This window comes from Trinickia mobilis (assembly GCF_017315705.1).
Taxonomy (GTDB): Bacteria; Pseudomonadota; Gammaproteobacteria; order Burkholderiales; family Burkholderiaceae; genus Trinickia_A; species Trinickia_A mobilis.
On the sequence record NZ_JAFLRF010000001.1, the window covers coordinates 497,218 to 610,497 of the forward strand.

A 113,280-nucleotide genomic window follows, 5' to 3' on the forward strand; every position below is an offset into this window, starting at 1 on the left:
AAGGAGACTCACGCAATGACTCCGTTTTCTCTCGACGGCCGACGCGCCGTCGTCACCGGCGCCGCGAGCGGCATCGGAGCGGCGATTGCAACGGCGTACGCCGCGGCCGGCGCGCGCCTGCTGCTTGCCGACCGCGACGCCTTGCGCCTCGCCCAGCGGGCCGATGCGTGTCGCGCGCTCGGCGCTGCCGTTCAGACGGTGCAGGCTGACGTCGGCGTGGAAGCGGATGCGAACCGCATCGTCGATACTTGCATCGAGGCGCTCGGCGGCATCGACATTCTCGTCAACAACGCCGGCATGCTGACGCAGGCGCGTTGCGTCGATCTGACGACCGCCATGTGGGACGACATGATGCGCGTCGACCTACGCAGCGTGTTCCTGTGCACACGCCGCGCGCTGCCCGCGATGATCGCGCAGAAATGGGGCCGCGTGATCAACGTCGCGTCGCAGCTCGGCATCAAGGGCGGCGCAGAGCTGTGCCATTACTCGGCTGCGAAGGCGGGTGTGATCGGCTTCACGAAGTCGCTCGCGCTCGAAGCGGCGCCGGACAACGTGCTGGTCAACGCCATTGCGCCGGGACCGATCGAAACGGCGCTCGTCGATGGCATCAGTGCCGCATGGAAGCAAGCGAAATCGGCTGAATTGCCGTTGCGCCGCTTCGGCAGGCCGGAAGAAGTCGCGCCGGCTGCCGTGCTGCTCGCGTCGGACCCGGGTGGCAACCTGTTCGTCGGCCAGACGCTCGGGCCGAACTCCGGCGATGTGATGCCCTGAACTGCCCGAAAGCCCGACGGAGAATCATCATGTGCGGAATGTGCGGACTGCTCGGCGGCGGCAATCACTGGTCTAACACGACCGCGCCCGACAGGGGTCCGAATGCGCGGCGCCAGCGCTACATTCAGGCCGCGCTCGCCAACCGGATCCTGATTCCGCTGCGCCTGAGGCTCGACGACTTCCACGGGCAGTGGTTCGTGTTGTCGTCGCCTACGGGCAGGAGCGAGCTCGTCGGCGACTTCGCCCAGGTCTGGAAGATTGCCGAGACGATGCTCGGTCGTCCCCTGGATCCGCTGACGCTGTTCGAACAGACGTGCGACGCAGCGGAGCCGCACGTATGAGCCTCACCTACGATGTCATTCCAGTCACGCTCGTCACCGGCTTTCTCGGCAGCGGCAAGTCCTCCCTGCTCGCCGACGTGCTCAAGGGTGACGCAGCACGGGACACCGCCGTGCTCGTCAACGAGTTCGGCGCGGTCGGACTCGATCATCTGCTGGTGGGCGAAGTCGAAGCGCAGACCGTGCTGCTCGACAACGGCTGCATCTGCTGTTCGATCCGCGGAGAATTGAAGGACGCGCTCGCGACGCTCTTTTCACGGCGCGCGCGCGGCGAAGTCCCGCCATTCACGCGGGTCGTTCTGGAGACGACCGGGCTTGCGACGCCGGCCCCCATCGTCGCCACGCTGCTCGCCGATCCCGTCATCCGCAGCCATTACGTGCTCAACTCGACCGTAACGGTAGTCGATGCGCTCAACGCCGCCCTGCAGCGCGCGCGACACACCGAATGGCTGGCACAAGTCACAGCGGCGGACCGCATCCTCATCAGCAAGACCGATCTGGCCGACGAGGCGCACGTTGCGGTATTGATGACTGCGCTTGGCGAGATCAATCCCGCGGCTGAAGTGTCGAGCCGCAACCTGGAGGCGGATGCTCTACTCGATCTGCTGTTTGCGCCTGCGAGTCCGGACGCTCTGATCCGCAGAATCGGCGCACAAGCTCGCTCGACGACGCCCGCCGGTTTCGGCGCAACGGGCTCCACACTGGCTTTCGCCCATCGCACCGCGATACGACAAAACGACATCCGATCGTTCTGCATGCAGATAGAAGAACCGGTCGATTGGCAGATCTTTACGCTCTGGTTCACCATGCTGCTCAACCGGCACGGTGATAATATTTTGCGCGTCAAGGGATTGCTTGCGATCAAGGGCGCGCAACGGCCTGCCGTGCTGCATGCCGTCCGGCATCTCGTTCATCCGGTCCTGCATCTGGATACCTGGCCCGATGCAGTACGTGCATCGAAGCTCGTCTTCATCACCGAAGGGCTAAGCGGCGAAAGAATCGAAGCATCGTACCGGCGGTTTTGTTCCACGCTCGAAGAATCTGTTCATTGAAACCTGCGCATACCCAGACTCCCGCACCGGCCGTGCACAGGTCCAAGGTCGAACTACGCGTCCTCGGCACCTCGGTCACGCTGCAGGAGCATATCCGCAAACAGGCCGAGCACGATCTCGGCATCAGGCTCCGCTTCATCGTCGAGGACGGTTCGGCCGTGCAGCGCAATGGCGTCATGCATCCGGAAAGTTACGAACTCTACGATCAATGGTTTCACAGCATCGACTGCCTGTGGCCGGCGCGCGCACTGCAGCCGATCGACGTGAGCCGCATTCGCCGCTGGGAAGAGATCAATTCGCTGCCGCGCGCCGGGCGGCTCTCCCGGCGGGCATGCACGGGCGCCGGGAGCATCCCGGTCGACCGCCTGTACGTGCAGGCGGACAATTCACTCGGGCGCAAGGTGTCCGGGCGCATCAGCATGCTGCCGCTCACGCACAACGCGGACAGCTTCGTCTATCTGGAGGACGCGTTGCCGGCGGGGCTCATCGAGGGCGGTGAAAGCTGGGCATGGCTGCTTGCGCCGCAACTGGCGGGCCGGGTCGCACTGCAGGCCGATGCGGCGATCGGCGCCATCGACGCCGCGCTCGCCGTCGAAGCCTGCGGTCTGATGAAGTTCGCCGACATCGGCAATCTGACGATCGAGGAGATCGATGCGCTGATCGCAACGCTGATCGAATACAAGCGCCGAGGCCATTTCGCGGGCTTCTGGTCGAGCTTCGCGGAGGCCGCGCAACTGATGATCTCGAACAAGGTCGTCATACAGAGCATCTGGTCACCGGCAACGGTTGAACTCGAAAAAGCCGGACTGCATTTCAGGCTCGCGAGCCCACGCGAGGGTTACCGTGCGTGGTTCGGCGGCATGTCGCTCTCGCGTGCAACGCAAGGCCGCGTGCTCGATGCCGCTTATGAATACCTCAACTGGTGGCTCGACGGCTGGGCCGGCGCGACCATGGCGCGACAGGGCTTCTACATTTCGAACCAGGAGCGCTCTCGCGACTATCTCACCGCCGCGGAATGGGCCTACTGGTACGATGGCCAACCCGCCGCCGCCGAATTGCCGGGTCCCACCCGCAGGCATCTGGTGGCCGCGGGACAGCGCCGCGACGGGGGCAGTTACGTCGCGCGCATGGGCAGTATCGCGGTATGGGATTCCGTGATGGACGAACACAATTATCTGGTGCGGCGCTGGGCCGAATTCATGCGAGCCTGACGCTGCCCGCCAAGCCGAAGATGACAAGACGCGCAAGCGCAACCATTTCAACGCAGCCTTCCGTGACCGACGCCGCCTCAGTCGAGGCCGAGGCACGGCTGCGTTATCGTCTGATCCATGACCAGTTGAAGAGCGCCATCGCGCTCGGAAAGATCGCGCCTGGACTGGTGCTGCTTGAAGGACCTGTTGCGCGCATATTCGGCACGAGCCGCGTTCCGGTTCGCAAGGCGTTCGAAATGCTGCATGCGAGCGGCCTGCTGCACACATTCGAAGGACGCGGGTATCTCGTCGCGAGCCCCGACGGTAGTGCCCGACCGCCTCTGCGCGCGCCGCTTTCGGAATCCGCCCTCGGATTCGACGAGGCGCCCGCGCCGCTCACGCTGCCTTCGAACAGCGAGCGCATTTATCACGCGCTGGAAGCGGCCGTTTCGATCGGCATCACGTTCGGCCATTTTCGTATCGACGAGAGCGAGGCGGCCGAAGCTTTCGGTGTGAGTCGCGCGACGGTTCGCGAAGCGCTTAGCCGCTTGCGCGATCTCGGCCTGGTCGAAAAGTCCGCTTACTCACACTGGCTGTGTGGACCGCTTACCGCACGGGCCGTTGCCCACGACTACGAGCTACGGGCACTTCTGGAGCCCCCAGCGCTGCGGGCCAGCATGCCGCATCTGTCGAAAGGGATGTTGACCCTGGCACTCGCTGAAGTGGAGCGCGCGATCGAAGATCCTGACTCGATCGACGCGGACGCCCTGGAGCGGATCGAAACCGCGTTGCACGTGGAATGCCTCAGCCAGGCGCCAAACAAAAAGCTGCTCGGCATGATCGGGCACGCGCACATGCCGCTCACCGTCAATCATGCTTTTTATAACGCCTTCAATCTTCATCCCGAAACCGGCACGCTGGTCGAACATCGAGCAGTCCTCAAACACTTGCTCGCAGGAAGCGCCGAGGCCGCAGTCACGGCACTTGCCGATCATCTCCACGCGGCCCAAAAACGCACGCTGCAGCGCCTGAAAGTTCTGGCGGTGCTGCCCGAGCCCGATCTTCCGGTTTTCATGCACCGTATCTCCTGATTCGATGCGGTCAATGACTTCAGGGCAGCGTGCTGCAGCTCGATCTTGAATAGTCGCGTCACTATGGGCAGTGTCGACGCAGTACGCACAGCGGCCGTCGAAGGCTTAGGCATAAACCCCTCGCCGCTTAGCGGGAGTCGTCCATCACATCAGATCCTTCAAAAGCGAGTACACAAATGCGTATGGCGTAAACGACAACAAAGTTGTCATTTACGGTGATATCGTTTTTTCGGCCCGAAAGCTACAGTGATCTTCGTTGCACCGCGCAACGAAGATTGATCAAGGAGATCATTGATGAAAGTATTCGCGGTCGGAACCATCACCACCCTGCCCACGCCGGAACAAAAGCAGCAGTGGACAAGCTCCCGCTGACCGAAGGCGGCTTCATGACGTTCGAACCGACACCGGTCGACCCACTCGCACCGCTGGCTCTCCTGATCCAGAAATAAGCGATGAAGGCGTCGTCGACGTCATGAAACCCACCGTACCCTGATCGCCGGAGTCGCCGCGCTCACGGTCGCCGACGGCGCCGCGCATGCGGCTGAGACCGCGACTGTGGGAGACTGTTCTCTGTATCCGCCTATTTTTTCGAAGTCTTGCAAACACAATCCATGACACCATCCATGACGGCTCCCACGCTCAGCCTCGACCATCTCGTCGTCGTCGCCCCCACGCTCTATGAAGGCGTGCAGTTCGTAGCAGACACGCTCGGCGCCGAACCTGTCGGGGGCGGCTCGCATCCGCTCGCGCGCACGCACAACCGGCTCCTCAACCTCTCGGGCGGCGCCTATCTCGAAGTGCTTGCAATCGACCCCGCGGCCGAAGCCTTGGCCATCGCGTCGGGCGAACCGCGCCGCGCGCGCCTTTTCGCACTCGACGACCCGGCGATGCACGCGCGTCTCGCCCGCGGACCTTATCTGGCTCATTGGGTCGTGCGCGTCGAGCGGCCGACGAGCCTAGCGCACTGGCAGGCGCAGTATCCGGCACGTATCCCGCCCGTCGGCGCGATGACGCGTGGCGACTTCTCCTGGAGCCTTGCCGTGCCGGAGGACGGCGCCTTCCCGAGCTGGCAGGGCGCCGGCGACGGCATCGTGCCGACGCTGATCCAGTGGGACACGCCGCTGCACCCTTCGTCGCGGCTGCCGCCGACGGGGTTTGCCCTGAAGTCGCTCACGGGACTGCATCCGCGCGCCGCCGACATACAGGCGCAACTCGACTGGCTCGGCGCGGCCCAACTGATCCGCGTGGAGACCGCCGAAGAGGAGCCTGCGCTCATCGCCGAAATCGAAACGCCCGCCGGGCTGCGCGTCCTGAAGTAGGCGGCACGAACGCTGGCCGCCTCGGACGCAAATACGGAGAAACCATGCAATGAACTCGCGCGAATCCCAAGGCATGCTGCTCGGCCTGGTCGGCGTCGTGATCTTCAGCCTGACGCTGCCGATGACGCGCATCGTCGTCCAGGAACGGCATCCGCTCCACGCCGGCAACCAGCGGTAGGAAGAATCCGGCGCAAGCGCCGCGTGAGCCTGCCGATTCCCCTCAATTGTCTCAACGAGCCACCCGAGGATGAGCATCGGGTAGCCACTGAACAACAGAGTGGCTACCCGAGTACGGCGGCCTTGGCGTCGGCAGTCCAGGAGCGGAAATCCCGCTTCGCTGCGAGTACGGCCCATACACCTCCGTCGTGTCGAACATCGTCACACCCCACTCCAGTGCGCAATGAATAGTCGCTATCGACTCTTCATCGTTTCGGGTGCCATCCGCGTAGGTCATTCCCATGCCGAGCATCGTGCGCACTTGGCGCTTCATTCCCACCACACAAAGTTCGAAAGGCCGCGCGTGCGAATCCCGCAGCGCTGCCAACATTCAGTACTGCAGTAAGCCCGGTATCGAACACGCTATCGAGGGCGAGGACGATCCGCTTCATGGCGCAAATGCTATCAAAGTTGGCATTTCCCGCGATGCCACTACAGGGACGCGTCACATACACTACTAATCGACGGAACCCGTTTGACAAGCGAAGGCACCTGGGTGGCAAGCGAATTCAGGGTAAATCGTACCGGCCGGGGTCATCTGCCGACGTTTGAGTTTCTGCTGGTGGAGCCTTACCACCTCCCGTCCGGCACGCTGATGAACGCGGCTTAACGGCATCCTGAAAGACGTAGCGCAAGCATAAGGAACCGGTATGGAATACGGCTCCCAACTTATCCTGGACAACCCCATCTGGTCGGCCTTGGCGACCCGACACGGACACCTCCGATAGGGCACGCAGCATGAATCGCCTCTGCACGGCGCCGCATTCACTATTTGTGTTCACAACAGCTTGTGGTCGCAACAATCCGACGGGGGCATTTCCTCCTTTCCGACATCCGTAACTTGGGCGGCATTGCCGCAACACTCATGACCCAGCAAAAATTCGACTCGTTACTGCACCACCATATCCTTACGACCTTTATCCAGGAAGGTCATGCTCCAACGAATGAACAACTGGCGCGAAAGGTTGCCACCAGCGTCGAGAACGTTGAAAGTGGGCTTTTGCGCCTTCAGGCTTCTCATGCGGTCGTGCTTCATCCTGGCCGGTGCGAACTGTGGGTGGTTCATCCGTTTTCATTGTCGCCGACCCACACTTGGGTGCAGGCATCAAAAGGGGGATGGTGGGCTCCATGCATGGGGTGCGCGCTGGGTATAGCCGCGCTTGTGAAGGGCAAACTGACTGTGCATTCCAGGATTGGAGGCGAAGCGGAACCGGTCAAAGTTGACGTCGTGGACGGTGTTCCGATGCAAACAGAGCTATTCGTTCATTGGCCGGAGCCTCCACGCATGAATTGGGACAATATTCATCATTTTTGTGCTCGCCTTCTTCCATTTCGATCCCCGGAAGATGTTGCGGAGTGGGGAAGGCGACATCAGCTTCCAGTGGGTAAAATCCTGCCGATTACGCAATTGGCGGAATTCTCGCGGCGTTGGTATTCGAATCACGCCGACGCGGAGTGGGAGAAATGGACACTAACCCAAGCTACAGAGATATTCAGTTCGACAGGCCTGACGGGCGATTTTTGGAAGCTCGACACTACGGGCGAGCGCTTTTAAGGCTTTCGTTATAGGAAGGGGGGCCTTTCAGCAGCGCACCTCACGGCACCCGGCATGCTCGCGCCATATAAGCTAACAATTTCAGACGTTTTGGCACCCAAGCTTCCGGGAAGCGATGAAAGCAATAACAAGCGGCGCTGGCGGCAATGAACGAAAGTCCGCCGGCGTTAGCTGCATTACCACGCCAAGCGAGTCCCGTCAGTTCGCTATAGGATCGCCGGTATCTTCTTCATCCGCGGAAAGGTCCGCAGTACATGACACCACGCGCGGAACCGCCGTTTACGGAGCATCACCGCTAGTAAACCTCGGCGGCCCCTTGCAACGCACTAGTCATGCCGTCACGAGATACTACAATTTCCTTGCGGTCAGCTCCGACCGCAAGGAAATGCGCGGCTTTATCCGCACATGCACCTTCTCAACACCAAAGAGATCAACAATAAATCTTACCTGCCCGCATGTAAGGCATTGCCCACGCTAGTTTACATTGCTGCGATCGATAATTGGATCGGCTTTCATGATGCCGCGCTGAAGCAGACTTTCAATCTGCTCCGCTGCATAACCAAGTTCGCTCAGCACCTCCCGATTGTGTTCTCCGCGGAACGCCGGGACACCCGCATGATCCAGCGGATCGGCAGAGAAGCGCCATGGCTTGCCTGGAACTCGCGCCACTCCACCAGCGCGGTTATCGACTTCTTCGATGGCTCCCCACCAGGTTGACCATTCCGTCGACACAAAGTCTCGCAAGTCCCGGACAACACCGAATGCAAGTTTGGCTTCGTCTAGCTGTGCATCCAAGGTTTCCAGGCTGTCGAACGTGAGAATCCAATCCTGGACAATCCTGTAAAGATCCGTGATGTTCTTTTGCCTCAATTCGGCTGTAAGAAAGCGCGGATCCTTAGCAAGATCAGAACGGCGCATCGCTGCGATGAACAGCGGGAAGGACCAGCTACTTATAGCGCTCGTGGCAATTGTGATTCTTTCACCGGTACTGGTAACAAAAAACGGAGATTCTGCCGGACCAAGCGCGGGTGGCTCGGCGCCAATCTCCACATCCGAAAGTTCCACATGTACCCGCTCATTTACGGCAAGCATCGTTGCAGCCATGGCAACATCGATGTGTTGACCTTCTCCCGTTACGCTCCGCCGATGCAGAGCCGCGAGAATGCCGATTGCTGCCTGGAGCCCTGTATAGACATCAGCGTGTGAGTATGGGTCATGGCGATCGGTCGCCAGATCGCCACCGAGATGCCTCAATAACGTTGCTGTGAACCCAGACTCGGCATGAACCGTAGGTGCGTATGCCGATCGATGGGAAAGAGGTCCGCCATGCCCGTAGCCGCTGATAGACGCGTAGACAACGCAGGGATTAATCTCGCGAACTGATTTGTAGTCCAATCCGAAGAAGGCAAGCGTGCCGGCACGAAAATTCTCGACGATCACGTCGGCGTCCTTACACAGCGTCATCGCAATCTCGCGAGCCTCCGCAAAGTTCAGGTCGAGGCTAATATTTCGCTTGCCCGTGTTCTGCTGGATATAGTAATACGACATCGTCTCGTTTCTAGGCGACGCCGATCTCGAGAGATCCGGACGCGGTGGCTCAATCTTTATAATGTCTGCACCCAGATCGTGTAGTGTCTTCGTGCAATGCGGTCCCGCAAGCACCCTCGAGAAATCCACGACCTTGATCCCGGACAACGGTCCCTTAATCATTTCAATTCCTCGCTTAGTTGCCTTCAAAGACCGCGCTGCCTGGACCACTAGCCCTGAACGCCTCAAGTCCTCGCTCGAGATCGGCTGTCGAAAGAATAGGCGCATGAATATCTTGCATGCCCTTGTCCGACGCGCGACTCCCTTCGTTCAAGTGAAGCAGGGCCAGCCGTTTTGTCGCGCCATGCGCAACTGTCGGCCCCGCCGCGAGTTCGCGAGCTACTGTCATGGTAACGGTCTGCAGGTCCGCATCCGGCACAACGCGGTTAATGATGTTCCAGCGCTCTAGCGTCGCCGCGTCATAACGACGTCCCAGCATAACCATTTCCTTCGCACGGGCGACCCCCGCACGATCGATGATGCGTTGAAGCCCGCCCATCAGAGGATGAAGGCCGAGCGATGTTTCAACCAAGCCAAGCTTCGCTGAGGAAGCGGCGATAATGAAGTCCGCGGCCAGAGCAATTTCGAATCCGCCAGCAATTGAGATCCCATGAACAGAAGCGACGATCGGGATAGGAAGCTCCTCGAAAGCCCGCAAAAGACCAACCGTATCGAGGTCAACGTGCAAACGCGCCCCATGATTGTCAAACAGCGTCAGATCTGCACCCGCCGAAAAGTGACGCAAGCCGCTCCTAACCACCACGGCTCGCGCCTTTTCAGCCTCCGCCCTCTTCAACGACGCCATCAGCGCTTTGGAAAGCATATTTCCAAGAAGATTATGGGGAGCCAACTGCATAGTCAGAACGGCAACGTCACCGTCCTTTTTGAAATGGACCGGTTCATCGATTGAGTTACTCATCTTCTCTCCTTCAAAATCACGTTTGCGCACGGACTATGGGCCTGCATGGACTAGCAGGCTGTTGAAATATCCGTCGTTGACGCGCTCAGGTGCATTGCGACGGATGCTCAGTTCGCACGTTTTAAACATAGAACACATTTGTCGGCGTTCGAGGCTGCTCGCGGGTTCGCCATATCGGTGTTATCCATTGCTTCCTGCCCCTTAACCGGCAAGCGTGCGAATACGCGTCAAGTTGTAGCCGACCTGCGTCAGCACGAAGAGCGGGTCTACGCGCTCAAGTCCACGACACATCGCTGGTCGAATTCGTCCGACTGTCTTGCTGCTGAAGTGCTCGCCAGGGAGATGCCTGCGCTCGCGCGCCGTCTCGACTGCTAAGGTGAGTGGCTCTTCGCGGCGTAGCAACTCAACTTCGCAATACTCCGGCGAGGCACCCCAAGGCTGCGTCGACGAGACTCCGCGGGCATGCGATATTGATGCGCATGAAGCCCTCACCTTCCACGCCGGACTTGGCGCCGTGGTCGAGCCACAGCTCTGCGCCCGGCGGAGCATGAAGTCGTGAAGCTCCGCAGCGGGCATCCCGAGCCAGCATCCCGTGCGCAGGGAGGTGGCGCCGATCACTAGGCAGCTTCGCCCATCAATACCGCCTCGTCGAGTCCGATCTTTGCAGCCGGAAGGATCAGCAGACACCCAATCACCCCGATCACACTACCGGCCAAGCTATAGAACACCGGAGCCAGCGTGACACCGATCGCTTGGATTAGCCAAGTGACGATGAACTGGGCAAATCCACCGAAAATCATCACCGCCAGGTTGTAGCAAATGGCCAAACCAGAGGAGCGCACCGAAGTGGGAAATTGCTCGCCCAGCGCAGTCGAGAGCGGCCCGAGAAAACCACCGAGAAAAATGCTGAGTACCGTGAAAACAATGATCAGATTTGGCAGGGCCGGGGCGGATTGCACCCACGAAAACAGCGGGTATATAAGCAGGGCAAACGGTAGTAGAGACGTCAGCATCACGATCTTGCGACCATAGCGGTCAGACAATGCGCCTGCAATCGGCACGATGCCGATCAAGGCCAACAGCCCAATGACCTGAGCCGTGAATGCATCATGCAACTTGAAATGGAACTGGCGGCTGACGAACGTCGGCATGTAAAAAATGAAGGTGTAGACCGAGGCCGTAGCACAGGTCGTCAAAGACAAATTCGCTGCGATCGCCCTTGGATACCTGGCAAAGAGCGCCCCCAGGCTCACCGCTTCCCCTTTGGCGCGAGCCTCCGTTGATTCTTCTGGCTCTTCCAGGTGTCGACGGATCCACCAGCCCAGTGGAGCGATCAGCAATCCGATCACGAAGGGAATACGCCACATTCCATCAAGAAGTTCCTGTTCGCTGAAAAGCGTCGTCAACAGAAACCCTGTGACAGCTCCGGCGAGAATGGCTAGATTTTGGCCAAACATTTGCCATGCACCAAAAAAGCCTTTTTGCTCCTTTGGCGCCGCCTCAACCAAATAGGCGGTAGCGGAGGAAAATTCTCCACCAGTTGCAATACCCTGCATGAGCCGAGCAAGGACGATCAATAGAGGCGCGGAGATCCCGATAGATTTGTAGGATGGAGCGAATACCGTCAGCAACAGTGAGACCGTCATCAGGACAATGATCAGCTGCAGCGCTGATTTTCTGCCCCGCCTGTCGGCGTACATACCAATGGCGATCCCGCCCAGCGGCCGCGTGACGAAGCCCACGCCAAAGGTAGCCAAGGTCAGGAGAAGCGCGGTGTGTTCTCCCGCGGCAGGGAAGAAAACCTTCGCGATGACGACTGCCAGAAAAGGGAAAACGCCAAAGTCGTACCACTCGAGCACATTGCCCACAATAGCTGCGGTCAACTGCAACCAACGTGGCGCTGCTATCGTTCCCGTACCTTCCATGAGGTTGTCCCCTTCCATTTTTTTCGTTTGATCGTTACTTGCTCAAAGGCAGGCCCAGCTCGGCAATGCGGGCAAGCAGTGCGCCTCCGATCGGTATTGCCGCGTCGTTGAAATCGAAATGCGCGCTGTGAAGGCCGTGGCGATGTTCGCTGTCGCCGGTACCCAGATGGATGTAGGCCCCTGGGCGCTCACACAACATGAAAGAAAAGTCCTCGCCGCCGAGACTGGGCACAGGACGTTGAACAACGTTGTCTTTTCCGACCACGTCCGCGGCTGCGTGCTGCGCGAGGAGCGCCTCTGCTTCGGAATTGATCGTCGCGGGATTGCCTCGTTCGTATTCCAGAGTCGCAGAGCCGCCAAGCCCGCGGGCAACGCTCTCGACGGTTTCGCGTAGGCGTGCCTCGATGACGTCCTGAACCTCAGGACGCAACGCTCGGGTCGTGCCGGTAATGACCACTTCGTCAGGGATCACATTCCATGCGGCAAGGCTTCCGCCAGCGATGCTGCACAGGCTGATGACTCCCGCATCGAGCGGATCCAGGTTTCTGCTGACAATGGAGTGGACCGCAACGATGACGTGACCGGCAATCAAGACGGGATCCACGGTCCGTTGAGGAGCCATGCCGCCATGCCCCCCTTTCCCCCGAATACGAATCTTGATGATATCTGCCGCAGCCATCACCGGCCCAACGGGAATGGATACCGAGCCCAGGGGCAGAGACGGCCAGTTGTGAAGGGCATAGACCTGCTCGATAGGGAATCGCTCAAACAGGCCATCCTTGACCATTTCCAGGCCGCCCTTGTACCCCTCTTCACCCGGCTGGAAGATGAGATAGACAGTGCCATTGAAATTTCGGGTGCGCTGCAAATAATCGGCTGCAGCCAGCAGCATGGTCACGTGCCCGTCGTGCCCGCAGGCATGCATCCTTCCCTCATTCACGGAGGCGTAGTCGAGATTGGTACATTCCCGAACGGGCAGCGCATCCATATCGGCCCTCAGGCCGATTGCGCGCCCGCTCGTCCTTTCACGCCCCTGAATGACACCGACGATCCCGGTTTTGCCGATACCCGTGTGGTATGCAATCGAGAGCCTATCGAGAGCCTCACAAATTACCTTTGCGGTTCGGTGCTCATCAAATCCAAGCTCCGGGTGAGCGTGGATATCGCGGCGCAGCGCCCCGTAGGCGGCACTTTCCGCGTGAATTTGATCGACGATCTTCTGTGGCATCGGCTCTGGCCTCGATTGCGGGTGATTTGCAGGAATACTGAAGAAGTGACATCGCATCGTAGAAGCGGGTCGCCGCGTTGTAAAATGCTGTTTTTCGATCTCGGCCATGCCGGAAAGGCATATCGATGGACCTACGACAGTTGCGCTATTTCGTCGCTGTTGCCGAGCGCGGGAGCATCAGCGTTGCCGCCCAAGCGGTGCACATCGCACAGCCGGCGTTGACCCGCCAAATGCAGGCATTGGAGGAAGAGCTCGGGACGTCGTTGTTCGAACGAACGACACGTGGAGTCAGTTTGACCGACGCAGGCAAGCAATTGCTGGCGGACGCGAACAGGCTTCTCGACGACACTGCAGCGGCAAAGGAGCGCGCGCAGCGAGCCGGGCGCGGCGAGATCGGACAGCTCTCCATCGCGCTGCCCGTGATGCAATCCCTGGCACCGATGATTGCGGACATCCTCAGAAACTATCGGCGAGAAGTTCCGGGCGTCTCATTAACTCTGAGGCACCTTTTGTCTGAAACCCAGCTCGGCTGGCTGTCGAGCGGACAGCTGGATGCGGGCTTCCTTCTCTTCAGGCCTGCGGACGATCCTGCATTCGAAGGGATCCCCATCTATTCGGAGAAGCTGCTCCTGGCATATCCAGCTGACTGGTCATGGGAGGATGGAAAGCCCAAGTCATTGCGGGACCTCAATGCAGTCGAGTTCATCTGGCTGCCTCGCAATGCTGCTCCGGCCTGGCACGACAAGCTGATCCACTGCTTCTTCAATGCCGGGTTCGTTCCGAGAACATCCGTCCTCGGCGTCGATGCGCCGTCCATGCTCACGCTGGTCGCCGCGGGCATGGGATGCACTGTACTTCCGGAATCGGCAAAACACATTGCCCCGAGCAGCGTAGCGTTCATGGAAATTCCCGACTTGAACATCATCCAGCACTGGGAACTCGTCTGGCGTGCGGACAATCGCTCGACGGCGCTTAGACGCTTCATTGAGGTGGTCTCTGGCTAGTGTTCCGTTCCGCTGATTCGCGGCACGCTCGCGATCGCCCGCCGGCTCATCAAAATGTCCCCTCCCGCACCGACCGCACGAAATCGGCAATGGCCTGTCCGATCTCGTCGGGGCTGTCCTCTTGGATGAAATGGCTACCCTTGACGGTGACCTCTCTCTGGTTCGGCCATGTCCGGCAGAATTCGCGCGCGGCCTCCGAAAAGAAACCCGGCTCGGCATTGATAAAGAGCTTCGGGAGCGAGCTTTGCGCAAGCCACCGTCCGTACTCGTCGACGATGGCGACGACGTCTGCCGGCTCACCTTCAATCGGCATGGCGCGCGGCCAGCTCAGCGTCGGGCGGCGGTCTTCGCCCGGTTCAGCGAAAGGCGCGCGGTACACTGCCATCTCCTCGTCCGTCAGGCCGCGCAACACTGAGCTCGGCAGCACGCGCTCGACGAAGATGTTCTTGTCCAAAACCATCTCTTCGCCGCGCTCGCTACGAAAGCCTTGAAAGACTTTGCGACCGCTCTCGGGCCAGTCCTGCCAGGTAAAAGGCTTGACGATGGCCTCCATATAGACGATCCCTTTGACGCGATCGGGATGCTGTCGCGCCCAATCGAAGCCGAGGGCCGAACCCCAGTCATGGATGACGAGGATCACGTCGTCGCCGATATCCAGCTTGTCCAACAGCGCAAACAGATACTCCCGCTGCTCACGATAGCTGTAGCGCTCGGGGCCGGAATTCGGCAGCTTCTCCGAGCCGCCCATCCCGATCAGGTCGCAGGCAATGAGGCGCCCCATTCCCGCGCAATGCGGCATCACGTTGCGCCAAAGATATGAAGAAGTCGGGTTGCCGTGCTGGAAGACGATGGCACTGCCAGTACCTTCGTCGATATAGGCCATCTGCCGGCCGTTCACTGCGGCAAATTTTGGGGTGCCGAATTTCTTGGTCGAAATGGACATGTCTTGTCTCCTTGTATGGATCTTCCTTGGTTGCTCGATTTTCGGCGATGCTACTTCCCGACGAATCTCGGTTCGGCCTTGTCCTTGAACGCCTGCACACCCGCGAGGCCATCCTGCGTCCGCGACGCCTTTACGATCGTGGCGCGTTCCAACTTCATCTGCGATTCCAGTTCGGAATCGTCACTTGCCATAATCAGCTGCTTGACGGAGCCATACGCCTCAGTCGGGCCAAGGGCGAACTGCTGCGCAATGCCATCGACCGTTGCGGCCAGTTCCTCTGGGGCCACCACTCGATTGACCAGGCCCCACTCAGCCGCCTGGTCCGCCGACAATACGGGGTTCAACAGGAACAGTTCCTTTGTCTTGCGACCGCCGATCAGGCGAGGCAGGAACCAGGTCGTGCTGCCGTCGGGAGTCAGTCCGATCTTGGTATAGGCGCCAGTGAATTTGGCCTTGTTCGAGGCGACGGCGAAATCGGCTGCCGCCATCAGGCCCAGGCCCGCGCCGGCCACCGTGCCGTTCACTTTGGCGATGACAGGTGCCCGCATGCGCGCGAACACCGAGATCGCCTCATGAAGATGTCCGGTCATCGTCTCGATCAGGCTGCCAACACGTGTTGGGTCGGACGCAAAATCGACCACGTCGCCACCGGTACAGAATGCACGGTCTCCGGCACCGGTCAGCACGACACAGCGTACCGCCAAGTCGTCGCGGCACCGCTTCGCGGCGTGCTCCAGCTCCTGGGCCAAAGTCACGTTGATCGCATTCATCTGCATCGGACGATTGAACGTGATAAGCGCGATGCTGTTCTCAAGAGCAAAATTCAGCGTTTCGTAGGTCATGGCATCTCTCCGCTGATCATTGTCCGGTGAATTGGGCCGGACGTTTTTCGATGAAGTGGCGCACCCCTTCCTTGAAGTCTTCGCTCTTCAGGCTTTCCACCATCTCCTTATTAGCCGACGCGATCGCCTCGCCCAATGTTTGATATGGCACCTCCCATAGCTGATGCTTCATGACCTTGATGGAACGAGGTGAGACTTCGGTGGCTAGAGTCTGTGCGAGGGATCTTGCGGCCGCCGGCAATTCTTCGGGTGCGGCGAGGCGGCTGACCAGGCCGAGCGAAAGTGCCTCGTCGGCCGTCACCCTGCGAGACGTCAGCAACAGATCGATCGCCGCCGCATGCCCGACGACGCGCGGCAGAATCCAGGCGATGCCATGTTCGGCAATCAGCCCACGCTTGGCGAAGGCGGTGGTAAAGACGGCCGTCTTCGACGCAATTCGGAAATCGCTGTATAGCGCCATGATCAGGCCGAGACCGGCCGCGGCACCATTGATCGCCGAGATAATCGGTTTCGGGGCAGCTGGGAAATAGGAGTAGCGCGTCTGATAATCGGGCCGGCGATTCATGTCGTAGAGCCTCATCCATTCTTCCGCCAGGATATCTTCGGGCGGCAGAGCTTCGAGTTCCTCCATTTCCATGCCGGCGCAGAACGCCTTGCCGGCCCCAGTGAGAATAATTGCCCGGACGTTGTTGTCCCTCCCGGCCGTCTCGATTGCCGTACGCAGCTCCGCCTCCAACACCCGGGTCAGTGCGTTCATTCGCGTCGGTCGGTTCAGGGTGATCGTGGCGATCGCGCCATCGACCTCGTAGATGATCTGCTGGTAACTCATGACCTCAGGCCTCCCGGCTTTCGAAATACGCACTTGGCAACTGGATCGAGACCAGCTCGAGGAATTCCTCGATGCCATGATGGCCGTTTTCACGTCCGATACCCGATTTCTTGAAACCGCCGAACGGTGCGGCAGGATTGAACGGCGCGCCGTTGATATCGACTTGGCCGGCACGCAGGCGGCGAGCGACGGACAGCGCCTCCCCGACCGTGCCAGCCCAAACAGCGCCTGCGAGCCCGTAATCGGTGCCGTTGGCGATCTCGATCGCCTCGTCGACCGTGTCATAGGGGAGCAGGACAAGAACCGGCCCGAACACTTCTTCCCGCGCAATCTCCATTCCGGGCGTCACGTCGGTCAGGACAGTGGGGGGCACGAAGAAGCCCGATTCGGGCAGCGTAGCGGGGTCGGTGACACGGCGGGCGCCGGCCTTGAGAGCAGCGTCAATGAGGCCCGACACGCGCTGGCGCTGGCTGCTCGAGACCAGAGGACCGAGTCGCGTCGTTCCCTCTGCCGGATTGCCCATCTTGTAGCCGTCGACCAGCTCTGCGATCACAAGCTCCGCATCGGCCAATCGACTACTCGGCAATAGCAACCGGGTTGGTGCGGAACAGGTCTGGCCGGAATTGAGAAAGCAGCCTGCCAGCGTCGCCTTGACTGCGGCATTTAGGTCTGCGCTGGGCAGGACGAGCGCTGCCGACTTACCGCCGAGTTCCAGGGCCACTCGTTTGATGTCGCCGCCCGCCAAGGCGGCCACCCGGCGGCCCGCGCGTGTGGAGCCGGTGAAAGACACCATATCGACATCTGGATGACTGACCAGCGCCTCGCCCACGTCCGGACCCGTGCCGTGCACCATATTGAAGACGCCGGGCGGCAGGCCGCTTTCCTCGATTGCTCGTGCCATGACAAATGCGCTGGATGGTGCAATCTCCGATGGCTTCAGCACGACAGTGCAGCCCGCCAGTAGCGCCGGCACTACCTTCCCCGTAATCTGGTGCAAAGGATAGTTCCAGGGCGTTATGCAGGCCACGACGCCGACGGGCACCTTGACTACGAGCGAATGGCTTATGCGGCTTTCCCACTCAAGTTCAGCTGCCAGATCGGCATACAGGTTCCAAGCCGCCACAGGGGCGCCGACCTGAATGCGGGAGGCTAGCTTTCGCGGCATGCCGACCTCGCGCGAAATCATTTCGGTCAGCACGTCGGCACGGGCCAGCAGATTGGCGGCGATCTTGCGGATGAACGCGATCCGCTCGTCAAGCGGGGTGGACGACCATCCGGCCAGCGCGGCCTTCGCGCTATCGACAGCGGCCGCGGCGTCCTCCGCCGAGCCTAGGCGGTAGCGCGCCATCGGCTGCTCGGTGAAGCTGTCGATTACTTCGAGTTCGGCGCTACCCGAAGCGCGGCACCACTTGCCGCCGATGAAAATGTCATGCTCGGTCATGCAGTACTCCGTTAATGGCGCGAGAACCCTCGTCGCCCAATTCCAGCCCGGGATTCGGCCGGCCTAGCGGTCACGTATTCCAATGCGGGAGGATCCAGAACCCCCGGATTGAGAAAACATGCACGATATTCAGGTTGTCCGGCAGACAGCCCTGAAGTGCAGAACGACCGGACATTGATCGTCAATGCTCGAGCACTGCCGGGGCGACCTTGTAACGGGCTTCCGTCCTTTCGGCGATTTCGGCCAACGTCACTCCGTCCGCCAGTTCGATCAAGGTCATGCCCGTATCGTTGATCTCGAACACGGCAAGATCGGTGATCAACATGTCAACCACACCCTTGCCCGTCAGCGGTAGGGAGCATTGGCGTACCACTTTTTTCTCATCCTTCGCATTGTGCTCCATCAGAACGATCACCCGCTTGACGCCGGCAACCAAGTCCATGGCGCCGCCCATGCCCTTGACCATCCTCCCCGGCACCATCCAGTTGGCGAGGTCGCCGGTCTCGGAGACCTGCATGCCGCCCAGGATGCTGACGTTGATATGGCCGCCACGGATCATGGCGAAGCAGTCAGAGCTGGAGAAATAGCTCGTCGTCGGTGTCTCTGAAACGGTCTGCTTGCTGGCGTTGATCAAATCCGGATCGACCTCATCGTCATAGGGAAACGGTCCCACGCCGAGGATGCCGTTCTCGCTCTGCAATTGAACTGTGATGCCGGGCGGGATGTAGTTTGAGACCAGCGTCGGAATGCCAATGCCAAGATTGACATAGAAACCATCGCCGATCTCCTTAGTCGCGCGCCGTGCCATGTCTTCGCGTGTCCAAGCCATTTGACGTCTCCTTAGTTGATCAGGCGATACGAGGACGGGTGGTCCGTTTTTCGATCCGCTTAACGTGTTCGGGCACATGGACGATGCGCTGCACATAGATACCCGGGGTATGTATATGATCTGGATCGATCTCGCCCGGCTGGACCAGATGCTCGACCTGAGCAATCGTGATCTTGCCGGCAGCCGCCATCACGGGATTGAAATTGCGCGCGGATTTGCGGAAGACGAGGTTGCCTTCCATGTCGCCCTTCCAGGCGTGGACCAGCGAGATATCAGCAACCAGGCCGGTTTCCATGATGTAGGCCTCGCCTCCGAATTCGCGCTCTTCCTTTCCCTCCGAGACTAGCGTGTTCACCCCTGTCCTCGTGTAGAAGGCAGGGATGCCAGCACCGCCCGCGCGGCAGCGCTCAGCCAGCGTGCCCTGGGGTGTGAAGTCGATCGTCACCTCGCCTTTTGCGTACTGTTCGGCGCACACCTTGCTCTCGCCAACGTACGAGATGATCATCCTCTTGATCTGTCGGCTCGACAGCAAAATGCTGAGCCCGACACCGTCGATTCCTGCATTGTTAGAGACTGTAGTTAGATCCCTGACACCAGAATCACGCACGGCCTCGATCAGTTCATCCGGAAGACCGCAGATGCCAAATCCCCCGGCCATAATCATCTGGCCATCTCTGAGCAGCCCATCAAGAGCGGCCGCTGCGGTCGGAAAAACCTTCCCCATCGCTGTCTCCATATCGTTTGGTCGTTATGCTGCTCTCGTTCCTCTGGCAGACATGCGCGACCCAATAAAAACCTTTTAGATTTCCTAATTCGAATAACAATAGACCAACCTCGAAGCTGAATGCCTTCGAAACCGGCTGGCTAAGACAAGGTCAATAAAAAACTTGACCGTTTCGTAGCTATAGCCGCTGGTGCTTCAGCATCTTCCGACAGCTGTCGACGTCGTGCGGCGATGACCAGATGTACACCTTCGCGCGCCAAATCCTGAACGCAGGCGAAGCCCAGCTCTTGGCTGGCGCCAAATACCAGCGCGGTGCGGCCGGCAATACCTATGTCCATTTCCAATTCCTTTAGTCATGTTGAGTTAAATCGATTTTTTTTAGGACCGGTCGTCAGCTCAGCCGGAAGCAACCGTTTCTGTTTTTGCAATAAAGGAATCTGGGCTAGGTCGTCGTTGATTGCGCGCACGACGGTCGTGCGGTCCGTCGCCATCCACGCAGCGAGCCGCTGCATCGTCAGCCGCCCGTGCCGGCGCAGCCGGTTCAGGATGGCAAACTGCATGATTGTCAGGCCCACGTTCGCCCGATGCTGATCGTAGATCTTCGACACGTGGCGGGCAGCCTGGCGTATCGCGAAGCAGTCGTCATCCGGAAGCGTAGTCATGAGCCTCGTTCCATTACATATGCATATGCACCTATTTTGCAGGCCAAACGGGTGACACGCAGGCGCATTGCCGAGCCGCCTTCTCCGCCCCGGTCAGGCTGAACAGCTCCTTGCGCAGCATCTTCGCGCGTGGTGCTCGGCCGAGTCCGATGTCACGTAACCATCGCGCTGCAGGGGTGTAAGCGCGCGCACCAGCGTCGCGTTGCCATAGTCTAGGCTGTCGATTCCCACTCGTTAAGAGGCGATCTCGCCATCGTCAGGGTCAATCACGACAACTGGAGCATGTCTTCCCTGCGAGTTAGGTCGCCCCACGCGAATGGGTCAGTCGACTTATGCACACCTCGCACTGCATTCTCGACAGAGTGGTCGCCGCTGACAGGGACGCGCCCTACACAGCCCTCCCATAGCATCTAGTTGACCTCCATTTAGATGATATGTACCATCCAGTCAATATGTCGCCCTGGAGTACAGCAACCATGAGCAAGTCCAAGGTCGAAACTGCCGAAACGCGCCAGCAAAAACGGACTCGGAGCCATCACTAATGCTTATGTCTCGATGTCACACCGAGAAGCGCCAGCACGCGGTTGCCCGCTTGCTGGCATGGGCATCGAGTCGGCACGTGCTGACGAACATACGCGTGCGGCAGCATCTCGCGGGTTTGAAAACCTCGTCGAAGTATTGGCAAAGCGCATCGGACGTCGGCAGCGAGAAGCCGCGCGATCTGAAGCTGTCTTCGCACTTGCGGCGATGATCGGTTCCGTCACGAGGTCCCGGATCATTGCCGACACCGACGCGTCGTTGCCGGTCCTGCAGGACGTCAAGCAACACCTCGAAGCGGTCTAGGCGATACAGGAGGTTTCGAGTCGATCAAGTCATCTTATGATATGTGTATATACATACACCCTGGGCGTATCAAGTTGATTTCGCAATCGCGGCGATATTGAACACGGGGGGTGTGCATCCCCTGCACTTGCGACGAGTGCGCTTAACCTTAGATTGGAGAATCCATGATGCAGCAACGAAAATACCTGATTACCGGCGCCACCGGTAAAACGGGCGGACACACGGTCCGTCATCTTCTCAAGCAAGGACATGCGGTTCGAGCCTTCGTACACCGGGAAGACGAGCGAAGCGCGGCGCTCCGGCATCAAGGCGCCGAAGTCGTGGTTGGCGATATCCTCGAACATGACGATGTCATAAACGCGATGGCCGGCGTGACGGGAGCGTACCTTTGCTATCCTATACGTCCGGGCTATATCGAGGCCACCGCGTATTTTGCGGACGCTGCGCGGCGTGCAGCCGTCGAGGTCGTCGTGGAATTGTCGCAAATTTCCGCCCGGGAAGATTCAAAGAGCCACGCCGCACGAAATCATTGGATCGCGGAACGTGTGCTCGACTGGTCGGGTGTACCGACCGTCCACCTTCGCCCGACGTACTTTGCCGAATGGCTGATTCTTCCGTGGGTGCGCAATCCGATCGTGCAGGAAGGCAAGATCACACTGCCGTATGGTGCCGGGCGTCATGCACCGATCGCAGCCGAGGATCAGGCTCGCCTGATCGCTGCCGTTCTCATGCAACCGTCCGATCATATCGGGAAAACCTATCCGCTGTGCGGGCCCGTCGAATTGAGCCAACAAGACATTGCCGATGAGGTCGGCAAGGTTTTGGGCCGCAAGATCGCCTACAGTCCGTCGACCATCGAACAATACCGCGAGAATCTGGAAAAATACATTCCGGCAGCATACCAACGGCCGGAATTTTTGATCCAACACTTGCTCGCAGTCGCTATCGATTACCAAAACGGAATTTTCTCCGGTGTGGACGGCATCATCGGCGAGACCACTGGGCAAGCCCCCCAAACCGTTGGCGACTTCGTGAAAGCCCATCGCCAGGCGTTCGAGCAGTAATTTTTGTCGACCCATGCGGTTCGCTCCGTCCGCCGCCTAGTCGCATCACCTCGAATAGGGGTGAGTGTGTCCGACGAAGGTTGCGATTGCTATGCATTCCAACAATTAGCAGAAGAGCGATCCGCATGCCTCAGCGTGGTAACTGGCCAAAGCGGCCATAGCGATACTTGCGGACGTTGACATGACAAGGCGTCGCCGTTTCATAGTCATCCTCGCATCCAGCGGGGCGGCTCGCCACAAGAGATGCCCACGAGCTTGGTTCGACGTTCGCGACGAGCAGTGATCTGCTCTAGGAAATCTGGACAGAAATGAATGTTGGTGTTTCGACGCGCGTTTCCCTTTGAGGGAGGTGGCGATGGAACGCAAACAGTACTCGGTGGAGCAAATCGTAGCCGCGCTCAAGCAGGCTGAGCTAGGCATGCCGATGGCGGATCTGGTGCGTCAGGTGGGCATATCCGAGCAGACGTATTACCGCTGGAAGAAGCAGTACGCGAGCCTGGAATCGAACCAGGTCCGCGAACTCAAGCAGTTGCAGGACGAGAACGCGCCGCTCAAGCAGATTCTCAGCGACATCGATGCATTGATGCGTCCCCAGGCTTTCGATCCGGCGAATCCCGAATTCACGATGACCATTGCTTCGATCGACTACGCGCTGCAGGTCATCGTGCTGCCTTTCCTCAAATCACGATGCGCATATCGAGCGCAAACGACCAATTCCTCAAGTAATACAGGTCGTACTCGACACGCCCTTGCATCTTCTCGAGCCCGCCGGTCTCGCCGCGATAGCCGTTCACCTGCGCCCATCCCGTGATGCCCGGCTTGATCCGGTAACGGTGGATATAGCCGCTCACGATCTTCTGGTAGAGCTCGTCGTGCTCGATCGCATGCGGGCGCGGCCCGACCACCGACATGTAGCCGCGCAGCACGTTGAAGAATTGCGGCAGCTCGTCGAGACTCGTGCGGCGCAGGAAGGCGCCTAGGCGCGTGATGCGCGAATCGTTGCGCGTGGCTTGCTTGACGACGCCCTTCTCTTCCGCATGCAGCCGCATCGTGCGGAATTTGTAGATCTTGAATACGCGGCCATCCGCGCCCTTGCGCTTTTGCGTGAAGAACACCGGGCCGCGCGAGGTGAGCTTGACCGCGATCGCAATGGCGATCAGCAGCGGCGTCAGCATGATGAGCGCCACCGCCGCGAACACGCGGTCGAAGATCTCCTTCTTCAGCCTCGCCTGATGAGTCAGCGGCGAGGCTGCGAGGTTGATCGCGGGCACGCCGATCAGGTCGGTCATGCTGCTGTCGAAGAGCGCCACGCTGCTGACATCGGGCATGTAGCGGATATTCACGAGCTCGTCGCAAAACTCGCCGACGATGCGCAAGATCGTGCTTTCCTCCGATAGCGGCAAGGCCAGCCAGAGCTCCTGCATGCCCTCGGCCCGCACGTACGCAGCGAATGACGTCAGGTCGTCGAAGACGGGCACCGCCGTCTTCGTCACGCCGACGGCAGGCCGCGCGTTGAAGATCGCGGAGGCCCGGAACCCGCTCGCGGGCGACGCCTCGAGCTTGCGCAGCACGACGTCCGCATGGGCGCCGCAGCCGACGATCGCGACCTGGCGCAAATTCATGCCCGCGTAGCGGATGCGCGCCAGCACCGTATGCACGACGAACCGCGAGACGATCAACACGCCGCCCGTGGTGCCGGTCCAGTACACAAACCACAGCCGCGAGATCAGGTCGGCCCGGTGCAGCGCGAACATCAACGCCAGACCGCACCCCTGCACCACCAGCCAGGCCAGCGAGATCTGCCCGGTCAGCCGCAGCATCGAGCGGCCGCGCCACGACTCGTAGATCCCGAACGCGGGGAACAGCACGAGCGCGAATGCCGCGGCAAAAGCAATGAACGCTGCATCGAAGTGGCTCGCGGTCAGCTCCTCGAAGCGGACCTGCGAGGCCGCCACCGCGCCACCGACAACCAAGACGACGTCCAGTACGCGCGCCGTCAATCCTCGGGGTCCGTACATTTTCAGCGGTCCTTTGGCAAGGTTGGAAACGTGGGTCGCCAGCGAAAACGTCAAGCGCGCCCGTAAGTGTCGTCGAAGCGCACGATGTCGTCTTCGCCGAGATACGAGCCCGATTGCACTTCGATGATTTCGAGCGGCAGCTTGCCGGGATTCTCGAGCCGGTGCTGCACGCCGATCGGGATGTAGGTCGACTCGTTTTCGCTCAGCATGAACTGCTCGTCGCCGCGCACCACGCGTGCGGTGCCACGCACGACGATCCAATGCTCCGCGCGGTGGTGATGCAATTGCAGCGAGAGACGCGCACCGGGCTGCACGACGATGCGCTTCACCTGAAAGCGCTCGCCCTGATCGATCGAGTCGTAATAGCCCCACGGACGGCGCACCTTGCGATGCGTGTCGGCTTCCGTACCCTGTCCCGCCTTAATGCGCTCGACCACGCCCTTCACGTCCTGAACGCGCGAGCGGTCCGCGACCAGCACGGCATCGACCGTCTCCACGACGACGACGTTGGTCACGCCGACGCATGCCACGAGCCGCCCTTCGGAATGCGCGAGGCTTGCGGTGGCGCCTTCGAATACGACGCGGCCGCGCGCGACGTTGCCGTCGGCGTCCTTGTCGAGCGCGTCCCACACGGCGTCCCAGGAACCCAGGTCCGACCAGCCCGCTTCGAGCGGCACGACGATGCCGGACGCCAACGCAACATCCGCGCAGAGACGCTCCATCACCGCGTAGTCGATCGAGTCGGACGGCGAACGCTCGAAGTCTGCGAGCGCCGGGCGGAAAAAGGGGCCGTCGCCGAGACCGTTGGCAAACGCGGCGACGCAGGCCTCGTGCATCTCGGGCTGAAAACGCTCGAGCGTGTCGAGCCAGACGCTCGCGCGCACGACGAAAATGCCGCTGTTCCACCAGTACTCGCCCGACGCGACGTATTGGGCGGCCAGCTCCTCCGCGGGCTTTTCGACGAAGCGCTCGATCCGGCGCGCACCGCTGCCTGCCGCGCCGCCCAGCTTGATGTAGCCGAAACCCGTGTCGGGGTGCGTCGGCGGCACGCCGAGGGAGACGATCGCGCCGCTGTCGGCATGGCTCGCCCTGCTTATTGCGCAAGTGAATGTTCTCGATGAATTGGCTCAATCTATGGAGTCCTATGCATGTTGTTATCGAGCACGGCGCGGCGACGCGTCGGAGTTCGTCCCGTCACGTATGCGAACGAGGCGATGCGGATTTTCTGCAAGCCATGAGGGGATCTCGATCACGCATCCGCCCCGCTTGGCGCAAACAGTTCTGTCAGGCTGGAAGCGTACGGAAACGTGAATGTCAAATTCCGTCACGCTCATGATCGATTCCGCCAAGTTGTTGCGACCGCACATAAGAAAAGGGCCGCGCAAATTGCGCGGCCCTTTCCGGACACCCAGGGAGCGTCAGTGCATCAGTGGATCCCCGGCTCCCCAGTGGATATTGTCACGTTGTTGGCAGGTTGAGGGAGGTGCGGCGACAATCTCGGGTATGAAACGAACCCCATTTCCGCCAGTCGGCAGTTATCAGCTTTGGACAGACCGCATCGGAGAATCAACGTGCGCTTTCGTTCGAACATCACGAACACTGGGCATCCGAATACGATTTCTGCGGGGATACCGTCAGGCACTTTCCAACGCGATCCTGGCAAAGCTTGAAGAAGCCATGATCCTAACTGCGGTCGCGCCTCCGATTAGAAAGCATATAACGCGTGCTGCAACCGTGGTGTGCGAAACGCAGTAGCCGCTCGACAGGAAGATGCTGCGCAACCACGCCCGACAAGTGTCTCAAGCTTCAGCCGGTGCGATCCAGTCCATGTCAGGGGCAATCGTGCATCGACATTCTCAAATGCCCTTTTCTGCCACACGATCATCGCGAAGCACCGCATCGGCGTCCTTCTTCAAACTGCCTCTTAGAAGGCGTGCCGAATCCCGATGTTTCCGCCGACGGTAGTACCGGCCACGCCTCTAAGGAGACTGCTATCGGTCACGGACAGTCCGGTATTCATCGCACCGTGATTGTTCACCATCCCGATCTGGCCATAAAGCGAGGTGCGCTTCGAGAGGTGATAGTTGACGCCGACGGCGGCCAGCACAGAATGATTCGTGGTGTCGTTTCGGTCAGTGGTGTACCACGCACACCCGCTCAGTTCCAAAGACGGAGTGAGGGAATATTGGAGTCCGCCTCCATAGACATTGGAATTGAAAGACCGCGCCACTTTGTAGTTGACAAACGACGCTCTAAAGACCAGCGATCCAAACGTATATACCGCTCCTATAGTTCGACCTTCAAAGGCAAGGGTGCTCCGAACGGGCGTTTGAACCGTGCCGCCGCTATTGCCGTCATAGATCGCTGCGTTCATCACGAGGAAGCCATTTTCGTACTTTAGACTGGCTGACCACTGCCGTCCTGCAGAAAAATCGCCAGCCGACCCACCCAGGGCGAGCATGGCTTGCCCCTGAAAGCCCGCAAGCTTCGGGCTCGTATACGACACGGCGTTGGAATTGAAGGCACCCGTCACGGCGACGTTGTCCGCATAGATTAGGAGCGCGCTGGCGAACCCAGAATACTGTCGAGGATCCGATTCGAAAAGAGCGACGAAGAAAGGGGAGCGTTGCACGCCGGCCCTGATAGCACCAAGATTTCCGTCAAGTCCGACCCACGCCTGCCGCCCGAAGAAGTTGCCATTGGAACTATTGAACCCGCCGTTGGCCATGTTGATACCACTTTCGAGCTTGAACTCCGCCTTCAATCCCGAGCCTAGTTCCTCCACACCCTGCATGCCGAACAGCGACGCTCCGTCACCGCCGTCAGTCACGGCAAGTGTCTTTCCCGCATTACCGCCGGACGCATTCGCAGTCTTGCTCGAAAAGACAATCCCCGCATCGGTGATCCCGTAAAGCGTGACACTCGACTGAGCGTAGGCCGTGCTCGTCATCGCCGCCACGACGGCGCTTAACGCTAGTTTCAGTTTGCCGATTTTCATCGCCTGGATGTCTCCTACCCATATTTTGTATATCTAATTATTAAAATGGATCTACAGATACCAACATCACAACACAACGACTACGTCAAACTTCCACCAGGACGAACCTAGGTTCCACGTCTTCGCGACAACAGTTCTTACTGGCGATGAACCCGTCGCCGGGTTTGTGCCTCGATAAGGATGATCGGACGAGACAGCTCCCTGGATGAGGAGGACTGCCTACATCACCAGCGAATAGAATTGTTCGGCAGCGGTCCTGACGATGCCGGCGCCGTGCATCTGCCCCCCCGCAAATCATGTGCGTAACCACACGTCGGGCACGCAGCAGTACCGCAAGGCCTTATTGCGACACTGCCGGAACAGGAGGTGCGCCGCGACGGGTTCGGGTTGAACAATGGATATTTTGGGCTGCTTAGTCCGCAGACTCAGGCCCTCCTTGCCCCGGTGGCTCGTAAGGGCTTCGAATAGATGTCCGGCGACCTAGTCCAAGCATGCGAACACGGATCGGCGTCTCGTCCGTACCATACCGCCACCACGGTTGGCAGCAGCCCCAGGGCGCCGGGGTGGCTCACGCCTAGCGGCCATCGTCGTCTTCGTCCGGGCAATACAGGACATGCGTCTGGGCGGCGATACGGGCGCTCTCACAACCCCAGGCGTTGAGCAGACGGCCGAACGACACGAGTACGCCAAACACCTCTTCCAGAAGTTCTCTCATGGTGGGGATCTCATTAGATTAAAACGCAAACGTCAAAGCAGGTCAGAACGCAACCGTCATGGTTACCTGCGATCTAAGAGTGAAGCGACAGCATGCAGATCTGCGATATCTACGGCGTCGTTCCGTAGCTCCATCCAGACGCCCGACGGATTGCGTCGCGGGACTGTCTGGAAATCAGATGCGCCAAACCTATTCTGTGATCTTTAGCCATCCGAGACGCGTCGTAGCAGATACACGACGACCACTACTGAACCGCTAAAAAAAATTGCCAGTCCGATCGCTTTACGCGCGAGCGTGCGACCACGCCGGCGAAGCGTGTGACGCATAGACCATGAACTAGTTCTGCCCAACATCAAGCGCTCCATGAATCTTTGATGGGAGCGTCGCGTCGGCGAGAAAGGCCCCCCTATATTGCTGCAGGAGTGCAGGCTGTATCGCGCTCCGACACCTCCGGAGCAAGGTATGGAAACTAGCGCATCGGTGACGGAAGGATTTTGTGGTGCCGTTTCGGAATCCAGAATTTCCGGAAAATTTCACTGTCGTCTCCAATTTTTGTACTTGAGAATAACTATTCGTTATCGCCCTTTTTGACGTATTTTTTCGATCAAGACACTGAAGTTTCTGGCTTTTCCGGCTGCACGCGAAGAACCGGAGAGTGACGGGCCGCCATCAGCAGGGCCGTCGCCGCGCTAGAGAAAAGCTCGGCGTCGCACTAGTTAACAGGACTTCCCGCAGCGTGATCCTAACGGATAGGACTAAACGTTTGAACGGATACAAAACGGATAGCACTTCATTTAGCGCGGCATTTCCAAAACGACTCGGAACAATTTTCCTGGACTAGATTTCCTTAAAATCCATCTCCCGCCCGCTCTTAGTCTTCTGCTTCTCACGCACCTTGACCGGAATTCAAGCGATTATCGGCTATGTTTATCGAACCTTTTGGCTCACGAATATCCGGAAGAAAACCAGTAAGTACGGCGGCTACGAAAAAACCAAGACCGCAAAGACCAATGGCCATCGAAAGTGACCAGGTATTTCCAACGCTACCGAACAAGAATGGTGAGAAAGCCGAAATGCCGCGGCCGACGTTAACACAAAATCCACTTCCAAGGCTCCGCACGTCCGTAGGATAGAGGCGCGGAAAATAAGCGCCAAATAATCCGGGAAACGCAAAGAAAAGAGCCATGATAGGGCCCAGCCAAAAGAGAAGCACCGGATCCCGCACGGATGCATAAATTGGTAGCATGACCGCAGAGCCGGCAAGCGAAATAAATAGTGCTTTACGGTGTCCTAAATGGTCAGCGACATAACCGAACAGCTGGTATCCGATAAACATGCCTATGTTGAGAACGGAAATGTACCAGGCCATCGTCGAACCGCTGAGCATCCGCTCCTTCACGAGATATGTGGGGAGCCATGTGCTGGCTCCCCAATAGGCGGTAAAACCGGCGGCAGCGGTCAACGTACCAACTATTGTTTGAGCTTTGAGCTCCCCCCGAAATATCGCAGCAAGAAGAGATCGATTGGAATACTTATCTGATTTCTTCGCGACGTGCCTTCTTGTTCGCCACTCATTTGACTCCGGAACATACAGCCAGATATACGGAATCAGAAGGAGCGAGCCGCCTCCCAAAAGGAACACAAAGTGCCATCCATGCGATTTCAGGAAGCCTGTTAGCGTCAGCGCTAATGCCATGACACCAATTGGCCAGGCACTCAGCACGAATGTAATCGCCCGGCCACGCGTTCCCGCAGGCCAGGATTCGCTGACTAAAGCAGATATAACTCCCCATACACCACCGAGACCCAAGCCCGCCAGGAATCGAAGAATCAATACGTCGGTCCAATTCCGGGAAAAATAGATTGCGAAAGTAAATACACCAAAGATTGCGATGCTCATTACGAGGGCCATTTTCCGCCCGCATCTGTCCGAGAAAACGCCGACCAGAACACCGCTGAATCCTACGCCGATCATCCCCGCTGTTCCAAGGAGGCCAGCAACCTCAGGGGAAATGCCATACTCCTTCATGATAAAGGGAATGGTGAGGGCAAGCAGCATAAAATCAATCGCGTCAAAGCCATAGCTTAAAAAAGATGCGACGAGCGTGTGCCACCTCTGGGCCGGACTAGCACCCGCCGTATTGAATTGATCGCGATTGCTTTGCATTCCATGTCTCCGACGTCATCGAACGACGTTATTTCCTCGTCGTTTTTTTTGTTAAAACTATTCAGGTAACCGCTCCCTTTTTCTACCCCGCCGCTGCCGTGATCCCCGTCATCAGAACGCGACCTTGTCGCCACCCTTGAGCTGGAGCAGCGCGCGTGCTTCGTCTGGCGTCGCGACCTCGAGCCCCAGCCCTTCGATGATCTGGCGGATGCTGCGTACCTGCTCGGCGCTCGAGGTGGCGAGCCGGCCGGGGCCGGCCCACAGGCTGTCTTCCAGCCCTACCCGCACGTGTCCACCCATCGCCGCAGCCATGGCAGCAATCGGCAACTGGTAGCGGCCGGCACCCAGCACCGACCATTGATAGCTGTCGCCAAACAAGCGGTCAGCAGTGCGCCGCATGTGCATGACATCGTCCGAATGGCCGCCGATTCCGCCCTGCAAGCCGAACACCGTCTGGATGAAGAGCGGCGCGCGGACCAGGCCGCGATCGAGGAAGTGTTTGAGGTTGTATAGATGCGCGGTGTCGTAGCACTCGAACTCAAAGCGCGTGTCATTCGCCGAACAGGTCGTCAGGATGTGCTCGATATCGGCAAAGCTGTTGTGAAAAATGATGTCCCGGTTGGAAAGGTAGTCGCGTTCCCAAGGGTGGCGTAGTTCCTTGAAGCGGTCCAACATGCCGAACAGGCCGAAGTTCATGCTGCCCATGTTGAGGCTCGCGAGCTCGGGTCCGTGAACGGCAGCAGGACGCACCCGCTCTTCCACAGTCATGGTCGGAGCCGCGCCCGTGGTAATGTTCACCACGCAGTCGCTGCGCTGCTTGATCACCTTCAGGAAGGGCGTGAATCCTTCCGGCGACTGGTCGGGGCGGCCGTCCACGGGGTTGCGCGCGTGCAGGTGTACGATGGCCGCCCCCGCATCTACGGCGCCGATCGCGGCGTCCGCGATCTGCTCGGCCGTGATCGGCAGGTGTGGAGACATGCTCGGCGTATGGATCGCGCCCGTCACGGCGCAACTGATGATAACTTTTCTCTTCGCGGCCATAACGCGGCCTCCTTGGTCATGTTTTGGAGTCCGAAAATATGATCGGCCACTCCCATCGGATTGTTTCGCAATGCTCCGTGGCCAGGCAGCTACCGTGCAGGGCGCGCCAAGGCCGAAGTCTTACTGCGCTGTCGCACCACCATCGACGCGAAGACTTGTTCCGGTCACCATTCCTGCAGCGGGAGAGGAAAGGTAGACCACCGCCTCCGCTACGTCCTCAGGCTGTGCGACGCGCCCCATTGGAATGGTCGCCAGAGCGAAGGCGCGATAGGCATCGTCCTCGAAGAATGGCGCCGTCATCGGCGTCTCGACGATCGTGGGTGCCACCGCATTGACGCGTATGCCCGCGGAGGCAAGATCGATCGCCATGGCTTTCGTGAGCCCCTCGATCGCATGCTTCGTCATGCAGTAGACAGCGCGCTTTGGACCGCCGACGTGGCCCATCTGTGAAGATACATGCACGATGCTCCCGCCTCGTCCAAGTTCGAGCATGCGGATGGCAGCCGCCTGCGAGACGAGAAAGGCCGCCCGAACATTGAGGTTCAGCAGATGGTCCAGCGTTGCCGTATCGACCTCGGGCAATGGCTGTAGCCGGTTCGTGCCCGCATTGTTCACCAGGCCATCAATGCGCGGCAAAGCACGGATGCGCGCCGGGAAGTCCTCTGCCGCGACATCGGCGACCATGGTCCGGATACGGCCTCGCGACTCATCTTCCGCCAGGGCAACGAGATCGGCCTCGGTCCGGGAAACGGCGATGACTTCTGCCCCCGCTGAGGCGCAGGCGAGTGCACAGGCTCGTCCAATACCCCGACCCGCTCCTGTCACAAGAATGGTTAATCCGCTCAACGGTTCAGCCCGATTCAGGCCGGACGCCGGTGTGGCGCCGGCTGCGATTCTTGAATTCGACATATGTGCTTCTTCCTTCAGTTCAAAGTTCACCAGCGCGTCGGCAGGGAGCGCCGGGGGCGTGGCAAGCCTCAGTCGAGGATCGCCACGGCACGGGTCCAGCCGGCGGAGGCACCCTTGATCTTCACGGGAAAGCAGCAAACCTGAAAGCCCGTGGCGGGCAGTTCTTCAAGATGCAACAGCTTTTCGAGATGGCAATAGCCGATCTCCATGCTGGCACGGTGCCCCTCCCAGACGATCGATGCGTCGCCTGTCTCCGCGAAGCGACGCGCCATGTGTGAAAAGGGTGCGTCCCATCCCCAGGCGTCGATCCCAGTCAAGCGCACGCCGCGCTCCAGGAGGTAAAGCGTCGCCTCACGCCCCATACCAATGCCAGCGTGGATATAGTCGGGATGGCCATAAAGAGTGCTGGCACGCGTATTTACCAGCACGATGTCGAGCGGGCGAAGCGTATGCCCGATCCGCGCGAGTTCCGCCTCTACTTCGGCGGCGGTGACAACATGGCCGTCCGGAAGGTGTCGGAAGTCGAGTTTTACGCCTCGCTGGAAGCACCATTCCAGCGGTACCTCGTCGATCGTGATCGCTCGCTCGCCGCCGTTCATTGTGGAGTGGTGGTGGTACGGCGCGTCCAGGTGGGTCCCGCTATGCGTGCGTAGCGTCACAGTCTCGTTTCCCCAGCCCTCGCCGCCGGGCAACTGTTCTACCGTCAAGCCTGGAAAGAATTTGAATATCTCGGCAGTATTGCCTGCGGGCGTCTGATATTCGATGCGCGGACCGAAGCCCGGCTGGTCCAGAGGCGTTTCGTTATCCAAAGCAAGAGAAATGTCGACAATGCGTCGGGCCATGGCGTAACTCCTTCTATTCGGTTTAGGTGAGATGCTAGCCCGCGACGCCCGCGCGGGCTCACGGTCCTTTGCTCAGTCTACTTCGCAGGTAACCCATTCACCCTCGTGGCGGAGACGGTGGATGAGATCAACGGAAAGAATCTGCTCGGCAAAGCAGCCTCGAGCCGCCGTTCTCACGAGGCGCTTCTGCGCCTCTAACGGCGAATCCGTCTCAAATTCAATATCCAGAGTGAAGCGATTGGGATGGGCCTCGTAGGGATCGTTCTTTCCGCTGCGCTTCGCGACCCACTCAAACTTCGCATTTGTCTTCAAACCGGTGACACTCACACCGCATTGGCGCGCGAAGGTCCGCAACTGTGTCATGAAGCACGTCACGACGCCAGCGGTGAAGAGGGCGAGAGGTTTTGGTGCGGTCTCGTCACCTCCGTGAAAGCGGCCTTCGTCACTGGCCAGATCCCACAGTTGAAGACGCTCTGGCTCGACCATCCCAACTTTGACGTCATTTCTGCGTTTGCCGGAAGCGTAGCCCTCAAGCTCAAAACTCACAGGAAACGTCATCATCGAGGTGCCTTCCGCTTCGATATATTTCGCCGTCACATTCGTGTTCATGTCTCCGACCCTCCTAAGGCCTGGCTGATTGATTGGGGTACACGGAGTATGGCACTGCCTTGAGTCATACGGTACCGACAATCTGCGTATCATAGTGATGCATTTTATGTATGATGGTCGGCAGCCAGCAACAGGGACTTTGGCCTGATGGAAAAGCGATCAACCTTCAAGATGTCAGGGGGAGAATAGATATGGATTCGGAATCTCTGCGGTGCTTTCTGAGAATTGTGGAACTGGGCAGCTTCGGCCGTGCAGCCCAAGTCCTGAATCTCACGCAGCCAACTTTGAGCCGTCGAATTGCTTCACTCGAGCACGAACTTCATGCGCAACTCTTCGTGCGTCATCAACGGGGCGTAACACTTACGCCCGCGGGTGTCTCCCTTGGCCAAAGGGCTCAGAGCCTCGTGCGCCAGCTTGAAGAATTAAACGACGAGATAAATCTGCTGGACAGAGAGCCGAGCGGCACTGTCTCAGTGGGATTGCCGCCGTCATTACTCAAGGTCGTGAATGGCCCGCTAGTCGAAAGTTATCGCAAGCAATTTCCGAGAGTAATGCTGAACGCATATGAAGGGATTAGTAACTTTCTTGAAGAAAAACTCGTCAATGGCGAGCTCGACGTCGCCCTCATGCTTGCAGCACGCTCCAAGCTACGCAATGCATCCACCAAAATCCTCGCTGAAGAGGAGATGGTGTTGGCGAAAACTGGAGATGCGATTTCTCAAAAAGCATGGGTTACGATTGATGACATCGCAAGCCTGCCGTTGATACTTTATAGATTGCCGAACTATATCAGGTGGCGTGTTGATGTCGCTTTTCAGCAGCGCGGTCTAACGCCCAACATCGTGGTTGAGGTCAATACGATCTCCATGCTTTTGGAATTTGCACGTAGAGGTGTCGGCGCGGTCATCGTACCTCGATCTGCGGTCGTCCACGATGTCGAAGAAAAGACGTTGGTCGCTACGCCGATACGGAGCTTGTCGGTACAATGGATGCTCGCCGTCTCACGCGATCGAGAGCATTTACCCGGAGTTAGGGCCTTAGCGAGCCATATAGAAAGTCTAATTTACGCACAAATAAAGGCGGGACGCTGGGGCGCGCGACGCGTGAGCAAATAGGCGGAAGAGTTGCCGTGGCCTTCGGCTGCCGCGTTGAACCCACGGTCTTGCGCTGCGCAGCCTGTATTACTGGCGGCAGAAGATAAAAGCGACGGCGCAGACGTCGGGCTCACCCGAGCGAGGCAACGGGCGAAGCCGTCCCACTGGGCGAGATTACCGGGCAGCACTTCGATGCGGCCTTCGGCCTGAATGCGCGCGGCACGCTGTTTGCGGTTCAGAAGGCGTTGCCGCTGTTCAACGATGGCGGATCGATCTTCATGACCGGGTCAATTGCTTCGGTGAAAGGTTTTCCTGGTTTCAGCGTGTATGCGGCGAGCAAGGCGGCGTTGCACTCATTCGCACGCGGGTGGCTCAACGAACCGAAGGGCAGGAATATCCGGGTGAACGTGCTGAGCCCGGGGCAGATCGCCACACCGATTCAGGAGCAACTTTTCGACGAGGGGACGAAGTTCGTGCCGGCCGATCATCCGCTGCGGCCGGTGCGGCTGCTCGTCAACGAAGCGCTGAAGCGGCTCAACGGACTGTTTAGCGTGATCTACGCGGAAGCGGCCGAGCGTTCATATGAACACGATATCCATAACGCACGGCTCGCAAAGCCCGTTTCAACAGCCTGCTAGGGGCAATAGAGTCCCACTAGACCACGGCTTCCCGATACTTCGCGAACTTCGACGTCTGTCCGATCCCCGGATTGAAGCAGTTGCAGGGATCGAGACGTTGATAGAACGCGGCGAGCCGGGGCTTCGCATGGTACAGATGGCCGACGTTGTGTTCCGCCGGATATTCGGCGCCGCGGCGGTCCAGTAGCCTCCACATCTTGTGTTCGACTTCAAGGCAGTCGTTACCCTTCTTGACGATGTAATCCTGGTGGAACACGTGGCAAAGGAAGTGGCCGTAGTACAACTTGATAGAGATGGCTTCTTCAATGTCGGGCGGCAGCGTCTCGATCCAGTCGCGGTCATTGCGTCGCAGTGCGAGGTCCAGCGCGACGATATTCTCCACTTCCCGGGTATGAACGGCGCGATAGCGGACGGCTGCGCCGGCGGCCGCGAAACGATGCAGGAATGCTTTCCTGCCTTCTTCGTCCGTGCATTCAAAATAACCGCCGCTGGCATGCTCGAAATAGCCCGAAAGGAAGGCACGCGTTTCTTCCACGCTTTCAGCCGAAACCTTCAGCATCAGATGGTGCGCGTACTTGTCGCGATACTGCTTCATTCGCACCGGTAGATGGCTCGGGAATAGCCGGCTCGCGGCTTGCATGACGCGGTCGGCGAGATGCGAAGGGAGAAAGCCGAAACGATCGAACAGCGTATCGAAACGGCTTTTTAGCCCGAACAGCACAGGCAACCGGGAGGTGCCAAGATAGTTGATTGCAAGGAAGGTGTCCTTGCCGTACTCCTCAGCGATGTCGAAAGCGTCGCGATGCAGATATTCGCCGGAGATCGGCAGATGTTTGAAGTCGTGCAGCGCGTGACGGCGGATTTCAGACAGCTCGTCGGGGCGGTTCGTACCGATATAGAACACCTTTGCATTCTGCTCGATCGGAAATGTGTCGAGCCGTACCGCGAACACCATCACCTTGCCAGCCGAGCCTGACGCTTCGTGGAGGCGCTGTGGATCGGCGTTGAAACGCGCCGGCGTATCGGCATCGATCTCACGAACATGAGTCGCGTAGCCGTGATCGGATCCGGCGCCCGCGTTGTAGCGAATATCCGCATCGCTGAATTCGCGGCGCTCCAGTCGGCCAAGGATGTCCTCGGGCGAGTCGCCGAGTTCGATTCCCAGATGGTTGACGAGGTTGAGTTTTCCCGCCGCATCCACCTGCCCGAAAACCGCCATTTCCGTATACGCCGGGCCGCGCTGCACCAGCGCACCGCCCGAGTTGTTGCAGACCCCGCCGAACACCGACGCGCCGATGCAACTCGAGCCGATCACCGAATGCGGCTCGCGGCCAAGCGGCTTCAACGTCTTTTCCAGCTGATCGAGTGTCGCACCTGGCAAGCAAACGACCTGCTTGCCACCGTCGATCACGTAGACCTTCTTCATGCGGCTCGTGTTGACAATCACGATGTCGCGATCGTAGTCGTCACCGTCCGGCGTCGAGCCGCCGGTGAGGCCCGTGTTCGATGCCTGCGTGATCACAATCACATTCGCTGCAATACAAGCCTGCAGCACTTTCCATTGTTCGACGATCGTGCCGGGGCGGACCACCGCGAGCGCCTTGCCGGCGCCAAACCGGTAGCCGGTGCGATAGCGGCGGGTCGCGCCATCGTCCGTCAGGGTGTGCCTATTGCCGACGATGTCGCGCAGTTCCGCAATCAAAGTGGAAGCCTTGCTGTCCAGCCCAGCTGCCGACGGTGCGTGCGTTACTGACATCGAATTCTCCTGAAGAAACATTGGGTTCGACGCGCATCACTTCAACCGCCCCGGTCAGGTTTGACCTTTGAGCGCATCGGGTTGACACAAGGTTAAAATCAGGCCAGTCATTAGTCCAATATCTCGAAGTCACTTTTTGGAGACGAAAAAGATATGGAATTTCGTCAGTTACGCTACTTCCTTGCCGTGGCCGAGCATCTGCATTTCACGGATGCCGCGACGCACCTGGGCATCGCCCAGCCGCCTTTAAGCCAGCAGATCCTCAAGCTCGAGCGGGAAATCGGCACTCCCCTGTTCGTCCGGCATCCGCGCCGCGTCGAATTGACCGAAGCGGGACGGCTCTTTCGCGAGAGCGCGCGGCGCATCATCGAGGACGCGCAACAGGCATTCGTCGAAGCACAGAACGCGGGACGCGGAGAGACGGGCCGGCTTTCGCTGGGTTTTGCAGGTTCGACGGTGTTTCATCCGATGGTCGCGACGACGATGCAGCAGTACCGGCAAGCGTATGAGCGTGTGTCGATCAGTTGCGAGGAGAGCAACAGTTCGGCGCTGCTGGACAAGGTCGCGGAGCGCCAGCTCGATGCCGCGCTGGTGCGCATGCCGCTGAATTGCCGGGATCTGGTCGTCGAGCCGCTGGTCGACGAAACCATGTTGGCGGTGCTGCCGGCGAACCATCGCCTGAGCCGGCGACGGCGTATCGATCTGGCAGACCTCGCCGACGATCCGTTCATCCTTTTTCCACGGCCGATCGGCCCGGATCTGCATGACTCGATCATCGGTGCCTGCCGCCAGGCCGGTTTTACTCCGTCGATCGGCATGGAATCGCCACAGATCTCATCGGCGCCGAACCTCGTAGCCGCTGGGTTCGGTGTCGCCGTGGTTCCTGCATCGATCCGTCAGGTCCAGGTCGAAGGCGTGTCTTATCACGAACTGAAGGGGGAACCGCTTTCGACGGGTATCGCGCTAATCCACCGGCAGCGCGAAAAGTCGCCGACCGTGCTGAATTTTGTGCAGATTTTGCGGTTGCAGCGAGGGGCCGCCCGCACGTCATGATGTCGCGTGAGTGAGTCATGCCGAAGTGGGCCCAAGTGTCGGTCCCAACACGGACCTCTGAATTTTTGGCCTGGCACTGGCCCTGCAGGCGCGAAGATCGCCCGTTGGAGACGGGCGTATTTGAATCCCGTTGCGGCCATCTGCCTATCGGCGTTGGGCTGCCCGCTCACAGCCACTGACCGGACGTCCACCGTGCAGCAGCACCGAACGTTCGGGTCCAGCTTCATCGCGTACGCACGTTTTGCCGAATTGCATACGGGGCCCATGGAGGAACTCAATTGGCTTCCCTAAACATACATGGCAGCAACCGCAGTCGCGGGGCCGATTGCGCTCGACCGGCACACCGCCCGAAATCGCAGCCTGACGCGCCGGACTTGCCAGAAGCGGCACCAGCCGATTGACCGTGGCCGTTGCATGCGCCACGAGGCGGCCGGCTTAGAATGCCGCCCTGCCGACCGACGCGCCGCCGTCGACGAAAAGCGTCTGGCCAGTGATAAACCCTGCGTCCTCGGACAACATGAAGGCGACAGCGCCCGCGAGTTCCTCTGTCTTACCGAGGCGGTTCATCGGTACGAGAGACAGGAAGCGCCGCTCGGCTTCGCTACCGACCGGCGCGTTCTGCCGGAGCATTTCAGTCTCAGTCGGTCCCGGGGCGACCGCGTTGACCGTGATGCCGGTCTGCGCGAGCTCGAGCGCCCACGTGCGAGTGAAGCTCATCATTGCCGCCTTCGCGGCAGCATACGCGGTGCGATTCGTGACGCCGAGGACGACGAGGCTCGACAGATTGACGATGCGCCCCCAGCCGCGCTCGCGCATCCGGGGCAACAGCGCCTGCACGGTCTGCACGGCGGGCGTGAGATTGTGGCGGAACGACGCCTCGAGATCGTCGAGCCCGATCTCTCCGACCCGAGCGAGACGGACGAAGCCGACATTGTTGACGACGCCATCGAACGCATATCGCTCAACGAGCGCGGCGAGTGTGTGATCGGTCGCATCCCGGTCGCTGAGGTCGGTCGCGACGAGCGTGCCAGGGAACGTCGGATCGTCGGCGCCGCGTGCGAGGCCGACGACGTGGTGCCCGTCGGCCGCGAGCCGGTTGGACAGTGCGCGACCGATACCCTTGCTTGCACCTGTGATCAGAAATGTGCGTTGGGTCATGAGATTCCTTTGAAGGGGTTGAGGTTGGATGTGCGCCCTTCGGCGAGTTCGCGTGCCGGCGCAGCGACACCTGCACGGCCGTTGTACCGGCAGGGCGACGTCGACGCGACAAACTCGATGCCTCAGTGAGAAGCATCCGCGCGGCGCGTATGCGATGCAAACCTGTCGACGACGAACGCGGCGCCGAGCACAAGCGCACCACACGCGAACACGAGCGCGTAGTCGTTGTGAAAGCGCGAGAACAAGTACGAGTAGCCGTAACCGCCGAGCGCCTGGAACAAAGCGAATGCGGTGGTCGCACGGCTCCATGACGCGCGCTGCCTGTTGTGATCTTCCGGCAGCAGTTCACGGATGCGGCCGAGTACGAGCGGCACGATACCGGGCGTGAAGAGACCGAGAATCACGGTCGCAACGCCAATAGCGAACGGGTTCGCGAAGATCGCGAGCGTCGCGACTGCGAGTGCCTGAAGCAGCAGCGCGTAACGGTACGCTCTGCCAAAGCCGAGTTGGTCGCCCGCCTTGCCGGCCAGCACGGGACCGGCGATCGCTGCGACGCCATACAACAGCCAGTAGCCGGCGCCGACACTCGCGCCGCGTCCGAGGCCGCGAGCAACGTAATCGACGAGCATGATCATCGCGGGTACCAGCCCGAGCGCGTTAGCCGCGTATTGCACGTACAGCACGCGCACAGCGAGCCCAGCGCCCTGTGGTTCACGCTCGACGGTTGACGGCGCTGCAGGAGGGTGCGACGTGGGCCAGCCGAACCAGCTGAGCGCGGTCAGCGCGAGCGACACCGCGCCGAGTCCGTTCCATGCATTGCGCAGACCCGCGTGCAGCAAGTGAGGAATCAGCGTGCCGGACGCCGCGATCCCTAGCCCGACACCGAGGAAAATCATCCCGCTCACGAAGCCACGACGTGACGCAGGCACGTGCGGCAGGATTGTCGTCGCGACGAGCACCATGATCGCGCCGCCCGAGATGCCGGACAGAACCCTCCAGGAAAAGAACCAGCCGATCGACACCGGATGGGCACAAGCAAAGAAGGCAGCGCTCGCGATGGCCATCAACGCGCGCAGCGCGGTGCGGTTCGACAGGACGGACGCGAGCGGGCGCCCCGCCAGCGCGCCGATCAGATAGCCGGCGAAATTCGCCGCGCCGAGCGTAACCGCCTGCGACGACGTGAACCAGTGCATCTGAATGAGCGACGGAATCAGCGGCGTATAGGCGAAGCGCGCAAGGCCGATCGCGATGAGACTCGCGCTCAGTCCAGCGAATGTCGCAAACAGTGTGCGGGCGTCGAGCGATACTGGCGCTGGTATGGATTCGGCTGTGGCATTGGATGACATGACAGTATCTTTTCGCATAGGAAAGGCTCGACCGGTTGGCCCGAAGCCTATCCGGGAGCCTGTGACGAGACCCGCTCGTCGATTTACGATTCGCAGTACTATTAATTTGGATCGAACCGCGAAGTGTTCTACGCCGGTGCCACTGGCCCAGTGCTGCCACCAGCCGCTCGACTCGCCGCCCGGCAAAGGCGGCAAGCCGAGCTTTCGCGCCACCAGGAGAGGAACGCGCGCGCGTGCGTGGGGCGGATGCCGATCGATCCGCCGGTGCTCAAGACGCGTTTGCCCTCTTTATGATTGCGCTCCCCGCGAGCTTGTCCTGCGCCCTGGTGTCGAAATCGCTGGCGTCGTGACGCTCGTGCAGCTGCACCGACGGCGCTCCGCTCGTACGGTTCACCATGCGGCCGCGCCTGACCGCCGGCCGCGCCAGGATAGCGTCGGCCCAGCGCTGCACGTTCTTGTAGTCCTGCACGCTCAAGAACTCCGCCGCCCCGTACAGCCAACCCTTCACGAGCCCGCCGTACCAGGGGAAAGTCGCGATGTCGGCGATCGTGTAGTCGCTGCCGGCGAGGTATTCGCTCTCGGCGAGGCGCCGATCGAGCACGTCGAGTTGGCGCTTGACCTCCATGGCGAAGCGATCGATCGGGTATTCGATCCTGGTCGGCGCGTAGGCATAGAAGTGGCCGAAGCCGCCGCCCAGATAGGGGGCACTGCCCACCTGCCAGAACAGCCAGCTCAGCGTCTCGGTGCGCGCTGCGACGTCCTTCGGCAGGAAAGCACCGAACTTTTCCGCCAGATACGTCAGGATCGAACCCGACTCGAACACGCGGATCGGCTTCGGGCCGCTGCGGTCCAGTAGCGCCGGGATCTTCGAGTTGGGGTTGACCGCCACGAAACCGCTGCCGAACTGGTCGCCGTCGCCGATCTTGATCAGCCAGGCGTCATACTCGGCGCCGGCATGGCCCAGGGCCAGCAGTTCTTCCAGCATGATCGCGACCTTGACGCCGTTGGGCGTGCCCTGCGAGTAGAGCTGGAATGGGTGCCGGCCAACAGGCAGTTCCTTGTCATGCGTCGGCCCGGCGATGGGTCGGTTGGTGCTCGCAAAGGTGCCGCCATTGGGTTTGGCCCAGGTCCAAACCTTCGGGAGCGTGTAGTCGAGGGAGTCGGCCATATCTTCTCCGCAATCGGTTCGGGGCCGGCTCAGGCGGCCGTGGAATAGTTCGACGGGTAGAGCGCGCGATTAGTCTCTTCGTCGTTGATATTCTTGAACGCGTGGTCAGTGCCGACGGCACGCGCGCGCACGACAGCCGCGCGCGCGTTGACGGTCTCGAAGAGCCGCTTGAGGTTAGGGTACGGCGCGAGCGGGTCGTCGGTGTTTTTGAGCACGAACGAGGCGCGGTCGAGCCATCCCCAGGCCGAGATGTCTGCGATGGTGTACGTTTCGCCGACGATGTACGTCCGCCCTTCGAGGTGATCGTTCAGCACCTGGTAATGACGCTCGGCTTCGCGCCGGTAGCGGTTCACCGCATAGTCGAGGCCTGCCGGCGCAGCGAACTGGAAGTGCACGGCCTGGCCGGAGAACGGGCCGAAACCGGATGAGAGGAAGCTGAGCCAGGAAAGCAGCCCCGGCCGGTCTTCCGCAGAGCCGAGGAACTTGCCGGTCTTCTCTGCCAGATAGAGCAGGATCGCCGTGGAGTCGAACACGCGCGCCTCCTTGCCGGCCGGTCCCTCTGTGTCGACGATGGCCGGCACCTTGCCGTTGGGGTTGATGGCACGGAAGGCTGGCGCGTGCTGCTCGCCCTTGCTGGTATCGACCGGGATCACCTCGTAAGGGAGGCCCGCCTCTTCAAGGAAGAGAGCGATCTTCGTCGGGTTCGGTGTGGGATGGAAGTAAAAGCGGATCATGGTAACGACCTCAGGTTTGCGAAGCGGTCCGGATGCGTGGTGCGCTGGTTCGCGCAGCGACAACACGATCGCGTACCTCTACAAGATGGAGGTAACTTTACGTCTGCCGTAACATCACCGTCCAATACCTATTTTTGACGACGTTCATAACATAAACGGATCATGCCGTTGACTCCACCAAGCCGGTGGCGACATGACGAAGTAGGCGAGGCCGCCCTGATAGACGTTGGCGTTGAACGAGCCCGCGACCTTGTAGTTTGTGAACGACGCCTTCGCGATCACTGGGCCGAAGTTGTACGATGCGCCGATCATGCGCCCTTCGAACTGCTAGGTTGACGCAACGAGATGGCAGCAATCTCAAGGGGCGTGCACGACCGACACGCCGCGAACCGGTGGAGGGGTCGTGCTGCCGTTTTCGGATCGGACAGTCAGGCGCCGCTCTCATCGGCGACGACGTACGTCGCAACGGTGGGCGCGAAGAAAGGGGCCGGAATCAGGATCTTGCTTTCTTGATGCTGGATCAGCGGCAGGAGCCTGTCCACGTAAGCAGTCCAGCGGGCATCCTTCTTGATCTGTGCGCGACGTCGGGCGCGGTCATTTAGATCTTCATAGCCCCAATGGATAACCTGGTTGAGCGGACCGAGTTCAGTCACGTAGTATCCGATGGGATTGGGCAAATATTCCAGTTGTACGGATAGGCCGGCAGACTTGTAGAGCGCGAAATACTCTTGGGTCTTCCCGGGAAACAATGTGTAGGTTCGGTGTTCGATGATCATATCGTTGGCAAATGAAGTGCGCGATCGAGCGTTGTCCAGCATGGGCGTTCTTGACGAATGCTCCTTCACGCGTAGGTTATCCGCCGGGCCAAAGTCAGTTGATTTAGCCCGGTACTTTCCACAAACGGTCTTGCATATCTAAAGCAATACTAATTAAATTTTCCACTTCTTGAAGTTCCTGACGGGCTTCAATTCGATAGCTTGCTCAGCGTTGAGTTAGAACTCGATGCGTAAGACACGCGGTTCTCGAAGGCTTCCGTCCGGCATCGGCGCCTTGATCCCGCCATCCGTCAGAAAAAAGGCTACCTTTCCATGCTGACCGGGAAGCCGCCCCCACCTACCCGTCGTGGGACCGAGTAATTCTTCGGTAAACGGATCTCCTGCAACACTATTTCTGGGACACCGCCTCTCTCCCGGCTGGAGAATTACGCGATCGATCGTGTTTTGTCGATGCGTGGCAATATAAGCAACGCCTGCATCCTCATCGACGCACAGATCGTCCCCCATCATTCCATCGGCAATGAACTCTGGTTCGCCAGCGGGAGCTCCTGTGAGCGGGTCGACCCGAACGCGCATGAACAGCTGTTGTGCAGTCGATGTGTAGTACAAGTAGTGAGACTTGGCCGCATAGGCGAGGCCGTTAATTCCAGGCTGCTCCGGCGCCGGTCCGTCGGGAACGGACGACATACTTTTATGCTGAAGCCATACCCGCGCAGTACCTTCAGTGCCATCCGACGCCAAATCAACGCGCCAGATAAGGCCCGCAAACGAATCGGCGACAACGATCGTGTTCGGAGCAATCAAACATGCTCCGTTTAGCCCAAGGGCGCGCTCAGGGAACTCCAGTATGGTTTTGATGTTGGTCGGCTCCCCCGGCGTCCAACCACGCAGATCCAGTCGATGAAGGAAAGATTTGTGATCCGTCCACAGGTTGGACGTGCAGACAATGAAGAGATCGGGTTCAATTTCCACAATGCCCATGGCATTCTGATCAAAGCTGCACAGGAGCAGCGGCTCAACGCGCTCACCGCTATTCGATAACGGTATGTACCAAAGCTCCCTGTGATTAAGAACCGTCACGAGGAGCGAACTACTACTACAGACGGCAAGATTCTCGAGAAAGTAATTGACCGGGAACTTCACCACGGTTGCCAACTTGGCCTGAAGCGCGACTTCAGAATTCATGTACCTTCCTTTCGATTGGGCACGAGTGGTGCCCATGTCTCCTTACCCGGACATTTAAAAGCGCCCGTTGTATTTACTGCGCTCCCCATGATATGAGGTTTTAGTAATGTCTGGCCTCCGGATCAGAAGATTGATAGCACGCCGCCAAAGCGACATAACGCCCCGCAGATGCCTCAATCGCTCCGCGTTCCCGATCGGTCAATGCGCGAAGAAACTTCGCTGGATTTCCCGCCCAAAGTTCGCCTGATTCCACAATCTTTCCAGGTGTCAGGACCGCTCCGGCTGCGAGCATCCCGTCGCTACGGACAACGGCGCCATCCAGAACTCTCGCCCCAAAGCCAACGAATCCGCGGTCCTCAATCCTGCACGCGTGCAGAATTGCGCCGTGCCCTACGGTAACCCGGTTCCCGATGATGGTAGGCAGCCCAGTCGTCGTGCCATGGAGAATCGAACCATCCTGAATATTCGTTTCCGCCCCAACAACGATACGTTGGACATCCCCCCTTAGTACACAATTGAACCAGATCGATGCGCGTTCGCCGATCTGAACATTCCCGATTATTGACGTCCCGCGTGCAACAAACGCCGTCCAATGGACCGAGGGGGAACCAAAATCGTCTGAATCTTCTCTCGAACTCACTTTGCCAACCCTAGCTGTTCACGCGCCTCACCCGGCCTTGCAATCTCGCCGCCGAGCCCCAACACAATTTCGCGGGCACGCGTCACAAGTTCTGCATTACTCTTGGCCAGAACCCCCTTGGCGATGTAGAGGTTGTCCTCAAGCCCAACGCGTACGTGTCCGCCGGCGAGCCAAGCCTGTGCGACTATCGGAAACTCGCTCCGACCAATACCGAATGCCGACCAAGTTGCCCCGGCAGGCAGGAAGTTGCGCGCATAAAACAGCGTTTCCGGGGTTGCCGCGAAGCCGTACTTGACACCCGTCACAATGGTCCACAGCCCGGGACCTTCTAGCGTGCCGTCCCGAATGAGATCGAGCGCAAGTTGTAGGTCCCCCGAATCAAAAATCTCGAACTCGGGCTTAACTCCAGCCTCGCGTATGACGGCCGCCATACGCCGCACGTTCTTGGGCGTGTTGATAACAACATCACCGCCTGAATTCATCGTGTTCAGGTCCAGGGTGCAGATGTCCGGTTTCAATTCGGCAATGTGCTCCACACGCCGGAGTGGCGGCAGCAGTGTCGTTCCAGGTGCTGCGATCTTAGGATCGTCGTCGCTCGGAATAAAACGTCCCCCGGGGCCCGTCGTCAGGTTGATGACGAGTTCCTTATCGACCGCTCGAATCAACTCGATAGTCTGCCGATAAAGGTCAAGCTCCATGGACGGTCGACCTGTCTGCGGGTCTCGCACATGAATGTGAACGACCGACGCTCCTGCTTGCGCCGCTTCAAGCGAAGTTGTCGCAATCTCCTGCGGCGTGATCGGCAGTCCAGGGTGCTGTTCAGGCCTGGTTAAATTTCCTGTAACGGCACAGGTAATAATTGTCTTGCGTGCATGCATTGCCAGAAACCTCACGTCAACCCAGTCTGCGACCGCCGTCCACCACAATGGTCACGCCAGTGCTGAATTTCAAATGCGTCGCGCAAGCTTCGATAGCTGCGGCGATATCTTCAGGGCTTCCAATACGGCCAAGCGGTGTGCTGCCGGCGACCTTGTCATTAAAGTCGGCACTTCGCCCAGGCACGAAGGCGGTATCGACAACGCCCGGCGCAACGTTGAGTACGCGAATTCGTGGCGCAAGCGCGCGCCCGAGCGACGCTGCCATGACGTCCAATCCAGCCTTTGCAGCGCAATAAGCCACATTGCTCCCAATCCCCGTGGTGCCTGAGATCGATGAGACGTTCATAACGAGCCCGTCGCCTGTCTCCTCGAGCAGCTTTCGGAATGCACGAATGGCGGCGAATTGTGCGCGCCAATTGATCTTCATGATCTCGTCAATGAGCTCGTCGGACAGGGCGTCAAGGTCGCCATGTGGAACAGTCTTCGTGAAACCGGCGGCATTGACCAGAATGTCCGTGCGGCCTAGCGTTGATCTAACCTGGTCGGCAAGCCCGGCAAGCGACGCACTGTCAGCAATCTCAACCGCCGCCGCCATATGACCTGCCCCGGGCAGCGACTCGGCCACCCGCTGCGCCTTTACCGTATCCGTTTGACCAACAACCACGACCGTCGCGCCTGCTTCGGCTAACCGGCGTGCCGCGGCAGCCCCTATTCCGCCGGCTCCACCAAGGAGAACGGCAACCTTTCCGCTGAGAATATTCGACACTTCGTTCCTGCTCGCTAGAAGAGAGGTGTTGGATACGCTCACGCACCCCACCTAAGGTGAATTCACGTTTAAACATCCACTATTGCCACCTCGAACCGCTTGTGACGACGTGGCATGATCAACGCCTTTTCCTGCAACCCGGTTTTGTACCAGCCCCTCGTTGCACGAGAGCTGCCGTGCCGTACTGCGCCTATGCACCGCGGTCGGATCTATCCTCGCTCCAGCGGACATCCGGCGACTGAACTGAGTACCAAGGTTTGAGTCACTCTACTTCCGCCGTAACGTCACCGTCTAATACCCCTTTCTGAAGACGTTCATAAGGTAAAAGCATCATGTCGATTACCCTGCCAGGCTGCGTTCACCGGATGCGGAGCGCCTGAACTGCGTCCGGCGCTTTATTCGCGACGGCTTCGCCGATCGCTCGATTACTCTCCCCAAAACAGCAGCGCACGCAGCTCGATGCTCCGGCGAGGCGGTGCGTCGGCCGGCGTGGTCGGGTCGTCGAATGCGGTGTGAGGAGTAAGCCGTGCGGTTCCATCGTCCAGCGAGTCATAGATCTTCAGCAGCAGCGCCTCGTCGGGCCGCAGTCGCGGGAAGTAGTACCAGCGATGCGCTGCATTTGCGACGAGTAAGTAGTTCTCGCCCACCCTGTCGCGATAGACGAGATCGGATGGCACGATATCGTCAGGCGACATCGTGCGCGCATCGCATAGGGCGGGCGGCAACCGTTCGACCACGCTGAGAGGACGCCAGAGGTTCACGATCGCGAAGCGATGCTGCAGTCGGTGCCCGGCTTCCTCGACACTCAAATGGTCGCGCACGCGGCGCGGAGCGGACATGAACGTCTGATCGTTGTGCACGCGACGCGACGGCTCCCGCAAGGACTTGTTAGCCCGCGAGCCATTTCCGCTGTCCCGCAGCGTATGGTCGAAGATCACCACCTTCTCCGCACCGGTCGTCTCGCGCAACAGCGCTTCGGCCTCGGGGTAGTAGATGAGTCGGACCACACCCTCGTCACTGAAATCGTCGGGGCCGACCGCGCTTCGATGCGAAACGAGCTGAAAGCCACTGACGTCCAACGAGAATTCGCCGGCCGCCGCGAGCGGGCGGGCGTTGCGAATCGTCACGCGCGCCGGTTCGAGTTCGCCGGTGCTCCACGGTGTGCCGGCGGGCGGTTCGTACGTGTAGAAAACGGGCCGACCCTGGCCGGACGCGAGGTAGTTGAGTTCTGCTTCGACCGCGCGACATGCCGGTGCACGACGCAGTTCATCAAATAGGGTAGTCATCGACTTTGCTCCATATAGGTTCATACACGATCCTGCGAACGGCTACGTTCGGCAGAGGTGATTAGACCACTTTCTACGGGCATTAATTAGTTATCTTGAAGTTATGTAATCTTTCACGAGTGTGCTTGCGCGCACTCGACAGAAAATAGACGACATACCGATGCTTAATGCCGCCCGGTTATTGAAGTCATGCTCAAAAGGTTTTGGATTTTGGAACGACTTCGACACTACCATCAGTGAACAGTTTGACACCTACTTAACCAGAAACGGAGCCTCCATGAATAATCCTGAATCACAGACTATGCCGCCTGCCTTGACTCTTTACTACAGCCCCAGGGCGTGCTCTCTCGCCTCCCACATCGCACTCGAGGAGTCCGGCTTGACATACCGGGCGGTTTCGGTGGACATCCGTTCGGGCGAAAACACGCAACCCGCTTACCGAAAGATCAGTCCTAGCGGGATCGTTCCTGCGCTTGACGCAGGAGGTGCGATCATCACCGAGTCGCAAGCGATCCTGACCTATGTGGCGGACCTGGCCCCAGAGATAGATCTGATTCCACGGCCTGGTACACGGACCAGGGCACGGGCGCACGAATGGATGAACTGGCTGTCCAGTACGTTGCACGTCCGCTACCGGTCCGTCTTTCGACCGCAGGCCTACGCCGGAGAAAACGAGTCAGCCGTCGGTGCGGTGCGCGAGCATGCGCGTCTCAAGCTCAGCGATGCAGTGAGCGAAATCGAAGTGCGACTTGCCCAACAGCCTTACGCGCTCGGCTCCACATTTTCTGTGGTCGACGCCTATCTGTTCGTCTTCTATCTGTGGAGCCACGACGAACGGGTCGCCGCCGCATTGCCTCAGCGACCGCACTACCAAGCTCATGCCGCGCGGCTTCTCGAGCGGCCGGCAGTACGCTCAGTCCTGGCACGGGAGCGAACGGTACGAGCCTACGACCTTCCCCCCGAGTTCCCGACGATCATTCTGGGGTAGCCATGAGCCTCTATGCCTTGCAAAAATCGATTTATGTCCTGGCGTTTGGGAAGCAGAACATTGGAAAGACGTTCAGGTCGCCGCTTGCTGCTGCCTGTGCAGCGACGATGCCAAATCCTGAGATATATGAAATACCCTGAATAAGGAGTCTGTCCGTGTCGGGCTTTGATTTTGACCTCTTTACCATCGGTGCCGGTTCCGGAGGAATTCGCGCAAGTCGGCGAGCGGCTGGCTTCGGAGCGCGTGTTGCGGTAGCGGAGCAACGTTTCCTGGGCGGCACCTGTGTAAATATTGGATGTATTCCGAAGAAACTGTTTTCTTACGCAGCGCATTTCAAAAAGGATCTGGAAGACGCACGCGGCTATGGCTGGACGTCTGACCAGCTTACGTTCGACTGGCACACGTTGCTGGAAGGAAAGAACCGCGAAATTGAGCGGCTGAATGGCGTTTACGGAAATCTGTTAAATCAGTCCGGCGTCGAACTGATCAACGGAAGGGCAAAAGTTACAGGCCCGCACACCGTTGAAGTGGGCGGGCGCACGTTCACGTCGAGGTATATTCTTGTCGCGACGGGGAGTAGCCCGACTGTGCCGGAAATAGAAGGCGCCGAATATTGTATTACCTCTGACGACGCGTTCTTTCTGGAGAAGCTGCCGGAGCGCGTCGTTGTCGTCGGGGGCGGCTACATTGCAGTTGAATTTGCATCCATATTCAACGGTCTCGGTGTAGACACGACGGTGGTGTATCGCGGAGATCGCTTACTTAAGAGTTTCGACGCAGACCTCGGCAATTTCCTTGCGGAACAGATGACCAAGCGAGGCGTTCACTTCCGGTTCAACTCGGAAATACGAAAGATCGAGCGTGACGGTACGGGATGGAATTGCGTGACAAGCGGCAACGCGCGGCTGTCCTATGACACGGTCCTGTACGCAACCGGACGGCGACCGAATACTTCCGGTTTGGGCTTGGAGTCCGTTGGCGTAACGCTTGCGCCGGACGGGGCAATCGTGGTGGATGATGCATTCCAAACCGCTGAGCCATCCATATATGCCGTCGGAGACGTCATTCGTCGAATGCAGCTGACGCCGGTTGCGTTGGCCGAAGGCATGCTCGTTGCGGATCGCCTTTTCAACGGCGGCGCTGAATACATGGATTACAGTGGCATTCCAACCGCGATCTTTAGCCACCCGAATGTCGGTACGGTTGGGCTGAGCGAGGAACAAGCGATCGCACGTGGGTACAAGATCGACGTATACCGCAGCGTTTTTACACCGCTCAAGCATACCGTTTCGGCGTCCGGCGACAAGGTGTTACTTAAGTTGATCGTCGACAGTAACAGCGATCGGGTGCTCGGTGTTCACATGGTAGGTGACGACGCCGGTGAGCTCCTTCAAGGTTTTGCCGTGGCGATCAAGTGCAAAGCGACGAAGGCGCAGTTCGATGCTACCGTGGGTATCCATCCCACCATCGCCGAAGAATTTGTCACGATGCGTACCAAGGTCGGTGCGTAAAATGGTTCCGGCCGCGTAAAGGAAACTGGCGTTTGCCTAGTTAGTTGAAGACTCGGTGCACGCCATTTTCGCCATCGGCCATTGGCCACTTTCGATAAGCGACTCGGCCGTTTCACACACAAGCGTAATTAATGAGACGGTCGCTACAGAGGGCGGGCGCATGGCTGGGTATGCTATGTAGCGCTCCAATATCAGCCCTTCGACAGGCACGGCGCGCAGCTTTCCGGCGTTGACCTCGCGAGCGACAGCCGACGCGAAGTGAATCGTCCACCCTATTCCGGCCTCCACCAGTTGAGTCGCCACGGTGGCCGACTCTACTTCAATAATGCCTTTGAGCTCGACATTTGCTCTCGCCGCAGCACGTTCAAGCGCTAGACGTACTCCGGAATTTTGAACCCCAGTCAGGATTAACGGGACACCTGTCAGCTGATGAACGCTGACCGGCCCCGGGGGAAGCTGATCGTCTTGAGCCGGTCCAATCGCGCACATCGGCTCGGTCATTAACCGCTCAACGTGGATGAAAGGCGTCGCCGCAATAGGGCCACTCAATACCGCAACGTCGATCGTCCCCTGCTCGAGCGCCTCGCATAACGCCGGGGAGAATCTCTCTATCACTCTCAAGCGTACTTCTGGATAGCGAGCGCGCAATGTTCGCGCCAACGGTGGCACGACCACTCCTGCCAAAGCGGGTGGCAACCCGAGGGCAACGGGACCTCGCGCCGTACCTGCGAGGTCCATGATGTCGACCTTGATCTGGTCCGTGTAGCGCAGAAGGAACGTTGCACGGTCGACGAGCAGGTCCCCTTCCCGCGTGAGGGAGGCTCCTCGCGAGTGCCGCTCGACGAGTCGTACGCCAAGTTCAGACTCGAGTAGCTGGACCTGTCTGGTCAAAGCCGGCTGGGCAATATGGAGCAGGGCCGACGCGCGACCGAAATGCTGATGCTCCGCGAGGACCTTGAAATACCTAAGCTGCCTTAGATCCATGTCTTCTCTCCTTGCTCCACTGCGTATTCCGACAAACGCGAACACCGATCCCCGGATCGTGACCGAGGATTCCCGAAAGCCCTGGAAGTCGGTCACGTTCGTCGGGAATGGCCGGTCACAATGAACCGGCACGTTCGGTCATCGCGCCCTTCGTCGGATCCCATCCGCCACCAAGCGCTTCGATCAAACCGACGGTTGCCAGCAAGCGTTGCGTTTGGAGCGAGACCGTAACCAGCTTTATTTGCAGCTCAGTGGTCTGAGCCGTGACGACATCGAGATAGTCGATCACGTCATCGCGGTACTGCGACATCGATAGATCCAGGGTGCGCATGGCCGCGCCGAGCGCTTCGTCTTCGCGCGTCGCCTCGTCACCGAGGTGATGCTCAAGCGCGAGGTTGTCTTCCACTTGCTGGATCGCCTTGATCACGGCCGACCGGTAATTCGCGCTGGTTTCCGCCAATTGCGCTTTCGCCCCGGCCGTTCTCGCGCGGCGCAGTCCTCCGTCGAACAGCGTCTGCGCCAGCGTCGGCCCGAGTGACCACATTTCCTCCGGCGCCGCGAACCACGGCGAGAACTTGTCGCTCTCAAATCCACCGGCAATTCCGAGCGAGATGTCGGGAAAGTAGGCGGCACGGGCGACACCGATCTGTGCGTTGGCGGCCGCCACGCGACGCTCGGCCGCCGCGACGTCGGGCCGCCTCTCGAGCAGCGTCCCCGGCATGCCGGCCGGAACGGAAGGAATGTACGGCAGCGCGATGTCTTGGACCAGTGAGAACGTAGACGGGGCTGTGCCCGTCAACGCGGCGATAGCGTGTTCCTCGAGCGCGCGTCGTGCTTTGACGTCCTCGACCTGCGCCTTTGCACCGGCAAGCTGAGTCTGCGCACGCGAAACGTCGAGGTCGGAGGCAATGCCTCCACCGCGGCGGTTCATGGTCAACTCCAATGCTCGCTGATAGGTGTCTACCGTAGCGGCGAGCACTTGCGCCTCTTCGTCGAGGCCGCGCAGCCGCCAGTATGCTTGCGCGAGATTGGCCTGCAGGCTCAGGCGCAATGAGGCGAGATCGTTCGCAGCGGCCTCGCTTTGCGCTTTGCTTGCGGCAACCGCATTGCGGACCTTACCCCACAGGTCGAGGTCGTAGTCGAACACGAGTTCTGCGATGTTTGCGTCATAACTTGAAGGCTGGCCGGCCCCGAAGCGAAGGGGGCGTCGCTCAGATTGCCCGTTTCTTGACACCTCAGCGTCGGCACCGAGCGTCGGATAGAGGCCCGATTCCGCCTGACGCTCGTAGGCCATCGCTTCGTCATGGCGAGCGATGGCGGCCTGTACGTCTGGATTGGCCGTGGCCACCAAAGGTTCGAGGCGGTCGAGTTCGGGATCGCGGTAGACCTTCCACCATCCGTCGCGCTCGATGCGATCCGAGGGCTGCGCAATCTGCCAGCCGCCGGCTTCCTTGTAGGCCGTAGGAATCGGAGTCGACGGAACGTGGTAGGCGGGAGCGAACGAACAGCCGGCGAGCCATGCGCTGGCGACTGCGATCATAATCCTGCGATTAGCCATGAGCGGGTCCGTTCAGGTTGCGATCCGTCGAGCTCGTCGAGGCGATGCGCACCCGGTCGCCCGAGGTGAGCGAGTCGGGGGGATTGTCGACGACTCGATCGGTGGGACTGAGGCCGGAGTCGATTTCGACTTGCGTGCCCAGGTCGGTCTTCACCGAGACGTGTTTGAGCTCGACGCGGCCGCCCTCGCCGACGACGGCCACCTGCGGGCCTTCTTGCCTGAAGATCAGTGCGCTCGCCGGGACGAGCATCGATCTCGAATTCGCCGGAAGGGCAAAGTGCACCTCGGTGTAGTCCCCGGGAGTCAGCAAGCCCGAACTGTTGTCGACCATCAATTGCACGAGCAGCGTGCCCGAGGCCTGCGCGATCGATTCATCCGTACTGTCGAGCGTTGCATTGAACGTCATGCCCGGACGCTCGGGTACCGTCAAGGTTGCAGTCAGGCCGTGCTTGATGTCGGACGCGTAACTCTGCGGCACATTCACGTAGACACGCAGACGATGCTCGTCCGAGACGGTGAAGAGCTCCGGCCGATTGCCGCCGCCCGCGTTGATGAGATCGCCGATATCCGTCCTGCGTGCTGTCACCACGCCATCAAACGGCGCAATGATGCGCTTGAAAGACTCGAGCGCTTCCAGACGCCCCACGTTCGCCTGACTGGCCGCAACAATGGCCCGCTTCGCGTCTCTGTCACTGGTCTTTTCGTCGGTCGCCTGCCCGGAGACGGATTCTTGCTGCAGCATTTCCTGCCACCGCGCCGCCGTGACGTCGGCCAACTTTTCGTTGGCGATCGAGGTTTGCAAGTCGGCTTTGGCCTGCTCAAGTTGCTGATCGAGATCGGGCGTATCGATGAGGCCAAGCAGTTGTCCCGCGTGCACACGCGTGCCGATATCGGCATACCACGTATGCAGGTAGCCCGACACACGCGCATAGATCGGTGCATTGATGAACGCCGCAAGATGTCCCGGCAGGACGATCGTCTGGGTTGCAGCCGATTGTGACGGCATCGCCGCTACGACTGTCGGCACGGCCTGTTCGTCAGCCCACTGCGTGAGCTGCGCTTGCGCATGCACGCGGTTGATGATGCCGAACGTCGCGATGCCGGCCGCCACGAGAAGCACGGTGACGCCGACGTGTTTGAGATACGGCAAGCGCTTGATTGTGTCGTTGTCGATTTCACTGGACATGAAGAGCTCCTGATTCCGAAAGGGATTCCGCAGGTGTTGCCGCGTCGCGGCGATGCACGAGACTGAAGACGACGGGGACGAAGACGAGCGTCGCAAAGGTGGCGCAAAGCAGCCCGCCGATCACGGCGCGGCCCAGCGGTGCGTTTTGCTCGCCGCCGTCGCCGAGGCCGAGGGCCATGGGCATCATCCCGATGATCATGGCCAGCGCCGTCATCAGCACGGGACGAAAGCGCGTGAATCCGGCTTCGAGTGCGGCCATGTGCGCGTCACCCGTTGCGGCGAGCCGCTCGCGCGCAAAGCTCACAACGAGAATGCTGTTGGCCGTGGCGACGCCCATACAAAGGATCGCCCCCGTGAGTGCGGGAACGGACAACGGCGTATGGGTCGTGAACAACATCCAGATGATCCCGGCCAGTGCGGCCGGCAGTGCGCAAACGATCACGAACGCGTCGCTCCAGGAATGGAAGTTGACGACGATGAGCAGATAAATCAGCACGATGGCGCCGACGAGACCGAGCAACAGCCCTGTAAATGCCGTGTTCATGGTCGGCACCTGGCCGCGCACCGTGACGATCGAACCCCGCGGCAAATCCTTCGCGGTCGCATGGATGATCTTCTGGATGTCGTTGGCGACGGCGCCAAGGTCGCGCCCCTGTGGGGTGGTAAAGATGTCGTACTCGGGATTGATGTTGTAGTGGGAGACCACATTGGGTGCGACGCCGCGGTCGATCGTGGCAATGCCTCCGAGAATCTGGCTCGCTCCGTTCGATCCCGTCACCTGCAGGTTCTCGAGGTCGGAGAGCGAGGTCATCTGGAATTGCGGGGTCTGGGCGACGATCGCGTAGTTCACCCCGTTGTCATGATCGAGCCAGTAGGTCGGCTGAACCTGGCCCGTACCCGAAAGCACCGCCATCACCGAGTTCGTTACGTCCTGCTCCGTCATGCCGATTTCGTCGGCGCGCGTGCGGTCGACGTTGATCGTAAAGGACGGCACCGTTGACGCTTGCTGGATTCGCTGATCGGCAAGGCCGCGCACGTACTTCATTTTTCGCAAAAGCTCCTGCGCGTAGCGCGCGTTTCCAGCATCGTTGACGCCTGATACCTGAACGTCGATAGGCGCCGGCGCCCCGAAGTTGAGAATCTGGCTCACGATGTCGGCGGGCAGGAATGAAAACGTCGTGCCCGGAAACGCGCGCGGCAGTGTTTCGCGCAGGCGGTGCACATAGTCGGCCGTCGGCCCATGATCTTCATTGAGCGAGATCATGACGTCGCCGTCCTGCGCGCCCGTCAACCCGGTATTGTTATAAGCCATATTGAGCCCGCTGATAGGCAGCCCGAGGTTATCGACAATGCTGGCCAGTTGACGTTGCGGGATCGTTGCACGCACCACGTTTTCCACTCGATCGAGAAGCGCGGCTGTCTCCTCGACACGTGTACCGAGGGGGGCCCGGACGTGGATCAGTATTGCTCCCCCATCGATGTCCGGGAAGAAATTTCGGCCGAGCCACGGCACAAGGAAAAGCGTCGCAGCGACGGCAAGGAAGAACCCGGCAATCAAGCGTTTTGGATGCCCCAGTGCGAGGCCCAGTGCCATGCGGTAAATCGAGCGGACGCGCTCAAATCGCGCCTCGAAGCCGCGCTGGAAGCGCACGAGCGGATTGCGCGAAGGGGCCGCCACCGGGTGACCGTCATGTTGCGCATTACTGTCCTCAAGTTCGCTCGAGCCATGATGGTCGGATGCGTGTGGACGCAACAGGTACTGTGCCATCATCGGCACGAACGTCCGGGACAGACAGAAGGATGCAATCATTGCGAAAATCACGGCTTCTGCCATTGGCACAAACAGGAATCCCGACACGCCGTTCAAAAAGAACATCGGCACGAAGACAATGCAGATGCAAAGCAGCGAAACAAAGGCCGGCATGACGATTTGAGAGCCACCGTCAAGGATCGCGGCCCGGACGTCCTTGCCCTGTTCGAGGTGCCAGTTGATGTTTTCGATTGTCACGGTAGCGTCGTCGACGAGAATGCCTACCGCGAGCGCGAGGCCGCCGAGCGTCATCACGTTGAGTGTCTCGCCGAATGCGGAGAGGGCCGCAATTGCAGCCAGCACAGCGAGGGGAATGGACGACGCAATGATGATCGTCGAGCGCCAGCTTCCGAGAAAGAGCAGGATCATCAGCGAAGTCAGCGCCGCCGCGATAATACCTTCGCGCGCAACACCGCTGATCGCCCCTTTGACGAATGTCGACTGATCTCCCATCGTCACGATGCGCATGCCCGGCGGGAGGGTCGCTTCGATGCGCGGCAGCCGTGCCTTGATGCCTGAGATGATGTCGAGCGTTGAAGCCGATCCATTCTTCATGATGCCCATCAGCACCGCGCGGTGACCATCGAGACGCACAATGTTCGTCTGTGGGGGATTGCCGTCCCATACGTGGCCTACATCGCGAATGTAGATGGTCGTACCGTTGACTGACTTGATCGGTAGCGCATTGAGTTCCGGGATCGTCAGCGGACTGTCATTGAGCTTGACGTCATATTCGAATGGACCGATCTTCTGCGTTCCAGCAGGAATGATCTGATTCTGCTGCGCCAGAGCGTTCGCCACGTCCTGCGCTGAGAGTCCTTTGGACTGCAGCGCTTGCGGGTCGAGGTCGATTTGCACCTCACGTGTCTTTCCGCCGTACGGGAAGGGAATGGCAACGCCAGGGACGCTCAGCAGTTGTGGTCGAATGAAGTTCATTGCATAGTCGGCCAACTTTTGTTCGTCAAGCGTATCGCTCGTCAGCGCGAGTTGCAGCACGGCGACCGTGGACGCGTTGTAATTGAGAATCAGCGGCGGCGTTTCGCCTGGCGGCATCTGCTTCAACACAGTCTGCGAGATCGAGGTGACCTGCGCAGTTGCAGTGCGGATATCCACCGTCGGTTGAAAGAAGATTTTTACAATGCCATAGCCATTGACCGACTGAGACTCGATGTGCTCGACGTCGTTGACGGTGGTACCCAAGACGCGTTCGTAATAAGTAACGATCCGCCCGGCCATATCGTCGGGCGTCAGTCCGTTGTAGCTCCATACGACGGCAATGACGGGGATGCGAATGTCGGGGAAGATATCGGTCGGTGTTCGCAATGCCGAAAGCGGGCCGACGATCAGAATCAATATCGCCAGCACGATGAAGGTGTAGGGCCGGACAAGCGCCAGCCGGACTAGCTTTAGCATGAGGGGAGACTCTCCATACAGACGCCCTGGCAAGAAAGTGTCGGGCGGGCAATTCGTTAGCTGTTACGCGACTGCACGTAGGGCAATGACATGGTCGGGCGTTCGATACTGAGCCGGCGCGTACTCGATGAAAACGCACTTTCCGCGGTAGCTTCGTGCGCCCCACGTACAGCAGGCAAACATCGCGAGAGCTGCGATTGATGCGGAATTGCTCGAGCGATCGAACGAGTGGCCCGCGCGTTCAATGTCGCGACGAACCAGCTTCTTCGATCAAAGATTCATTGTCCCGTGCAATCACCGTGGAAAGGTGTGTCCGTAAGAACTCCACCCAAGTTTTTGTTCTCGCGTCTGTGTACCTCCGTGACGGATGAAGTGCGTAAATATCTATTCTTTGAAGCGTATGCTGCGGCAATACGCGGATGAGGCTCCCATCCGCGAGTCCCTGTCGCGCTGCGAATGCCGGGAGCCTGCCGATACCCATGCCGGCGCGCACTGCGAACGCGATCGAGTCAGAGACGTTGACCTCAACGGCTCCCGATACTTTGATCAAGGTGCGCCCCTCCGGCCCTTCCAGTGACCACTCGTATGCGGGAGCCGAAGGCTCCTGGAGAATCAGGCATTCGTGGTTGCGAAGTTCCTGCGGCGTGGTCGGTAGCCCGCGCGTACGAGCGTAATCCGGAGACGCGCATAGAACATAAAACGAGCTGCCGAGCAAATGAGAAATCAGGCCTGAATCCGGCAACGACGACGACGTCGAAATCACCGCGACGTCAGTGCTGCCTGTGTACAGTTCGGGAAAAAGCTGAGAGAACGACAGCTTGATCGACACGTCCGGGTACAACGCACGGTATTCACTAATTGCGGGAAGGACGTAGTGCTTTCCAACGCTTGCGAAGCTTTGGATACGCAGCTTTCCAACCGGGCGCTCAACTGCGCCACTTGCCTCCTCTTCTGCCATTTCGACGTCGGCGAGAATCTGTTTGCAGCGCTGCAGATACAGCTCGCCGGCAGGAGTCAGTGCGACGTTCCGCGTTGTTCGATGGAGCAACCGCGCACGCAGGCGCGTTTCGAGTAAGCTCATCCCACGCGATATCGTACCGGTGCTTGTATTCAAGATTTTCGCAGCTGTTGTGAAACTACCGCACTCGGAAATTCGAACAAATAGACGCATTTGATGAAAGGCATCCACGAGAGACTCCCATAAAGCTGATCGGTATACCCTTAGGGCATGTCACGTGTCCTGCCGGCTCAACCCGAGCGCAATCACGATTGTCACCACGAACAACCAGCAGGTCATGACGATCACCCACGCCCACGTGCCGCTCCCCACGCGATGCCGCTTCACCCGATGTGCCGAGTCTAAAGAGGGGGGAGTCTCCGCAGAACTCGCTGCAGGTCATGTTCCGACAACCAAAGTAAATCCCGAAAAACGAATTCACTGTTAGCTCCCGGACGACAATCGACGCTCAGTTTGGATGCGTAACGGGCCCGCGCCGACCAGACTTCGCAACGGTCGTAAATCCCGGGGAAAGTGTCATCCGCGTTGATCTCGATGCGAGAAGGCGGAGTGCGGACGGTGCGGTTTCAACCATGTGGGAGGGAAAGGCGCTCACAGCCTGCTCCTGAAACGTGGGGTTGCGATGAGCAGATATTGCGGGAGGAATCGAACTGGCGGAAGACCGCAGTAAGACATACTTAATATGCAGTTTCTGGCGTAGGGCCTTTTAGCTCTTTTTCCGATCGCTGTGACATAGTAGGCAGCCCAGGTGGTCGCACCGCCGTTCGCATCGCCAGCGTCTAGCCGGCAGGTATTCGACTCCGATACCAGCACCGTCGGAGGGCAGTCCGCAAATTTGCATCGTTAACTTCACAGCGGAAAAAAGCAAAATGTCTCGCCTGGATATTCAACATACCAAAAACGTCCCCGCGGTTTGTCAGGATGGCGCTCACATCGGTGCGATTTCCGTTTTGCGCCCATCGCTCATTCTGTTGTTCGCCGCAGCCGCGGGGATCAGCGCAGGCTCCATCTACTTCAGCCAACCCGTACTCGGCATACTCGGTGCAAGCTTCAGCGTGTCCACTCGGATCGTGGGATTCATTCCGACGCTGACGCAACTCGGGTACGCGTTCGGTATATTGCTGCTTGCGCCGCTAGGCGACAGGTATGCTGCTCCGATCCATCTGGGTAGCGACGTGGCGGGTATGTACGCGCTTGCTGGTGCTGCTGGCTCGGTCGCAGCGCCGGTGGCGGGAAAGCTTGCGGACCGTCGCGGACCGGAGATCGTCACTCGCGTTGGTTGTGCCATCGTAACTATGTCGTTCGCGTCCATGATTTTGAGCTCGAGATTGTCTCCGCATGGACAACTAATCATGCTGGCTGTGTGCACCGCCGGTTTTGACCTTTGGATTCAGGCAACGTTGATCGCCCACCAGACCATCGTGTATGGAATCGAACCGGGTGCGCGGAGCCGTCTCATCGCGGTCCTGTTTGTCGGCATGTTTTTAGGTATGGCTATCGGAGCCGGTGTCGGCAGCGCCATTTTCGATCGATGGGGATGGGGTGCAGTGACAATGTTCGCTACCCTCGCGGCGCTTGGCGCGTTGGCGACGCGGCTCTGGCCGGTCGCTAGGGAATCGCTGGGTAGGTGACAGAGCACTGTACGTTAAAGGTCAGTTGCGCGGGTGTCTCTAGGGCTAAAAGGCGACAGGAGTGGCGACATGAAGATATTAGTAAGCAGTGCGTCCGGGGCAAACGGAGATGGATACGGTCTATTGCTGGCGTTCTCGATGGAGGGCGTAGCGCTGGGATCGTTTAGCGACGATCGGCGAATCGTCGACCCACGCGGACTCCGCGTGAACGCGAGCGGGCGGTTGCTTTACGTCAACAGCGGGGACGATCGCATTCTTGCGTTCGACTCGCGGGGTGAAGTTCAACTCGACAGTTGCCATATTCCGGGGCTGAATGCCCGTGGCGGTAACCTCGGCCCGGACGACCGCTACTACGTTGGATTGGGAACGGACGGAACGATTGCCGCATTTCCTCCCGACCTCGAAGGTATCGGCACGCCGATATTGAAACGCGGAATCGTCCCGTTTCCGCGTGGCTTCGCCTTCGCCGACGATGGGGACCTGTTCCTGGCGTCGGGCCTCGGGCCGGACGGGCGGGGCGCAAATGGGATACTGCAGTTCACCGCAAGCGGCACGCTCAAGAACGACCGATTTGCGCTCGACGACACGCTCAGTCCCCAGGATCTCACTATCGGCCCGAATGGCAATGTTCTGGTGTCGAGCGAATTTCCGTTTGGTTCACCCCAAGCCGACACATCTATTAGAGAATACGATCGGAGAAGCGGGGCGCTGGTGCGCGTGTTCTACCCTCCGCGTGACGCCCCGTTTCGCCGTCCGCGCGGATTGCGGTTCGGGCCAGACGGCCATCTCTACTGCGTGTCCCAGGATGGGGTGATCGCGTTCGACTACGAAAGCGGGCAATGGCTTGGCGTGGTCGTCCGTCACTCACGACTGAACGGGCAGGCGATCGAGTTCTTCGGCGATTGAATCGTTATCGAACATGGCGGACACAAAACGGCCACCTCCGAGCAAGCAAGGAAAAGGCAGTATGGATCGACTAACTGCAATGGAAATCTTCATCAACGTCGTGGAGGCGGGTTCGTTTTCGGCGGCTGCGAGGCGGATGGACCTGGGGCAGCCCGCAATTTCGAGATCGATTGCGCAAACCGAAGAGCGCCTCGGTGCGAGACTACTCCTGCGATCTGCGCGCGGCCTGACGATGACCGACGCTGGTCAGCGGTTCTACGAGCACGCAAAGCTCGCAGTCAAGGAAGCCGACGAGGCCGACGAAGCCGTCCACGACGCGTCCCAAAGCCTGGCCGGCAGATTACGCGTGAGCGCGCCAGTTACGTTCGCGTGTCTATACGTACTGCCGTCGCTGGACTCGTTCCTGAGCCACCATCCGAAGCTTGAAGTCGACGTTACGCTCGATGATCGCGACATCGATCTGCTCGAAGAAGGGGTCGACGTGGCCTTGCGCATCGGCTCCCTGGCGGATAGCGCCATGACGGCGCGGCGTATCGGGCAAAGTCCGCGGCACGTCGTCGGTACGACAGAATATTTTGCGCGAGCTGGCATACCCGAGACGCCGGCGGATCTGAGTCATCATCAGGCGATCGTCTATTTGCAGCAATTAGGCGGCGAGGCGTGGTCGTTCAGCAGGAATGGCACCAACGTGGCGGTGACACTGTCCGGGCGCGTCCGCATCAGTGCCGCGGAAGGAATACGGACGGCAGTCCTCGGAGGAATGGGGTTTGCCGTCGCGGCGCGCTGGTTGTTCTCTCGCGAATTGGCGTCGGGAAAGGTCGAGGCTGTGCTGACCGACTGGACGTTGCCGCCGGTCGACTTGTGGGCGGTCTTCCCATCCGGTCGGATGGTGACGGCCAAGACCCGCGCGTTTGTTGCATTCGTAGAGCAGGCGCTGGCCGAAGCAGAGAGCGCGGCAACTGGACCGCCCGCGTCTTGAACTACCAAGCCGCTCTCGATCGGCAAAGCGATCTCTCGGCCGCGCTCCACATCTGCCGTAAGCACGGACCCACCCAGTCCATATGCGAATGGCCGGAAAGCAGCCTGTAACTGCCTCAGAAACGCCGATGCCCGGTGACCGCAAAGGCCGAGAAGCTGAAGCCAGCCCGGCGTCAGCGAATGGCCATTGGATATCGGTGAACCGCCGTAGACACCGTTGCGCCCCGAACACCCGAACGGTTGCGGGTCGAATATTCGTAGAGGTGGCGCCGAGAATTCGGACAGTTCGTTGAGTGGAAAAGCCAGGGCGTGAGTTGGTCATAATGGCCGGCAACAATGAACCAAAAGTGACGAAACGAAACCGACGGACACACTCACCGGCGTTCAAGGCAAATGTGGCACTCGCGGCGCTCAAGGGCGACAAGACGCTGGCAGAGCTGGCCCAGCAAATTGATGTCCATCCTAATCAGATCACGGACTGGAAGAAGCAAGTGCAGGAGCGGGTTGCCGATGTGTTCGAAGCGGGCAACGCGGCGCCGGCGGCACCACGAGTTGACGTGAAGGTACTGCACGCGAAGATCGGGCAGTTGACGCTGGAGAACGATTTTTTAGAAAGCGCGCTCATCAAGGCGGGACTGCTGGGCGTAAGGCGATGATCGATCGTGATGACGCCCTGCCGGTGACACAGCAAGCGCGGCTGGTAGGCATCAGCCGGTCGAGCGCCTATTACCAATCGCATGCGGTCGGCGAAGCGGATCTGAAATTGATGCGCCGGATTGACGAGCTTTACCTCGAGCATCCATTTGCAGGGGCACGAATGCTGGCACGGCTGCTGCGTTGCGAAGGCATCAAGGTTGGGCGCAGGCACGTCGGCACCCTGATGTAGCGCATGGGCATCGAGGCGTTGTATCGCAAGCCAAACACGAGCTGCAAGCATGCAGCCCACAGGATCTGGCCGTACCTGCTGCGCAACCGGAAGATCGACCGGGCCAGTCCTCTCGTGACGCCTTTCCCTTCGAGATCGAGCATCACTCGCACGAGGCAAGACCCGGATGTAGAAGTCGGTCGTTAACCGAGGCGGGAATCAACATTCACCTGTATAAATATCTTAATAAGCGATACTAACTAAATTACTCATCCCCGTCCAGGCCGATAACGGATATCGCCTACTTCAATGCGTCAAGGTAGCGCCTTCTATGCAGTTCTTGTTCATCGGCTCGCGATTTACGCTCCGCGCTTCCTTCCCACACTCGGTCGCCCTCATGCAGTTGCGCTCCACTTCATTCGCCGTGACCAGCTTATGGCGGGACTTGCACCCGCAGGAGTGCGCCCGTGCTGGGCGCACAATAAAAAGGACTTACGGCGTTCACCGTAAGTCCTTGATTTTCCTGGCCGGGGCGAGAGGATTTGAACCTCCGACCACCTGCACCCCGTGCAGAAGCTGCCGTCACACCGCCGCAGTAGCGTCTCAAGTGCTTGCTGTTGCAAATGGCACGACCTTCGCTCCAGCCTTTAGCTGATCGAGGAAGTCAGCCCAACGCTGCTAGCATAAACCCTTGAAAAACAAAGGGTTCACGGAATCTCAAGGAACACAATGGAGGAGGAGATGGTGGGCCCGGTGGGTTTCGAACCCACGACCAATCGATTATGAGTCGACTGCTCTAACCCCTGAGCTACAGGCCCCGCATAGAAACGCACTACAAAAAAAGACCCGGTGTGTTAGGCCGGGTCCGGCACTACGATTGACTGCATGATCCGACCCATGGTGCGATCGGATGCAGCTCGATGCGAAGCTTAGCTTAAAACCGCTCAGCCGTGCATCGAATCACGCGCTTCATGCCGCCTCGATCAATTTCCTTCGAGGAACGACTTGAGCTTGTCCGAACGGCTCGGGTGACGGAGCTTGCGCAGCGCTTTCGCTTCGATCTGGCGAATCCGTTCACGCGTCACGTCGAATTGCTTTCCGACTTCTTCGAGCGTGTGATCGGTGCTCATCTCGATGCCGAAGCGCATCCGCAGCACCTTCGCTTCGCGAGGCGTCAGCGAATCGAGCACGTCCTTCACGACGTCGCGCATGCTGGCGTGCAAGGCGGCATCGGACGGCGCAACCGTGTTCGTATCCTCGATGAAGTCACCCAGATGGGAATCGTCGTCGTCGCCGATCGGCGTTTCCATCGAGATCGGCTCCTTCGCGATCTTCATGATCTTGCGGATCTTGTCTTCCGGCATCTCCATCTTTTCTGCGAGTGTTGCCGGATCCGGTTCGAGACCGGTTTCCTGCAGGATCTGCCGCGAGATGCGGTTCATCTTATTGATCGTTTCGATCATGTGAACCGGAATCCGGATCGTGCGTGCCTGGTCCGCGATCGAGCGCGTGATGGCTTGGCGAATCCACCAGGTTGCGTACGTCGAGAACTTGTAGCCACGGCGATATTCGAACTTGTCCACCGCCTTCATCAGGCCGATGTTGCCTTCCTGGATCAGATCGAGGAACTGCAGGCCGCGGTTCGTGTACTTCTTCGCGATCGAAATCACGAGACGCAGGTTCGCCTCGGTCATTTCACGCTTCGCCTGACGCGCCTTCAGTTCGCCGGCCGCCATCTGGCGATTGGTTTCCTTCAGATCCTTAAGCGGCAGCACGACACGCGCTTGCAGATCGAGCAGGCGCTGCTGCTGCTCACGGATCGCCGGGATGTTACGCGACAGGATCGCGCTATACGAATGGTTCTCGGCGACGATCTTCTCCGCCCAGTCGAGATCCGTCTCGTTGCCCGGGAAACGCGCAATGAATTCCGCACGCGGCATGCCGCACTTGTCGACGACCGTATGCAGGATCTGGCGCTCGACCTGACGCACCTCGTCGACTTGCGCGCGCAGCGTATCGCACAGGCGCTCGACGGTACGCGCGGTGAAGCGGATCGACATCAGCTCGTCTTGAATCGTTTCCTGCGCCTTCAGGTAGGCCTTCGACTTGTAGCCTTCCTTCTCGAACGCGCGGCGCATCTTGTCGAACCATTCGCTGATGAGCGCGAACTTCTCGAGCGACGTACGCTTCAAGGCCTCGAGTTGAGCGGCGTTGGCGGTTGCTTGCGCGCTGCCGTCGTCCTCTTCCTCCTCTTCCTCTTCTTCCTCTTCGGCGTCCTCTTCTTCGTTCTCGATCGCCTCGGCTTCCTGTGCCGAGAAGCCGTCGGTATCTTCGGCGTTCGGGTCGATCAGGCCGTCGACGAGTTCATCGACGCGAATTTCCTCGTTCGCAACGCGCTCGGCCATCGCGAGGATGTCGGCGATCGTCGTCGGGCACGCCGAGATGGCCATCACCATGTGCTTGAGGCCGTCCTCGATGCGCTTCGCGATTTCGATTTCGCCTTCGCGCGTCAAGAGCTCGACCGTGCCCATTTCGCGCATGTACATGCGGACCGGGTCCGTCGTACGGCCGAATTCGGAATCGACCGTGGACAGCGCGACTTCGGCTTCCTCTTCGACTTCATCGTCCGACGACGCCGCAGGAGCATTGTCGTTCAGGAGCAGCGTTTCAGCATCGGGGGCCTGTTCGTAGACCGCCACGCCCATGTCGTTGAACGTGCTGATGATGCCTTCGATCGCCTCGGTCTCGGCAAAATTGTCCGGGAGGTGGTCGTTGATTTCCGCGTACGTGAGGAACCCGCGCTCCTTGCCGAGCTTGATGAGCGCGCGCAGCTTCGAGCGGCGCTCTTCGAGTTCCTCGGCCGTGCCCGGCTGCGTCGACGCAAAAGCGTCCTTCAGGAGCGCCTTTTCCTTCGCGCGACGGTCGCGTGCCTTGGCCTTTTCGCCTTTGCCCGGAGCGGCCTGCGGCTCTTCGCCCTGGGTTGCGTCGTCATCGACGGATACTTCGTTCAGCTTTTTCGTCATGGAGTTCGCCATACCGGCTATAGTCTCGACTCGCGGCTGCTGGACTTCAGCCGGTTGAACCGTGGATACTGGAGTGTCGCTGGCTGCCGAATCGTCCGGCATGGCAGCCGCGCCCCTTACGCTTTTCAAACTCGCCCGCTTTGCGGAGGGTTTCACCTCCGGCTTCGGGGCCGTCCTCGTTGCTTTGGCGGCCTTGGCCACCGTTGCGGGGGCCGCTCGTGCTGCCGGCGCGGTCGAGGACTTTTTCGTCGCAGGGCTCGCTACGCTGGCAACCGGCGACCTCCCGGCGGAAGAAGTTGCGGACCTGGCCTTTGCGACCGTTCTGGTCGGCTCCGTTGAGCCCACTGTGCCTTTATCCGCCGCTTTTTTCCCGCCCGCAGTTCCGCCTGTCGTCTTTGCCATCGCGAATCTCGCCTTTGCTTAGAAAACAAACCGCTGAAAACCTTTTATTATAGCACGTCGGTTTCAGCCCTTCCCGAGTCACAACCCGAGCTGACGCTTCATGTCAGCCCGCCTCTGGTTCAAATCTGCAAACTCCGCAATCTCTTCGGGGGTGAACTTCGACTGCCGAGACAAGCGCTCGAGCCGCTCGCAGCAGGCGTCGTAGCGCATCTTGAGAATCGCCGCCTGAAACTCTTCCCCCGCGATGCGCTCACGATCGCGGTGCGCTTCCAGGACGGCCTCGTCTTCCGGGTTCTGCAGCAACAGGTCTCGCACGTTTTCATCATAGACCAGAATTTCCCGAAAAATTTCTTCGAAAGTCGGTGCATTCACCGACTCCCGCAGCAGATCCGACAGCAGCCGGAACTCGGCCGCATCGCCCAGTGCGCGGGCGTGGACGATCACTTCCTCGAATAATTCGGCATTGCGAGCGCTCGTCAAGAGCGCTTGTTCGCTTTCCTCGTCGAGCCCGGCGACGATCCGCGGATGCATCACCAGATTGCGCAACGCGCGCTCCTCGCTGCCCGTTACGCGGCGCCGCTCGCTCTTGGCGGGCGCCTTGCGCGCGGGCGCGGCGATCCGCGCATCGACTTCGCACAAGGCCGCCACTTCCTCGAACGGAATATCGAGGCGGTCCGCGAACATGTGCATGATCTGCGCGCGCAGCGCGTTCGCCGGCAGCGCCTGCAAGAGCGGCTTCGCGTCGAACAGCGCTTTCGCGCGGCCTTCCGGCGTATCGAGCTCCTTGCCGGCCAGGACTTCGTTCAGCATGAATTGCGACAGCGGCATCGCGTGCTCGACCTGCTCCGAAAACGCGTCGGCGCCGAACTCGCGCACGTAGCTGTCCGGATCGTGCTCCGTCGGCAGGAACAGGAACCGGATCGTGCGGTTGTCGGCGGCGTGCGGCAGGCAAGCATCCATCGCGCGACGCGCGGCGCGCCGGCCGGCGGCGTCGCCGTCAAAGCTGAAAATGACCGTGTCCGTCTGGCGCAGCAGTTTCTGCACATGAATCGGCGTGCAAGCCGTGCCGAGCGTCGCTACCGCGTTCGGGAATCCTAGCTGCGCGAGCGCCACGACGTCCATGTAGCCTTCGACAACCAGCACATAGCGCGACTCGCGAATCGCAAGACGCGCTTCGAAAAGCCCATACAGCTCGCTGCCTTTGTTAAATAGCGGCGTTTCCGGCGAATTCAAATACTTCGGCTCGCCGCCTTCGAGCACCCGTCCGCCGAAGCCGATCACCTGCCCCTTCACGTTGCGGATCGGGAACATGATCCGCTCGCGAAACCGGTCATAACGGCGCGCAGCACCCTGCGCGTCGGTCTTCTCGCTGACGATCACGAGACCCGATTCGACGAGCGAATCGTCCCGATAGTCGGGAAAGACGGCTTCGAGATTCTGCCAGCCGTCCGGCGCATAGCCGAGCCCGAAGCGCGCGGCGATCTCGCCCGTGAGGCCGCGTTTTTTCAGGTACTGGACCGCATTCGGCGCGCCCCGCAACTGCTTTCGATAGTAGTCGCAAGCGTGCTGCATCACGTCGGAGAGCGCGGTCGTCACGGCTTTCGACACCGCAGGCGCATAGCCTTCGCCGACGCCGCCGAACTTCCCTCCACCGCGCGCGGGCGACGGCTCCTGCGGCACGGTCAGCCCCACCGACTGCGCCAGCTCGTTCACCGCTTCCGGAAACGTGAGCCCGGCGTGCTCCATCAGGAAGCCGATCGCAGTGCCGTGCGCACCGCAGCCGAAGCAGTGATAAAACTGCTTAGTCGGGCTAACCGTAAACGACGGGCTCTTCTCGTTGTGAAACGGGCAGAGCCCCATGAAATTCGCACCGCCCTTCTTCAACTGGACGTACCGGCCGACCACGTCGACGATATCGACGCGGTTCAGCAGATCCTGAAGGAACGAATGCGGAATCACGGTTGGTTTGCGAACTTTGAACGGATAGGCTTGGCGGCCTCGTCTGCAAGCGGGCCGCTTTGGCACGCCGCAAGGCGTGCCGGACAACCGGAACAACTCAATGCGTGGCTGCCGCGCGATGGTTGCGTCAACGCGCGGACTACTTCGCGAGCGCCGCTTTGACGAGCGAGGACACCGCCGTCATGTCGGCTCGGCCAGCGAGCTTGCCTTTCAGCACGCCCATCACCTTGCCCATGTCCTGCGGCCCCGCGGCACCTGTCTGAACGACTGCTGCCTGCACTTCAGCCGCGATTTCGGTCTCCGACAGCTGCTCCGGCATATACGCAGCCAGCACGGCGAGCTCGGCGCTTTCCTGGCCGACGAGATCGGCCCGGCCCGCCGCCTCGAACTGGGCGATCGAATCCTTGCGCTGCTTGATCATCTTGTCGATGACGGCGGTGACGGCCGCGTCGTCGAGCGTCGTCTGCTCATCGACTTCGCGTTGCTTGATCGCCGCGAGCAGCAGCCGGATCGTGCCGAGACGCTGGGTCTCGCGCGCCCGCATGGCCGCTTTCATATCGTCGTTGATGCGATCCTTCAGACTCATCTTTCACCTGGATGCGTTGGGGGTGGTTAAGGCGCCCGGCAGCCTGGCAGGCATGAACACAAAAACCCGCTTGGGATGTTTCCTCAAGCGGGTTTGCGCGGCATGCGAGATGATCAGGGCATGGCGCGGGTTCGCCAGACACACGCGCCGCCTGAAAATAGGCGGCGCGCAACAAAATCAGTAGAACTTCTTCGGCAGCATCTGGCTGCGCAGGCGCTTGAAGTGGCGTTTCACTGCGGCAGCCTTCTTGCGCTTGCGCTCAGCCGTAGGCTTTTCGTAAAACTCGCGCGCGCGAAGTTCGGTCAAAAGACCGTTCTTTTCGATCGTGCGCTTGAAACGGCGCATCGCGACTTCAAAAGGCTCGTTTTCTTTTACGCGGATTATCGTCATTTTTCAATAACGGGAATTTTCCAAAGGCTGTGGAGTATAGCAGACCTCGGACATAAGTATACGGGCGTTGTCAAGCGCTTCGCACAAAATCGGCGGCGGCCTGCCCTGCGGCAACGCCAGAAGCCCATGCCCATTGGAAGTTGTAGCCGCCGAGCCAACCCGTCACGTCGACCGCCTCGCCGATGAAATACAAGCCTGGCACGCGCTCGCTCATCATCGTCGCCGACGATAGCTCGCGCGTATCGACGCCCCCCTTCGTCACTTCGGCCTTCTTGTAGCCTTCAGTGCCGTTCGGGGTGAGCGTCCAGCGCTTGAGCGCCTCACCGATCTGTCGCAGCGTCTTGTCTGGCAGGTCGGCAATGCGCGCGTCGACGGGAACGCCGTGCGTTTCGAGCCAAACGTGCGCAAGACGCACCGGCACCCATTCAGCCAGCAAGCTGCCGATCTGACGCTTGGTGCCGGACTTTGCCTGCAGCAGGTCGGCGGTCGCGTCGCGTTCGGGCAGCAGGTCGACGCAAATCGGTTCGCCCGGCTTCCAATAGCTCGAAATCTGCAGGACGCCGGGCCCCGACAGGCCGCGATGAGTGAGCAGCAAATCTTCGACGAACTCACCGCAGGACTTCTTCTGGCCCGTCGCCAAGGCGACCTCGAGCGAGACGCCGGACAGCGGCACGAACGGTGCCCATTCATCAGTCGAAAAGGTCAGTGGGACGAGCGCAGGACGCGTGTCCACGAGCTTGTGGCCGAATTGCTTCGCGAAACGGTAGGCGAAATCGGTGGCGCCGATCTTCGGGATCGACAGGCCGCCCGTGGCGATGACGAGCGCGCGGGCGCCGACCGGTCCCGCGTTCGTGTCGAGCGCGAAGCCGTCGGCGTCTTGAAGGCGCACGGCGTCGACCATGACCGGACGGCGCCATGTAATCCGGCCCGTGTCGCACTCGGCCTTGAGCATATCGATGACCGACTCGCTCGAATGGTCGCAAAACAGTTGCCCGCGATGTTTTTCGTGCCACGCGACCCGGTGCCGCTTCAACAAGGCCAGAAAATCTCGCGGCGTATAGCGCGCGAGCGCCGAGCGGCAAAAATGCGGATTGGCCGAGAGATAGTTCGCGGGGCCCGCGTGGAGGTTCGTGAAGTTGCAGCGCCCGCCGCCCGAAATGCGGATTTTCTCGGCGAGCCGCGGCGAGTGATCGATCAGCACCACGCGCCGCCCCAGCTGTCCCGCGACTGCCGCGCACATCATGCCGGCCGCGCCGGCGCCGATCACCGCTATGTCGAAAGATTCCATGGCGCGCATTGTACCTGCGCCGCCTGCGGGACCTGCGGCCGCGCTGGTATACTTTTAAGCTTGCCTAATAAGCCCTTTATAGAGCCCTTTATAGGGCTCGGGCCTAACGTCCCTTCTTGGCGTTTTCCCACGCCGCTCGCGATACAAAACATGCTTGTTCTCGGCATCGAAAGCTCCTGCGACGAAACCGGCCTCGCGCTCTATGACACCGAGCGCGGCCTGCTCGCCCACGCGCTGCACTCGCAGATCGCGATGCACCGCGAATACGGCGGCGTCGTGCCGGAGCTGGCCTCGCGCGACCATATCCGCCGCGCGCTGCCGCTGCTCGAAGACGTGCTCGCGCGTGCCGGCGCGGCTCGCCCGGACATCGATGCGATCGCCTTCACACAAGGGCCCGGGCTCGCGGGCGCGTTGCTGGTCGGCGCGAGCATTGCGAACGCGCTGGCCATGGCTTGGGACAAGCCCACCATCGGCATCCATCATCTCGAAGGGCACTTGCTGTCGCCGCTGCTCGTCGACGCGCCCCCGCCCTTTCCGTTCGTCGCGCTGCTCGTGTCCGGCGGACATACGCAGTTGATGCGCGTGACGGATGTCGGCGTCTATGAAACGCTCGGCGAAACGCTCGACGATGCTGCCGGCGAGGCCTTCGACAAAACCGCCAAGCTGCTCGGGCTCGGCTACCCGGGAGGCCCGGAAGTCTCGCGGCTCGCCGAATTCGGCACGCCGGGCGCGGTCGTGCTGCCGCGTCCGATGCTGCATTCCGGCGACCTCGACTTCAGCTTCAGCGGCCTGAAAACCGCCGTGCTCACGCAGATGAAGAAGCTCGGCTCGAACGTCTGCGAGCAGGCGAAAGCGGACCTCGCGCGCGGCTTCGTCGATGCGGCAGTCGACGTGCTTGCGGCCAAGTCGCTCGCCGCGCTCAAGAAGACGAAGCTCAAGCGCCTCGTCGTCGCAGGCGGTGTCGGCGCAAACCGGCAGTTGCGCGAGGCGCTTTCGGCCGCGGCGCAAAAGCGCGGCTTCGACGTGCATTACCCGGACCTCTCGCTCTGCACGGACAACGGCGCGATGATCGCGCTCGCAGGCGCGCTGCGTCTCGCGCGTTGGCCCGCGCAGGCCAATCGGGACTACGCGTTCACAGTGAAGCCGCGCTGGGACCTTTCCTCGCTCGCGCGGTAACCGCCCGCTCAAGAACACGCCGAACTCGCGCTCAGAACCGGTGTTGCAGTCCCGCCGCCCACCACGCCGAACGGGGGGCACTACGGTCGTCGTGACGTTCCCTTCGAAGACCGACTAGGAAGCCAATCAGCCGACTCAAACCCCATCGACCGCGTCGCGCTTGTCATGCTCGATGACCGCGTACGCGCTGTGATTGTGGATAGATTCGAAGTTCTCGGCTTCGAGCACATACGCGACGATCCGGTCGTCTTGATTCAAACGCTGCGCCACGTCTCGCACGAGATCTTCGACGAACTTGGGATTCTCGTACGCGCGTTCCGTCACGAACTTCTCGTCGGGGCGCTTCAACAGCCCCCACAGTTCGCACGATGCCTCTTCTTCGGCGATCCGGATCAGCTCCTCGACGGGCAAGTCGCCCGCCAGCTCGGCGTTGATCGTCACATGCGAGCGCTGGTTGTGCGCGCCGTATCGCGAGATCTGCTTCGAGCACGGACACAGGCTCGTCACCGGCACGAGCACGCGCAGGAAGAGGCGTGTCGCGCCACGGCGCGTCTCGCCCGTCAGCGTCACTTCGTAGTCGAGCAAGCTCTTCACGCCGGACACCGGCGCGACTTTGTTCACGAAGTAAGGAAACGTCACTTCGATGCGGCCGGCTTTCGCTTCGAGCTTATCGAGCATCGACGCGAGCATCGCGCGGAACGTGACCGGTTCGAGCGGCGCCTTGTTGTCCTCGAGCAGCGCGACAAAGCGCGACATGTGCGTGCCCTTTTGCTCGGCCGGCAGATGCACGTCGAGATTCCACGTGCCGACGGTCGGCTGGATCTCGCCATCGGCCGCGCGCACAGTCAGCGGATGTCTCACCGCCTTGACGCCGACCCGCTGAATCGGGATCTGACGCGTGTCGACGGTGCTCTGCACGTCGGGCATCACAAAGGCGGGGTTCATCTGGTTCATCTTGTTGTGTCCTGTTCTGTCATTCACGGACGCGCAAAAACGCCGCGCGCCGGCTGGCATCCGTGATGCCAGTAACGAAACATGGGCCCGCAGGCCCATGCATTCAAACGGGGATGCCGCACGGCCGCGAGAGCGGCCGCACCGTCATGCGACGCGCTTTGCCAGCTTGGTGGCCTCGCCTTCGGCCGCCTGCTTCAGAAAGCGTTCGCGAATCGATTTCACGATGCCCGCACCGTCCAGCCCGCAACTCGCGAGCAGCTTGGCCGGATCGCCGTGGTCGATGAAGGTATCGGGAAGACCCAATTGTAGTACCGGCCGCATAACCCCATCGGCAAGCAGGGATTCGACGCAGGCCGAACCCGCGCCGCCCATGATGCAGCCCTCTTCGACCGTCACGAGCGCGTCGTGCGTCTGCGCCAGCTCGCGCACGAGCTCGGCGTCGACCGGCTTGACGAAGCGCATGTTGGCGACCGTCGCGTCGAGCTCCTCGGCTGCGGCGAGTGCCGGCGCGACCATCGTGCCGAACGCGAGAATCGCGATGCGGCTGCCCTTGCCCGCCGACGATTGGCGCCGGATTTCGCCGCGGCCGACGGGAATTGCGGTCATCTGCTTGACCGTCGCCACGCCCGTGCCGGCACCGCGCGGATAGCGCACCGCGCTCGGGTTCGGCTGCTGCAGCGCCGTGTAGAGCATCTGGCGGCATTCGTTTTCGTCCGACGCGGCCATCACCGTCATGTTCGGGATGCAGCGCAGGAACGCGAGATCGTAGGCGCCCGCGTGCGTCGCGCCGTCCGCGCCGACCAAGCCCGCGCGGTCGATCGCGAAGACCACCGGCAGGTTTTGCAGCGCGATGTCGTGAATCAGTTGGTCGTACGCACGCTGCAGGAACGTCGAATAGATCGCGACGACCGGCTTCAACCCTTCGGCTGCGAGGCCGCCCGCGAACGTCACCGCATGCTGCTCGGCGATGCCCACGTCGTAATAGCGATCGCGAAAGCGCTTTTCGAATTCGACGAGACCCGAGCCTTCGCGCATCGCGGGCGTGATGCCGACCACGCGCGAATCGAGTTCCGCCGCGTCGCACAGCCATTCGCCGAACACTTGCGTGTAGGTCTTCTTGGAAGGCGCCGTCGACGGCTTGATGCCCTCGACCGGATTGAACTTGCCCGGACCGTGATAGAGCACCGGGTCGGCCTCGGCCAGCTTGTAGCCTTGGCCCTTCTTCGTCACGACGTGCAGGAACTGCGGGCCGCGCAGCTCGCGAATGTTTTCCAGCGTCGGGATCAGCGAATCGAGATCGTGGCCGTCGATCGGCCCGATGTAGTTGAAGCCGAACTCTTCGAAGAGCGTGGCCGGCACAACCATGCCCTTCGCGTGTTCTTCGAGCTTGCGGGCGAGTTCGAGCATCGGCGGCGCCACGCGCAGCACGCGCTCGACGCCGGCCCGCGCCGCCGCATAGAAGCGGCCCGACATCAGGCGCGCGAGATGGCGATTCAACGCGCCCACGGGCGGCGAGATCGACATGTCGTTGTCGTTCAGGATCACAAGCAGCGGAACGTCGTCGCAAACGCCCGCGTTGTTCATTGCTTCGAACGCCATGCCGGCCGTCATCGCGCCGTCGCCGATCACGGCGATCGAGAAGCGGTCTTCGCCCTTCAGCTTGCTCGCGATCGCCATGCCGAGCGCGGCCGAGATCGACGTGCTCGAGTGCGCCGTGCCGAACGTGTCGTACTCGGATTCCGAGCGGCGCGGGAAGCCCGAGATGCCGCCGAGCTGGCGCAGCGAGTGCATCTGGTCGCGGCGGCCCGTCAGGATCTTGTGCGGATAGGTTTGGTGTCCGACGTCCCAGACGATGCGGTCGTTCGGCGTGTTGAACACGTAGTGCAGCGCGATCGTCAGTTCGACCGTACCGAGATTGGACGACAAATGGCCGCCCGTTTGCGACACGCTGTCGAGCACGTAGGCACGCAACTCGTCGGCGAGCGGCAGCAATTGGCGGCGATCTAGGCGGCGCAGGTCCGCCGGGTCGTCGATAGTTTTCAGCAAGTCGTACATCGTCGTTCCATTGTAGGAAAACTTACGCGCCCGCACTTTTCTCACGCACGCCCGTAGCGTTTCGTGCGCGGCGGCGGGCTTATTGTCGTAAATCGGCGTTCAACTCACTCGGTTCACGACCAGGTCAGCCAGTTCGGCGAGGCGCTTGGCGCGCGCGCCGAACGGCACGAGCGCCTCGTGCGCCTCGCTGCGCAACTGCGCAGCCAGTGCACGGGACGCATCGAGCCCGATGATCGACACGTAGGTCGGCTTGCCGTCCTTTGCGTCTTTGCCGGCGGTCTTGCCGAGCGTCGCGGAATCGGTCGTGACGTCGAGGATGTCGTCGACGACCTGGAACGCGAGGCCGACTGCGGCTGCATACGCGTCGAGCGAACGCAGGGCCTCGTCGCCCGGCGCCTCGCCAGCCAGCGCGCCCATGCGTACGGATGCACGCAGGAGCGCACCGGTCTTCATCCGATGCATGGTTTCGAGCTGCGGCCGCGTGAGCGCAAGGCCCACGCTGGCCAGGTCGATCGCCTGGCCGCCGGCCATGCCGATCGAGCCGCTCGCGAGCGCCAGTTCGCGCACGAGCGCCGCCTGCGCGGCGGGCGTGAGCGCGGCGCTGTCGGTCAGCGCGACGAACGCCTGCGATTGCAGCGCATCGCCGACGAGCAAGGCCGTCGGCTCGTCGTACTTGACGTGCACCGTGGGCTTGCCGCGGCGCAGTTCGTCGTCGTCCATGCACGGCATGTCGTCGTGCACGAGCGAATAGACGTGAATCATTTCCAGTGCTGCCGCCCCCGCTTCGAGCGCCTCGGCGCGCGCGCCGGTCAGCTCGCCGGCCGCATGGCACAACAGCGGGCGCACCCGCTTGCCGCCGCCCAGCACGGCATAGCGCATCGCCTCGTGCAGTTGGGCAGGCGCCGTTTCCGGCCCGGGCAAATAGTGTTCAAGTGCCGTCTCGACGCGTCCGAGCACCGAACGCATCCATTCTTCAAAGGTCATAGATCGTCTCCGCCATCCGCGGGAGCTGCGTTGGCAGAGAGCGGCTTCAGCGTCTCGCCGTCGAGAACGCGGACCTGCTGCTCCACCTTTTCCAATTGTTGTTGACAGAACGCCACAAGAGCGGCGCCGCGCCGGTACGCGGCAAGCGATTCCTCAAGGCTCAGGGTGCCGCCCTCCATCCGCGCGACCAGCCCCTCGAGCTCCGCCACCGCCGCTTCGTAATTCTCCGGCGATGGCGCGCCATCGCCGCCTGGCGCGGCACGAGCGGTGTCTTGGGGTACGGTCTTCGCCATGTGGAAAGTCGGAATTTAAAACAAGTCGGACATTCTACGGCAAAAGAGACAATTCTGACCTCTCCCCCGTAAACCTCAGACGGAAGACACCTTCCATCTCACATCAATATTCGAGCGAAAGACCGGGACTTCCTCCGCCAATTTTGACCCGAATCAAGCACTTACGCACCACAAAAATAGAAAGTTCTGTATAATTTCCGGTTCCCCAAATCGAATCTTATCGATGGTTGGGTTGTTCACTGCTTTCACGTCTTCATCGGGAGTGGGAATGTCCAATCTGAGCAATGCTTTGCAGCTGAAGGCCATTTCAAGTCAGCTGCCAGTCACAGCTTATTTTGACCCGGCGCTTCTTACGCGCGAAATCGAAACACTTTTCAAGCAAGGTCCTCGTTACGTCGGGCACGAGTTGATGGTCCCCGAATCGGGCAGTTATTTTGCGCTGCCGAGCGAAGGCGAAGGGCGCGTGCTCGTGCGCAACCAGCAGTTGCAAGTCGAGCTGCTGTCCAACGTGTGCCGCCATCGGCAAGCCATCATGCTCAACGGCCGCGGCCAGACCGAGAACATCGTCTGCCCGCTCCATCGCTGGACGTACGACCTCAACGGCAACCTGCTCGGCGCGCCGCACTTCGCGGACAACCCGTGCCTGAACCTCGGCGCCACCCCGCTGCAGAACTGGCAAGGCCTGCTGTTCGAAGCCCAGGGCCGCAACATCGCGAAAGATCTGGCTCGTCTCGGCACGAAGCATCACTTCGATTTCTCGGGCTTCATGTTCGATCGCGTCGAAGTGCACGAGTGCAACTACAACTGGAAGACCTTCATCGAGGTCTATCTGGAGGACTACCACGTCGTGCCGTTCCATCCGGGTCTCGGCAGCTTCGTGTCGTGCGACGACCTGAAGTGGGAATTCGGCGACTGGTACAGCGTGCAGACGGTCGGCGTGCACAACAAGCTCGCGAAACCGGGCAGCCCGACGTACCGCAAATGGCACGACGAAGTGCTGCGCTTCCGCGGCGGCGAGCCGCCTGAGTTCGGCGCGATCTGGATGGTGTACTACCCGGGTCTCATGATCGAGTGGTATCCGCACGTGCTGGTCGTGTCGTGGCTGATTCCGCGCAGCCCGACCCAGACGACGAACGTCGTCGAGTTCTACTACCCCGAGGAAATCGCGTTGTTCGAGCGAGAATTCGTCGAAGCCGAGCGTGCCGCTTACATGGAAACGGCCCGCGAAGACGACGAAATCGGCGAACGCATGGACGCCGGACGCCTCGCGCTGATGAACCGCGGCGAATCGCAAGTCGGGCCGTACCAGAGCCCGATGGAAGACGGCATGCAGCACTTCCACGAGTTCCTGCGGCGCGAACTCGGGCCGATCTGAACGGCGGCGGCACAGCCGCCTGATCGATGAAAGGACGGGCAAGCGGGGTTTGAAACCCTTCTTGCCCGTCTTTTTGTTTAGACTAACAACACCCCTTCAGCGAAAGCCGGACGCACGTCGATCAGGAGCAGTCATGTCGCATACCCACTACACCACTCTCATTTCGGCCGCCAATCTCGCAGAACGCATGGCGAACGCCCCTGGCAGCGTGCTCGTCTTCGATTGCAGCTTCACTCTCGCCGATACCGGCGCGGGCGAGCAAGCCTATGCGGCAGGCCATATTCCCGGCGCGCATTATCTGCATCTCGATCGCGACCTGTCGGGCGCGAAGACCGGCACGAACGGGCGGCACCCGCTGCCGGACCGGGCAGCGCTCGTTGCGACTCTTGCCGCGCAAGGCCTCGATCAGAATCAGCAAATCGTCGCGTACGACGCGCAAGGCGGCGTGTACGCGGCGCGCCTTTGGTGGTTGTTGCGCTGGCTAGGCCACGACTCGGCAGCGGTGCTCGACGGCGGCTTGCTGGCATGGCAGGCCGCCGGGTTCGCGCTCGACACGCAGGTGCCCGCCAAGGCGGCAGGCAATTTCAAGGCGGCCGCCCCGCTCGTCGCGACAGTCGATGCTCAGGCGGTACTGCGCAACTTGTCGACGCACGATCGCGTCGTGATCGACGCGCGTTCACCGGATCGCTACCGCGGCGAGAACGAGACGATCGACCCGGTCGGCGGCCACATTCCCGGCGCCCTGAACCGCTACTACATGGACAACCTCACGGCAGACGGCCGCTTCAAGTCCGCTCACTCGCTGCGCGAAGACTTCAGCGCCGTGCTGAGCGGGAAGTTGCCCGAGCAGGCGATGCTGCAGTGCGGATCGGGCGTCACGGCGTGCCAGAACGCGCTTGCGATGGAGATCGCCGGATTGCACGGCGCCGCGCTGTACCCGGGATCGTGGAGCGAATGGTGCGCGGACCCGTCGCGTCCTGTTGCGACGGGCGCGAATCCGTAAGCAACGAATGCGCGTTCGTGCCGGCACGCGCCCGCGGCGCCTGCCGGCACGACTTCGCGCTAGGCGACCCCGTGCTCTTTAAGCCACGCCAGGGCTCGGCGCCAACTATCTTCGGCATCGGCCTTGCGGTAGCTCGGCCGATAGTCCGCGAAGAACGCGTGCCCCGCGTCGCCATAGACGACGAACTGCGAGCCGCGCGCGACCATCGGCCCTTGCGCGATCAGCGCCTTCATCTGCTCGAGCGTGTCCTGCGGGATGCTCGCGTCCTGCGCGCCATAGAGACCGAGCACCGGCGCACGCAGGTCCGCCACGCGATCGATCGGGTTGACCGGGGTCATCGCGCCGTGCGCGCCACCTACGCGCCCGTACCATGCGACCACCGCCTTCAAGCGCGGGTTGTGCTCGGCGAAGAGCCACGCTTCGCGCCCACCCCAGCAGTAACCGACCGAGCCCAGCCGCTGCAAGTCGCCGCCATGTTCGCCGGCCCATTGAACCGCCGCGTCGAGATCGGCCATCACCGTTGCGTCGGACACTTTGCTGAGCAGTTTCTCGTCGAGCTGCTGGATCGTCGGATACGCGGACGGGTCGCCTTCGCGCGAATAGAGGTTTGGTGCGATCGCGAGATACCCGAGCTTCGCGAAGCGCCGGCAAATGTCGGCGATATGCTCGTGCACGCCGAAAATCTCGTGGATCACGATGATCACCGGCAGATGCGTCTTGCCTGCCGGCTGCGCCCGGTATGCAGGAACCCGATCGCCGCCCGAATTGAAGCCGATCTCGCCTGCTTCGAGCCCAACGCTATCGGTATGGATGGTCTGCGCGGAGACCGGCAGCACGCACGCTGCAAAGCCGCTGCCGAGCGCGGCTTTCAAAAACGTGCGGCGGTCAAACGGGACGTGCGGGATCAGACTGTCGACTTCGGGCTTCAGCATGCGGCGCTCCTTGTTTTGGCCGCTGCCTGAGTGCAACGGCGGGATTCGACCGAAAACGGCGCGGGCCGCACGATGACGGCCCCCGCTTCGACGCGTAGGCGATTCCGCGTCCGATCGATTCTAGCGACGCATGGCTTCATCCAGCTTGCAGCCCGCATCCCTTTGCAACAGCGGGGTTCGGGCTGCAGCCTTGCCCTCCTTTCAGTCTTCGGTCAGTGCAGCTTCACGCGCGGCAGTGTCGTACGCCGCAGCCAATGCGCGAACGTGTCGAGCATCATCCGCGGATAGCCGTGCAGCGCCGCGATATGCAGCCGGTACAGCGACATGTACATGAAGCGCGCAAAGAGACCCTCGATCAGCATGCTTCCGCCGATCAGCCCGCCCATCAGATTGCCGACCGCGCTGAAATGTCCAAGCGACACGAGCGAGCCGAAGTCGCGATACGTGAATTCCGCGAGCGGCCGGCCGTCCATCCGGTTCACGAGCGACTTCAACAGGAAGCTCGCCTGCTGATGGGCAGCCTGCGCGCGCGGCGGCACGTTGCGCTCGCTGCCGGGCCATTGGCAGGCGGCGCAATCGCCGAGCGCGAAGATGTTGTCGTCGTTTTCGCTCTGCAGGGTGCGGCGCACTTGCAATTGTCCCAGGCGATTCACCGGCAGCCCGTCGAGCTTCGCAAGGATCGCCGGCGCCTTGATGCCCGCGGCCCAGACCGTCAGATCGGCGCGCACCGTCTTGCCGCTCGCGGTGCGCACGAGGCCGGGCGCGACTTCGGCCACCGTTTCGCCGATCATGAGCTTCACGCCGAGCTTGGTCAGCAACTCGGCGGTTGCGCCCGACACGCGCTCGGTCAGCGCCGGAAGAATGCGCGGCCCCGCCTCGATCAGCACGATCCCGACGTCGTGCCGCGGATCAAGCTTGTGAAGCCCATACGCCGACAGCACCTGCGCGGTATTGCGCAATTCCGCAGACAATTCGACGCCTGTCGCCCCGCCGCCGACGATCGCCACCTGAATGCGCGCCTCGTTATCGGGCGACATGCCGTCGCCGCACTCGACGCGCGCGTACTCCTGATGCTCGGCGCGCATGCACGCCGCGATCAGGCGCTTGCGGAAGCGCTCGGCCTGCTGGACCGTATCGAGCGCGATCGAATGTTCCGGCGCGCCCTGCACGCCGAAGAAATGCGTCGTACTGCCGATCGCGATCACGAGCGTGTCGTATTCGAGTTCGCGCTCCGGCAGCAATTCGGCGCCGTCATCGTCGAGGACCGGCGCGAGCATGATCTTTTTGCCCTTGCGATCGAGCCCCGCCAGTTCGCCCTGCTGAAACTCGAAGCCATGCCAGCGCGCCTGCGCTGCGTATTCGAGTTCCTGCGTGAAGGGGTCCATGCTGCCGGCCGCGACCTCGTGCAGCAAGGGCTTCCAGATATGCGTCGGATTGCGGTCGACGAGCGTCACCAGTGCGCGCGCCGCGCCATTCTTCTTCTTGCCGTAGCGATCGCCGAGACGCGTCGCCAACTCAAGTCCCCCTGCGCCTCCCCCAACGACGATGAAACGATGCATTGACACTCTCCGTAGTTGCCGTTCGGTTGTGCGAATTTTCCGGGCCGAAAAAACGTACGGTCCGGGTAGGCCATTGTCAGGGCGGGATCGTTTTCAGGACAAGCCGCCGCGCCGCATGTGTGTCATGCGCGCGACGCTATAGACGGTTTAGCCGTTCATCCTGCGACGCGCCTTGAAGATGTCTTCAAGGCGCGCTCAACCGACGCCTAGTTGATGCTCAGTGCGCTTCTTCCCAGTTCGCGCCGGCGCCAACCTCGGCGACGAGCGGCACTTTCAGCGCGGCGACGCCGCACATCAGCTCGGGCAGCCGCTTGCGAACGAGCGGCAGTTCCTCTTCGGGCACTTCGAGGATCAGTTCGTCGTGGACCTGCATGATCATGCGCGTGGCGGCCTTCTGCTCGTCGAGCCAATTCTGCACCGCGATCATCGACAGCTTGATGAGGTCGGCCGCGGTGCCCTGCATCGGCGCGTTGATTGCCGCGCGCTCGGCCGCCTGACGGCGCGGACCGTTGCCCCCGTTGATCTCGGGCAGCCAGAGGCGCCGTCCGAACGCGGTTTCGACATAGCCCTTCTCTTTCGCGCTCGCGCGCGTATCGTCCATATAGCGCGCGACGCCCGGATAGCGAGCGAAGTAGCGGTCGATATAGAGCTTCGCGGCATCGCGCGTGATGCCGAGGTTCGACGCGAGTCCGAACGAACTCATCCCATAGATCAAGCCGAAGTTGATGACCTTCGCGATGCGTCGCTGGTCGCTCGTGACTTCGAGCGGCGTCACGCCGAAGACTTCGGAGGCCGTTGCACGGTGGATGTCCTCGCCGTTCGCGAAGGCGCGCAACAGCGACTCGTCGCCCGAGATGTGCGCCATGATGCGCAGCTCGATCTGCGAGTAGTCCGCCGACACGAGCTTGCTGCCGGGCGGCGCGATGAACGCCTCGCGGATGCGGCGGCCTTCGGCCGTGCGCACCGGGATGTTCTGCAGGTTCGGATCGTTCGAGGCGAGCCGCCCCGTGACCGCGACGGCCTGCGCGTAGTTCGTATGGACGCGCCCGGTCCGCGCGTTGACCATGCGCGGCAGCTTGTCGGTATACGTGGACTTGAGCTTCGACAAGCCGCGGTGTTCGAGCAAGAGCTTCGGCAGCGGGTAATCTTCGGCGAGCTTTTGCAGCACTTCTTCGTCGGTCGACGGCGCGCCGCTCGGTGTCTTCTTCACGACCGGCAGTTGCAGGCGCTCGAAGAAGATCTGCCCGATCTGCTTGGGCGACCCCATGTTGAACTCGCCGCCGGCCAGCGCATAAGCCTCGCCTTCGAGCTCGACGAGCCGGATCGCGATCTCGCTGCTTTGCCGGCGCAGGCGTTCAGTGTCGATCAGCACGCCGTTGCGCTCCATGCGACGCAGGACGCGCGAAGTCGGAATCTCGATCTCGCGATAGACGCGCAGCAAGCCCGGTTCAGGCTCGATCTGCGGATAGAGCGCTTGATGGAGCTGCAACGTAACGTCGGCATCTTCGGCAGCGTACTCGGCCGCCTTCTCGAGCGGCACTTCGTCGAAGCCGATCTGCTGCGCGCCCTTGCCTGCCACGTCTTCGTAGGTGATCGTCTTCACGCCGAGATGGCGCAGCGCAAGGCTGTCCATGTCGTGCGAGCGGTGCGATTCGAGCACGTACGATTGCAAGAGCGTGTCGTGCTCCACGCCGTTCAACTCGATGGCGTAGTTCGCGAGCACCTGCTCGTCGTACTTCAAATGCTGGCCGACCTTTTTCTTGTCCGCGCTTTCGAGCCACGGCTTGAGCTTGGCGAGCACCTCGTCGCGCGGCAACTGCGCCGGCGCATCGGGGCCGCGGTGCGCGAGCGGCACATAGGCCGCGTGCCCAGGCTCCACCGAAAGCGACAAGCCGACGATCTGCGCGACCATCGGATCGAGCGCGGTCGTTTCGGTATCGAACGAGGTCAGCGCGGCCGCGTCGATCTTCGCGAGCCACGCGTCGAACTGCTCCCACGTTTGCACGGTGTCGTAGTGGCGCGGGGCCTCGAGCGTCAGAGCAGGTTGAGCCGCGGCCGCTTGCGCCGCGTCTTGTGAACCGTTCGCCCCTTCGCTCGCCTGACCCTGAACCTGCGCCGTCTCGACTTCGCGCAGCCAAGTTTTGAAGCCGTGGTGCATGAAGACGTCGCGCAACTCTTCAAGCGCTTCGGGACGCGTGGCGAGCGTCGTTTCGATCGACTCGACGTGCCCGTTCAAATCGCACGCACGCTCGACCGTGACGAGCTTTCGTGCCATCGGCAGAAAATCGAGCGCACGGCGCAGATTGTCGCCTACCGCACCTTTGATTTCGTCCACATGTGCGACGATGCCGTCGAGCGTCTCGTATTGCGTGAGCCATTTGACGGCGGTTTTCGGGCCGCACTTGTCGACGCCCGGCACGTTGTCGACCGTATCGCCGATCAGCGAGAGGTAGTCGACGATGCGCTCGGGCGGCACGCCGAACTTCGCAATGACCGCGTCGCGATCGAGCGTCTCGTTCGTCATCGTATTGATGAGGGTGACATGATCGCTAACCAGCTGCGCCAGGTCCTTGTCGCCGGTGGAGACGATCACGTTCATGCTGTGCGCCTCGGCCTGCGTGGCAAGCGTGCCGATCACATCGTCGGCCTCGACCCCCTCGACCATCAAGAGCGGCCAGCCCAGCGCGCGCACCGCGACGTGGATCGGTTCGATCTGCCGCGCGAGGTCTTCGGGCATCGACGGACGATTCGCCTTGTACTCGGGATACCAGTCGTCACGAAACGTCTTGCCCTTGGCATCGAACACGCACGCGCTATACTCTGCCGTGACTTCCTTGCGCATGCGCCGCAGCATGTTGATGATTCCATACAGCGCACCCGTCGGTCCGCCTTCCGGACCGCGCAAATCAGGCATCGCATGGTAGGCCCGGTACAGATAGCTCGAACCGTCGACCAACAGCAGGGTCTTACCTTTCAGGTTTCGTTCTTCAGGCATTATGAACAAGAGAAAATTGATACCGAGTCTGCGTTCGCTCGCAGATCAAGAGCGCGCGACGGCCAAGAAGGCCCGCGCATCGTGGCAGATGTTCACGATTATGGCAGAGTTTATCGAGGCGACCGAGTACCTCTCGGAGATCCGCCCGGCCGTCAGCATCTATGGTTCGGCGCGTCTGAAACCGACCTCGCCGTACTACAAGCTCGCCACCGTCATCGCACGAAAACTTTCGGACGCGGGCTTCGCCGTGATCTCCGGCGGCGGCCCCGGCATCATGGAAGCGGCCAACAAGGGCGCACATGCGGGCAAGGCGCCGTCGGTCGGCTTGAACATCGAACTGCCGCACGAGCAATCGGGCAATCAATGGCAGGACATCTCGCTGCGCTTTAGGCACTTCTTCACGCGCAAGGTCACGTTCGTGAAGAACTCGGACGCGGTGATCGTGATGCCGGGCGGCTTCGGCACGCTCGACGAGCTCGCCGAAGTGCTGACGCTGATCCAGACGAAGAAGTCGCGCCACGTGCCGATCATTCTCGTCGGCGCGGAGTTCTGGAAGGGTCTGCTGAGCTGGTTCGAATCGGCGCTCGTGCCGATGGGCCTCATCAATCCCGACGACATGAAACTCATGCAGGTGATCGACGATCCCGATCAGGTGCTCGAAGCGGTGCTCGCGTTTTATGAAGACCGCGAGGAAGTCGAGCCGCACGCGGCGAAGTCGGACGAGGACCGGATGTTCTATTTGTAATAGGCGGTATGCGGCGAGCGCGCCGCACGCCTTACCCTGCCCTTACTGAAACGCGACTTCCGCGAAGCTGCGCAGCTTGCGGCTGTGCAGGCGGTCGAGTCCGTTCATCCGCAGCAACTCCATCGCCTTGACGCCGATCTGCAAGTGCTGGTCGACTTGCGCGCGATAGAACTGATCGGCCATGCCGGGCAGCTTCAGCTCGCCGTGCAGCGGCTTGTCGGACACGCATAGCAGCGTGCCGTACGGCACGCGGAAGCGAAAACCGTTCGCGGCGATCGTCGCGCTTTCCATGTCGAGCGCAATCGCGCGGCTTTGCGACAGACGCTGCACCGGCTCGCGATGATCGCGCAATTCCCAGTTGCGGTTGTCGACACTCGCCACCGTTCCCGTGCGCATCACGCGCTTCAACTCCGCGCCTTCGAGCAGCGTGACCTGCGCGACCGCGCGCTCGAGCGCCACCTGCACTTCGGCGAGCGCCGGAATCGGCACCCATAGCGGCAAGTCCGCGTCGAGCACGTGATCCTCGCGCACATAGCCGTGCGCCAGCACGTAGTCGCCGAGCCGCTGCGTATTGCGCAGCCCCGCGCAATGACCGAGCATCACCCACGCATGCGGACGCAGCACGGCGATGTGATCGGTGATCGTCTTCGCGTTCGACGGCCCCACGCCGATGTTGACCATCGTGATACCGCTGCCGTCCGCGCGTTTCAAGTGATACGCGGGCATCTGCGGCAGGCGTGCGGGCACGGTGCCCGTGCCTTCTTCCGGCTGCTCGTCGAGATTGGTGTTGTACGTGATCACGTCGCCCGGTTCGACGAACGACGTGTATTCGCTGCGATACGCGCGCAGCTCGTCATCGTCGGCATGGGACATCAGCTCGCGGCCGAGCTTCACGAACTCGTCGATGTAGAACTGATAGTTCGTGTAGAGCACGTAGTTCTGGAAGTGCGTCGGCGATGTCGCCGTATAGTGCTTGAGCCGATGCAGCGAGAAATCGACCCGCGGCGCCGTGAAGAGCGCGAGCGGATGCGGCTCGCCGGAACCCGGCTCGTACGTGCCGTTCACGATTCGGTCATCGAGCTGCGCGAGGTCCGGCGTATCGAACACGTCGCGCATCATCGTGAGTCTCTCGCGGCCGAGGTCGCCCTCGAGGTGAATGCCTTCCGCAAACGCGAAGTGAATCGGAATCGGCTTGTCCGACACGCCGACTTCGATCAGCACATGATGGTTCTTCGCGAGCAGCCGCAACTGCTCGCGATAGTAGTTGCCGAACAGGTCCGGGCGCGTGACCGTCGTCTCGAAGACTCCCGGGCCGGCAACGAAGCCGTACGAGCGGCGCGAGTCGACATTCGTGTTGACCTCGGTGCGAATGCGCACGAACGGATAGCACGCGCGCACGTGGCGATCGAACGCTTCGTTGCGCCGATAGCGAGCGAACGCATCGCGCAGAAAAGACGTGTTCGATTCGTAGATGGCGGACAGGCGCGCGACGGCGTCCGCGGGATCAGTAAAGGCTTCAGTGGGAAAGTCGGCGGGCAGCCCGGCCCGCCCGTCGTGCGTCAGATCGTTCTTCATCTTCATTCGCCTCTCTTAATGAGACGACATTACCACGGAACCGTCACGCGCTGACGACGCGCCGTGCGCTGGCACACCCGCGCTGCGCAAGGCGCGCGCGCGTGCAGAGGACCGCTCAAGAGCGCAAAATAACTGGATGGTCCACGCCGGGGACGGATACGTATTTGCTAGAATTCGCACACTCTCTTGGAGAATCACCATGAAGCCGTACCTTCCTGTCGCCGTAGCTGCGATGCTCGCCTTCGGCGGGGTCGCCGTGGCGGCTCAGCCTGCCGACGACGCGCAAGCCCACGCCCGCGCACACGCCGCCAACGAAGCGGCTGGCTTGCCCGATCTGGACGCCATCAATCGCCCGCCGGCGGAAGTCTCGTCGAAAGTCGATATCAACGTGCCCCGCACACCAAGCTTCTACGAGAAGAGCCCGAACGGCACCGAAATCACCGAATACCGCGATAAAGGCAAGCCGGTCGAAATCGACGTGCATTCGAACTTCGGCACGCACTATCAAATGAGCGCACCGGCCGATACGTCGCCGCAAGTGCGCGACAACGGGCAGCCCAGCACGCGCCTGCCGTCGGTCAACTTGCGCTATTAAGGCAAGACGTGTGCCGCCGCGCCGCGGGCGGCACCGCGGCTGACTCCGACCCGAGCCAGCCAGGCCGACGCAGACACAGCGCAGCAACGTTTCAAGGAAGCCGCGCCACATGGCGCGCGATCCGCAATACCCGAGCAATGGCAGCACACGGCGTGGCGCCTGACCGCCCGTCAGCAAGCCAGCAGCACATTCCCGCACCGGCCGCAAGCGCCGGTCCGACCAACCTGACTCCGAAGTTTCCTGCATGGCCGTATTCACCGCTGTCACCAAACAAGAACTCGCGCAATGGATGCGTCATTACGATCTCGGCGATGTCGTCGAATTTCGAGGCATTCAGTCCGGCATCGAAAACAGCAATTTCTTCCTGACAACGACGCACGGCGAATACGTTCTCACGATCTTCGAAAAGCTGACGGCCGCGCAATTGCCGTTCTATCTGGACCTGATGCGCCACCTCGCGTCGCATCGTGTGCCGGTGCCCGACCCGGTGCCGCGCGACGACGGCGCGCTCTTCGGCATGCTGCACGGCAAGCCGACGGCGATCGTCACTAAGCTCGAAGGCGCGGCGCAGCTCGCGCCGAAGCTCGAGCACTGCGCCGAGGTCGGCCAGATGCTCGCGCGCATGCACCTCGCCGGACGCGACTTCCCGCATCATCAGCCGAACCTGCGCAGCCTGCCATGGTGGCAAGAGACGGTGCCCTTCGTGCTGCCGTTCGTGAGCGACGCCGAGCGCGACTTGCTACTGTGCGAGCTTGCGCATCAGGAGGCCTTTTTCGCGTCGAGCGACTACGCCGCGCTGCCCGAAGGCCCGTGCCACTGCGACCTGTTCCGCGACAACGTGCTGTTCGCGCACGCCGATCCGGCCACCGGCCACGAAGTGCGGCTCGGCGGTTTCTTCGATTTCTATTTCGCGGGCTGCGACAAGTGGCTGTTCGACGTCGCCGTCACGGTCAACGACTGGTGCGTCGACCTCGCGACCGGCCACCTCGATGCAGCGCGTGTCGAAGCGCTGCTTCGCTCGTACCAGACCGTGCGTCCGTTCACGCAGGAGGAGCGCAGCCACTGGCGCGACATGCTGCGCGCCGGCGCGTATCGCTTCTGGGTATCGCGCCTGTATGATTTCCACATGCCGCGTGCCGCCGAAATGCTCAAGCCGCACGACCCCACCCATTTCGAGCGCATCTTGCGCGAACGCCTGAAAGGCGACGCGCTACCTGGCGTCCAAACATGCAACTGATCGAAGTCCCCGCAAAGACCGGCTATGTGTGGTTCCGTCAAGGCATCTGGCTGTTCCGCAAAAACCCGCTGGCGTTCCTGACGATTTTCTTCACCTACCTCGTCGCGATGACGCTCGTCTCGCGGATTCCGGTAGTCGGCACGGTGCTGCCGCTCGCGTTCATTCCGGGCGTCGCGGTCGGCTTCATGGCCGCTTGCCGCGACACGATCGCGGGCAAGCCGGTGTTTCCAACGATCCTCGCCGACGGTTTCCGCTCGTATGGCGGTGTCGCCGCGCGGCGGCTGATCGTGCTCGGCGGGCTGTACGTCGTGGCGATGGCGCTCGTGTTCGCCGGCTCCGCCCTCGCTGACGGCGGCCTGTTGTTCAAAGTGATGATGGGCAGCGCCGAAGTCGAGCAGGAAGCATTCGCGAACAGCGCGATTCCGCTCGCCGTGCTGGTCGCGCTAGCGTGCTATGTCCCCGTATCGATGCTGTTCTGGTTCGCGCCGGTTCTGGCCGCGTGGCACGATGTGCCGCCCGCGAAGGCGATGTTCTTCAGCGTCGTGAGCTGCTGGCGCAATCGCGGTGCATTTATCGTCTACGCAGCGCTCTGGTTCGCCTCGGCCATCACGGTGTCGCTTGGGCTGTCGGCACTGATGCAGGCACTTGGCGCAGCCGACTACGCGCTCGCCGTGCTCATGCCCGTATCGGTCATCCTGACGACGATGCTCTACTGCTCGTTCTACGCAACGTATCGAGGCTGCTTCGGGGTGCAAACGCCGGAGAAGCCGGATGCGCCGAGCACGCCTGCTTCCTGATTTCTTAACGGCAATGAGTTTGTCGCGGTCCAGCGCAGGCGAGTGCTGCATGCCGATTCGACGGACGATGACTGCGGACGCTGGCGCAGCGGCCGAACGATGAGGAAGGTCTTGCTTTGAAATGCAGCATGCCGGCCAGCGTCTCAGCGACACAGCCCGAAAGCGGGGGCGCGTGTCGCCGGCAACTCGAGCGGCCCATAGACGAGCTTTCGAAGCCCGTCAGCGCTGCTTAGCGCTGCACCATCCACGACGGGTAGGCAACCGACGCTTCGCGATCTAGCTTGCGCATGCGGAATTCGAGATCGTACAGATCGGTGGCTTCGGCGAGATACGCGTCGTTACGCTCTTTTACGCGTTGCTCGGTGGACTTCGTCAGGAACAGAAACAGGCGGCTCAGCAGGTACATGGTCGACTCCAGAATTGAACTAAGCGTTAACGCCTAGGCAATAACCCGCATTATAGGGATAACCCTAGTTAGACGCTAGTCTCAAATTTAGAGTCGTTGCTCAGCGCGCACGGCCCGAGTCGAATGCGCTCAGGCCTGCTGTGGCGGGGCTCGCGGCCGCCCTGGCAGTTTGCGGACGGTGTTGCTTTTGAAAAAAGTCCCAGATCAGTGCGCTCGCGTCCGGCCCCTTCGAGGAGTGGAACGGCACGGCGTCGTCGCCGCCGGCCCAGGCATGACCGAGCCCCGCGACACGGCACAGCCGCACCGCCCGCCGGCCGCCCTTCATGTAGTCGCGCGTGAGCACGCCGTCTTTGCGGCGCTCGCGCACGTCGCCTGCAACGCAGGCGCCGGTCGCATCGACGAGCCCGTTGAGGCGCGCAAACTCTAGCGCCAGTTGGTCGGCGTTTTTCGGAGCGACGACCCGGTCCGCGTCACCGTGGATGATGACAGCCGGCATCCCGGGGTATGCAGCGACGTCGGTCGCCTCGTCGACGAGCGCCGCCGGATCGTGATGGCTGCCGCGCCGCATCACGTCCATTGCGGCGATGCCGGAATGGGCGTCGCCGAACACCGGCCCCGAATGCAGAGCGACCGCGGCGAACCGATCGGGATGGTGAAGCGCGAGCAGCGACGTCAGCCCGGCTCCCGCCGACAGCCCCGCGACGTAGACGCTTTCGGCATCGAATCCATGCTCCGCGACGAGCGCATCGACGAGCGACGCCACCGCGCGCGCCTCGCCGCGTCCCGCGTGCTCGCGGTCGTCGTACCAGTGCCAGCAACGGTGCGCGTGAATATGCTTCGACTGCTCCGGATAGACGACCGCGAAGCCGAACTTGTCGGCGAGGAGATTCATCCGCGTGCCTTCGGCGAATTCGTCGATGGTCTGCTTGCAGCCGTGGAGCATCACGACAAGCGGTAGCGATTCGGCATGGGAGGCGCCGGCCGGAAGATAGAGCCCATATGACAGGTGGTTGACGAGCCGCCCGGGCGCCGGCGGCGCGGAATGAAACGACCGCGTCCAACTGCCGCCGGCCCAGGCCGCCGCCCGCGGACGCACTCGCGATTCGCGCGCCGGCGGCACGGCAGCTTCTGCGGCGCTTTTACGGGCTTTTTTCTCGGCCTTCCCGACGGGACGTTTCGCTTTGAGTCCCGCGCGCTTTTGCGCATGTTCTGCTTGAATCGCCAGGAGGCGCTTCAAGCCGCCCAGCCAAATTTTCGTCAGACTTTTGGTCATCGAGTCGGCTCGCTAAAAATAGGGGCAGTTCCAATCGAGCGAACTACAAGCATGGTGCAATGCACCATAACATTATTTTTGAGAGACTGCTGACCGGTTAGGAGCTTCGTTTCCACGAACGGCCGCCCCCTGTTGCGGCGCAATCGGCCCACTCGTGGCGAGGCGAACACAGAGCGCGCCGGCAATTCGGCCGTCGTCGCTATACTTCTATTTGCGCGATGCTATTCGTTGTAGTCCCTTTGATCGCGTGGCGCGTTAAGAATTTATCCCTCCGACTGGCCGTGCGCTGTGCACCCCCTGTTTCATGCCTGACTTGCCCACTCACCTCTGGCTCTCGATCACGCGTCTTGGCGGCGCGGGCTTGACACTGCCCCTCGCAATTGCCATCGCGCTCTGGCTTGCGCTCGGTTACACGTGGCGGCTTGCGGCCGCGTGGCTCGGGGTCCTGGGCGTGGCGATCGGCGTCGTCGCGCTGACCAAGATCGCGTTTCTGGGCTGGGGTGTCGGCGTGCGCGAGCTCGACTTCACCGGCGTGAGCGGCCACGCGATGCTCTCGACCGCCGTCTATCCCGTCGCGCTCTTTCTGATGCTGCTGCCAGCGCGGCGGCCGGCACGCCTGGCGGGTGTGGTGGCGGGTCTCGCGGCGGGGCTCGCGGTCGGGCTCTCGCGCGTCGTGCTCGACGCGCATTCGCCATCGGAGGCGGTGGCGGGTTGTGTCGTCGGCGCTTTGGCCGCTGTGGTGTTCGTCTGGTGGTCGTGGGATGCGAAGCCTGGGCAACTGCACGCCGTGCCGGTCGCGTTGAGTCTTCTGATGCTGACCGTGGCACTACACGATGTGCGGGTGCCGACCCAGCGCTGGATCACTCACATCGCGCTTCATTTATCTGGCCACGAACGCCCGTTCATCCGAGCCCGCTGGAAAGCGGGCCGCGACAATCCGCGTCCGGCCGCGATCGAGCAAAACACGCAGCCGATCGCGCGTCCTCCCTCCGATACCTGATCGCCTCAACGCTCAGCCATTCACGCCCAGAATCACGCTGGACGCCTTGAACGCTGCCACCGCCTGCCCGCCGGCGGCAAGCGCGAGGGCGTCGACGCTTTCGTTCGTGATGATGGCGGTCATCACCGTGCCGCCGTCCAACTCCAGCGACACCTCGGCATTCACCGCCCCGCGCGTGACCTTCGAAACGGCGCCGCGTAACTGATTGCGCGCCGAGATCTTGAGCGGCGCACCGCCCGCATCGTCGACCAGGATCAACACCGACGACGCTTTGATCAACGCAAACGCCGCCACGCCCTCGGCGAGGCCGAGCGACTCGGTGCTCTCGTGCGTGACGACGGCAACAATGGTCTGGCCGCCCGGCAAGCCGAGCGAGACTTCGTCGTTGACGGCGCCGTGCTTGATCGACGTGATCGTTCCGGTCAGTTGATTGCGTGCGCTCATTTTCATGCCGATTCTCCCAATCAGATCCCAGTCGCCGGCAAAGCCTTCGATTGCCGCGCTGGCGCGTTCGATGAATTTGCGATGTTCGTGCTCCACCGCGCGAAAGGTCTCGATCAACCGGAGCGCGCGCGGCGTCAGCTTGGTGCCGCCGCCGCCCTTGCCGCCTGCCGCACGCGTGACGAGCGGTTCGCCGGCGAGATTGTTCATGGTATCGATGGCGTCCCAGGCGGCCTTGTAGCTCATCCCGACCGCTTTCGCGGCGCCGGTGATCGAGCCCGTGGCGCCGGTCGCTTCGAGCAACGCAATGCGCGCCGCGCCGCCGAGCGTTTCGTGACCCGCGCGCAACCATACGGAGCCGCCAAGTTCGAGCGCTTCGCCGCTCGATGCGGGCGGCGGCGAGGAAGGGGTACGGGTCATGAGTCCAAGGAGATCGGGTGTCCAATCAATTATATAGACCGGGCCGCAACGCGCCGGACGTTTAGCCCTATGTCCACGGGCTTATGCCGTGCGCTTGATGCGCGGCTCTTCGAGCAAGCGCAGCAAACGCTCGCCCTCCTGTGCCGCGCAGTGATTGACCGCCTGGCTCCAGCCGCGCGCGAAGCCCTGCTGATACGGCGTGATATCGAGCTGTTCGAGAAAGCGCAGCGCGACCACGGCGTCGTTGCCGTCGCCGAGCACACTCTGAATCCGCTGCAAAGTCTTCGCGACATCGCGGCGCGTGCGCCCCGACGCGATCGATTCGAAGAACTCCAGCATGTAGCGCAGACGCTTCGCCTCGATGCGATGGCGATGGCGCGCTTCGGGCCCGAGCTCCGAGAGCTTCGACGTATCGGTCAACCGCTTGAAATGCTTGCGCACGCGCTTGGCGACGTACTCGCGCAATGTGAGATCGGCGGCCGTTTCCGGTGCGCGGCGCTTGGGCAACCCGGCAAGCCATGCGAGCCAGGCCAGCGACAGTTGCGCGTACCGGCGCGAGCGCATCGCCGCCTGCAGGCGCGCGCGCGCTTCGAGGCGGCGGGCGTCGGCTGCGGCCAGCACCGCGGACCACGTGGACGCGTCGAGATCGGCGGCCGCGAGCGCGGGCAGCGTCGAATCGGTGAACACATCGAGATCGCGGGCCTCGCCGAGCCGTTCGCCAAGCCATCGCAATTCGGGGGACACGCGCGTCGTCCAGTCCGCATCGGACCAGCCCGAGAAGATCCGGAGCGCGGTCCGCAAGCGCCGTTGAGCGACGCGCATCTGATGCACGAATTCGGTGGTCGCGGTTTCGCGCACGCCGCGCTCGTTGCCGAACCATTGCTGCGCGATATAGGCGCCGATTGCGATGAGCGCGGCGTGCGGCGTTTGAACGTCGATGAGATCGACGGGTATCGCGCGGGCCGGCTCGTCGTCGGCCGGATCGTGCGGAGGGCGTTCGAGAAAACCGTTCAGGGCCGGGAAGACGGGCAGCCCGGCGACGAGCGCTTGCGCCGCGGCAAAGAGCGCGCGGATCGCGCGCGTGAGCGGGTCTGGCGGTTCGCCTTCGGGGTCCGGCTGCTCGCCTTCGGCTGGCGTGTCCGCTTCGCTGTCGTCGCACTGCGTCGACACCAGCAGTTCGCAAAACCGCGGCAGCGCTTGCGGCAGCGCGTCTGGGAGCAGGTCCAATGCGTCGTTCATCACGACGTCGACGGCGTAGCCGTCTTGCGGCGTCCAGCGCCATACCGTGCGCTGCACTTGAAGCGCCGAGTCCAATGATGCGAGCGCGCCCGCTGCGTCGAGCGCCTGCCGCAGATCGGCCGGCAAGTCGCACACCTGCTGCGCGAGCGGGACGCCGGTTTCGAGCCGCGCATCGCAGACGATCTCGCGAACCGTCACCGCGGGCGAGTGAGGCTCGCGGCGCGAAACGACCAATCGCCGCCCCTCGGCCGAAGCCTCCACCAACGCGCGCCATCCGGCCTCGGCCAGCTTCCGGCTCAATGCCAGCGGATAGATCGTCACCGGGGTGCGGGCCGAGACAAGAGAGAGCTGCGGAGAAAGCTCCGCGACGTGATTGAGCGCCTCGGCCATCGCCTCGCCGACGCTGCCGCCGGCCGAGTTGCGCTTCGCCCGCCCCGCGGCGGGTTTCTTTGCAGCCGGTTCTTCGAATGTCTGCTGAATCCACTCTTGCGCAACCAGCGCGGGCGCATCCAGCGAAATTTCGACGACACGAGACATGTGCGCTCCCCCCGAGGCAGTACGAGTCGATGCCGCCCGCGCCTCACAACACCAAAGCCACAAAAAAGGGGAGGACAGCGATTCCTCATGTTACACGGCGCGCCACGCCAGACAAGCGTGTTCCGGCCACTGCGGCGCTGACTGATCCTATTGATGCTGATGCTCATCGATGCGTTCCCGGCCTGGCTGCCTAGCCACACCTGGAGCGACTACCCTTCGAGCATCGCCGGGATCGTCGTGGGGGTCGTGATCGTGCTGCTGTGCGGCGCGATATGGCGGGGGAGTCGATACCACGCCGCCTGTGACGTCAGGCCGCGCGCCTCAGACAGGCTGCGCGTACTGCGCTATCCCGGTGCCGAACGACCAGTTTTCCTTGAGCACTTCAACCAGATTGACGAACACGTCTTCCGAACGCACGCTCGGGCTCTCCTTCAGGTTTTCCGCGAGGCGCTGATAGAGCGCGCGCTTTTGCTCGACCGTGCGCGTGTTGTTCGCCGTGATCTGGATGATCACGAGATCGTCGCTGTGCTCGATCCCCAGGTAGTTCCGGCCGAACGTGAAGTTGTCGGCGTCGTATTCGTCGATGACCATGACGACCAGTTCGACGAGCGGCAGCTCGACGCGATCATCGTGCGCTTCGAGCCCGACGAGGAGCGTCCGCGCGACGGCGGGCAGTTGCTTTTCTGCGAGCCGATTGCGTGGCTCGCCGCCCCCGGCTGGGAGCCGCGAGCCGGCGAACCGCTGCCGCTCGCGGTGCAGACTGAGCCTTGCAAAGTGAGAGCAGCGGCGCTGCGCGCGCCCGAACGGGCGGGCGTGGCGTGGAACGAGGTCTTCGTCGGCGGCGGCGTGGCGGCGGCGGGCGCCGCGGTGCGCGTCACAGGTCCGGGTTGGCGATGACGTAGCGGACAAAGCCGCTATGCGGCGTGTACTTGTCGTACAAACCGCGAGCGCGGTAGTTGTTCTCTCTCGTATTCCAATAGAGGCGCGACCATTTCTGGCGCCGCATTTCGTCGACCAGCCAGTCGATCATCTGCTTGCCGGCACCGCCCGCGCGCGCCTGCGGATCGACGAACAGATCCTGTAGGTAGCAAACCGGCGTCAGCGCAGAGGTGCTGTCGTGAACGAGATAGTTAGCCATGCCGATCACCGCGCCATCTTCCTGCTCGGCGACGATGGCGAAGACGGGCGAAGTCGCGTCGAAAATGCGAGCCCAGGTATGGCGGGTGATCGCTTCGTCAGGCTCCCGTTCGTAAAAGCGCGTATATCCGTCCCATAGTTCGCGCCAGCGCATCTCATCACGCTTTTCGATTCTTCGTATCGTGATCGTCATGAATTTGGCCTCGGATCGATGAAAGACAGCGCAGCGGCGCTGCCGCCCTGCAATCTACCGCAGACGCCGCGCCGGAGCCATCCGGTCTGGGCCATCCGGTCTGGGCCATCCGGTCTGGGCCATCCGGTCTTGCGGAAATCCAGAAATAGACTATTATTTACGCATAGTTCATTTAGGGATTACACCATGTCTTCCGCCGCCCACCTGTCGCCGTCCGCGCGAGCCCGGTCGCCTCGCTCCGCGACGTCGCTCGCCGCGATGTCCGCGGCCGGCCTGCGCGCGTTCTTCAACATCGCCCGGGATTGGGATCTGTCGGTCGAAGAGCAAATCGTCCTGCTCGGCTCGCCGGGCCGCTCGACCTTCTTCAAGTGGAAGTCCGCGCCGCAAACCGCCCGCCTCGGGCGCGACACGCTCGAGCGGCTGTCGCTCCTGCTCGGCATCTACAAGGCGCTGCAGATTCTGCTGCCGCAGCCGTCCGCAGCCGATGGCTGGGTCAAGCGCCCCAACAGCGCGCCGCCCTTCGGCGGCAAGCGCGCGCTCGATCGCATGCTCGCCGGCAACATCAGCGATCTCGTCGCGGTGCGTCAATATCTCGACGCGATGAGGGGCGGCTGGGCGTGACGTCGACGAACTGGCAGGACCGCTGGCGCTCGCTGCCGATCACGCCGCTCGATTGGTCGCCCGCGTATCGCGTGATCCCCACGCGCTTTCCGGCCGTGAACCTGTTCGACCGCGTCGCGTCGCCCGAAGATTTCGATGCGCTCTACGCGCTCGAAGCGATGACCAACGACCGTCTGCGCACCGAAGTCGGCGAACTCGATCTGGTGCCGCTCGAAGAACGCCGCTTCGGGCCGGGCTACGGGCCGATCATGGCCGCGTTCACGCATCTGAATCCGCTTGGCAGCCGCTTTTCGGACGGCACGTACGGCGTCTTTTATTGCGCGCGCGAACGCCGCACGGCGATCGCCGAGACGCGCTTTCACACGGGCAACTTTCTTGCCGCCACGAACGAAGCGCCAATGCGGCAACAGATGCGGCTCTACACAGTGATCGCGCAGGGCGGCGCCGTCGATCTGCGCGGCAACGCGGCGCTCGATGCGGCCGTGTTGTCGCCGGCCGACTACGCTGCCGGCCAGGTGCTCGGGCGCGCGGTGCGGGCGGCGGGGGCGGCGGGGATTGCGTATCCGTCGGTGCGCGATGCCGAAGGCGGCGAATGTCTCGCAGCCTTCAAGACCACGATCCTGCGCGACTGCCATCACGCGGCGTACCTCGAATACAACTGGAACGGCAGCGCAATCGACAGCGTGTTCGAATTGAGCCAGGTGGGGTGATCAGGGCAACGCCATCTGCGCCGCGCCTTCGGCAAGCGCGGTATCGAGCGACACCGACCACACGCGCGGCGTCAGCGCCTCGGTGATCGTCAGCTTGCCCGTGAGCGCAAACGCCCCGGTATCGACGAACACTTGCGAGCCGATGCGCCCCATGTCGCGCATCGGTGTGTGTCCGCAGTAGGTGATCGAGAGCCCCGTCTGGCGGTTGGGGTCGGTATTGCCGAGTGCCAGTTCGCGGCCCCACAGCATTTGCTGCCGCACGTGATCAGTGAAATCGCCGGAATCGAGGTCCGCATCGCTGCCGAAAAATTCGGCATGCAGAATATTGAAGCGCACCGCGCCCGTACCCACCACGCGCACAAGCGGCAATTCCCGCAAACGCTTCGCGTAGGCGAGCAACTGCTCTTCGCTCAGCGCATCGGCCCATGCGCCGCCGATGCCGTACCACCAGTTGCGCCGCATCGTGCCTTCGACGACCGCACACAGCGCTTCTTCGTGATTGCCGAGCACCGAGTAGAACCAGGGTTTGTCGAGCAGCGCGAGCGCGTCCTCGGACTGGCTGCCGCGATCGATCAAATCTCCGACCGAAAACAGACGATCGCGCGCGGGGTCGAACGCGATTTCCCGCAGCAGATAGCGCAGCGCATCGACGCAGCCATGCAGGTCGCCCACCACGAAATCGCGTCCCTCGGTATTGGACGAGTGATGGCAAACGACGGGGAAAAGTTCTGTATCCATATCCGCATCATAGTGCTGGCCGTGCGACAAGTCTGCGGCATGCCGTTCGTTAGAAACGTTTAGGCGGCGGCGGAAGGCCGTTTGTCGCTCGATTCTGGACTTTTGCGCACGTCATGTCGGCTCTGCGCAACACGCATGCCTCGATGCGGACTTTGTCGTGCCGCATGACCCGGCAGATTTTGCGGGACGCGTTGCGGCACGATCCGGCGATCGGTCATTGTTGCTGCGCGCGCAGCTTCGCGACTTGATCGACGGCGATCGTCGAGCTCGGATTGCCGAATTGCTTGGTCACGTAGTTCGAGATCGCCGCCACTTGGTCGTCGGTCAATTGCGATGCGAACTCCGGCATCAGCACGTCGGCGTCCTTCGTCGTTCTCTCGACGCCGTGCAGGATCACCATCGCGAGATTGCTCGCATCGGCGGCGCCGGCGACGCTGTTATGAATCAGCGACGGATACGCACCCGGCGCGCTCGCGCCGACGCCCTGCCCGCTCCAGTTATGACAAGTCGCGCAGTTCGCGATGAAAAGCTGTGCGCCGTTCACGCTCGCGACCTTGGTGCCGCGCAGGGTCGTCACGTCGTCGTGAGCGGGCTTGCCCCATTGGTCGCGGGCACGCGTCTCGCCGCCCGCGACGCTCGGCAGCGAGCGCAGATAGATGCCGACCGAGCGCAGGTCTTCATGCGTGAGGTACTGCGTGCTGTCCTCGACGACCTGCGCCATCGGTCCCGCAGCATTCGCGCGGCCGGGCGCTACGCCGGTCGACAGATAGTGCGCGAGGTCCTCCTGGCTCCAGGCGCCGATCCCGCTCGTCTTGTCGGGCGTGATGTTGAACGCATGCCAGCCCGACACCGTCGCGCCCGAGAAGCGGTCGCTCGAATTCAGCCCTTGCATGAAATTGCGCGGCGTATGGCATTCCTCGCAATGCGCAAGCCCTTCGACGAGATACGCGCCGCGATTCCATTCCGCGCTTTGCTTCGGATCCGGCACGTAGCGGCCTTCGTCGAAATTGAACAGGTTCCAGAAGAACATCAGCCAGCGCAAATTGAACGGGAAGTTCAGCTCGTTGCGCGGCGGCGCGTAATGGACCGGCTCGACCGTATTCAGATAGGCGCGAATCGCGAGCACGTCGCGCTCCGTGACGCGCGTGTATTCGGGGTACGGAAACGCCGGATACAAACGCTCGCCGCTTTTGCCGATGCCCTCGTGCATCGCGCGCACGAAGTCGGCGTCGGTCCAGCGGCCGATGCCGGTATTGGGGTCGGGGGTGATGTTCGGCGTGTAGATCGTGCCGAACGGGGTCGAGATCGGCACGCCGCCCGCGAACGGGCGTGACTTGTCCGCCGTGTGGCAGGCGATGCAGTCGCCCGCGCGCGCGAGATATTCGCCGCGCCTCACGAGGCTTGCGCCCGCTGCATCGCTTGGCAGCGCGGCCTCGTCGCTCGCCGCGGCTCTTGCGCTCGCCGGTCCTTCAGCGGCGGCGAGCGTGATCGGCGATTCGTCGGCGGGCGACGGGTCCGGTTCGGCCGCAGCATGCCACGCAAGGTACAGCGCAAACAGTGAAAACGCCGCCGCGATGCCGCCCACGCGCTTGGGCCAGCGGCGCGGATCGGCGAGCTTGAAGCGGGACCTTTGGTTCTTCATGATGCCTCCCGTCCCCCAATCCCCCAAGGGGACTTCCTGCGGGGCGGGGGACTTCCTTCGGGGCGCCGGGCCGCCCCAAGGGGCGTAGCAGGGAATTCGCGGAGCACCGCTCCGCGCCTGCGCAGCCGGCCGGCTTGGCAAAGCCGGCCGTGGACGGCATCAGCCCCCTCGGGGGGAGCTTTGCATGGGACCGGAGTAAGCGCTAAAGCGCTAACTCCGGTCGACAGCGAACGAATGTGAGCGTGGGGGTCATTCATAACGTCTCCGTCGGGTCTCGCATTCAGAGTTCGCGCTTGAGCTTGTCGGCGAGCTTCAGCGACAGCGCCGCAATCGTCAGCGTGCAGTTGACGGACGCAGCGGACGGCATCACGCCGCTGCTCGCGATGAAGAGGTTCTGATGATCGTGCGTGCGGCACTCCGCGTCGACGACCGAATCGCCCGCGTCGTTGCCCATGATCGTCGTGCCCATGATGTGGTTGTTCGGCGCGAACGTGTCGTCGAACGCGACCTCGGTGCCGCCGAACAGCGCCGCGATCTGCGCATAGAGTTCGTGCGTGTTCGCCGCGCTCTTCGTCACGTAGTCGTTGATCGAGTAGTCGATCTCGGGTTGCGGGATGCCGAGCGCGTCCTTGTGATCGGCCGACGGCACGATGCGATTCCCGGGCTCGGGCAAATGCTCGTGGAAGCTGTTGATCGTCAGAAGGCGTGCGGCGCGGTCGCGGATCTGGCGGTCCAGCTCAGCGCCCGTCAAGCCTTTTTGCAGCAGCGCGGCGGTGATCGCCATCGTCGGCACGCCGTTCGACACATGCAGCTTCTTTGCCGCGTAATCGGAGCGGAACGCGCCGTCGCGGAAGTTCACGATCGACGTCATCTCCATCGGGCCGCGTCCCGGCCACAGCGCTTCGTTGGCGAGGAAGCTCACGCCCGTGCCGGGGTGGTCCATCAGATTGCGGCCCACTTGATCGGAGCTGTTGCCGACGCCGTGCGGGAATTTATCGCTCGTCGACATCAGCATCAGCTTCGGCGTTTCGATGCCGTTCGCGGCCAGCACGAAGAGCTTGCCCGTGATGCGCGACGTCGCGCCGTTCGGGTCCTTGTAATGGACCGCGGTGATGAGCCCGCGGTCGTCCGCCTCGACGCGGTACACCACCGCCTGCGGGATCAGCTTCGCGCCGGCCTGCTCGGCCTTCTCCGCGTGGACCGCGCCGTTGTACATCGCAGCGATCGGGCAGATCGGCATGCAGTTGTTGTTGCCGCAGCAGGTCGGGCGCGCATCGTAGGGTCGGCTGTTGCGCGCGACCGGCTCGGGCACGACCTTGAAGTTCTGCGCATTGAGGACGTCGGAGAAGCGCTGGTCCATGTACGACAGCGGCAACGCCTTCATCGGGTAGGCCTTCGCGCGCGGCGAGCCGAGGTCGATCGACGCATCCGGGCCGGAGACCCCGAGCTGGACTTCGGCGGCGTAGTACCACGGCTCCAGCGTCTCGTACGGATACGGCCAGTCGCGGCCTACGCCGTACATCGTCTTCAACTTGAAGTCCGACGGCAGGAGACGCCACGCGGCCGCCGCCCAGTGCCACGTCGTGCCGCCGACGAGCCGCAGGTATTGCGAGCTGTACGGATACGCGCCCTTTTGAATCAGATAGCCGTTCGGCGGCGAGTACTCGGGATGCGGCGCGTAGCGCGCGGACGGATACGGCGTCGCGAAATCGGCCTTCGCGGGCGAATTGCGGAAATTCTCGACGATTTGCCAGCGCGGAATGCGCGGCCCTGCTTCGAGCAGGATCACCGACGCGCCCGCGAGCGCGAGCTGATGGGCGACGAGACTGCCGGCGACGCCCGAGCCGACTACGACGACATCGGCTGAATTGTTGACTGCCATTCCTGACCTCAACGATAGAACTGTTGTTGCCGTTCCTGCCTGCGCTCCGCGCGATCGATCGCGGCTGACCAGGTTGAGGTGCGGTTCATTGGGTGCTCGTCGAAGAAGCGCACGCGCTTCGGTTCGCAGCAACCCGCCGTCACGTGAGCGACGGTTTCTGCGCCCAATAGAACGGCACGTCTCGGCAATACGAAGGGATCGTCAGCACGTCCTTGACCGGGTCGAACATCAACGCCCGCTCGTAGGCGACGACCTGCACGTTCGGCATGTCGCCGACGAGGCCCAGATACCACGCCCGCATCGCCTGCCCGACCGTCTTCGCGAGCTTCGGCTGGTCGACCGCGAGCGCCTGCATGACGATGTCGCTCGGCACGGCGGCGTGTCCCCGCAGCCACGTGTTGAGCGCGGCGACGTTCTGCGTGAACTGGCTGTCGGCTTTCGAGAGCGCGTCGTAGACGCGTTTGCCGAGTATCGAATCGAAGCTCGTGCGGCCGGTCAGTTGCTGCGAGAGCGCGAGGAAGGCGTCGAGGCCGCCGCCGGCGGGCGGCGTGAACGCGAACGCGGGCGAAGCGCCGAACGGCAAGCCGACGCTCGCTGCCGCGCCGAAGGCCAGCGCAGCCGACGCGCATGCGCCGAGCACGAACTGCCTGCGAGAGGTCGCAGACGGCGCCGTCTCTGGCACGTCGTCCGCTTGGGCATCTGTCATGTGGGCTCCAGATGATGTCTTGTGTGATCCAGCCGGCCTGGCGCCGGCTGTCCGCCCCCGAGTTGGTCTTGTCGCCGCCGTTCGGCGGTCTTGTGCACTCTGGCGGCAGCAGCGGCCCCACATCGGCCGCCGTTTCGCTGGCTGAAACTATAGCGGTGATGGGGTCATTTCACAATTCGTTGCTTTGGCGCCACGGTCCACCGCGCGGCGCTGGCTCGGTCGATCTTGTCGTTCTATTTCAACGTGGCCGTGCTGGGTTGTGCGTGAACAGAGCGTTACTCCGACGCAAGGCGCTCGCATTCGTCGCTCTGCGGCGACGCGCAGGCCATCGTGTACTGGCCGGTCCAGCGCAGCGCGTCCTTGCCGTACTGCAAGCCGTTGCGGAACGCGTCCGGGTTGTTCTCGTACGCGATCAGCGTCGTGCAGCCGAGCGCGAACATCACGACCAGCGTGAACGCGATCCGCTCGAAGAGTCGAAAACGATGGGGCATGGCTCTACCGTCTGCTCGGGAATCACCACTCGCGGCGCGACTCGACGCGTACGCGGCGCTCACGCACCTCGGCCACGACGGCGCACGTTTCCAGGTGCAGCATCAGCGCGCGGCGCGCTTCGCGACGGATCAGAGCGGCCAATTCGGCCAGCGCTTTGGAGAGCGGGGATTCCACGACGAAGGAAGTCAGGGCTTTCATGGTGATCAGGGTTTTGTCCTAAGGGATAACCCTTATTATAGAGATGCACTTGCTACGCCGCAATAATCCAATGTTCGGTATTGCCAATTTGCGTCGATCCGCCGCAAGGCGGCCTCTGCCTTCCGTCTGCCACATCATGAAATCGAGGCAGCCGCAGCGAAGATAAATGGGGCCAAAGAGTGCGCCTGCTCGTTGCCGCCCTCCATGTAAAAAAGCGCTGCCGCCGGATGTCACTTTTACAGGCGCGCCGCACCGCTTCCCCGCCGCCCAAACTTCCGACCAATTGACGCGCGCCGCCGAATGCAATCCTCCCCTCACCTTTCCCGCATCGCGCGCATACACTTCTCAGAGATACTGAAATTCGCCGCGCAAAGCCGCCCGCATTCGATCGTTCCGATCGAGGCGTGACGACGCGCAAGCGCCCGGTCCCGTCGCTCGCCGATCCGGATCTGCGCTTTGCCAGGGGGCGGATTTCGTCGAGTACGGCATGCAATCTGCTTGGGCTTCGGGGACTCGCTTCCCGCGCCGCAACGATGCAGCACCGCGCGCGCGGAGGTACCGGCTCTAGAAGCCTGATGTGATCGCACGATGCCGTGCATCCACACCGCAGGACGAATCTGGAACAGACCGATGGAACTTCGTCACGCGTATGCGCCGCGGATCTACTTTCTTCATCCCCTTCTCGTCGGGCCGCTCGGTGCGTGGCCTGCCCAGTTCGAGCATGCTGCGGCGCTCGGCTTCGATCATGTCCTGATCGGCTCGCCGTTTCTGCCTGGGCATGCGGGCCATCTGCAGGTGATCGCCGACCACGAGCGGCTTCATCCGGCATTCGAATCGCCATTGCCCGCGCGCGACGCGCTCGGCATGCTCGCCGAAGTCGCGAGCAAGGCCGGGCTTGCGGTGCTGCTCGATGTGGTCGTCGATCGCGTGGCGGCGGACAGCGCGCTGCATCTCCACAACCCGCACTGGTTCCAGCCGTTCGAGCCCGAGGATGCGCGGCTCGATCCGCGGCACGCGCGGCGCGAGGACAACGTCGCGTATGCGAACTTCAACGGGGGTCAAGCGCCGGCCCCGTTGAGCGCGTGGTGGGCGAACCAGTTGCTCGCGCTCGCCGACGCGGGCATCGCGGGCTTTCGCTTCGACTCGCCGCACCGCGTGCCGGCGCACGTCTGGCGCGAACTCGGCGCGACGGTGCGCGGGAAGCATCCGGACGCGCGCTTTCTCGCGGCGACGCCGGGGCTCGCGCGCCGCGACCTCGCGCCGCTCGAAGGCGCGGGGTTCGACAGCGTGTTCTCGTCGGTGCGATGGTGGGACTTGCGCGCCGACTGGCTCCTCGACGAGCACGCGGCGCTCTCGCGCGCCGGCGCGCCGATCGCGTTTCCCGAGGCGCCGTATGGCGCGCGCCTCGCGAGCGACTTCGCGAACGCGAACGACGCCGCGATCGTCGAGCGCGGCTATCGGCGCGCGCTGTGGACGGCTGCCGTGCTCGGCACCGGCTGGCTCGTGCCGATGGGTTTCGAATATGGCGTCACGGAAGCGCTGTCGTACACATCGGGCAATGCGGACCAGTACGTGGCTGCGTGCGCCGCGCCGCGCTTCAATCTCAGCGCCGAACTCGAGCACGCCAATGCGCTGCGGCGCGAAACGCCTGCGCTCGAATCGACGGGCGAGCTGCGCGCGCTGTCGCCCGCCGGGTCGAACGTCGCCGTGCTGCTGCGCGGCGCGTGCGCCGACCTGCGCGATGCCCAGGACGCGGTGCTGTTCGTCGCCAATCCCGATCTGACCACGCCCGCGTTCGTCGAGCCCGCGCGCTTTCTCGACGGCGTGCCCGGCAATCTCACGCGCTTCAAGCCGCTCGAAAGCCCGTGCACCGATAGCGCGCTCGGGCTCGAACCGTTCGTGCTCGCGCCCGGCAGCACCCGGCTTTATCGCGCGATGCCAGGCGCGCCGGTCGTCGCCAAGCCCGGCAGCGGCAAGCACGCCGCGGCATTTGCCGCCGCTGCGATTCACGACGCGCTCGACGCGCCGCGCATCGCGATCGAAAGCGTGTCGCCGTCGGTCGATCACGGGCGGTTCGTGGTGAAGCGCGTCGTCGGCGAGCGCGTCGAGATCGGCGCCGCGATCTTCGGCGAGGGCCACGACAAGATCGCCGCCGCCGTGATCTGGCGGCCCGCCGACGAAACCGCGTGGCACGAAACGCCGATGGTGCCCGCACAGCCGGCCGGTCTCGACTTGTGGAGCGCGTGCATTCCGCTTGAAAGGCTCGGGCGGCACGAGTTCACCGTGATCGCCTGGCGCGACGACTTCGCTTCGCTCGTCGATCACATGCAGAAAAAGCTGAACGCGAATCAGACGGTCGATCTCGAAGTCGAGGAAGCGCGGCACCTGTTTGCTCGCGTGCTGGCGGAAGTCGAAACGGCAGAAGCAGCCCACGCGGGTGACAAAACGAAGGAGGCGAAGGAAACGAAGGAACCGACGCATGCCGAGCAGCACCAGGCCCCGCACGAGCACCGCGATCACGCCTCTCAGCGCCTCGCGATCGGCCAGTTGAAGCATCTCGTCACGCAATTCGCGCACGCAAGCCCGCAGGGACGGCTCGATCTCGTGCTCGCGCCGTCGACGGCAGAGACGATCGCGGCCGCCCGCCACCGCCCGTTCCTCACGCGCGATGCGACGATCTACCGGATCGACGCCGAGCGCCTCGCCGCGCGCTTCGCGAGCTGGTATGAGATCTTCCCGCGCTCGATGAGCGACGACGAGCACCGCCACGGCACCTTCGACGACGTGATCGCGCATCTCCCGCGCATCCGCGGCATGGGCTTCGACGTGCTCTACTTCCCGCCGATCCACCCGATCGGCCAGATCAACCGCAAGGGCCGCAACAACACGCTGCGCGCGCAGGAAGGCGACGTCGGCAGCCCGTATGCGATCGGCGGCGCAGAAGGCGGCCACACGGCGGTCCACCCGCAGCTCGGCACGCTCGGCGACTTCAAGCGCATGCTCGCCGCCGCGCACGGCCACGGCCTCGAAATCGCGCTCGACTTCGCGATCCAGTGCGCGCCCGATCACCCGTGGCTCGCCGAAAACCCCGCGTGGTTCGCATGGCGCCCCGACGGCACGCTGCGCTACGCGGAGAATCCGCCGAAGAAGTACCAGGACATCGTCAACCCCGACTTCTACACGCACGACGCCAAGCCGGCGCTCTGGTTCGCGCTGCGCGACATCATCCAGTTCTGGATCGACGCGGGCGTGCGCATTTTCCGGGTCGACAACCCGCACACGAAGCCGCTGCCGTTCTGGGAATGGATGATCGACGACATCCGCTCGCGCCGCCCCGACGTGATCTTTCTCTCCGAAGCGTTCACGCGTCCGCGCCTCATGTACCGGCTCGCGAAGCTCGGTTTCTCGCAGTCGTACACGTACTTCACGTGGCGCGAATCGAAGCGCGATTTCACGGAGTACCTGACCGAGCTGACGACGACCCACGTGCGCGATTTCTTCCGTCCGAACTTCTTCGTCAACACGCCGGACATCAACCCGCGCCATCTGCAATCGCACGGGCGCGCGGGCTTCATGATCCGCGCGGCGCTGGCGTCGACACTGTCGGGACTGTGGGGCGTCTATTGCGGCTTCGAGCTGTGCGAAGCGGCGGCGCTGCCGAACAGCGAGGAATACCTCGACTCCGAGAAGTACCAGTTGCGCGCGTGGGACTGGAACCGCCCCGGCAACATCGTCGGCACGATCACGGCGCTCAACCGCATCCGCCGCACGAACCCCGCGCTGCACACGCACCTCGGGCTTACGTTCCTGCCCGCACACAACGACCACATCCTGTTCTTCGAGAAAGCGACCGAGGTGCGCGACAACGTGATTCTCGTCGCGATCAACCTCGATCCGTTCAACGAGCAAGGCGCGGATATCGAGCTGTCGTGGCACACGCACGACCGCTGGCGGATGCATGACGGTGATGCGCTCGCCGTCGCCGACCTGATGACCGGCGAGCGCTTCGAATGGCATGGCCGCCGCCAGCACGTGCGGCTCGATCCGAACACACGGCCGTTCGCGATTTTCCGGATCGCGCCGGCCGCGGGCCTGCCGCGCGACGAACGCGCGCTGGCCCCACCCGCCCGCGGCACTGCAGAGGTGCACGATGAAGCGTGACGCTCAGCACGAACAGATGAATCCGGCCGCCTCGGCAACGCTGGCAGACCACGCGGAGAAGGCCACGCGTGCGGCACGGCGCGCAAAACCGGCGCTCTTGTCCGACGACCCGCTCTGGTACAAGGACGCGATCATCTACCAAGTCCACATCAAGTCGTTCTTCGACGCCAACAACGACGGCATCGGCGACTTCCCCGGCCTCCTCGCGAAGCTCGACTACATCGCGGAGCTCGGTGTGACGGCGATCTGGCTGCTGCCGTTCTACCCGTCGCCGCGCCGCGACGACGGCTACGACATCGCCGACTATCGCAACGTCCACCCCGACTACGGATCGCTCGCCGACGTGAAGCGCTTCATTCAGGCAGCGCACTCGCGCGGCATCCGCGTGATCACCGAGCTCGTCATCAACCACACGTCGGACCAGCACCCGTGGTTCCAGCGCGCGCGCCGCGCGAAGCCGGGCTCGAACCATCGCAACTACTACGTGTGGTCCGATACCGATGCGAAGTACGCGGGCACGCGCATCATCTTCATCGATTCGGAGCCGTCGAACTGGACGCACGACCCGGTCGCGGGCGCGTATTTCTGGCACCGCTTCTATTCGCACCAGCCGGACCTGAACTTCGACAACCCCTCCGTGATGCGCGAAGTGCTGCAGGTGATGCGCTTCTGGCTCGACATGGGGATCGACGGCCTACGGCTCGACGCGGTGCCCTACCTCGTCGAACGCGAAGGCACGATCAACGAGAACCTGCCGGAAACGCACGCGATCCTGAAGAAGATCCGCGCGACGATCGACGCCGAATATCCGAACCGGATGCTGCTCGCCGAGGCCAACCAATGGCCGGAAGACGTGCAGGAATACTTCGGCGACGAAGACGAATGCCACATGGCGTTCCACTTCCCGCTGATGCCGCGCATCTACATGGCGATCGCGAGCGAAGACCGCTTCCCGATCACCGACATCATGCGGCAGACGCCTGACTTGCTGCCGTCATGCCAATGGGCGATCTTCCTGCGCAACCACGACGAACTCACGCTCGAAATGGTCACCGATTCCGAGCGCGACTACTTGTGGAACACCTACGCGAGCGACCGGCGCGCGCGCCTGAACCTCGGCATTCGCAGGCGCCTTGCGCCGCTGATGGAGCGCGACCGGCGCCGCATCGAGCTGATCAATTCGCTGCTCTTGTCGATGCCGGGCACGCCCGTCATTTACTACGGCGACGAATTGGGCATGGGCGACAACATCCACTTGGGCGACCGCGACGGCGTGCGCACGCCGATGCAATGGTCGTCGGACCGCAACGGCGGCTTCTCGCGCGCCGACCCCGAGCAGCTCGTGCTGCCGCCCGTGATGGGCTCGCTCTACGGGTTCGACGCGGTCAACGTCGAGGCGCAGAGCCGCGACCCGCACTCGCTCCTGAACTGGACCCGCCGCATGCTCGCGACACGCCGCGCGAAGCACACGTTCGGGCGCGGCACGATCCGCTTCCTCAAGCCGAACAACCGCAAGGTCCTCGCGTACCTGCGCGAGACGGAGGGCGAGGCGCCGATTCTGTGCGTCGCGAATCTGTCGCGCGCGCCGCAGGCGGTGGAGCTCGATTTGTCGGAGTTCGCCGGCCACGTGCCGATCGAAATGACGGCCGACTCCGTGTTCCCGCCGATCGGCCAGCTGACCTACTTGCTGACGTTCCCGCCCTACGGCTTCCTCTGGTTCCTGCTGTGCACGAGCGATGCGCGTCCTGCGTGGAGCCAGGCGCCGTCGCAGCAATTGCCTGAGTTCGTCACGCTCGTGATCCGCGTCGGGCAAACCGGGCCGACGCCGGAGAACGTGCGGCTGCTCGAATCGGAAGTGCTGCCGTCGTACCTGAGCCGGCGCCGCTGGTTTGCGTCGAAGGACCAGAAGCTGCACGGCGTGCGCCTCGCCGCGCTCACGACGATCCCCGACGCCGGTTTCGCGTTCACCGAAATCGAGGCCGACGCCGGCGGCCACACCGAGCGCTACGTGCTGCCGCTCGCGATCACCTGGGGCGCCGACACCACCGTGCCGCTCTACATGCAGCTCGCGCTCGCGCGCGTGCGCCGCGGCCGCAACATCGGACACCTGACCGACGCGTTCTCGGTTCCGCAGTTCGCGCACGGCGTGCTCAAGAAAATGCGCGAGCACGCCGTCGTCCCGACCGTGCAGAAAAGCGAGATCCGCTTCGTGCCGACCGCGCGCTTCGGCGATCTCGACGACCTCGGCGACGACCCCGAGATCCGCTGGATCGCCGCCGAGCAAAGCAACAGCTCGCTCGTGATCGAAGACCGCGCGGTGTTGAAGCTCGTGCGGCGGGTGGTCGGCGGCATTCATCCCGAAGCGGAAATCAGCCGCCATCTGACCGAGATCGGCTACCCGAACACCGCGCCGCTCTTCGGCGAAGTCGTGCGCGTCGATCCGGCCGGCGTGCCGCACACGCTCGCGATCCTGCAAGGCTTCATCGACAATCAGGGCGACGCATGGAACTGGGCGCTCGACTACCTGCGCCGCACGGTCGACGAGCTGGCACTGGCGCCTGACGGCATCGAGCGCTCCGACGAGGACGTCGAGAAGATCGAGGGTTATCAGACGCTCACGGGCGTGATCGGCAAGCGCCTCGGCGAGCTGCACGTCGCGCTCGGCCAGCCTTGCGACGACCCGGCGTTCACGCCCGAGCGCGCGACGCGCGAGGACGTGAAGACGTGGATCGACGGCACGCAGGCCTTGCTCGCCGGCGCGCTCGACCTGCTGGACGAACGCCTGGCCAAGACAGGCGGCGACGACACGCTCGACGAAGACACGCGTCTGCTCGCGCAAAGCCTGCTCGAGCGCCGCGCGCGGCTCGTCGAAGCGGTCGAGCAACGCGTGCCGGCCGACGTCGACGCGTGGCGCGCGCGCATCCACGGCGACTTCCACCTCGGACAGGTGCTGATCGCGCAGGGCGACGCGTTCCTGATCGACTTCGAAGGCGAGCCTGCGCGTCCGCTCGAAGAGCGCCGCCGCAAGGCGAGCCCGCTGCGCGACGTCGCGGGGCTGCTGCGCTCGCTGTCGTATGCGAGCGCCGCCGCGCAGTCGACGATGGAAGCCGCGCCGCCGCAAGTGGCCGACCGCAAGCGCGTGCTCTTCGAGCGCCTGCGCGGCTACGGCGAGGAGAGCTTCCTGCGCGAGTACCGGATCGCAGTCGGCGAGGCGGCGCAGCCGCTCGTCGCGCCGGAGGCCGAGGACGCGCTGCTCGATCTGTTCCTCGTCGAGAAAGCCGCGTACGAGATCCGCTACGAAGCCGCCAACCGGCCGTCATGGCTGGGGCTTCCAGTGCGCGGCCTCGCCTCGATCGCGAGCCGCCTGCTTGGCGATACGGGCGCGCCGAATGGGGGGCAGCCGGCCGGCGCGCCCGAGGGAGAGTCCGATGAGTGAAAGCGAACGGTCCGCTCAGGCGACCTACGAGGCAGGCGGTCACGCGCCGGGCCAAGCGGACAGCGATGCGGCTCACGATCCCCTCATCAAGCCGATCGCCGGACGCGACCCGAGCGCGGGCCTCGACGAACTCGACATCGAAGCGCTTGTCGACGCGCGCCACCCCGATCCGTTTTCTCAGCTCGGCCTGCACCGCACCTCGGAAGGCCCCGCGGTGCGCGCGATGCTGCCGGGCGCGGCGCAAGTCGAGGTGATCGAGCGCGACACCGGCGCATCGCTCGGACGCTTGACGCCGATCCATCCCGGCGGCTTGTTCGCCGGCGTGATCGAGCGCGCGGCGCCGTATCGTCTGCGCATCGACTGGCACGGCGCGCAGCAGGAGATCGAGGATACCTACGCGTTCGCCCCGGTGCTGCCGGAGGACGCGCTGCAGCGCCTCGCGCACGCGGACCCGTATGCGGTGCTCGAATGCCTCGGCTCGCGTCCGTGGGAGATGGACGGCGTGCCGGGCGTGCGCTTCGCGGTATGGGCGCCGAACGCAAGGCGCGTGTCGGTGGTCGGCGACTTCAACACCTGGGACGGCCGCCGGCATCCGATGCGGCTGCGCCACCTCGCAGGCGTCTGGGAGCTGTTCGTGCCGCGCCTCGCCGCCGGTGCGCGCTACAAATACGAAATCGTCACGCGCGACGGCCACACGCTGCCGCTCAAGGCCGACCCTTGCGCGATGCAGACCGAACGCCCGCCCGCGACAGGCTCGATCGTCGCCGACGCCGCGCGCATCGAGCATTTCCCGTGGACCGACGGAGCCTGGATGACAGGCCGCGCCGATCGCCAGACGCCGCGCGTGCCCGTCTCGATCTACGAGGTGCACGCCGAATCGTGGCTGCGCGTGAACGAAGAAGGCCGCCGCAATCTGGACTGGTCCGAACTCGCCGACCGCCTGATTCCGTACGTGCTCAGCATGGGCTTCACGCACGTGGAATTCCTGCCGCTCGCCGAGCATCCGTTCGGCGGCTCGTGGGGCTATCAGCCGCTGTCGCAATTCGCGCCGTCCGCGCGCTTCGGCAAGCCCGAAGACTTCGCCGCTTTCGTGAATCGCGCGCATGAAGAAGGCCTCGGCGTGATCCTCGACTGGGTGCCCGCGCACTTCCCGAACGACGCGCACGGGATGATCGCCTTCGACGGCACGCCGCTCTACGAGCACGCCGATCCGCGCGAGGGCTTCCATCAAGACTGGAACACGATGATCTACAACCTCGGGCGCAACGAGGTGAGCGCGTATCTGATCGCGTCGGCGCTCGCGTGGCTGTTGCGCTATCACGTCGACGCACTGCGCGTCGACGCGGTCGCGTCGATGCTGTACCGCGACTACTCGCGCGGCGAGGGCGAATGGGTGCCGAACATCTACGGCGGCCGCGAAAACCTCGAAGCGATCGCGTTCCTCAAGCGGATGAACCACGAAGTCGCGCACGCGCCGGGCGTCGGCGGCGCAATCACGGTCGCCGAGGAATCGACGGCATGGCCCGGCGTCACCGCGCGGCTCGAAGACGGCGGCCTCGGCTTCGCGTTCAAGTGGAACATGGGCTGGATGCACGACACGCTCCACTTCATGCACGAAGACCCGATCCATCGCCGCTATCACCATCACACGATGACCTTCGGCATGGTCTACGCTTACTCCGAGCGCTTCGTGCTGCCGCTTTCGCACGACGAGGTGGTGCACGGCAAGGGGTCGCTGCTCGGCAAGATGCCTGGCGACCGCTGGCAGCGCTTCGCGAACCTGCGCGCGTATTTCGGCTTCATGTGGACGCATCCCGGCAAGAAGCTCTTGTTCATGGGCGGCGAGTTCGGGCAGATGGCCGAGTTCGATCACGACGGCTCGCCGCACTGGCATCTGCTCGACGACGCGATGCACCACGGCGTGCAGACGCTCGTGCGCGACCTGAACCGGATGTATGCGGCCGAGCCCGCGCTCTACGCGCTCGACGCCGACCCCGCCGGCTTCGAATGGATCGTCGGCGACGACACGGGCAACAGCGTGTTCGCGTACCGCCGCATGGACGGCGCGGGACGCGAGGTGGCCGTCGTCTGCAACCTGACGCCGATGCCGCGCATCGGCTATCGCATCGGCCTGGCGCGCGCGGGGCGCTGGAGCGAGATCCTCAACACCGATGCGAGCGTCTACGGCGGCTCGAACATGGGCAACGCGGGGCAGATCCGGACGGAGGGCATCGCGAGCCACGGCAGGCCGCAATCGGCGGCGCTGACGCTGCCGCCGCTCGCGACGATCGTGTTGCGCGCGGATTGATCGGCTTATTGCTTCGGTCTAAACCCGGGGGCAGGTCATGAACGACGGAGAGGGCACGAGCAGCGAACCCGGCCTTGGCCGGGGACGCCGCTCGTGCTATTGGCCTAACCCGTTGATCAAGTGCGCGTGATGATGAGCCTGCCGTGGTGAATTTCGACAGAGAGGCGTTGCCCAGGAGAGAAGCCAGCGCGCTCGAGCCAGCGGCCGGAGAGCCGGAACCAAGGGAACAGCGGCGGGTTGGTGCGATAGCCGCCGAGCTTTATGGGCCGGTAGCGTCGCGACTGTTGGATGGTGACGAATCGCCGGGTGGGGTCAGGACGTGCGTTAAGATAGGCGTCAGCCATGATCAACTCCTTTGGTGAGTTGGTGGTGGTCAGCGGGTCGTATGGGTTGCTGCCCATGCGGCCCGCGCTTCGTTTACAGCGTCAGATGCGTACGTGCCTCCTGTTAGCTGCTGGGATTGATGCATGTGATCGAATCACTGTATGGATAATCAGTTATCCGATCAATATATCCGTTCGGGATAGGGAAGCCGGGGCGTGTCTGGGTGCGCCAAGGCTCTCGTCGCAACTGGCACGTACGCATCTGACGCTGTAAACAAAGCGCGGGCCGTACCGGGAGGCAACCCGTACGGCCCGCTGACCACCACCAACTTCACAGGAGTTGATCATGGCTGACGACTACTTTAACGCATGTCCTCACCCCATCATGATTTACGTAACGCTCAATAAGGCTCGAATCACCGCGCGGCCTCCTCCACCTTCTTCCTCGCCCCCCGGCCAAACCGCACCGACAACGCCTGCCGAGCCGTATCCAACCC

At 61.9% G+C, this 113,280-nt stretch carries 93 protein-coding genes, 1 tRNA gene and 9 pseudogenes (1 of these 103 only partly in view); 38 read left to right on the forward strand and 65 right to left on the reverse strand.

The features are described 5' to 3' along the window. The 10 genes and pseudogenes from J3489_RS02305 to merB all read left to right on the forward strand — a co-directional run. On the forward strand, positions 1–2 hold a 2-nt sliver of the coding sequence (locus J3489_RS02305; RefSeq protein WP_206995746.1) for an SDR family NAD(P)-dependent oxidoreductase. Its footprint begins 754 nt before the window's first position; just 2 of its 756 coding nucleotides fall inside the window; its start codon lies off the left edge, out of view; only part of the stop codon is in view: it crosses the left edge, with 2 bases visible at positions 1–2. 13 nt (positions 3–15) lie between these two features. Next, positions 16–771, forward strand: a complete 756-nt coding sequence (locus J3489_RS02310; protein WP_206995748.1) for an SDR family NAD(P)-dependent oxidoreductase — start codon at positions 16–18, stop codon at positions 769–771. Positions 772–800: 29 nt separating this feature from the next. Next, entirely contained in the window at positions 801–1,112 is a 312-nt protein-coding gene (locus J3489_RS02315; RefSeq protein ID WP_206995750.1) for a hypothetical protein, read from the forward strand. Further along, positions 1,109–2,161, forward strand: coding sequence for a CobW family GTP-binding protein (locus J3489_RS02320; protein ID WP_206995752.1), 1,053 nt, complete (start codon positions 1,109–1,111; stop codon positions 2,159–2,161). The genes J3489_RS02315 and J3489_RS02320 overlap by 4 nt, the downstream gene beginning before the upstream one ends. A gap of 32 nt (positions 2,162–2,193) precedes the next feature. Next, positions 2,194–3,372: an ABC transporter substrate-binding protein gene (locus J3489_RS02325; RefSeq protein WP_206996056.1), complete on the forward strand. Its 1,179-nt coding sequence runs from the start codon at positions 2,194–2,196 to the stop codon at positions 3,370–3,372. Positions 3,373–3,392: 20 nt separating this feature from the next. Then, positions 3,393–4,442, forward strand: coding sequence for a GntR family transcriptional regulator (locus tag J3489_RS02330; protein ID WP_206996058.1), 1,050 nt, complete (start codon positions 3,393–3,395; stop codon positions 4,440–4,442). A gap of 275 nt (positions 4,443–4,717) precedes the next feature. After that, entirely contained in the window at positions 4,718–4,891 is a 174-nt protein-coding gene (locus J3489_RS02335) for a hypothetical protein (protein WP_206995754.1), read from the forward strand. A 174-nt stretch (positions 4,892–5,065) separates the two neighbouring features. Next, complete coding sequence (locus J3489_RS02340; RefSeq protein WP_206995756.1) at positions 5,066–5,761, forward strand: VOC family protein; 696 nt, start codon at positions 5,066–5,068, stop codon at positions 5,759–5,761. 49 nt (positions 5,762–5,810) lie between these two features. After that, a pseudogene (locus tag J3489_RS02345) lies at positions 5,811–5,927 on the forward strand (EamA/RhaT family transporter); the annotation flags it as partial. Between the two features lie 915 nt (positions 5,928–6,842). Next, complete coding sequence (gene merB / locus J3489_RS02355; protein ID WP_206995758.1) at positions 6,843–7,532, forward strand: organomercurial lyase; 690 nt, start codon at positions 6,843–6,845, stop codon at positions 7,530–7,532. Positions 7,533–8,006: 474 nt separating this feature from the next. On the opposite strand, the gene J3489_RS02360 is transcribed toward merB, so the two are convergent. The 5 genes and pseudogenes from J3489_RS02360 to J3489_RS02380 form a co-directional block, all read right to left on the reverse strand. Beyond that, positions 8,007–9,242 (reverse strand): CaiB/BaiF CoA transferase family protein, encoded by a 1,236-nt coding sequence (locus tag J3489_RS02360; protein ID WP_206995760.1) that lies wholly within the window; start codon positions 9,240–9,242, stop codon positions 8,007–8,009. A gap of 13 nt (positions 9,243–9,255) precedes the next feature. Beyond that, positions 9,256–10,038, reverse strand: coding sequence for an enoyl-CoA hydratase/isomerase family protein (locus tag J3489_RS02365; RefSeq protein ID WP_206995762.1), 783 nt, complete (start codon positions 10,036–10,038; stop codon positions 9,256–9,258). 201 nt (positions 10,039–10,239) lie between these two features. Further along, positions 10,240–10,359, reverse strand: a pseudogene (locus J3489_RS02370) (IS5/IS1182 family transposase); the annotation flags it as partial. Positions 10,360–10,655: 296 nt separating this feature from the next. Continuing rightward, positions 10,656–11,963 carry an MFS transporter gene (locus tag J3489_RS02375; protein ID WP_206995764.1) on the reverse strand — a complete coding sequence of 436 codons (1,308 nt, stop codon included), beginning with the start codon at positions 11,961–11,963 and terminating at the stop codon, positions 10,656–10,658. A 34-nt stretch (positions 11,964–11,997) separates the two neighbouring features. Then, positions 11,998–13,191, reverse strand: a complete 1,194-nt coding sequence (locus tag J3489_RS02380) for a M20 aminoacylase family protein (RefSeq protein ID WP_206995766.1) — start codon at positions 13,189–13,191, stop codon at positions 11,998–12,000. A 125-nt stretch (positions 13,192–13,316) separates the two neighbouring features. Here J3489_RS02380 and J3489_RS02385 point away from each other — a divergent pair, with 125 nt between their 5' ends. Beyond that, the gene (locus J3489_RS02385) at positions 13,317–14,195 is read left to right on the forward strand and encodes a LysR family transcriptional regulator (protein WP_206995767.1); all 879 of its coding nucleotides are present in this window, start codon (positions 13,317–13,319) and stop codon (positions 14,193–14,195) included. 49 nt (positions 14,196–14,244) lie between these two features. On the opposite strand, the gene J3489_RS02390 is transcribed toward J3489_RS02385, so the two are convergent. From J3489_RS02390 to J3489_RS38715, 8 genes are all read right to left on the reverse strand, one after another. Continuing rightward, complete coding sequence (locus J3489_RS02390; RefSeq protein ID WP_206995770.1) at positions 14,245–15,138, reverse strand: haloalkane dehalogenase; 894 nt, start codon at positions 15,136–15,138, stop codon at positions 14,245–14,247. A 50-nt stretch (positions 15,139–15,188) separates the two neighbouring features. Then, positions 15,189–15,980, reverse strand: coding sequence for an enoyl-CoA hydratase/isomerase family protein (locus tag J3489_RS02395; RefSeq protein WP_206995773.1), 792 nt, complete (start codon positions 15,978–15,980; stop codon positions 15,189–15,191). A 16-nt stretch (positions 15,981–15,996) separates the two neighbouring features. Beyond that, positions 15,997–16,809 (reverse strand): enoyl-CoA hydratase, encoded by an 813-nt coding sequence (locus J3489_RS02400; RefSeq protein WP_206995774.1) that lies wholly within the window; start codon positions 16,807–16,809, stop codon positions 15,997–15,999. Positions 16,810–16,813: 4 nt separating this feature from the next. Continuing rightward, the gene (locus J3489_RS02405; protein ID WP_206995776.1) at positions 16,814–18,250 is read right to left on the reverse strand and encodes an aldehyde dehydrogenase family protein; all 1,437 of its coding nucleotides are present in this window, start codon (positions 18,248–18,250) and stop codon (positions 16,814–16,816) included. A gap of 181 nt (positions 18,251–18,431) precedes the next feature. Continuing rightward, complete coding sequence (locus J3489_RS02410; protein WP_206995778.1) at positions 18,432–19,079, reverse strand: 3-oxoacid CoA-transferase subunit B; 648 nt, start codon at positions 19,077–19,079, stop codon at positions 18,432–18,434. Positions 19,080–19,098: 19 nt separating this feature from the next. After that, positions 19,099–19,803, reverse strand: coding sequence for a CoA transferase subunit A (locus J3489_RS02415; protein WP_206995780.1), 705 nt, complete (start codon positions 19,801–19,803; stop codon positions 19,099–19,101). 140 nt (positions 19,804–19,943) lie between these two features. After that, on the reverse strand, positions 19,944–20,141 hold the full coding sequence (locus J3489_RS38710) for a hypothetical protein (RefSeq protein ID WP_206995782.1): 198 nt from the start codon (positions 20,139–20,141) through the stop codon (positions 19,944–19,946). Between the two features lie 15 nt (positions 20,142–20,156). Then, positions 20,157–20,411: a winged helix DNA-binding protein gene (locus J3489_RS38715; protein ID WP_206995783.1), complete on the reverse strand. Its 255-nt coding sequence runs from the start codon at positions 20,409–20,411 to the stop codon at positions 20,157–20,159. A gap of 588 nt (positions 20,412–20,999) precedes the next feature. Between J3489_RS38715 and J3489_RS02430 the strand changes: the two genes are divergently transcribed. The 3 genes and pseudogenes from J3489_RS02430 to J3489_RS02440 form a co-directional block, all read left to right on the forward strand. Beyond that, positions 21,000–21,308, forward strand: a complete 309-nt coding sequence (locus J3489_RS02430) for an LmrA/YxaF family transcription factor (RefSeq protein ID WP_374193421.1) — start codon at positions 21,000–21,002, stop codon at positions 21,306–21,308. 167 nt (positions 21,309–21,475) lie between these two features. Further along, positions 21,476–22,372 (forward strand): NmrA family NAD(P)-binding protein, encoded by an 897-nt coding sequence (locus J3489_RS02435; protein WP_206996071.1) that lies wholly within the window; start codon positions 21,476–21,478, stop codon positions 22,370–22,372. A 355-nt stretch (positions 22,373–22,727) separates the two neighbouring features. Beyond that, positions 22,728–22,946, forward strand: a pseudogene (locus tag J3489_RS02440) (transposase); the annotation flags it as partial. Positions 22,947–23,049: 103 nt separating this feature from the next. Here J3489_RS02440 and J3489_RS02445 read toward each other — a convergent pair. The 9 genes and pseudogenes from J3489_RS02445 to J3489_RS02485 form a co-directional block, all read right to left on the reverse strand. Further along, positions 23,050–24,390, reverse strand: coding sequence for an undecaprenyl-phosphate glucose phosphotransferase (locus tag J3489_RS02445; RefSeq protein ID WP_206995789.1), 1,341 nt, complete (start codon positions 24,388–24,390; stop codon positions 23,050–23,052). A 50-nt stretch (positions 24,391–24,440) separates the two neighbouring features. After that, positions 24,441–25,499 (reverse strand): annotated as a pseudogene (locus J3489_RS02450) (mannose-1-phosphate guanylyltransferase/mannose-6-phosphate isomerase); the annotation flags it as partial. A gap of 815 nt (positions 25,500–26,314) precedes the next feature. Further along, positions 26,315–27,388 carry a porin gene (locus J3489_RS02455; protein ID WP_206995791.1) on the reverse strand — a complete coding sequence of 358 codons (1,074 nt, stop codon included), beginning with the start codon at positions 27,386–27,388 and terminating at the stop codon, positions 26,315–26,317. Between the two features lie 574 nt (positions 27,389–27,962). Beyond that, positions 27,963–28,103: a hypothetical protein gene (locus J3489_RS02460; protein ID WP_206995793.1), complete on the reverse strand. Its 141-nt coding sequence runs from the start codon at positions 28,101–28,103 to the stop codon at positions 27,963–27,965. Positions 28,104–28,989: 886 nt separating this feature from the next. After that, positions 28,990–30,270: an MFS transporter gene (locus J3489_RS02465; RefSeq protein WP_206995795.1), complete on the reverse strand. Its 1,281-nt coding sequence runs from the start codon at positions 30,268–30,270 to the stop codon at positions 28,990–28,992. Between the two features lie 111 nt (positions 30,271–30,381). After that, entirely contained in the window at positions 30,382–31,311 is a 930-nt protein-coding gene (kce, locus tag J3489_RS02470) for a 3,5-dioxohexanoate:acetyl-CoA acetone transferase (RefSeq protein ID WP_206995797.1), read from the reverse strand. Positions 31,312–31,431: 120 nt separating this feature from the next. After that, positions 31,432–32,250 carry an SDR family NAD(P)-dependent oxidoreductase gene (locus J3489_RS02475; protein WP_309491315.1) on the reverse strand — a complete coding sequence of 273 codons (819 nt, stop codon included), beginning with the start codon at positions 32,248–32,250 and terminating at the stop codon, positions 31,432–31,434. A 38-nt stretch (positions 32,251–32,288) separates the two neighbouring features. Further along, positions 32,289–33,062: a cyclase family protein gene (locus tag J3489_RS02480; protein WP_206995799.1), complete on the reverse strand. Its 774-nt coding sequence runs from the start codon at positions 33,060–33,062 to the stop codon at positions 32,289–32,291. A gap of 72 nt (positions 33,063–33,134) precedes the next feature. After that, positions 33,135–33,671, reverse strand: a complete 537-nt coding sequence (locus J3489_RS02485) for an OsmC family protein (protein ID WP_206995801.1) — start codon at positions 33,669–33,671, stop codon at positions 33,135–33,137. 110 nt (positions 33,672–33,781) lie between these two features. Between J3489_RS02485 and J3489_RS02490 the strand changes: the two genes are divergently transcribed. Both J3489_RS02490 and J3489_RS37340 read left to right on the forward strand, forming a co-directional pair. Then, the gene (locus tag J3489_RS02490; protein WP_206995803.1) at positions 33,782–34,786 is read left to right on the forward strand and encodes a LysR family transcriptional regulator; all 1,005 of its coding nucleotides are present in this window, start codon (positions 33,782–33,784) and stop codon (positions 34,784–34,786) included. A gap of 143 nt (positions 34,787–34,929) precedes the next feature. Beyond that, positions 34,930–35,346, forward strand: a pseudogene (locus J3489_RS37340) (SDR family NAD(P)-dependent oxidoreductase); the annotation flags it as partial. Positions 35,347–35,419: 73 nt separating this feature from the next. Here the strand turns inward: J3489_RS37340 and dld are convergent. Beyond that, entirely contained in the window at positions 35,420–37,159 is a 1,740-nt protein-coding gene (dld, locus tag J3489_RS02500) for a D-lactate dehydrogenase (RefSeq protein WP_206995805.1), read from the reverse strand. 153 nt (positions 37,160–37,312) lie between these two features. Between dld and J3489_RS02505 the strand changes: the two genes are divergently transcribed. Next, positions 37,313–38,212, forward strand: a complete 900-nt coding sequence (locus J3489_RS02505) for a LysR family transcriptional regulator (protein ID WP_206995807.1) — start codon at positions 37,313–37,315, stop codon at positions 38,210–38,212. Positions 38,213–38,647: 435 nt separating this feature from the next. On the opposite strand, the gene J3489_RS02510 is transcribed toward J3489_RS02505, so the two are convergent. The 10 genes and pseudogenes from J3489_RS02510 to J3489_RS02560 all read right to left on the reverse strand — a co-directional run bounded on the left by J3489_RS02510 (position 38,648) and on the right by J3489_RS02560 (position 48,149). Next, entirely contained in the window at positions 38,648–39,370 is a 723-nt protein-coding gene (locus J3489_RS02510; protein WP_206995808.1) for an SDR family oxidoreductase, read from the reverse strand. A gap of 122 nt (positions 39,371–39,492) precedes the next feature. After that, positions 39,493–40,716, reverse strand: a complete 1,224-nt coding sequence (locus tag J3489_RS02515) for a YbfB/YjiJ family MFS transporter (protein WP_206995812.1) — start codon at positions 40,714–40,716, stop codon at positions 39,493–39,495. Between the two features lie 268 nt (positions 40,717–40,984). Next, on the reverse strand, positions 40,985–41,884 hold the full coding sequence (yghU, locus tag J3489_RS02520) for a glutathione-dependent disulfide-bond oxidoreductase (protein ID WP_206995814.1): 900 nt from the start codon (positions 41,882–41,884) through the stop codon (positions 40,985–40,987). A 29-nt stretch (positions 41,885–41,913) separates the two neighbouring features. Beyond that, positions 41,914–42,618 carry a glutathione S-transferase family protein gene (locus J3489_RS02525; protein ID WP_206996076.1) on the reverse strand — a complete coding sequence of 235 codons (705 nt, stop codon included), beginning with the start codon at positions 42,616–42,618 and terminating at the stop codon, positions 41,914–41,916. Positions 42,619–42,810: 192 nt separating this feature from the next. Beyond that, positions 42,811–42,945: pseudogene (locus J3489_RS02530) on the reverse strand (porin); the annotation flags it as partial. 101 nt (positions 42,946–43,046) lie between these two features. Next, the gene (locus J3489_RS02535) at positions 43,047–43,436 is read right to left on the reverse strand and encodes an NIPSNAP family protein (RefSeq protein ID WP_242539705.1); all 390 of its coding nucleotides are present in this window, start codon (positions 43,434–43,436) and stop codon (positions 43,047–43,049) included. 174 nt (positions 43,437–43,610) lie between these two features. Then, entirely contained in the window at positions 43,611–44,579 is a 969-nt protein-coding gene (locus J3489_RS02540) for a YncE family protein (protein WP_206995815.1), read from the reverse strand. A gap of 636 nt (positions 44,580–45,215) precedes the next feature. After that, a complete protein-coding gene (locus J3489_RS02550) occupies positions 45,216–46,097 on the reverse strand; it encodes a beta-keto acid cleavage family enzyme (protein ID WP_206995819.1) in 882 nt (293 codons plus the stop codon). Between the two features lie 16 nt (positions 46,098–46,113). Beyond that, positions 46,114–46,863, reverse strand: coding sequence for an SDR family NAD(P)-dependent oxidoreductase (locus tag J3489_RS02555; protein WP_206996080.1), 750 nt, complete (start codon positions 46,861–46,863; stop codon positions 46,114–46,116). Positions 46,864–47,288: 425 nt separating this feature from the next. Beyond that, positions 47,289–48,149 (reverse strand): CmcJ/NvfI family oxidoreductase, encoded by an 861-nt coding sequence (locus tag J3489_RS02560; RefSeq protein WP_206995821.1) that lies wholly within the window; start codon positions 48,147–48,149, stop codon positions 47,289–47,291. A 160-nt stretch (positions 48,150–48,309) separates the two neighbouring features. On the opposite strand from J3489_RS02560, the gene J3489_RS02565 reads away from it, so the two are divergent. Together J3489_RS02565 and gorA are read left to right on the forward strand one after the other, a co-directional pair. Continuing rightward, on the forward strand, positions 48,310–49,137 hold the full coding sequence (locus J3489_RS02565; RefSeq protein ID WP_206995823.1) for a glutathione S-transferase family protein: 828 nt from the start codon (positions 48,310–48,312) through the stop codon (positions 49,135–49,137). A gap of 155 nt (positions 49,138–49,292) precedes the next feature. Beyond that, positions 49,293–50,648, forward strand: coding sequence for a glutathione-disulfide reductase (gorA, locus tag J3489_RS02570; protein ID WP_206995825.1), 1,356 nt, complete (start codon positions 49,293–49,295; stop codon positions 50,646–50,648). Between the two features lie 36 nt (positions 50,649–50,684). On the opposite strand, the gene J3489_RS02575 is transcribed toward gorA, so the two are convergent. From J3489_RS02575 to J3489_RS02595, 5 genes are all read right to left on the reverse strand, one after another. Next, positions 50,685–51,632, reverse strand: coding sequence for a LysR family transcriptional regulator (locus tag J3489_RS02575; protein ID WP_206995827.1), 948 nt, complete (start codon positions 51,630–51,632; stop codon positions 50,685–50,687). Between the two features lie 115 nt (positions 51,633–51,747). After that, on the reverse strand, positions 51,748–53,190 hold the full coding sequence (locus J3489_RS02580) for an efflux transporter outer membrane subunit (protein ID WP_206995829.1): 1,443 nt from the start codon (positions 53,188–53,190) through the stop codon (positions 51,748–51,750). Continuing rightward, the gene (locus J3489_RS02585; RefSeq protein ID WP_206995831.1) at positions 53,183–54,376 is read right to left on the reverse strand and encodes an efflux RND transporter periplasmic adaptor subunit; all 1,194 of its coding nucleotides are present in this window, start codon (positions 54,374–54,376) and stop codon (positions 53,183–53,185) included. The genes J3489_RS02580 and J3489_RS02585 overlap by 8 nt, the downstream gene beginning before the upstream one ends. Beyond that, positions 54,366–57,599, reverse strand: coding sequence for an efflux RND transporter permease subunit (locus tag J3489_RS02590; RefSeq protein ID WP_206996082.1), 3,234 nt, complete (start codon positions 57,597–57,599; stop codon positions 54,366–54,368). Before J3489_RS02590 ends, J3489_RS02585 begins: the two co-directional genes overlap by 11 nt. Before the next feature lie 241 nt (positions 57,600–57,840). Continuing rightward, complete coding sequence (locus J3489_RS02595) at positions 57,841–58,770, reverse strand: LysR family transcriptional regulator (protein ID WP_206996083.1); 930 nt, start codon at positions 58,768–58,770, stop codon at positions 57,841–57,843. Between the two features lie 716 nt (positions 58,771–59,486). On the opposite strand from J3489_RS02595, the gene J3489_RS02600 reads away from it, so the two are divergent. The 4 genes and pseudogenes from J3489_RS02600 to J3489_RS37345 all read left to right on the forward strand — a co-directional run. Beyond that, positions 59,487–60,248, forward strand: coding sequence for an MFS transporter (locus J3489_RS02600; protein WP_242539706.1), 762 nt, complete (start codon positions 59,487–59,489; stop codon positions 60,246–60,248). A gap of 123 nt (positions 60,249–60,371) precedes the next feature. Continuing rightward, positions 60,372–61,154 (forward strand): NHL repeat-containing protein, encoded by a 783-nt coding sequence (locus J3489_RS02605; protein ID WP_206995833.1) that lies wholly within the window; start codon positions 60,372–60,374, stop codon positions 61,152–61,154. A gap of 61 nt (positions 61,155–61,215) precedes the next feature. Then, on the forward strand, positions 61,216–62,133 hold the full coding sequence (locus J3489_RS02610) for a LysR family transcriptional regulator (protein ID WP_206995835.1): 918 nt from the start codon (positions 61,216–61,218) through the stop codon (positions 62,131–62,133). A gap of 346 nt (positions 62,134–62,479) precedes the next feature. Next, positions 62,480–63,120, forward strand: a pseudogene (locus J3489_RS37345) (IS3 family transposase); the annotation flags it as partial. 619 nt (positions 63,121–63,739) lie between these two features. Here J3489_RS37345 and J3489_RS02625 read toward each other — a convergent pair. The 6 genes from J3489_RS02625 to J3489_RS02650 form a co-directional block, all read right to left on the reverse strand. Next, a tRNA-Ile gene (locus J3489_RS02625) sits at positions 63,740–63,815 on the reverse strand. Positions 63,816–63,980: 165 nt separating this feature from the next. After that, entirely contained in the window at positions 63,981–66,422 is a 2,442-nt protein-coding gene (gene rpoD, locus J3489_RS02630; RefSeq protein ID WP_206995841.1) for an RNA polymerase sigma factor RpoD, read from the reverse strand. 78 nt (positions 66,423–66,500) lie between these two features. Beyond that, the gene (dnaG, locus tag J3489_RS02635; protein WP_206995843.1) at positions 66,501–68,381 is read right to left on the reverse strand and encodes a DNA primase; all 1,881 of its coding nucleotides are present in this window, start codon (positions 68,379–68,381) and stop codon (positions 66,501–66,503) included. Positions 68,382–68,520: 139 nt separating this feature from the next. Beyond that, the gene (locus tag J3489_RS02640) at positions 68,521–68,967 is read right to left on the reverse strand and encodes a GatB/YqeY domain-containing protein (RefSeq protein WP_206995845.1); all 447 of its coding nucleotides are present in this window, start codon (positions 68,965–68,967) and stop codon (positions 68,521–68,523) included. Positions 68,968–69,144: 177 nt separating this feature from the next. After that, a complete protein-coding gene (gene rpsU / locus J3489_RS02645; protein ID WP_018439737.1) occupies positions 69,145–69,357 on the reverse strand; it encodes a 30S ribosomal protein S21 in 213 nt (70 codons plus the stop codon). Positions 69,358–69,427: 70 nt separating this feature from the next. Beyond that, positions 69,428–70,654: a BaiN/RdsA family NAD(P)/FAD-dependent oxidoreductase gene (locus tag J3489_RS02650; protein ID WP_206995847.1), complete on the reverse strand. Its 1,227-nt coding sequence runs from the start codon at positions 70,652–70,654 to the stop codon at positions 69,428–69,430. A gap of 141 nt (positions 70,655–70,795) precedes the next feature. Here J3489_RS02650 and tsaD point away from each other — a divergent pair, with 141 nt between their 5' ends. Continuing rightward, positions 70,796–71,821, forward strand: coding sequence for a tRNA (adenosine(37)-N6)-threonylcarbamoyltransferase complex transferase subunit TsaD (tsaD, locus tag J3489_RS02655; RefSeq protein WP_206995855.1), 1,026 nt, complete (start codon positions 70,796–70,798; stop codon positions 71,819–71,821). A 135-nt stretch (positions 71,822–71,956) separates the two neighbouring features. Here tsaD and folE2 read toward each other — a convergent pair whose 3' ends face one another. The 4 genes from folE2 to J3489_RS02675 form a co-directional block, all read right to left on the reverse strand. Continuing rightward, entirely contained in the window at positions 71,957–72,775 is an 819-nt protein-coding gene (gene folE2 / locus J3489_RS02660; RefSeq protein WP_206995858.1) for a GTP cyclohydrolase FolE2, read from the reverse strand. A gap of 144 nt (positions 72,776–72,919) precedes the next feature. Further along, entirely contained in the window at positions 72,920–74,830 is a 1,911-nt protein-coding gene (gene dxs / locus J3489_RS02665; protein ID WP_206995860.1) for a 1-deoxy-D-xylulose-5-phosphate synthase, read from the reverse strand. 99 nt (positions 74,831–74,929) lie between these two features. Next, the gene (locus J3489_RS02670) at positions 74,930–75,814 is read right to left on the reverse strand and encodes a polyprenyl synthetase family protein (RefSeq protein ID WP_206995862.1); all 885 of its coding nucleotides are present in this window, start codon (positions 75,812–75,814) and stop codon (positions 74,930–74,932) included. Next, positions 75,811–76,107: an exodeoxyribonuclease VII small subunit gene (locus J3489_RS02675; RefSeq protein ID WP_206995864.1), complete on the reverse strand. Its 297-nt coding sequence runs from the start codon at positions 76,105–76,107 to the stop codon at positions 75,811–75,813. The genes J3489_RS02670 and J3489_RS02675 overlap by 4 nt, the downstream gene beginning before the upstream one ends. 268 nt (positions 76,108–76,375) lie before the next feature. Here J3489_RS02675 and J3489_RS02680 point away from each other — a divergent pair, with 268 nt between their 5' ends. Both J3489_RS02680 and J3489_RS02685 read left to right on the forward strand, forming a co-directional pair. Continuing rightward, positions 76,376–77,482: an aromatic ring-hydroxylating oxygenase subunit alpha gene (locus J3489_RS02680; RefSeq protein ID WP_206995866.1), complete on the forward strand. Its 1,107-nt coding sequence runs from the start codon at positions 76,376–76,378 to the stop codon at positions 77,480–77,482. Positions 77,483–77,615: 133 nt separating this feature from the next. Then, positions 77,616–78,485: a sulfurtransferase gene (locus tag J3489_RS02685; RefSeq protein ID WP_206995868.1), complete on the forward strand. Its 870-nt coding sequence runs from the start codon at positions 77,616–77,618 to the stop codon at positions 78,483–78,485. Between the two features lie 59 nt (positions 78,486–78,544). Here the strand turns inward: J3489_RS02685 and J3489_RS02690 are convergent, their stop codons facing one another. From J3489_RS02690 to polA, 3 genes are all read right to left on the reverse strand, one after another. Continuing rightward, a complete protein-coding gene (locus J3489_RS02690; RefSeq protein WP_206995869.1) occupies positions 78,545–79,417 on the reverse strand; it encodes a dienelactone hydrolase family protein in 873 nt (290 codons plus the stop codon). Positions 79,418–79,629: 212 nt separating this feature from the next. Beyond that, positions 79,630–80,976, reverse strand: a complete 1,347-nt coding sequence (locus J3489_RS02695; protein ID WP_206995877.1) for an NAD(P)/FAD-dependent oxidoreductase — start codon at positions 80,974–80,976, stop codon at positions 79,630–79,632. A 217-nt stretch (positions 80,977–81,193) separates the two neighbouring features. Beyond that, a complete protein-coding gene (polA, locus tag J3489_RS02700; RefSeq protein WP_206995879.1) occupies positions 81,194–83,971 on the reverse strand; it encodes a DNA polymerase I in 2,778 nt (925 codons plus the stop codon). Position 83,972: 1 nt separating this feature from the next. Here polA and J3489_RS02705 point away from each other — a divergent pair, with 1 nt between their 5' ends. After that, a complete protein-coding gene (locus J3489_RS02705) occupies positions 83,973–84,716 on the forward strand; it encodes an LOG family protein (protein ID WP_206995882.1) in 744 nt (247 codons plus the stop codon). 42 nt (positions 84,717–84,758) lie between these two features. On the opposite strand, the gene J3489_RS02710 is transcribed toward J3489_RS02705, so the two are convergent. Next, the gene (locus J3489_RS02710; protein WP_445267837.1) at positions 84,759–86,297 is read right to left on the reverse strand and encodes an AMP nucleosidase; all 1,539 of its coding nucleotides are present in this window, start codon (positions 86,295–86,297) and stop codon (positions 84,759–84,761) included. A 193-nt stretch (positions 86,298–86,490) separates the two neighbouring features. Here J3489_RS02710 and J3489_RS02715 point away from each other — a divergent pair, with 193 nt between their 5' ends. The 3 genes from J3489_RS02715 to J3489_RS02725 all read left to right on the forward strand — a co-directional run bounded on the left by J3489_RS02715 (position 86,491) and on the right by J3489_RS02725 (position 88,920). Next, positions 86,491–86,886, forward strand: coding sequence for a hypothetical protein (locus J3489_RS02715; RefSeq protein ID WP_206995883.1), 396 nt, complete (start codon positions 86,491–86,493; stop codon positions 86,884–86,886). Positions 86,887–87,130: 244 nt separating this feature from the next. Next, positions 87,131–88,123: a homoserine kinase gene (locus tag J3489_RS02720; protein WP_206995885.1), complete on the forward strand. Its 993-nt coding sequence runs from the start codon at positions 87,131–87,133 to the stop codon at positions 88,121–88,123. After that, positions 88,114–88,920, forward strand: coding sequence for a BPSS1780 family membrane protein (locus J3489_RS02725; protein ID WP_206995887.1), 807 nt, complete (start codon positions 88,114–88,116; stop codon positions 88,918–88,920). Before J3489_RS02720 ends, J3489_RS02725 begins: the two co-directional genes overlap by 10 nt. A 229-nt stretch (positions 88,921–89,149) precedes the next feature. Here the strand turns inward: J3489_RS02725 and J3489_RS02730 are convergent, their stop codons facing one another. Further along, positions 89,150–89,326 (reverse strand): DUF3563 family protein, encoded by a 177-nt coding sequence (locus J3489_RS02730; RefSeq protein WP_206995889.1) that lies wholly within the window; start codon positions 89,324–89,326, stop codon positions 89,150–89,152. 100 nt (positions 89,327–89,426) lie between these two features. Beyond that, positions 89,427–90,599: an extracellular catalytic domain type 1 short-chain-length polyhydroxyalkanoate depolymerase gene (locus tag J3489_RS02735; protein ID WP_206995891.1), complete on the reverse strand. Its 1,173-nt coding sequence runs from the start codon at positions 90,597–90,599 to the stop codon at positions 89,427–89,429. Positions 90,600–90,903: 304 nt separating this feature from the next. Between J3489_RS02735 and J3489_RS02740 the strand changes: the two genes are divergently transcribed. Beyond that, entirely contained in the window at positions 90,904–91,599 is a 696-nt protein-coding gene (locus J3489_RS02740) for a phosphatase PAP2 family protein (protein ID WP_206995900.1), read from the forward strand. A 12-nt stretch (positions 91,600–91,611) separates the two neighbouring features. On the opposite strand, the gene J3489_RS02745 is transcribed toward J3489_RS02740, so the two are convergent. Together J3489_RS02745 and J3489_RS02750 are read right to left on the reverse strand one after the other, a co-directional pair. After that, positions 91,612–92,460, reverse strand: a complete 849-nt coding sequence (locus J3489_RS02745) for a TOBE domain-containing protein (RefSeq protein WP_206995903.1) — start codon at positions 92,458–92,460, stop codon at positions 91,612–91,614. 81 nt (positions 92,461–92,541) lie between these two features. After that, a complete protein-coding gene (locus J3489_RS02750; RefSeq protein WP_206995905.1) occupies positions 92,542–94,236 on the reverse strand; it encodes a CHAD domain-containing protein in 1,695 nt (564 codons plus the stop codon). A gap of 153 nt (positions 94,237–94,389) precedes the next feature. On the opposite strand from J3489_RS02750, the pseudogene J3489_RS38720 reads away from it, so the two are divergent. Continuing rightward, a pseudogene (locus J3489_RS38720) lies at positions 94,390–94,485 on the forward strand (DUF3309 family protein); the annotation flags it as partial. Between the two features lie 72 nt (positions 94,486–94,557). Here J3489_RS38720 and J3489_RS02760 read toward each other — a convergent pair. Beyond that, positions 94,558–94,911, reverse strand: coding sequence for a tautomerase family protein (locus tag J3489_RS02760; RefSeq protein WP_374193422.1), 354 nt, complete (start codon positions 94,909–94,911; stop codon positions 94,558–94,560). Here J3489_RS02760 and J3489_RS02765 point away from each other — a divergent pair. Beyond that, positions 94,834–95,103, forward strand: a pseudogene (locus J3489_RS02765) (type 2 periplasmic-binding domain-containing protein); the annotation flags it as partial. The gene J3489_RS02760 and the pseudogene J3489_RS02765 overlap by 78 nt on opposite strands. A 7-nt stretch (positions 95,104–95,110) precedes the next feature. Here J3489_RS02765 and J3489_RS02770 read toward each other — a convergent pair. Next, on the reverse strand, positions 95,111–95,566 hold the full coding sequence (locus tag J3489_RS02770) for a GNAT family N-acetyltransferase (protein WP_206995907.1): 456 nt from the start codon (positions 95,564–95,566) through the stop codon (positions 95,111–95,113). 186 nt (positions 95,567–95,752) lie between these two features. Between J3489_RS02770 and J3489_RS02775 the strand changes: the two genes are divergently transcribed. Both J3489_RS02775 and J3489_RS02780 read left to right on the forward strand, forming a co-directional pair. After that, on the forward strand, positions 95,753–96,187 hold the full coding sequence (locus J3489_RS02775; RefSeq protein WP_206995909.1) for an MbcA/ParS/Xre antitoxin family protein: 435 nt from the start codon (positions 95,753–95,755) through the stop codon (positions 96,185–96,187). Further along, positions 96,184–96,897, forward strand: a complete 714-nt coding sequence (locus J3489_RS02780) for an RES family NAD+ phosphorylase (protein WP_206995911.1) — start codon at positions 96,184–96,186, stop codon at positions 96,895–96,897. Before J3489_RS02775 ends, J3489_RS02780 begins: the two co-directional genes overlap by 4 nt. Here J3489_RS02780 and J3489_RS02785 read toward each other — a convergent pair whose 3' ends face one another. The 6 genes from J3489_RS02785 to J3489_RS02810 form a co-directional block, all read right to left on the reverse strand. Continuing rightward, positions 96,898–97,635, reverse strand: a complete 738-nt coding sequence (locus J3489_RS02785; RefSeq protein ID WP_206995913.1) for a metallophosphoesterase — start codon at positions 97,633–97,635, stop codon at positions 96,898–96,900. It lies immediately after the preceding gene. A gap of 214 nt (positions 97,636–97,849) precedes the next feature. After that, positions 97,850–99,277 (reverse strand): c-type cytochrome, encoded by a 1,428-nt coding sequence (locus J3489_RS02790; RefSeq protein ID WP_206995915.1) that lies wholly within the window; start codon positions 99,275–99,277, stop codon positions 97,850–97,852. A gap of 280 nt (positions 99,278–99,557) precedes the next feature. Then, entirely contained in the window at positions 99,558–101,159 is a 1,602-nt protein-coding gene (locus J3489_RS02795; protein ID WP_206995918.1) for a GMC family oxidoreductase, read from the reverse strand. Between the two features lie 139 nt (positions 101,160–101,298). After that, positions 101,299–101,865 carry a sugar dehydrogenase complex small subunit gene (locus J3489_RS02800; RefSeq protein WP_206995920.1) on the reverse strand — a complete coding sequence of 189 codons (567 nt, stop codon included), beginning with the start codon at positions 101,863–101,865 and terminating at the stop codon, positions 101,299–101,301. A gap of 275 nt (positions 101,866–102,140) precedes the next feature. Further along, positions 102,141–102,356: a hypothetical protein gene (locus J3489_RS02805; protein WP_206995922.1), complete on the reverse strand. Its 216-nt coding sequence runs from the start codon at positions 102,354–102,356 to the stop codon at positions 102,141–102,143. Positions 102,357–102,378: 22 nt separating this feature from the next. Then, a complete protein-coding gene (locus J3489_RS02810; RefSeq protein ID WP_206996094.1) occupies positions 102,379–102,555 on the reverse strand; it encodes a hypothetical protein in 177 nt (58 codons plus the stop codon). 630 nt (positions 102,556–103,185) lie between these two features. Here J3489_RS02810 and J3489_RS02815 point away from each other — a divergent pair. The 3 genes from J3489_RS02815 to glgB are packed head-to-tail and all read left to right on the forward strand — an operon-like array spanning position 103,186 to position 112,460. After that, the gene (locus J3489_RS02815; protein WP_206995924.1) at positions 103,186–106,716 is read left to right on the forward strand and encodes a maltotransferase domain-containing protein; all 3,531 of its coding nucleotides are present in this window, start codon (positions 103,186–103,188) and stop codon (positions 106,714–106,716) included. Beyond that, complete coding sequence (gene treS, locus J3489_RS02820; RefSeq protein WP_206995934.1) at positions 106,706–110,152, forward strand: maltose alpha-D-glucosyltransferase; 3,447 nt, start codon at positions 106,706–106,708, stop codon at positions 110,150–110,152. The genes J3489_RS02815 and treS overlap by 11 nt, the downstream gene beginning before the upstream one ends. Continuing rightward, positions 110,145–112,460, forward strand: coding sequence for a 1,4-alpha-glucan branching protein GlgB (glgB, locus tag J3489_RS02825; RefSeq protein ID WP_242539708.1), 2,316 nt, complete (start codon positions 110,145–110,147; stop codon positions 112,458–112,460). The genes treS and glgB overlap by 8 nt, the downstream gene beginning before the upstream one ends. A 116-nt stretch (positions 112,461–112,576) precedes the next feature. Here the strand turns inward: glgB and J3489_RS02830 are convergent, their stop codons facing one another. Further along, a complete protein-coding gene (locus tag J3489_RS02830) occupies positions 112,577–112,804 on the reverse strand; it encodes a SymE family type I addiction module toxin (protein WP_206995943.1) in 228 nt (75 codons plus the stop codon). Positions 112,805–113,280 lie beyond the last annotated feature (476 nt).

What these genes read in the sequence shown, in the direction of transcription:
- J3489_RS02310 (WP_206995748.1), top strand. Translation starts at nt 16, where the DNA reads ATGACTCCGTTTTCTCTCGACGGCCGACGCGCCGTCGTCACCGGCGCC.
- J3489_RS02315 (WP_206995750.1), top strand. Translation starts at nt 801, where the DNA reads ATGTGCGGAATGTGCGGACTGCTCGGCGGCGGCAATCACTGGTCTAAC.
- J3489_RS02320 (WP_206995752.1), top strand. Translation starts at nt 1,109, where the DNA reads ATGAGCCTCACCTACGATGTCATTCCAGTCACGCTCGTCACCGGCTTT.
- J3489_RS02330 (WP_206996058.1), top strand. Translation starts at nt 3,393, where the DNA reads ATGACAAGACGCGCAAGCGCAACCATTTCAACGCAGCCTTCCGTGACC.
- J3489_RS02340 (WP_206995756.1), top strand. Translation starts at nt 5,066, where the DNA reads ATGACGGCTCCCACGCTCAGCCTCGACCATCTCGTCGTCGTCGCCCCC.
- merB (WP_206995758.1), top strand. Translation starts at nt 6,843, where the DNA reads ATGACCCAGCAAAAATTCGACTCGTTACTGCACCACCATATCCTTACG.
- J3489_RS02360 (WP_206995760.1), bottom strand. Translation starts at nt 9,242, where the DNA reads ATGATTAAGGGACCGTTGTCCGGGATCAAGGTCGTGGATTTCTCGAGG.
- J3489_RS02365 (WP_206995762.1), bottom strand. Translation starts at nt 10,038, where the DNA reads ATGAGTAACTCAATCGATGAACCGGTCCATTTCAAAAAGGACGGTGAC.
- J3489_RS02375 (WP_206995764.1), bottom strand. Translation starts at nt 11,963, where the DNA reads ATGGAAGGTACGGGAACGATAGCAGCGCCACGTTGGTTGCAGTTGACC.
- J3489_RS02380 (WP_206995766.1), bottom strand. Translation starts at nt 13,191, where the DNA reads ATGCCACAGAAGATCGTCGATCAAATTCACGCGGAAAGTGCCGCCTAC.
- J3489_RS02385 (WP_206995767.1), top strand. Translation starts at nt 13,317, where the DNA reads ATGGACCTACGACAGTTGCGCTATTTCGTCGCTGTTGCCGAGCGCGGG.
- J3489_RS02390 (WP_206995770.1), bottom strand. Translation starts at nt 15,138, where the DNA reads ATGTCCATTTCGACCAAGAAATTCGGCACCCCAAAATTTGCCGCAGTG.
- J3489_RS02395 (WP_206995773.1), bottom strand. Translation starts at nt 15,980, where the DNA reads ATGACCTACGAAACGCTGAATTTTGCTCTTGAGAACAGCATCGCGCTT.
- J3489_RS02400 (WP_206995774.1), bottom strand. Translation starts at nt 16,809, where the DNA reads ATGAGTTACCAGCAGATCATCTACGAGGTCGATGGCGCGATCGCCACG.
- J3489_RS02405 (WP_206995776.1), bottom strand. Translation starts at nt 18,250, where the DNA reads ATGACCGAGCATGACATTTTCATCGGCGGCAAGTGGTGCCGCGCTTCG.
- J3489_RS02410 (WP_206995778.1), bottom strand. Translation starts at nt 19,079, where the DNA reads ATGGCTTGGACACGCGAAGACATGGCACGGCGCGCGACTAAGGAGATC.
- J3489_RS02415 (WP_206995780.1), bottom strand. Translation starts at nt 19,803, where the DNA reads ATGGGGAAGGTTTTTCCGACCGCAGCGGCCGCTCTTGATGGGCTGCTC.
- J3489_RS38710 (WP_206995782.1), bottom strand. Translation starts at nt 20,141, where the DNA reads ATGGACATAGGTATTGCCGGCCGCACCGCGCTGGTATTTGGCGCCAGC.
- J3489_RS02435 (WP_206996071.1), top strand. Translation starts at nt 21,476, where the DNA reads ATGCAGCAACGAAAATACCTGATTACCGGCGCCACCGGTAAAACGGGC.
- J3489_RS02445 (WP_206995789.1), bottom strand. Translation starts at nt 24,390, where the DNA reads ATGTACGGACCCCGAGGATTGACGGCGCGCGTACTGGACGTCGTCTTG.
- J3489_RS02455 (WP_206995791.1), bottom strand. Translation starts at nt 27,388, where the DNA reads ATGAAAATCGGCAAACTGAAACTAGCGTTAAGCGCCGTCGTGGCGGCG.
- J3489_RS02460 (WP_206995793.1), bottom strand. Translation starts at nt 28,103, where the DNA reads ATGAGAGAACTTCTGGAAGAGGTGTTTGGCGTACTCGTGTCGTTCGGC.
- J3489_RS02465 (WP_206995795.1), bottom strand. Translation starts at nt 30,270, where the DNA reads ATGCAAAGCAATCGCGATCAATTCAATACGGCGGGTGCTAGTCCGGCC.
- kce (WP_206995797.1), bottom strand. Translation starts at nt 31,311, where the DNA reads ATGGCCGCGAAGAGAAAAGTTATCATCAGTTGCGCCGTGACGGGCGCG.
- J3489_RS02480 (WP_206995799.1), bottom strand. Translation starts at nt 33,062, where the DNA reads ATGGCCCGACGCATTGTCGACATTTCTCTTGCTTTGGATAACGAAACG.
- J3489_RS02485 (WP_206995801.1), bottom strand. Translation starts at nt 33,671, where the DNA reads ATGAACACGAATGTGACGGCGAAATATATCGAAGCGGAAGGCACCTCG.
- J3489_RS02490 (WP_206995803.1), top strand. Translation starts at nt 33,782, where the DNA reads ATGATGGTCGGCAGCCAGCAACAGGGACTTTGGCCTGATGGAAAAGCG.
- dld (WP_206995805.1), bottom strand. Translation starts at nt 37,159, where the DNA reads ATGTCAGTAACGCACGCACCGTCGGCAGCTGGGCTGGACAGCAAGGCT.
- J3489_RS02505 (WP_206995807.1), top strand. Translation starts at nt 37,313, where the DNA reads ATGGAATTTCGTCAGTTACGCTACTTCCTTGCCGTGGCCGAGCATCTG.
- J3489_RS02510 (WP_206995808.1), bottom strand. Translation starts at nt 39,370, where the DNA reads ATGACCCAACGCACATTTCTGATCACAGGTGCAAGCAAGGGTATCGGT.
- J3489_RS02515 (WP_206995812.1), bottom strand. Translation starts at nt 40,716, where the DNA reads ATGTCATCCAATGCCACAGCCGAATCCATACCAGCGCCAGTATCGCTC.
- yghU (WP_206995814.1), bottom strand. Translation starts at nt 41,884, where the DNA reads ATGGCCGACTCCCTCGACTACACGCTCCCGAAGGTTTGGACCTGGGCC.
- J3489_RS02525 (WP_206996076.1), bottom strand. Translation starts at nt 42,618, where the DNA reads ATGATCCGCTTTTACTTCCATCCCACACCGAACCCGACGAAGATCGCT.
- J3489_RS02535 (WP_242539705.1), bottom strand. Translation starts at nt 43,436, where the DNA reads ATGCTGGACAACGCTCGATCGCGCACTTCATTTGCCAACGATATGATC.
- J3489_RS02540 (WP_206995815.1), bottom strand. Translation starts at nt 44,579, where the DNA reads ATGAATTCTGAAGTCGCGCTTCAGGCCAAGTTGGCAACCGTGGTGAAG.
- J3489_RS02550 (WP_206995819.1), bottom strand. Translation starts at nt 46,097, where the DNA reads ATGCATGCACGCAAGACAATTATTACCTGTGCCGTTACAGGAAATTTA.
- J3489_RS02560 (WP_206995821.1), bottom strand. Translation starts at nt 48,149, where the DNA reads ATGACTACCCTATTTGATGAACTGCGTCGTGCACCGGCATGTCGCGCG.
- J3489_RS02565 (WP_206995823.1), top strand. Translation starts at nt 48,310, where the DNA reads ATGCTTAATGCCGCCCGGTTATTGAAGTCATGCTCAAAAGGTTTTGGA.
- J3489_RS02575 (WP_206995827.1), bottom strand. Translation starts at nt 51,632, where the DNA reads ATGGATCTAAGGCAGCTTAGGTATTTCAAGGTCCTCGCGGAGCATCAG.
- J3489_RS02580 (WP_206995829.1), bottom strand. Translation starts at nt 53,190, where the DNA reads ATGGCTAATCGCAGGATTATGATCGCAGTCGCCAGCGCATGGCTCGCC.
- J3489_RS02585 (WP_206995831.1), bottom strand. Translation starts at nt 54,376, where the DNA reads ATGTCCAGTGAAATCGACAACGACACAATCAAGCGCTTGCCGTATCTC.
- J3489_RS02590 (WP_206996082.1), bottom strand. Translation starts at nt 57,599, where the DNA reads ATGCTAAAGCTAGTCCGGCTGGCGCTTGTCCGGCCCTACACCTTCATC.
- J3489_RS02595 (WP_206996083.1), bottom strand. Translation starts at nt 58,770, where the DNA reads ATGCGTCTATTTGTTCGAATTTCCGAGTGCGGTAGTTTCACAACAGCT.
- J3489_RS02600 (WP_242539706.1), top strand. Translation starts at nt 59,487, where the DNA reads ATGTCTCGCCTGGATATTCAACATACCAAAAACGTCCCCGCGGTTTGT.
- J3489_RS02610 (WP_206995835.1), top strand. Translation starts at nt 61,216, where the DNA reads ATGGATCGACTAACTGCAATGGAAATCTTCATCAACGTCGTGGAGGCG.
- rpoD (WP_206995841.1), bottom strand. Translation starts at nt 66,422, where the DNA reads ATGGCAAAGACGACAGGCGGAACTGCGGGCGGGAAAAAAGCGGCGGAT.
- J3489_RS02640 (WP_206995845.1), bottom strand. Translation starts at nt 68,967, where the DNA reads ATGAGTCTGAAGGATCGCATCAACGACGATATGAAAGCGGCCATGCGG.
- rpsU (WP_018439737.1), bottom strand. Translation starts at nt 69,357, where the DNA reads ATGACGATAATCCGCGTAAAAGAAAACGAGCCTTTTGAAGTCGCGATG.
- J3489_RS02650 (WP_206995847.1), bottom strand. Translation starts at nt 70,654, where the DNA reads ATGCGCGCCATGGAATCTTTCGACATAGCGGTGATCGGCGCCGGCGCG.
- tsaD (WP_206995855.1), top strand. Translation starts at nt 70,796, where the DNA reads ATGCTTGTTCTCGGCATCGAAAGCTCCTGCGACGAAACCGGCCTCGCG.
- folE2 (WP_206995858.1), bottom strand. Translation starts at nt 72,775, where the DNA reads ATGAACCAGATGAACCCCGCCTTTGTGATGCCCGACGTGCAGAGCACC.
- dxs (WP_206995860.1), bottom strand. Translation starts at nt 74,830, where the DNA reads ATGTACGACTTGCTGAAAACTATCGACGACCCGGCGGACCTGCGCCGC.
- J3489_RS02670 (WP_206995862.1), bottom strand. Translation starts at nt 75,814, where the DNA reads ATGACCTTTGAAGAATGGATGCGTTCGGTGCTCGGACGCGTCGAGACG.
- J3489_RS02675 (WP_206995864.1), bottom strand. Translation starts at nt 76,107, where the DNA reads ATGGCGAAGACCGTACCCCAAGACACCGCTCGTGCCGCGCCAGGCGGC.
- J3489_RS02680 (WP_206995866.1), top strand. Translation starts at nt 76,376, where the DNA reads ATGTCCAATCTGAGCAATGCTTTGCAGCTGAAGGCCATTTCAAGTCAG.
- J3489_RS02685 (WP_206995868.1), top strand. Translation starts at nt 77,616, where the DNA reads ATGTCGCATACCCACTACACCACTCTCATTTCGGCCGCCAATCTCGCA.
- J3489_RS02690 (WP_206995869.1), bottom strand. Translation starts at nt 79,417, where the DNA reads ATGCTGAAGCCCGAAGTCGACAGTCTGATCCCGCACGTCCCGTTTGAC.
- J3489_RS02695 (WP_206995877.1), bottom strand. Translation starts at nt 80,976, where the DNA reads ATGCATCGTTTCATCGTCGTTGGGGGAGGCGCAGGGGGACTTGAGTTG.
- polA (WP_206995879.1), bottom strand. Translation starts at nt 83,971, where the DNA reads ATGCCTGAAGAACGAAACCTGAAAGGTAAGACCCTGCTGTTGGTCGAC.
- J3489_RS02705 (WP_206995882.1), top strand. Translation starts at nt 83,973, where the DNA reads ATGAACAAGAGAAAATTGATACCGAGTCTGCGTTCGCTCGCAGATCAA.
- J3489_RS02710 (WP_445267837.1), bottom strand. Translation starts at nt 86,297, where the DNA reads ATGAAGATGAAGAACGATCTGACGCACGACGGGCGGGCCGGGCTGCCC.
- J3489_RS02715 (WP_206995883.1), top strand. Translation starts at nt 86,491, where the DNA reads ATGAAGCCGTACCTTCCTGTCGCCGTAGCTGCGATGCTCGCCTTCGGC.
- J3489_RS02720 (WP_206995885.1), top strand. Translation starts at nt 87,131, where the DNA reads ATGGCCGTATTCACCGCTGTCACCAAACAAGAACTCGCGCAATGGATG.
- J3489_RS02725 (WP_206995887.1), top strand. Translation starts at nt 88,114, where the DNA reads ATGCAACTGATCGAAGTCCCCGCAAAGACCGGCTATGTGTGGTTCCGT.
- J3489_RS02730 (WP_206995889.1), bottom strand. Translation starts at nt 89,326, where the DNA reads ATGTACCTGCTGAGCCGCCTGTTTCTGTTCCTGACGAAGTCCACCGAG.
- J3489_RS02735 (WP_206995891.1), bottom strand. Translation starts at nt 90,599, where the DNA reads ATGACCAAAAGTCTGACGAAAATTTGGCTGGGCGGCTTGAAGCGCCTC.
- J3489_RS02740 (WP_206995900.1), top strand. Translation starts at nt 90,904, where the DNA reads ATGCCTGACTTGCCCACTCACCTCTGGCTCTCGATCACGCGTCTTGGC.
- J3489_RS02745 (WP_206995903.1), bottom strand. Translation starts at nt 92,460, where the DNA reads ATGACCCGTACCCCTTCCTCGCCGCCGCCCGCATCGAGCGGCGAAGCG.
- J3489_RS02750 (WP_206995905.1), bottom strand. Translation starts at nt 94,236, where the DNA reads ATGTCTCGTGTCGTCGAAATTTCGCTGGATGCGCCCGCGCTGGTTGCG.
- J3489_RS02770 (WP_206995907.1), bottom strand. Translation starts at nt 95,566, where the DNA reads ATGACGATCACGATACGAAGAATCGAAAAGCGTGATGAGATGCGCTGG.
- J3489_RS02775 (WP_206995909.1), top strand. Translation starts at nt 95,753, where the DNA reads ATGTCTTCCGCCGCCCACCTGTCGCCGTCCGCGCGAGCCCGGTCGCCT.
- J3489_RS02785 (WP_206995913.1), bottom strand. Translation starts at nt 97,635, where the DNA reads ATGGATACAGAACTTTTCCCCGTCGTTTGCCATCACTCGTCCAATACC.
- J3489_RS02790 (WP_206995915.1), bottom strand. Translation starts at nt 99,277, where the DNA reads ATGAAGAACCAAAGGTCCCGCTTCAAGCTCGCCGATCCGCGCCGCTGG.
- J3489_RS02795 (WP_206995918.1), bottom strand. Translation starts at nt 101,159, where the DNA reads ATGGCAGTCAACAATTCAGCCGATGTCGTCGTAGTCGGCTCGGGCGTC.
- J3489_RS02800 (WP_206995920.1), bottom strand. Translation starts at nt 101,865, where the DNA reads ATGACAGATGCCCAAGCGGACGACGTGCCAGAGACGGCGCCGTCTGCG.
- J3489_RS02805 (WP_206995922.1), bottom strand. Translation starts at nt 102,356, where the DNA reads ATGCCCCATCGTTTTCGACTCTTCGAGCGGATCGCGTTCACGCTGGTC.
- J3489_RS02810 (WP_206996094.1), bottom strand. Translation starts at nt 102,555, where the DNA reads ATGAAAGCCCTGACTTCCTTCGTCGTGGAATCCCCGCTCTCCAAAGCG.
- J3489_RS02815 (WP_206995924.1), top strand. Translation starts at nt 103,186, where the DNA reads ATGGAACTTCGTCACGCGTATGCGCCGCGGATCTACTTTCTTCATCCC.
- treS (WP_206995934.1), top strand. Translation starts at nt 106,706, where the DNA reads ATGAAGCGTGACGCTCAGCACGAACAGATGAATCCGGCCGCCTCGGCA.
- glgB (WP_242539708.1), top strand. Translation starts at nt 110,145, where the DNA reads ATGAGTGAAAGCGAACGGTCCGCTCAGGCGACCTACGAGGCAGGCGGT.
- J3489_RS02830 (WP_206995943.1), bottom strand. Translation starts at nt 112,804, where the DNA reads ATGGCTGACGCCTATCTTAACGCACGTCCTGACCCCACCCGGCGATTC.